Origin of the sequence: Enterobacter sp. Bisph1, assembly GCF_000814905.1 — a bacterium.
Taxonomy (GTDB): domain Bacteria; phylum Pseudomonadota; class Gammaproteobacteria; order Enterobacterales; family Enterobacteriaceae; genus Kosakonia.
Genome location: NZ_JXAG01000034.1, coordinates 114,865 through 198,597, shown reverse-complemented (window position 1 = coordinate 198,597; position 83,733 = coordinate 114,865). Strand labels below are relative to the sequence as shown.

The 83,733-nt window shown below is 52.7% G+C and carries 76 protein-coding genes and 3 pseudogenes (1 of these 79 only partly in view); 42 read left to right on the top strand and 37 right to left on the bottom strand.

Features of this window, described 5'->3' with window-relative positions; translation table 11 throughout:
• The 4 genes from RW65_RS09310 to RW65_RS09295 all read right to left on the bottom strand — a co-directional run.
• On the bottom strand, positions 1-312 hold a 312-nt coding region (locus RW65_RS09310), incomplete at its 3' end, for a T6SS immunity protein Tli3 family protein (RefSeq protein ID WP_502685549.1).
• Positions 313-457: 145 nt separating this feature from the next.
• On the bottom strand, positions 458-1,132 hold the full coding sequence (locus tag RW65_RS09305) for a T6SS immunity protein Tli3 family protein (RefSeq protein ID WP_039056450.1): 675 nt from the start codon (positions 1,130-1,132) through the stop codon (positions 458-460).
• Positions 1,133-1,134: 2 nt separating this feature from the next.
• Positions 1,135-3,444, bottom strand: a complete 2,310-nt coding sequence (locus RW65_RS09300) for a T6SS effector phospholipase Tle3 domain-containing protein (RefSeq protein WP_052250290.1) — start codon at positions 3,442-3,444, stop codon at positions 1,135-1,137.
• Positions 3,441-6,005: a type VI secretion system Vgr family protein gene (locus RW65_RS09295; protein WP_052250289.1), complete on the bottom strand. Its 2,565-nt coding sequence runs from the start codon at positions 6,003-6,005 to the stop codon at positions 3,441-3,443. Before RW65_RS09295 ends, RW65_RS09300 begins: the two co-directional genes overlap by 4 nt.
• A 179-nt stretch (positions 6,006-6,184) precedes the next feature.
• On the opposite strand from RW65_RS09295, the gene RW65_RS09290 reads away from it, so the two are divergent.
• A complete protein-coding gene (locus RW65_RS09290; RefSeq protein ID WP_072037738.1) occupies positions 6,185-6,463 on the top strand; it encodes a PAAR domain-containing protein in 279 nt (92 codons plus the stop codon).
• 115 nt (positions 6,464-6,578) lie between these two features.
• Here RW65_RS09290 and RW65_RS09285 read toward each other — a convergent pair whose 3' ends face one another.
• The 5 genes from RW65_RS09285 to moeA all read right to left on the bottom strand — a co-directional run bounded on the left by RW65_RS09285 (position 6,579) and on the right by moeA (position 13,041).
• Positions 6,579-7,394 (bottom strand): Cof-type HAD-IIB family hydrolase, encoded by an 816-nt coding sequence (locus RW65_RS09285; protein ID WP_039056438.1) that lies wholly within the window; start codon positions 7,392-7,394, stop codon positions 6,579-6,581.
• 199 nt (positions 7,395-7,593) lie between these two features.
• On the bottom strand, positions 7,594-10,026 hold the full coding sequence (locus RW65_RS09280; RefSeq protein WP_039056437.1) for a formate C-acetyltransferase/glycerol dehydratase family glycyl radical enzyme: 2,433 nt from the start codon (positions 10,024-10,026) through the stop codon (positions 7,594-7,596).
• Positions 10,027-10,030: 4 nt separating this feature from the next.
• Positions 10,031-10,930 carry a glycyl-radical enzyme activating protein gene (locus RW65_RS09275; RefSeq protein ID WP_039056435.1) on the bottom strand — a complete coding sequence of 300 codons (900 nt, stop codon included), beginning with the start codon at positions 10,928-10,930 and terminating at the stop codon, positions 10,031-10,033.
• Positions 10,931-11,055: 125 nt separating this feature from the next.
• On the bottom strand, positions 11,056-11,808 hold the full coding sequence (moeB, locus tag RW65_RS09270) for a molybdopterin-synthase adenylyltransferase MoeB (RefSeq protein ID WP_039056434.1): 753 nt from the start codon (positions 11,806-11,808) through the stop codon (positions 11,056-11,058).
• A complete protein-coding gene (moeA, locus tag RW65_RS09265; RefSeq protein ID WP_039056433.1) occupies positions 11,809-13,041 on the bottom strand; it encodes a molybdopterin molybdotransferase MoeA in 1,233 nt (410 codons plus the stop codon). It lies immediately after the preceding gene.
• 163 nt (positions 13,042-13,204) lie between these two features.
• Between moeA and iaaA the strand changes: the two genes are divergently transcribed.
• From iaaA to gsiD, 5 genes are read left to right on the top strand one after another with little or no spacing between them, the layout of a single operon-like run.
• Positions 13,205-14,146: a beta-aspartyl-peptidase gene (gene iaaA, locus RW65_RS09260; RefSeq protein WP_039056432.1), complete on the top strand. Its 942-nt coding sequence runs from the start codon at positions 13,205-13,207 to the stop codon at positions 14,144-14,146.
• 13 nt (positions 14,147-14,159) lie between these two features.
• Complete coding sequence (gsiA, locus tag RW65_RS09255) at positions 14,160-16,025, top strand: glutathione ABC transporter ATP-binding protein GsiA (protein WP_197058876.1); 1,866 nt, start codon at positions 14,160-14,162, stop codon at positions 16,023-16,025.
• A gap of 33 nt (positions 16,026-16,058) precedes the next feature.
• On the top strand, positions 16,059-17,600 hold the full coding sequence (gsiB, locus tag RW65_RS09250) for a glutathione ABC transporter substrate-binding protein GsiB (protein WP_039056430.1): 1,542 nt from the start codon (positions 16,059-16,061) through the stop codon (positions 17,598-17,600).
• A 47-nt stretch (positions 17,601-17,647) separates the two neighbouring features.
• Positions 17,648-18,568, top strand: a complete 921-nt coding sequence (gene gsiC / locus RW65_RS09245) for a glutathione ABC transporter permease GsiC (protein ID WP_039056429.1) — start codon at positions 17,648-17,650, stop codon at positions 18,566-18,568.
• Between the two features lie 2 nt (positions 18,569-18,570).
• On the top strand, positions 18,571-19,482 hold the full coding sequence (gene gsiD / locus RW65_RS09240; RefSeq protein ID WP_039056428.1) for a glutathione ABC transporter permease GsiD: 912 nt from the start codon (positions 18,571-18,573) through the stop codon (positions 19,480-19,482).
• A gap of 39 nt (positions 19,483-19,521) precedes the next feature.
• Here the strand turns inward: gsiD and rimO are convergent, their stop codons facing one another.
• Complete coding sequence (gene rimO / locus RW65_RS09235) at positions 19,522-20,847, bottom strand: 30S ribosomal protein S12 methylthiotransferase RimO (RefSeq protein WP_039056427.1); 1,326 nt, start codon at positions 20,845-20,847, stop codon at positions 19,522-19,524.
• A 301-nt stretch (positions 20,848-21,148) separates the two neighbouring features.
• Here rimO and RW65_RS22625 point away from each other — a divergent pair, with 301 nt between their 5' ends.
• On the top strand, positions 21,149-22,291 hold the full coding sequence (locus tag RW65_RS22625) for an HNH endonuclease signature motif containing protein (RefSeq protein WP_039056426.1): 1,143 nt from the start codon (positions 21,149-21,151) through the stop codon (positions 22,289-22,291).
• Between the two features lie 10 nt (positions 22,292-22,301).
• Positions 22,302-22,817, top strand: a complete 516-nt coding sequence (locus tag RW65_RS21830) for a YrhA family protein (RefSeq protein WP_039056425.1) — start codon at positions 22,302-22,304, stop codon at positions 22,815-22,817.
• 55 nt (positions 22,818-22,872) lie between these two features.
• Here the strand turns inward: RW65_RS21830 and RW65_RS09220 are convergent, their stop codons facing one another.
• Positions 22,873-23,553: a RipA family octameric membrane protein gene (locus RW65_RS09220; RefSeq protein WP_039056424.1), complete on the bottom strand. Its 681-nt coding sequence runs from the start codon at positions 23,551-23,553 to the stop codon at positions 22,873-22,875.
• Between the two features lie 349 nt (positions 23,554-23,902).
• Here RW65_RS09220 and RW65_RS09215 point away from each other — a divergent pair, with 349 nt between their 5' ends.
• Positions 23,903-24,871, top strand: coding sequence for an alpha/beta hydrolase (locus RW65_RS09215; protein ID WP_082022426.1), 969 nt, complete (start codon positions 23,903-23,905; stop codon positions 24,869-24,871).
• Between the two features lie 9 nt (positions 24,872-24,880).
• Here the strand turns inward: RW65_RS09215 and RW65_RS09210 are convergent, their stop codons facing one another.
• Positions 24,881-25,138, bottom strand: a complete 258-nt coding sequence (locus RW65_RS09210; protein WP_039056423.1) for a hypothetical protein — start codon at positions 25,136-25,138, stop codon at positions 24,881-24,883.
• A gap of 205 nt (positions 25,139-25,343) precedes the next feature.
• Positions 25,344-25,967: a glutathione S-transferase family protein gene (locus tag RW65_RS09205; RefSeq protein WP_039056446.1), complete on the bottom strand. Its 624-nt coding sequence runs from the start codon at positions 25,965-25,967 to the stop codon at positions 25,344-25,346.
• Between the two features lie 315 nt (positions 25,968-26,282).
• On the opposite strand from RW65_RS09205, the gene RW65_RS09200 reads away from it, so the two are divergent.
• Together RW65_RS09200 and RW65_RS09195 are read left to right on the top strand one after the other, a co-directional pair.
• Positions 26,283-26,666, top strand: a complete 384-nt coding sequence (locus tag RW65_RS09200; protein WP_039056422.1) for a biofilm formation regulator BssR — start codon at positions 26,283-26,285, stop codon at positions 26,664-26,666.
• Positions 26,667-26,831: 165 nt separating this feature from the next.
• Entirely contained in the window at positions 26,832-27,938 is a 1,107-nt protein-coding gene (locus RW65_RS09195) for a PQQ-dependent sugar dehydrogenase (RefSeq protein WP_039056421.1), read from the top strand.
• Positions 27,939-28,024: 86 nt separating this feature from the next.
• Here RW65_RS09195 and RW65_RS09190 read toward each other — a convergent pair whose 3' ends face one another.
• On the bottom strand, positions 28,025-28,654 hold the full coding sequence (locus RW65_RS09190) for a glutathione S-transferase family protein (RefSeq protein WP_039056420.1): 630 nt from the start codon (positions 28,652-28,654) through the stop codon (positions 28,025-28,027).
• A gap of 237 nt (positions 28,655-28,891) precedes the next feature.
• Here RW65_RS09190 and dacC point away from each other — a divergent pair, with 237 nt between their 5' ends.
• Positions 28,892-30,094 carry a serine-type D-Ala-D-Ala carboxypeptidase gene (gene dacC, locus RW65_RS09185; protein ID WP_039056419.1) on the top strand — a complete coding sequence of 401 codons (1,203 nt, stop codon included), beginning with the start codon at positions 28,892-28,894 and terminating at the stop codon, positions 30,092-30,094.
• 30 nt (positions 30,095-30,124) lie between these two features.
• On the opposite strand, the gene deoR is transcribed toward dacC, so the two are convergent.
• Both deoR and ybjG read right to left on the bottom strand, forming a co-directional pair.
• Positions 30,125-30,883, bottom strand: a complete 759-nt coding sequence (gene deoR / locus RW65_RS09180; RefSeq protein ID WP_039056418.1) for a DNA-binding transcriptional repressor DeoR — start codon at positions 30,881-30,883, stop codon at positions 30,125-30,127.
• A gap of 65 nt (positions 30,884-30,948) precedes the next feature.
• Entirely contained in the window at positions 30,949-31,557 is a 609-nt protein-coding gene (gene ybjG, locus RW65_RS09175; protein ID WP_039056417.1) for an undecaprenyl-diphosphate phosphatase, read from the bottom strand.
• A 274-nt stretch (positions 31,558-31,831) separates the two neighbouring features.
• Between ybjG and RW65_RS09170 the strand changes: the two genes are divergently transcribed.
• Positions 31,832-33,064: an MFS transporter gene (locus RW65_RS09170; RefSeq protein WP_039056416.1), complete on the top strand. Its 1,233-nt coding sequence runs from the start codon at positions 31,832-31,834 to the stop codon at positions 33,062-33,064.
• A gap of 31 nt (positions 33,065-33,095) precedes the next feature.
• On the opposite strand, the gene RW65_RS09165 is transcribed toward RW65_RS09170, so the two are convergent.
• Positions 33,096-34,298, bottom strand: a complete 1,203-nt coding sequence (locus RW65_RS09165; protein ID WP_039056415.1) for an MFS transporter — start codon at positions 34,296-34,298, stop codon at positions 33,096-33,098.
• Between the two features lie 80 nt (positions 34,299-34,378).
• Here RW65_RS09165 and RW65_RS09160 point away from each other — a divergent pair, with 80 nt between their 5' ends.
• Both RW65_RS09160 and RW65_RS09155 read left to right on the top strand, forming a co-directional pair.
• On the top strand, positions 34,379-34,921 hold the full coding sequence (locus tag RW65_RS09160) for a TetR/AcrR family transcriptional regulator (protein ID WP_039056414.1): 543 nt from the start codon (positions 34,379-34,381) through the stop codon (positions 34,919-34,921).
• Between the two features lie 97 nt (positions 34,922-35,018).
• On the top strand, positions 35,019-35,477 hold the full coding sequence (locus RW65_RS09155; protein ID WP_231564376.1) for a hypothetical protein: 459 nt from the start codon (positions 35,019-35,021) through the stop codon (positions 35,475-35,477).
• On the opposite strand, the gene RW65_RS09150 is transcribed toward RW65_RS09155, so the two are convergent.
• Positions 35,474-35,914: a hypothetical protein gene (locus RW65_RS09150; RefSeq protein WP_156123985.1), complete on the bottom strand. Its 441-nt coding sequence runs from the start codon at positions 35,912-35,914 to the stop codon at positions 35,474-35,476. The two genes, RW65_RS09155 and RW65_RS09150, sit on opposite strands and share 4 nt — an antisense overlap.
• Before the next feature lie 40 nt (positions 35,915-35,954).
• On the opposite strand from RW65_RS09150, the pseudogene RW65_RS09145 reads away from it, so the two are divergent.
• The 3 genes and pseudogenes from RW65_RS09145 to RW65_RS22620 form a co-directional block, all read left to right on the top strand.
• Positions 35,955-36,539: pseudogene (locus RW65_RS09145) on the top strand (replication endonuclease); the annotation flags it as partial.
• A 118-nt stretch (positions 36,540-36,657) separates the two neighbouring features.
• Positions 36,658-36,891, top strand: a complete 234-nt coding sequence (locus RW65_RS22380) for a hypothetical protein (RefSeq protein ID WP_082022424.1) — start codon at positions 36,658-36,660, stop codon at positions 36,889-36,891.
• Between the two features lie 145 nt (positions 36,892-37,036).
• On the top strand, positions 37,037-37,693 hold the full coding sequence (locus tag RW65_RS22620) for a hypothetical protein (protein WP_156123984.1): 657 nt from the start codon (positions 37,037-37,039) through the stop codon (positions 37,691-37,693).
• A 13-nt stretch (positions 37,694-37,706) separates the two neighbouring features.
• On the opposite strand, the gene RW65_RS21825 is transcribed toward RW65_RS22620, so the two are convergent.
• Positions 37,707-37,961, bottom strand: coding sequence for an Ogr/Delta-like zinc finger protein (locus RW65_RS21825; RefSeq protein ID WP_072037737.1), 255 nt, complete (start codon positions 37,959-37,961; stop codon positions 37,707-37,709).
• An 8-nt stretch (positions 37,962-37,969) separates the two neighbouring features.
• Between RW65_RS21825 and RW65_RS23215 the strand changes: the two are divergent.
• The 4 genes and pseudogenes from RW65_RS23215 to RW65_RS23160 form a co-directional block, all read left to right on the top strand.
• Positions 37,970-38,428: pseudogene (locus RW65_RS23215) on the top strand (hypothetical protein); the annotation flags it as partial.
• A gap of 788 nt (positions 38,429-39,216) precedes the next feature.
• Complete coding sequence (locus RW65_RS09130) at positions 39,217-42,525, top strand: VPA1262 family protein (RefSeq protein ID WP_039056410.1); 3,309 nt, start codon at positions 39,217-39,219, stop codon at positions 42,523-42,525.
• Between the two features lie 350 nt (positions 42,526-42,875).
• Complete coding sequence (locus RW65_RS21810) at positions 42,876-43,190, top strand: hypothetical protein (protein ID WP_156123982.1); 315 nt, start codon at positions 42,876-42,878, stop codon at positions 43,188-43,190.
• A 292-nt stretch (positions 43,191-43,482) separates the two neighbouring features.
• Positions 43,483-43,617: a hypothetical protein gene (locus RW65_RS23160; protein WP_286133803.1), complete on the top strand. Its 135-nt coding sequence runs from the start codon at positions 43,483-43,485 to the stop codon at positions 43,615-43,617.
• 315 nt (positions 43,618-43,932) lie between these two features.
• Here the strand turns inward: RW65_RS23160 and RW65_RS09120 are convergent, their stop codons facing one another.
• Complete coding sequence (locus tag RW65_RS09120) at positions 43,933-45,618, bottom strand: aspartate:alanine antiporter (RefSeq protein WP_039056444.1); 1,686 nt, start codon at positions 45,616-45,618, stop codon at positions 43,933-43,935.
• Between the two features lie 284 nt (positions 45,619-45,902).
• Here RW65_RS09120 and ybjM point away from each other — a divergent pair, with 284 nt between their 5' ends.
• On the top strand, positions 45,903-46,268 hold the full coding sequence (gene ybjM / locus RW65_RS09115) for an inner membrane protein YbjM (RefSeq protein ID WP_039056409.1): 366 nt from the start codon (positions 45,903-45,905) through the stop codon (positions 46,266-46,268).
• 29 nt (positions 46,269-46,297) lie between these two features.
• On the opposite strand, the gene RW65_RS09110 is transcribed toward ybjM, so the two are convergent.
• The gene (locus RW65_RS09110; protein WP_039056408.1) at positions 46,298-46,558 is read right to left on the bottom strand and encodes a GrxA family glutaredoxin; all 261 of its coding nucleotides are present in this window, start codon (positions 46,556-46,558) and stop codon (positions 46,298-46,300) included.
• 174 nt (positions 46,559-46,732) lie between these two features.
• Here RW65_RS09110 and nfsA point away from each other — a divergent pair, with 174 nt between their 5' ends.
• The 10 genes from nfsA to RW65_RS09060 all read left to right on the top strand — a co-directional run bounded on the left by nfsA (position 46,733) and on the right by RW65_RS09060 (position 57,716).
• Positions 46,733-47,455 (top strand): oxygen-insensitive NADPH nitroreductase, encoded by a 723-nt coding sequence (nfsA, locus tag RW65_RS09105; RefSeq protein ID WP_039056407.1) that lies wholly within the window; start codon positions 46,733-46,735, stop codon positions 47,453-47,455.
• 72 nt (positions 47,456-47,527) lie between these two features.
• Positions 47,528-48,430, top strand: coding sequence for a 30S ribosomal protein S6--L-glutamate ligase (gene rimK / locus RW65_RS09100; protein ID WP_039056406.1), 903 nt, complete (start codon positions 47,528-47,530; stop codon positions 48,428-48,430).
• Between the two features lie 86 nt (positions 48,431-48,516).
• Positions 48,517-48,996, top strand: a complete 480-nt coding sequence (locus tag RW65_RS09095; protein ID WP_039056405.1) for a type III secretion system chaperone family protein — start codon at positions 48,517-48,519, stop codon at positions 48,994-48,996.
• 350 nt (positions 48,997-49,346) lie between these two features.
• Entirely contained in the window at positions 49,347-50,459 is a 1,113-nt protein-coding gene (gene potF / locus RW65_RS09090) for a spermidine/putrescine ABC transporter substrate-binding protein PotF (protein ID WP_039056404.1), read from the top strand.
• Between the two features lie 139 nt (positions 50,460-50,598).
• Complete coding sequence (potG, locus tag RW65_RS09085) at positions 50,599-51,732, top strand: putrescine ABC transporter ATP-binding subunit PotG (protein WP_039056403.1); 1,134 nt, start codon at positions 50,599-50,601, stop codon at positions 51,730-51,732.
• Positions 51,733-51,741: 9 nt separating this feature from the next.
• The gene (potH, locus tag RW65_RS09080; protein ID WP_039056402.1) at positions 51,742-52,695 is read left to right on the top strand and encodes a putrescine ABC transporter permease PotH; all 954 of its coding nucleotides are present in this window, start codon (positions 51,742-51,744) and stop codon (positions 52,693-52,695) included.
• Positions 52,692-53,537, top strand: coding sequence for a putrescine ABC transporter permease PotI (gene potI, locus RW65_RS09075; protein ID WP_039056401.1), 846 nt, complete (start codon positions 52,692-52,694; stop codon positions 53,535-53,537). Before potH ends, potI begins: the two co-directional genes overlap by 4 nt.
• Positions 53,538-53,604: 67 nt before the next feature.
• Positions 53,605-54,081: a YbjO family protein gene (locus RW65_RS09070; RefSeq protein ID WP_039056400.1), complete on the top strand. Its 477-nt coding sequence runs from the start codon at positions 53,605-53,607 to the stop codon at positions 54,079-54,081.
• Between the two features lie 41 nt (positions 54,082-54,122).
• Positions 54,123-55,250 carry a 23S rRNA (uracil(747)-C(5))-methyltransferase RlmC gene (gene rlmC, locus RW65_RS09065; RefSeq protein ID WP_039056443.1) on the top strand — a complete coding sequence of 376 codons (1,128 nt, stop codon included), beginning with the start codon at positions 54,123-54,125 and terminating at the stop codon, positions 55,248-55,250.
• 141 nt (positions 55,251-55,391) lie between these two features.
• Entirely contained in the window at positions 55,392-57,716 is a 2,325-nt protein-coding gene (locus RW65_RS09060; RefSeq protein ID WP_039056399.1) for an FdhF/YdeP family oxidoreductase, read from the top strand.
• A gap of 30 nt (positions 57,717-57,746) precedes the next feature.
• Here the strand turns inward: RW65_RS09060 and artJ are convergent, their stop codons facing one another.
• From artJ to RW65_RS09030, 6 genes are all read right to left on the bottom strand, one after another.
• Positions 57,747-58,478: an arginine ABC transporter substrate-binding protein ArtJ gene (gene artJ, locus RW65_RS09055; protein ID WP_039056398.1), complete on the bottom strand. Its 732-nt coding sequence runs from the start codon at positions 58,476-58,478 to the stop codon at positions 57,747-57,749.
• Between the two features lie 170 nt (positions 58,479-58,648).
• Complete coding sequence (gene artM, locus RW65_RS09050; protein WP_039056397.1) at positions 58,649-59,317, bottom strand: arginine ABC transporter permease ArtM; 669 nt, start codon at positions 59,315-59,317, stop codon at positions 58,649-58,651.
• A complete protein-coding gene (artQ, locus tag RW65_RS09045; RefSeq protein ID WP_039056396.1) occupies positions 59,317-60,033 on the bottom strand; it encodes an arginine ABC transporter permease ArtQ in 717 nt (238 codons plus the stop codon). Before artQ ends, artM begins: the two co-directional genes overlap by 1 nt.
• 6 nt (positions 60,034-60,039) lie before the next feature.
• Complete coding sequence (artI, locus tag RW65_RS09040) at positions 60,040-60,771, bottom strand: arginine ABC transporter substrate-binding protein ArtI (protein ID WP_039056395.1); 732 nt, start codon at positions 60,769-60,771, stop codon at positions 60,040-60,042.
• 19 nt (positions 60,772-60,790) lie between these two features.
• A complete protein-coding gene (gene artP / locus RW65_RS09035; protein WP_039056394.1) occupies positions 60,791-61,519 on the bottom strand; it encodes an arginine ABC transporter ATP-binding protein ArtP in 729 nt (242 codons plus the stop codon).
• A gap of 207 nt (positions 61,520-61,726) precedes the next feature.
• Positions 61,727-62,242, bottom strand: a complete 516-nt coding sequence (locus tag RW65_RS09030; RefSeq protein WP_039056393.1) for a lipoprotein — start codon at positions 62,240-62,242, stop codon at positions 61,727-61,729.
• Positions 62,243-62,350: 108 nt separating this feature from the next.
• Here RW65_RS09030 and RW65_RS09025 point away from each other — a divergent pair, with 108 nt between their 5' ends.
• Genes RW65_RS09025 through RW65_RS09015 form a run of 3 tightly spaced genes read left to right on the top strand, consistent with a single transcriptional unit; the run spans position 62,351 to position 64,103 of the window.
• Complete coding sequence (locus tag RW65_RS09025; RefSeq protein WP_039056392.1) at positions 62,351-62,674, top strand: heavy metal-binding domain-containing protein; 324 nt, start codon at positions 62,351-62,353, stop codon at positions 62,672-62,674.
• Positions 62,671-63,501 carry an N-acetylmuramoyl-L-alanine amidase gene (locus RW65_RS09020; protein ID WP_039056391.1) on the top strand — a complete coding sequence of 277 codons (831 nt, stop codon included), beginning with the start codon at positions 62,671-62,673 and terminating at the stop codon, positions 63,499-63,501. Before RW65_RS09025 ends, RW65_RS09020 begins: the two co-directional genes overlap by 4 nt.
• A gap of 29 nt (positions 63,502-63,530) precedes the next feature.
• The gene (locus RW65_RS09015; protein WP_039056390.1) at positions 63,531-64,103 is read left to right on the top strand and encodes a WG repeat-containing protein; all 573 of its coding nucleotides are present in this window, start codon (positions 63,531-63,533) and stop codon (positions 64,101-64,103) included.
• A gap of 5 nt (positions 64,104-64,108) precedes the next feature.
• Here RW65_RS09015 and RW65_RS09010 read toward each other — a convergent pair whose 3' ends face one another.
• The 4 genes from RW65_RS09010 to poxB all read right to left on the bottom strand — a co-directional run bounded on the left by RW65_RS09010 (position 64,109) and on the right by poxB (position 69,419).
• The gene (locus tag RW65_RS09010; RefSeq protein ID WP_039056389.1) at positions 64,109-65,122 is read right to left on the bottom strand and encodes a 3-beta-hydroxysteroid dehydrogenase; all 1,014 of its coding nucleotides are present in this window, start codon (positions 65,120-65,122) and stop codon (positions 64,109-64,111) included.
• Between the two features lie 94 nt (positions 65,123-65,216).
• On the bottom strand, positions 65,217-66,653 hold the full coding sequence (locus tag RW65_RS09005; protein ID WP_039056388.1) for an SDR family oxidoreductase: 1,437 nt from the start codon (positions 66,651-66,653) through the stop codon (positions 65,217-65,219).
• 10 nt (positions 66,654-66,663) lie between these two features.
• Positions 66,664-67,662 (bottom strand): low-specificity L-threonine aldolase, encoded by a 999-nt coding sequence (gene ltaE, locus RW65_RS09000; RefSeq protein ID WP_039056387.1) that lies wholly within the window; start codon positions 67,660-67,662, stop codon positions 66,664-66,666.
• 38 nt (positions 67,663-67,700) lie between these two features.
• Positions 67,701-69,419, bottom strand: a complete 1,719-nt coding sequence (poxB, locus tag RW65_RS08995) for a ubiquinone-dependent pyruvate dehydrogenase (RefSeq protein ID WP_039056386.1) — start codon at positions 69,417-69,419, stop codon at positions 67,701-67,703.
• 153 nt (positions 69,420-69,572) lie between these two features.
• On the opposite strand from poxB, the gene RW65_RS08990 reads away from it, so the two are divergent.
• On the top strand, positions 69,573-70,001 hold the full coding sequence (locus RW65_RS08990) for a DoxX family protein (protein ID WP_039056385.1): 429 nt from the start codon (positions 69,573-69,575) through the stop codon (positions 69,999-70,001).
• A 53-nt stretch (positions 70,002-70,054) separates the two neighbouring features.
• On the opposite strand, the gene hcr is transcribed toward RW65_RS08990, so the two are convergent.
• From hcr to RW65_RS08975, 3 genes are all read right to left on the bottom strand, one after another.
• Positions 70,055-71,023, bottom strand: a complete 969-nt coding sequence (gene hcr / locus RW65_RS08985; RefSeq protein ID WP_039056384.1) for an NADH oxidoreductase — start codon at positions 71,021-71,023, stop codon at positions 70,055-70,057.
• 10 nt (positions 71,024-71,033) lie between these two features.
• Positions 71,034-72,686: a hydroxylamine reductase gene (hcp, locus tag RW65_RS08980; protein ID WP_039056383.1), complete on the bottom strand. Its 1,653-nt coding sequence runs from the start codon at positions 72,684-72,686 to the stop codon at positions 71,034-71,036.
• Between the two features lie 146 nt (positions 72,687-72,832).
• The gene (locus RW65_RS08975) at positions 72,833-73,732 is read right to left on the bottom strand and encodes a LysO family transporter (RefSeq protein WP_039056382.1); all 900 of its coding nucleotides are present in this window, start codon (positions 73,730-73,732) and stop codon (positions 72,833-72,835) included.
• Positions 73,733-74,135: 403 nt separating this feature from the next.
• On the opposite strand from RW65_RS08975, the gene RW65_RS08970 reads away from it, so the two are divergent.
• Positions 74,136-75,794 carry an ATP-dependent endonuclease gene (locus tag RW65_RS08970; RefSeq protein WP_039056381.1) on the top strand — a complete coding sequence of 553 codons (1,659 nt, stop codon included), beginning with the start codon at positions 74,136-74,138 and terminating at the stop codon, positions 75,792-75,794.
• Here the strand turns inward: RW65_RS08970 and RW65_RS08965 are convergent.
• Entirely contained in the window at positions 75,791-76,747 is a 957-nt protein-coding gene (locus RW65_RS08965) for a VirK/YbjX family protein (protein ID WP_039056380.1), read from the bottom strand. The genes RW65_RS08970 and RW65_RS08965 overlap by 4 nt on opposite strands.
• Positions 76,748-76,913: 166 nt before the next feature.
• Here RW65_RS08965 and macA point away from each other — a divergent pair, with 166 nt between their 5' ends.
• The gene (gene macA / locus RW65_RS08960; protein ID WP_039056379.1) at positions 76,914-78,029 is read left to right on the top strand and encodes a macrolide transporter subunit MacA; all 1,116 of its coding nucleotides are present in this window, start codon (positions 76,914-76,916) and stop codon (positions 78,027-78,029) included.
• Complete coding sequence (gene macB / locus RW65_RS08955; protein WP_039056377.1) at positions 78,026-79,972, top strand: macrolide ABC transporter ATP-binding protein/permease MacB; 1,947 nt, start codon at positions 78,026-78,028, stop codon at positions 79,970-79,972. Before macA ends, macB begins: the two co-directional genes overlap by 4 nt.
• 64 nt (positions 79,973-80,036) lie before the next feature.
• On the opposite strand, the gene cspD is transcribed toward macB, so the two are convergent.
• Positions 80,037-80,258, bottom strand: a complete 222-nt coding sequence (gene cspD, locus RW65_RS08950; RefSeq protein WP_039056376.1) for a cold shock-like protein CspD — start codon at positions 80,256-80,258, stop codon at positions 80,037-80,039.
• Positions 80,259-80,586: 328 nt separating this feature from the next.
• Here cspD and clpS point away from each other — a divergent pair, with 328 nt between their 5' ends.
• Both clpS and clpA read left to right on the top strand, forming a co-directional pair.
• Positions 80,587-80,907, top strand: coding sequence for an ATP-dependent Clp protease adapter ClpS (gene clpS, locus RW65_RS08945; protein WP_039056375.1), 321 nt, complete (start codon positions 80,587-80,589; stop codon positions 80,905-80,907).
• A gap of 30 nt (positions 80,908-80,937) precedes the next feature.
• The gene (gene clpA / locus RW65_RS08940) at positions 80,938-83,229 is read left to right on the top strand and encodes an ATP-dependent Clp protease ATP-binding subunit ClpA (protein ID WP_039056374.1); all 2,292 of its coding nucleotides are present in this window, start codon (positions 80,938-80,940) and stop codon (positions 83,227-83,229) included.
• 66 nt (positions 83,230-83,295) lie between these two features.
• On the opposite strand, the pseudogene RW65_RS08935 reads toward clpA, so the two are convergent.
• Positions 83,296-83,733: pseudogene (locus RW65_RS08935) on the bottom strand (diguanylate cyclase) (it continues 952 nt past the right edge of the window).

Here is an 83,733-nt window from a genome sequence, read left to right as displayed (position 1 = left end):
ATTTCTCCAGGTCCGGCCATAATCCTTCGAGGCCAGAATCCCGCTGACGGTGTAATCGGTAATGGCGATGTATTGCTCAGAGGGATGGACAAATTTGCCGGTGAAGAGACGGTAAAACTGGCTTGCCACTTCACTGCGAATACCCCGGCGGGTATCGATAAACCACAACGCACCTTCACAGTTCCAGCCCTTTAACTCCAGCGTCCGGTGCTCATCAAAGCGATAAACAACCTGCACCGGAGGCTCTGCGGCCATTGCCTGCCAGCAAGCCATACCTGTAAGAATCAGCGTTAATCTGGACCATTTCATCATTATGCATTCCTTTTTCTGAGAGGGGCTTGGGCGGGAGCGGTCTCGAAGCTGGCAACGGGTGGCATATCCCATTGCAGTAAACGACCGAGCATAGTCACCGCTCTTCATTAGCACGCCTGCCAGGTATCCCTCACCAGTCCATCGACTATTCCAGTCCCGCATCGGGATTACACCGCATATGATCCCATCCCTTATAGTCCTTGACCTCGGGAACCCGGCTCGGCAGATTCTGCCAGTTGGTTTTCAGCCCGGCAGTGAGATTTTTCAGCTCAGTTATCCACACATACTGCATACCCCAGGCCGAGCCTGGGGATTCAGGTCGGATATGGTGCTTGTCGCCGAAATAGCTGTCCACATAGTGAATTCCCGGCCCGCCTTTAGCCAGGCGCGGATCGTCAAAGGGCAGTGAACTCAGATAAAGCGAGCCATCCTTCATTTGCATAAACCCCTGGTTATTGACGACCGTAAATGATTCCACCTCCTCCTTTCTGGGATGATCCAGCGTGAGCGGATTTCTCCAGGTCCGGCCATAATCCTTCGAGGCCAGAATCCCGCTGACGGTGTAATCGGTAATAGCGATATACTGCTCAGAGGGATGGACAAATTTGCCGGTGAACAGACGGTAAAACTGGCTTGCCACTTGACTGCGAATACCACGCCGGGTATCGATAAACCACAACGCGCCTTCACAGTTCCAGCCCTTTAACTCAAGGGTCCGGTGCTCATCAAAGCGATAAACAACCTGCACCGGAGGCTCTGCGGCCATTGCCTGCCAGCAAGCCATACCTGTAAGAATCAGCGTTAACCCTGACCATTTCATCATTATGCATTCCTTTTCGTGAGAGGGGCTTGGGCGGGAACGGTCTCGAAGCTGGCAACGGGTGGCATATCCCATTGCAGTACCGGGATGGCCGTCATGCTGTGAGGAGGTACTGCGCCGGTTTCAATTTCCCATCGATTTCGGGGGCTTGGCTGCACTGCATTTTTAGGCATACCGTATTCGTTTACGACGCCAAACTCTCCGGTGGGCAAAACCTCATCGGGCCTATTCATATATATTTTTGTATCCGCAAAGGGAAGCTGCCCTGTCCGGTAATAGGTGTAGGTGTCTGAGTCCGTCTGCCAGGAACGCCAGTCAGCAAGCTCCAGTAATTCGTTCCAAAAGTTACCGTGCTGATAGTCAAATGAACGGCATGTACCCACGGCCAGATCGTAGGCCATCGCTAACTCAGGGGCTTTATCCGACATGACGATGGATGAATGCTGGCTGTAGGTAAGGAAGTTTTCCGCACTAAACTCCTTCTCCAGTTCAATGTCACTTTTCTTTCGCCATACCTCCATCATCGGTTTTTCTTTCGTGCCGCTCACCCGGCCTTTACGAAAGTCAACGCGGTAAAAGTTCCGCAGCTCAGTGATCTCCTCATCCGTTAATTCATGCCCGAAAGGCAGGCTGATATATTTGGGAATACGGGGCAATGGGTGTCTTTCAAATACCATTTTATCCCGCTCACTTGCATTAGCGGCTCGTGTAGACTTCTGAATGTGCACATCATTACCTGACACTTTGCCCTGATACGGGCGAGCCTGTGTCTCCGGTTTGGTCAGGTCAGGTTGTCCCATCAGCGTGAAGACGAATTTCTCCGGCAGTTCAGCACCATTCACCACGACATCGTAGTAATTCCACGGCGCATTCACGACCGGTGAGTACCAGTAGTCCTCGATTTCCTTACGCGGCAGGCGAAACGGTTTGCCGTCAGGTGCATTGCCGACTTCGCTGTTCTGATAAAACACGCGCTGACGAAGATTAGGTATGGTCGATGCTATATTTTCCGGGATGCCGCGCCAGCCAAACCCCTGAATAGGCCACAGAGAAACTGTGGCGTCATTAGGGCAGAAATAGTTGTACACCAGACCACAGTTATTGCGCTGATTAAGCGGCGAGTCATACCAGGCACTGTTCAATTCTCGTCTGGGCAGCGTCATTTCATTGAGCATTATCTGTTGCTCCTCACTGCTGACCACTGCAACCGGAGAGGCGTCATAGCGTTTGTTCTGTGCCATCAAATGACAGAAGTTTTTGAACGTCTGCTGTCGGGCTTCATCAGTCTGTTGATGACCGGGCTGACCCTCCTCAAGGAGGCGGCATTCCAGGGAGTAAGGGGAGTGATTGAGGATGGTGCAATCGGCAGGATCTCGTCCTTCCTGTTTAACAATCATATTCGCCAGCATCGTCACAATCGTCCCCTGCGAGTGCGCCACAATGTTTATTGTGTCGTTCTGGGTAGGACGGTTATCCCGTATTTTGATAATTAAATTCGCCAGCCGCTGGGCGGCATAAAACTGGTAAATACGGTGCGGATTGCTGTATACCGGGTGCGTCAGATCCCCTTTATTAAGCGTGGCGCTACGCGATGCAATACCGGTGAGATACAGCATCAGGCCGTTTGCCCCCGGCCCCAACATATCGGGGATACTCGTCGTTGCGTTGGCAAATGTGCCACCGCCCTTTACACCGTTGGGATCGAGCCAGTTATGAAAATTATCGATAGCTTCATTGCCAAACTGCGCGATCACCTTTTTGTTAATCTCGCGATAGGCATCATAGGGTAACGGCGTTGCCGGGCTGCGATAATTGGAACGCATTTTTTCGCGATATTCCCGCTGGTCAGCGTCCCATAGTTCGTGATCTACTGGTCGATATCCCCAATAGAACGGAATGACCGGGCTGCGGGCGTGGTCTTTCCGCACCATCTGTTTCTGCCGCTTATCCGTTATGCCGTTGCTGGTATTGTCTTCGGCGTTGTAGCGAATTTTGTAAAGTTTTTCATCCCATGTATGCGGCCACAAATCGTCTCGTCCCAGCCGCTTTTTCAGTCCTTCGATAATACCGCGCTCCTGGTTGCTGTACGCCTCGCCCACATCGTTCACACCATGAACCAGAATGACAATACCGGGCATCGGGCGATGCACGGGGCAGTTGGTCGTATACATTTTTTTGCCAGCCGTTACTGGTACGCCAATACACTGACTTGCCAGCATGCGCTTGTTGTGAACGCCGTAACTCTGGGGATCAGGCGCTTGCGGGATTTCATCGAACGGATTAACAGTTTGCTCGTCTGACGGCTCACTCATACGGTTCCCTCCGGGTTTTCAACGTCATTCAGTAGTTCAATAGACCAGGTGTCCAGTTCTGAGGTATTCAGCAAGGGTGACTCGCCGTTGTCATCGGTGATCCCGTCAATAACCTCTCCCTTTTTATGCAAGCGGAAGCGCTGGCCTTTCAGTACATGATCCGGGTCGCCCGGCGCATGCAGCCTGAACTGTTGCGCCAGCTCCCCTCCTGTAAAACTGGGTTTCAGGTGATCGAGGCTTGTTTTCGCCATGTAATCGACCGCAGGCGCTTTAACCCGGACATAAGATGGGGCAATGATTTCAACTTCACCGTGTTTAAGACGGATACCCGCACCACCGCACATCAGGAGCAGCTCGTTTTTCGCATTCAGCACTATCCTGCCCTGCGAACTGGTCAGATTGATATCCTGGTTCGCCACGGCGGCAATTTCGCCTTGCTGCGCGGTAAGGCGGATAGCGCCTTTTGCTGCGGTAAGGATAATTCCTGCTTTTCGGACAAAGACGGAGAACACTTCTCCTGCGGCAAGCGTCATTCGCTGGAAGACATTCACGCTCATGTCCTGCCTGGCTGTCGTGGTCATGTTCTCACCGGCATGCAGCAGCATCGATTCCGGGGAAGTGACGACCACCCCGGTCTCACCATGCAGGGACAGTGTGGCATTTTCCGGTTTTGCGACACGCTGGCGAAGCTCAGTCACCGGCGACAGGTCAACTGCCGGGGTATCCGCAATCTCTGCGCTGGACTGAAGCGAACGGGCCAGCTGTAACGCAGACTCAAGCTGTGCAATGGTCGCGGCCATGTCGTTCTGATTGCCGGTGGCTTTAGATTTCGCTTCTGTGGTGATATGAAAGCCTTCGCCCGCACGCAGGGTTGCCTGCTTGTCGGTGCGTAACTCAACGCCTTCACCGCGCTGCTTGCCCGAGGCATCAACCAGATGGCCCAGGTTCAGTTGTGACTTACCGTACTCCGTCGCAACCTTAATATGTTCCTGGCCTGCTTTATCCTCCATGCGAAATTTATTGTTGCGCGGCGTTCGGATAACGTTCCGTGTACTGTTGCGGTCAGTCACCAGATCTGGGTTTATCTGGTCATGGAAGGCATGTGCAATAAACGGGCGTTCCGGGTCGCCGTTCTCAAACGCGATTCCAACCTCAGTGTTATCCAGCAACGGGAAGTGCATACCGTAGGTATCACCTGCATATTGCCTTCCCAGACGCACGGGCATGCTTTCCCGACCCTTTTTCCATTCACCCTGGTCAAAATTAAAACGCACCCGGTAACGACCGTGGTTATCAATTCGTGACAGCTGATCGTTAAGGCTTGTTCCTGATACTCTCGCAGGGATCGTACCGGAGATGACAGGGCGCGGTAACCGTTCTGGCCGGAAGCTCCAGATTTCACTGAATGGAATCCCTTTAATTTCACTCTGGAAGCTACTGCGTCGGGAACCCGAGGAACGCATGCTTGTTACAACCATGCCCTCATCGAATGCCGCAGGTTTGTCACCACTGATATCGATATCGTAACCGGGCACGATAGCGGGATCGTCAGCAATCGCTGCCAGCGTAATCATATTGGTCAGTAAGTATTCATGACGAATTCTGGCGTAGTGCCAGCTGGTTTCGGCGCTTTGCCCGCTCCCGATACCCCAGCGATCGCCGTGAGTCAGGTGAATATCCCCGTAGTGGTATTCGCCTCCACTGACAAGCTCCGGCAAGCGAGACAAATCGGCCTGTTCTTCCAGCGTCCTGAATTCCTTACTCTCACGGTAGTTGTAGTTACGAACATTGACTGAGGCCGGGACAATGGCATGACGAGATGTCAGTTCACGTAAACTGTACAGACTGCCAATGGTTCCTGCAGGATTGATGGCGGCTATTTTGTAATTGTGGATGTAGTGCGCACCCGCGTCACCAAACACAATAACAACAATGTGATTATGGTCAGGATGCGGTTCGAAGCGAAACCAGATCCCCACTTCAGACAATAAGCGCCGGATGAATACCAGATCGGTTTCTTTCCACTGGACAATCATCTCCCGTTGCGGGTATTCCCAGTAAAGTTCATCAAAATTTATTTGATAGCCTTCAAACCCGTGCTCCTGGAGGATGTGCTTGACCAGCTCCGGTACAGACTCCTTCTGATAAATAGCACTGCGAAACCGCATATCGAGTAGCGCCATTGGATGTTCCAGCACAGCTTCATACAACGTTTCGTCTGCGCTACTGCTGATCCGACTAATGGCCGTGATCACCCCTGGAATTTTCCTTAGTACCACCCACTTATCACGTTCAGGAAAATACGTAGACCATGCAGGGTTAGCAGCACGAAGCGTAAATGATGCCTCTTTCTGGACAATATTAAAGGCAGCAGCATGATCGGTGGTGGAGGTAAAACGAATGGTGTAACGGTAAGGAGTACTCAGGGCTTCTTCACCTGTAAATGACTCCACATCGGCAATGAGATCTGAATAACTAATTTTCAGTAAGTATTTATTCAGACTTTCTTCCGCATTGAAAATACTCGATTCATTCGAAAATCGAATTTCGCGTCCATTCATAAGCATCCTTGAAAGTTACATGATCGATCCGTCAGTAATATGGAATTTGCATTAAGTTCATGACGGGTGACAAACTATACAACCCAAGCCCATTCTCTTTTTAATGGGTAATTGCATAGATATGCTTTAGCGCAAATTCTGAGCGCAGTTTCAGATATTTCAGTCAAGGACGAATTTGGATGAACCAGAGATTCATTGTTGTGGGAGATACCACAACTCATGGCGGCACAATCGTTGAGGGTATTTACACTCATACCGTAGACCGCGCTCCAATGGTCGTCACCGGCCACAAATTTTATTGTCCTGAATGCGGCAAAGAGGCGATCTTAATCGGTTCAAGCCATGTCACTGTTAATGGGCAACGACGTGTTCTGCACGGTGATAAAACAACCTGTGGTGCGCAGGTGATCAGCCGGTTAAAAACGAGCATTTCTGAAACCGGTGCAAAAGCGTTTTAAGTGAAGGCATTATGATTTCCCTCCAACCACGTTGCGGAAGTCCCTTAAAAAAGGATGTAGGGCACAAAGCGGAAAAAGAAAGGGAAATGGCCGGAGCGGACGCTCCGGCGTAGGATCAGCGGTCGAACGGGGCGGTGTTATCAAGCACGGCCTGAATCACATTCAGCGCGCCTTGATGATTATTGTCATCGGTCACATGGCGAGCGATGCTTTTAATGGCTTCCCCGGCGTTGCCCATGGCAAAGGAGAAATCTGTCATGCGCAGCATTTCTGCATCATTGCCGCTGTCGCCGATGGTGACACACTGCTGCGGCGACACGCCCCAGCGTTTCAACAGGCGGGTGATACCGTTGGCTTTATGCAGGCCGGGAATGATCAAATCGACAAAACCAAAGCCGCTGGTGACCGGCTTCATAATCCCGTCGAGAGAGACATGCAGCGCGTCGATCAATTGCGGGATATCGCTGTCCGGCAGGTTCAGGGAGAATTTAAACAGCGTGTCGTTGATGTTATGAAAATCACCTACCGGTTGTAAGCGGTAATAGTGTTTTGACATCAGTTCGACAAACTCCGCCGGGGCGTTTTCGCTAACGTAGGCACTCTCCAGGCCGCAGGCAACAAAATTCAGGCTGCTGTCTTTTAACAGCTCACCAATCACCACCTGTGCTTCATGGCGCGTCAGCTCGCCGTGGAACAACTGTTGACCGTGTTCATACACCAGCGCGCCATTTTCCGCGACAAAGGAAATGGTCTCTTTCAGTTCCGGGAAGAAGGTGATCAACTGGTAATACTGATTGCCGCTGGCGACAACGAATTCGATATCACGCTGTTGTAGCTGTGCGAACTGCGCTAAAAACCGCGCGCGATCGTACTGCTTTGCGTCATCGAGAAAAGTTCCGTCCATATCAGTGACGATAACTTTGACGGTCATACATAACGCTCCTGAATGTAACTGCATCAGGGAGCATTCTAGTGATAATGTGACGGAAAGCACAAATATTATTTCATTCGAAAGTCAGCTTCTCTTTTGCACCGCTATTGCTGCTGCAAAGCCCCGGTCGCGGACTGTTCTCTGCGACCGGGGCTTCCGCTTTTTGCATTTTATGTTGGCCTGGGCAGCGACATAGCCCTTACAACGTATGTTCAGTGCGGGCGATAATATCGTCCTGCGCATCCGGCGACAGGGCGGTAAAGAACGCCGAGTAACCGGCCACGCGCACTACCAGATCGCGGTACTGGTCCGGGTGTTTTTTAGCTTCCAGCAGGGTTTCCCGCGACACGATGTTGTACTGAATATGCCAGCCTTTATGCACTTCAAAGAAGGTCCGCAGCAGCAGCATCAGCTTCTGTTTATCGCTCTCATTTTCAAGGGTGGCGGGATTCAGCTTCTGGTTTAGCAAAACGCCGCCGAGAATGGATTCCACCGGCAATTTGCCCACCGAGCCGATAACTGCCGTCGGCCCGAGATGATCGGTGCCGGAAGCCGGGCTTGCGCCCTCTGCCAGCGGCGTATGGGCTTTGCGTCCGTCCGGCGTGGCCATAGTTGCTGCGCCAAACGGCACATTCGCGGAGATCGACGAGGTTCCCGCATAGTAGTTGCCGCCAATCGGCCCGCGGCCGTAACGGGGATTATGGTACTGCTTCAGTTCATCAATATAGGTTTGATAAGCGCGGACCAGCAGCGTATCGACGCTGTCATCATCGTTGCCATATTTAGGCGCGCGGTTAACCAGCCGCTGGCGTAGCTGCTCGTGGGTCAGGCCGTCGAAATCCGCCGCCAGCGCCTCTGCCAGCTGCTGTTGCCCAATAATACCTTGCTCAAAAATCAGTTTTTTCACCGCCGCAAGGCTGTTACCGAGGTTAGCGATGCCAACCTGCAAACCGGAGACCCAGTCATATTTCGCGCCGCCCTGTTTAATGCTTTTCGCCCGCTCGATACAGTCATCCACCAGCGCCGAGCAGAGGATATCCGGCACGTTCTCCTCCAGCATCGTATCGACCACATACTCAATCTCGATAGATTTACGCGTGTAATAGCGGATCTGCCGATCCCAGGCCTGCATCACCTCGTCAAAATGCGTGAAATTGCCCGCCGAAAGCGCCTGCTTTTGCGGCAGGAAAATTTTACCGCTGGTGGCATCGCGACCGCCTTCCAGCGCCGCCAGCATCACGCGGGCAAAGTTGATAAAGCTCATCCCGGTGCAGCGATAGCCCCATTTACCGCCGACGGCGGTTTCAATACAGCCAATGGCGGCGTAATCGCAGGCATCCGCCGGTTCAACGCCAAGATGAATAAACGCCGGGATGACCACTTCATCGTTATTAAAGGCAGGCATACCAAAGCCGCAGCGGATCACCTGTACACAGGCATCGAGGAAGTCGTTACTCATGCCCGCATGGTAGCGCACGCTCAGGTTCGGTTGGGTAGAGCGCAGACGCCCGCAGGACTCCAGAATGGCCCACGACAGCGGGTTGACCGCATCAAGCATTTCCCCGTTGTGCCAGCGCTGCCCGCCGATGGTGACGTTCTGATAGAGCGGGCTGCCCGCCGACGCTTTCGAGTGAGAGCCGGAACGGATCTTGTTCACTTCCAGCAGCTTCAGCCAGCAGCCGTGCAACAGCTCCAGCGCCGATTCGCGCGTCAGCGTCTGTTGCAGTTCCACATCGCGACGCCAGAAGGGGTAAAGGTACTGATCCATGCGGCCAAAAGAGACGGAATGGCCGTTGGATTCGATCTGCAAAATCAGTTGGATAAAGTAGCAAAGCTGTAATGCCTGCCAGAAGGTTTTCGGCGGTTCATGAGCGATAAGCAGGCAATTTTCAGCGATGGTCAGCAGTTCCTCGCGGCGGCTCGTGCGCGTCTCTTCTCCGGCCATTTTGCGCGCCAGATCGGCAAAGCGCTCGATATGCAGGCTGACGGCATCCAGTACGATATCAATGCCTTTTAAAAACTGCTCGCCGTGCAGATCGTCGAGCACCGTCAGATTGATGCGCGTGCGGCGCTCGTCCACTTTATGGCGCAGACCGTCAAGGCCCAGCTCCAGCAGCAGCGGGAAATTCACCGCCAGATGGGCATCGCCGGAGGTCATATTGCCTTCGGCTTTAATAATGCCCGTTTCCAGCAATGCTTTCTGTTCGTCGGTAAACATCCCGTAGCAGCGATCCTGCACCGTTTGGCCGCGCCACCACGGGCAGATCTCATGCAGCACGCGCTTATTCTCATCGCTAACGGCAAAGCCCGCGCCGGGGCGATCCGCCAGTTCGTCGATCTCTTTTTCAATCCACGACACGGTATATTCCGGGAAGATGGGGGCTGCGCGCACTTCGCTTGCCTGGTTACCGACGATCAATTCGTCATGTTTGATCCAGATAGTGCGCTGGGCGAGGTGGTGCGCCAGCGCCAGCGCGCGGCGAACCGGTAGCGGCTTGTCCATATTCTGCTGATAGATGTCGGTATAGTGCTGCGCGCGCTCGGTACACACCGGCGGCTTAACAACATGCACCAGCGCAGTTTTATGGGCTTTAATTCGGTCGGTAAGGGTGGTCAAATCCAGCGTTGTCATGGTGCTATCCTCGTAATGTCGCCGTCAGCCCTTTGCGGCAGGCAAAATCCTCGGCAAAAGCTAACAATTGCGGTGCATCCAGCGGTTTTTCCGGTGCGGTGTAGGGTTGGCCGAGCAGGTGATACTTATTGATGCCCAGCGTGTGGTAAGGCAAAAAGTGAATGTCGTTCACCTTCAGCACGTCGGCGGCGAAGCGGGTAATAGCTTCTATCGACGCTTTATCGGCGTTAAAACCGGGGATCAGCGGCACGCGAACGGTAATCTTTTTCCCTGCCTGCGCCAGCCGCTGCAAATTATCCAGCACACGTTTTACCGAGCCGCCGGTCCATTGGCGAAACGCCTGCTCATCAACATGCTTCAAATCGGCGAGAAACAGATCGACCCACGGCAGCGAAGGTTCGATATAGCGCCACGGCACATGCAGACAGGTTTCGACTGCGGTGTGTATACCCTGCTGATGGCTGGTCTCTAACAATGCTTGCGTCAGCGCCGGGTGCATAAACGGCTCGCCGCCGGAAAGGGTGATACCGCCGCCGCTGCGCTGATAAAAGGGTTTATCCCGCAGCACCGTCGCCATAATCTCGCTAACGCTTTGCGTTTCGCCGCAGACGCTTAACGCCTGCGTGGGACAACAATCCGTCAGGGCATCCAGCTGCGCTTCGCCAAGTTTTTCGCGGTGAATCAGCAAACCGTCCGCCGCGCGCGTCACCACCGATGGCGCGGCCTGCTGGCATAAATCGCACTGTTCGAGACACAAGCGGTCATCAAACAGCAGATCCCGCGTGCGCTTGATGCTCTCGGGGTTCTGACACCAGCGGCAGCGTAACGAACAGCCCTTTAGAAAGACAACGGTGCGAATACCGGGGCCATCGTGGGTGGAGTAGCGCTGGATATTGAAGATCATTTTCTATCTCCGTATATTTCATATGGAGATTAAATCACTTTCGGATGAAAGTTAATGTGACGAAAATCGACCTTTAATCAGCCCGGATGACCCTGCGTCATCCGGTTATACGAAAAAGGGGGAAATCAGTGGCCGCAAACTTCACAGGTGGGATTGCGTAGCAGTTTCATTTCGCGGAACTGGCAGGTCATTGCGTCATAGATAACGATTTTGCCCGCTGCGGGCGTACCGTAATGGGCCAACACTTTGATCGCTTCCATCGCCTGCAGCGAACCGATGACTCCCACTAACGGCGCCATCACGCCCGCCTCAACGCAGGTCAGCGCATTATCGCCAAACAGGCGGCTCAGGCAGCGGTAGCACGGCGCATCTTCCGCCCAGGTAAAGACGCTGATTTGCCCTTCCATACGAATCGCCGCGCCGGAAACCAGCGGCACTTTATGCTGAAAACAGCCGGCATTGAGCTGATTACGAATGGCAACGTTATCGGTGCAGTCCAGCACCAGATCGTGCGCCGCAATCTGCGAGCGAAGATCGGCTTCATCAAGCAGGGCATTGATCGGCGTATAGGTGACGTTCGGGTTGATGCGCAGCAAGGATTCACGCGCGGAATCGACTTTGGCCACGCCAATATCCGCATCGCTGTGCAGCGTCTGGCGCTGCAGGTTGGAGAGCGCCACGCTATCAAAATCGAGCAGCGTCATCTGCCCGACGCCCGCAGCCGCCAGATATTGCGCGGCGGCGCAGCCTAGGCCGCCGAGGCCGACCACCAGCACGCGAGCGGCTTTGAGCCGCTCCTGACCGTCGAAATCAAAACCGCGCAGAATAATCTGTCGGTTATAGCGCATCATCTCCGCGTCGCTGAGTGCTTCGGTCATTTAGCCTCCGAAGAGAGAGTTAAAGAGTTCGACATCCACCCATTCACCCGCTTCAACATTGCCGCGCTCACGCTCCAGCACCACAAAGCAGTTACCCTGGCTAAAGGAGCTGAAAATATGCGATCCCTGATGTCCGGTGCTGTGCACTTCCAGCGTACCGTCTGCGCCACGGCTGACAATGCCGCGCTGAAAATCGAGACGCCCCGGCGATTTTTTCAGCCGTTCCACGGCGCGGGCGCGTAAACGCAGCGGCTGAACAGGGGCGCTGTTACCGCTGAGCTTCGCCAGCAGCGGCAGCACTAACTGGTAGAAGGTGAGGGTAGCGGAAACCGGATTGCCCGGCAGGCCGCAGAACCAGCTCTGGCTGAGCTTACCGAAGGCGAACGGTTTGCCCGGCTTGATCGCCAGCTTCCAGAAGGCGATTTCCCCCAGCTCGTCGAGCATGGTTTTGGTGTAATCCGCTTCGCCGACCGACACGCCGCCGGAGCTGACGACCACATCAGCCTGACGGTCGGCGGCAAGAAAGGTTTCGCGCAATTTTTGCGGATCGTCAGGAATAACGCCGAGGTTAATCACCTCATAACCGAGCTGCGCCAGCATCAGGTGCACCGCTAAGCGATTGGTATCATAAATCTGCCCGTCGGCCAGCGGCTGGCCCGGCAGCTGTAATTCGTCACCGGTGGAGAAAATCGCTACCCGCACTTTGCGCAGCACGCGCACCTCAGCAATGCCCAGTGAGGCAATCATCGGCAGCTCGGCGGCGGTCAGTTTCGTCCCGGCGCTAAACACGCTGGCGCCTTGCTGGATATCTTCCCCCGCGCGACGAATATTCTGGTTAGCACGCACCTCGGCGGTAAAGCGAATGCCGGCGTCGGTTTGCTCTGTTTGCTCCTGCATCACCACTGCGTCACACCCGGCGGGAATCGGCGCGCCGGTCATAATGCGCACGCAGGTGCCTGCGGGCCATTGGCCATCAAAGGGCTGCCCGGCAAAGGCTTTACCCGCCACCGGCAGCGGTTCTTTACGTTCTACATCCGCCAGGCGCACGGCGTAGCCATCCATCGCCGAGTTATCAAACCCCGGTACGTTAAGGGGCGAGATGATATCCTGCGCCGCCACGCGACCAAAACAGTCCAGCAGCGGCAGGGTTTCACTTTCCGTCAGCGGCGAAATGCGCGACAACATGTTTGACAGGGCCATATCAAGAGAGATCAGGCCATTTGATGATTCCATAATGAGTATCCAGTCAACGCGTGAAGCGCCCATTATGGCAGAAAAGCGCAGGCCTCAACATGGCTGGCGGATGCCCCGTTGTGATTACATCCCTTTACATCGTTGTAACGAATTTCTATATTCAGAAAATTCCTCGCGGCGTAGACAATTCCTGGCGGCACAGATGGTTAAAGCGGTAATCGCAATACATGGCGGTGCGGGTGCGCTCTGCCGTGGGCAAATGAGTGCGGAAAAAGAGCGGCGCTATGTGCAAGTGCTTTCTTCGATAGTGGAAAGCGGGCAGCGCATGCTGGAAGCGGGCGAAAGCGCGCTGGATGTGGTGACCGAAACGGTGCGTCTGCTGGAGGAGTGCCCGTTATTTAACGCCGGTATCGGCGCGGTGTTTACCCGCGATGAAACCCACGAGCTGGACGCCTGCGTGATGGATGGCAATACGCTCAAGGCGGGGGCGGTAGCCGGGGTAAGCCGTTTACGTAATCCGGTACTGGCGGCACGGCTGGTAATGGAGCGCAGCCCGCACGTTTTACTGATTGGCGAAGGCGCAGAACAGTTTGCCTTTTCTCAGGGAATGGCCGCCGTCGCGCCGAGCCTGTTTTCCACCCCGGAGCGTTTTGCGCAACTGTTACAGGCGCGGGATGCCGGGCAAAGCATACTTGATCATGACGCTGCGCCGTTGGATGAGAGTAAAAAATTCGGCACCGTCGGTGCGGTTGCGCTGGATAAGCAGGGTAACCTGGCGGCCGCGACGTCGACCGGCGGTATGACCAATAAGCTGCCCGGACGGGTGGGCGACAGCCCATTACCCGGCGCGGGCTGTTATGCCAATAATGCTAACGTAGCGGTTTCCTGTACTGGCACCGGTGAGGTTTTTATGCGCACGCTGGCGGCGTACGATATCGCCGCCTTAATGGAGTATGGCGGTTTAAGCCTGCAGGAGGCCAGCGATGCGGTGGTAATGGATAAACTCCCGGCGCTGGGCGGCAGCGGCGGGCTGATCGCCGTCGATCGTGAAGGCAATGTTGCGCTGCCGTTTAACAGCGAAGGGATGTACCGCGCCTGGGGTTACGCAGGTGATGCGCCAAACGTGGGCATCTATCGTGAATAACGGCAATAAAGCGATGCCGTTGGCAACGGACGCGGATATGGTGCTGGAAGTCAGTAACCTCAATATCGCCTTTCGCCATGAAAAGCAGTCTGTTCCGGCGGTACGCCAGCTCTCATTTACCTTAAAACGCGGCGAAACGCTGGCGATTGTCGGCGAATCGGGCTGCGGAAAATCCGTTACCGCGCTCTCATTACTGCGCCTGATTGAACAGGCGGGTGGGGAAGTCAGTTGCGATCATATGCTGCTCACCCGGCGTAACCGCCAGAAGGTGGAGTTAACCCATCTTAGCGCCTCGCAAATGCGCAGCGTACGCGGCGCGGATATCGCGATGATTTTTCAGGAGCCGATGACCTCGCTAAACCCGGTGTTTCCCGTCGGCGAGCAGATTGCCGAGTCAATTCGTCTGCACCAGAAACTGGGGCGCGAAGATGCAATGATTGAAGCGCGACGGATGCTCGATTTGGTGCGTATTCCGGAGTCGCAATCGACGCTATCCTGCTTTCCCCATCAGCTTTCCGGCGGCATGCGCCAGCGGGTGATGATTGCGATGGCGCTCTCCTGCCGTCCGGCGGTGCTGATTGCCGACGAACCGACCACCGCGCTGGATGTCACTATTCAGGCGCAAATTCTGCAGCTGATTGCCGTGCTGCAAAAAGAGATGTCGATGGGGGTGATTTTTATCACCCATGATATGGGCGTGGTGGCCGATGTCGCCGACCGTGTTCTGGTGATGAATCAGGGCGAAGCGGTGGAAACCGGCAGCGTAGAACAGATTTTCAACCACCCGCAACATCCCTATACCAAAGCGCTGCTGGCGGCGGTGCCGAAGCTGGGGGCAATGAACGGCACGACGTTACCGCGGCGTTTTCCGCTGCATGCGGCGAAAACGCAGGCCAGCCCGGAAGCGGAAAGCGGGCAGGATACGGTAGTCGCCGGCGAGCCGATTTTACAGGTTCGCGATTTGGTCGCGCGCTTCCCGCTGCGCAGCGGTATTCTTAATCGCGTCACCAAAGAGGTGCACGCTGTTGAAGGGGTGAGCTTCGATCTGTGGCCGGGGGAAACACTATCCCTCGTGGGTGAATCCGGGAGCGGAAAATCCACCACCGGTCGCGCATTACTGCGGCTGGTGGAGAACCAGAGCGGTGCCATCACCTTTAACGGCGAGCGCATTGATACATTACCCGACAGTAAAATGAAGCGTATCCGCCGCGATATTCAGTTTATATTTCAGGATCCTTACGCCTCGCTGGACCCGCGCCAGACCGTGGGCGATTCGATTATTGAACCGCTGCGGGTGCACAACTTATTGGATAAAGAAGAGGGACGCCAGCGGGTTGAGTGGTTGCTGGAGCGCGTTGGGCTGAAGCCGGAACACGCCTGGCGTTATCCCCATGAGTTCTCCGGCGGGCAGCGCCAGCGGATCTGCATCGCCCGGGCGCTGGCGCTTAATCCGCGCGTAGTGGTGGCGGATGAGTCAGTTTCGGCGCTGGACGTCTCGATTCGCGCGCAAATCATCAATTTGCTGCTCGACCTGCAGCGTGAAATGGGTATCGCGTTCCTGTTTATTTCTCATGATATGGCGGTAGTGGAGCGCATCAGCCACCGGGTCGCGGTGATGTATCTTGGGCAAATAGTCGAAATCGGCCCGCGGCGCGCGGTGTTTGAAAATCCGCAGCATCCCTATACACGTAAGCTCATGTCGGCGGTTCCGGTGGCCGATCCTGCGCACCATCATGCGCAGCGTGTGCTGCTATCTGATGATATACCCAGCAATATCCGCAAGCGCGGCGAGTCAATGCAACGCGTGCAGTTGCTGAACGTCGGGCCGGGGCATTTTGTCGCCAGCTCAACGCCGGGCAGCACGCAATCCCGTTTTTAATTTGGCACTGGCAGGGTTTTTCAGGAGAGCAACATGACACAATTCGTTTCACGTCACTGGCGGATACTCGCTGGCGTGATCGTCGCGCTGACCATCTTCCCGGCCTTCGCGCAGAAAGATGTGGTGGTCGCCGTGGGATCCAATTTCACCACTCTCGATCCCTATGATGCCAACGACACGCTGTCGCAGGCGGTGGCGAAATCTTTCTATCAGGGGCTGTTTGGCCTGGATAAAGATATGCAGCTGGAAAATGTTCTGGCGCAGAGCTACAGCGTGTCCGCCGACGGCATGATCTATACCCTGCTTTTGCGCCAGGGGGTAAAGTTCCAGGACGGTACGGATTTTGACGCTGCGGCGGTGAAGGCCAATCTGGATCGTGCCAGCAATCCGAACAACAGCTTAAAGCGCTACAACCTGTATAAAAATATCGATAAAACCGAGGTCGTCGATGCGCATACCGTGCGTATCACCCTGAAACAGCCTTTTTCCGCCTTTATTAATATTCTCGCCCATCCGGCAACGGCAATGATTTCACCCGCGGCGCTGGAAAAGTATGGCGAAGAGATTGGTTTTCACCCGGTCGGCACCGGCCCCTACGAGCTGGAAGCGTGGAACCAGACCGATTATGTGAAGGTTAAAAAATTCGCCGGTTACTGGCAGCCAGGCTTACCCAAGCTGGACACCATCACCTGGCGGCCGGTAGTGGATAACAATACCCGCGCAGCGATGCTGCAAACCGGCGAAGCGCAGTTCGCATTTCCCATTCCTTACGAGCAGGCAGAAGTGCTGAAAAGGAACCCCAAGCTTGAGCTGGTGGCCACGCCCTCCATTATGCAGCGTTACATCAGTATGAATGTCACGCAAAAACCCTTTGATAACCCGAAAGTGCGGGAAGCGATAAACTTAGCCATTAACCGCCAGGCGCTGGTAAAAGTGGCTTTTGCCGGTTTTGCCACCCCCGCCTCCGGGGTGATACCGCCGGCGATTGCCTATTCACAAGCCTATCAACCCTGGCCGTACGATCCGGCAAAGGCCCGCGAGCTGTTAGCAGAAGCCGGTTATCCGCAGGGTTTCAGCACCACTTTATGGTCATCGCATAACCACAGCACCGCACAAAAAGTGTTGCAGTTTACCCAGCAGCAGCTGGCGCAGGTGGGCATTAAGGTGCAGGTGACGGCGATGGATGCCGGACAGCGCGCGGCGGAAGTCGAAGCGAAGGGGCAGCAGCAGAGCGGCGTGCGGATGTTTTATACCGGCTGGACGGCATCTACCGGCGAAGCGGACTGGGCGCTGTCACCGCTGTTCGCCTCGTGGAACTGGCCACCAACCCAGTTTAACACCGCCTTTTACAGCAATCCGCAGGTCGATAAGGACCTGGCCGAGGCATTGAAAACCACCGACGCCGGGGAGAAAGATCGGCTGTATAAAGATGCGCAGGATCTGATCTGGCAAGAGTCGCCGTGGGTGCCGCTGGTGGTGGAAAAGCTGGTTTCGGCGCACAACAGAAAGCTCACCGGTTTTTACATCATGCCCGATACCGGGTTTAGTTTTGAAAACGCGGACTTGGTGAAATAACGGACTCACGCTCGCTGCGTGGCACAAGGGGCGTGAGGGAAAACATAATGCACACGTATATTATTAAACGCTTGCTGGGGCTCATCCCGACGCTACTGATCGTGGCGGTGCTGGTGTTTCTGTTTGTTCATCTGCTCCCCGGCGATCCGGCGCGTTTGATTGCCGGACCGGAAGCCGATGCGCAGGTGATAGAACTGGTGCGCCGACAGCTGGGGCTGGATCAGCCGTTGTGGGTGCAGTTCTGGCACTATATCACCAGCGTCTTACAGGGCGATTTTGGTATTTCCATGGCCTCGCGCCGCCCGGTAATGGACGAAATCGGTAGCCGCTTTCTGCCGACGTTGCTGCTGACGCTTACCAGTATGTGTTGGGCGATGCTGTTTGGCCTCGGGGCGGGGATCGCCGCCGCCGTCTGGCGCAACCGCTGGCCGGATCATCTGAGTATGGCGCTGGCGGTGACGGGCATTTCGTTTCCGGCTTTTGCGCTGGGCATGCTGCTGATGCAGATTTTCTCCGTTGAACTCGGCTGGCTTCCCACCGTCGGCGCTGACGGCTGGCTGCACTATATTTTACCCTCATTAACCCTCGGTGCGGCAGGGGCGGCGGTAATGGCGCGCTTCACCCGCGCCTCGTTTGTTGAGGTGCTCAATGAGGATTATATGCGTACCGCGCGCGCCAAAGGGGTGAGCGAAAAGTGGGTGATCCTCAAACATGGCCTGCGCAATGCGTTGATCCCCGTTGTTACCATGATGGGGCTGCAATTTGGCTTTCTGCTCGGCGGCTCAATTGTGGTGGAGAAAGTCTTTAACTGGCCTGGGCTGGGCCGTTTGCTGGTGGATTCGGTGGAGATGCGCGACTATCCGGTGATTCAGGCCGAAGTGCTGCTTTTTTCGCTGGAGTTTATTCTTATCAATCTTGCGGTGGATGTGCTCTACGCCGCCCTCAATCCCGCTATCAGGTATAAGTAAGGATGCGATTATTCAACTGGCGTCGACAGGCGATTTTAAACGCCATGCCCGCAGTAAAACCGGGGCATGTGCGCACGCCGTGGCATGAATTCTGGCGACGTTTTTGCCGCCAGCCGGTGGCGATGGGGGCCGGACTGTTTGTTGTACTCCTGCTCGTGCTGGCGATTATCGCCCCATGGATAGCGCCGTTCGATGCGGAAAACTATTTCGATTACGATCGCCTGAATGAAGGGCCGTCGCTGGTGCACTGGTTCGGCGTTGATTCGCTGGGGCGCGATATCTTAAGCCGCGTGCTGGTAGGGGCGCAAATCTCCCTCGCCGCCGGCCTCTTTTCGGTGCTGATTGGCGCGGTCATCGGCACGCTATTGGGTTTGCTGGCGGGTTATTACGAAGGCTGGTGGGATCGCATTATTATGCGTATCTGCGATGTGCTGTTCGCCTTTCCCGGCATTCTGCTCGCCATTGCGGTAGTGGCGGTGATGGGCAGTGGCATGACCAACGTGATTGTCGCAGTGGCTGTCTTCTCGGTGCCGGCATTTGCCCGTCTGGTACGCGGTAACACGCTGGTGCTTAAGCAACAAACCTTTATCGAATCGGCGCGCAGCATTGGTGCCAGCGATATGGTGATTCTGTTCCACCATATTCTGCCGGGCACGGTTTCGTCGATTGTGGTCTATTTCACCATGCGTATTGGCACGTCGATTATCTCCGCCGCCAGCCTGTCGTTTTTGGGCATGGGTGCACAGCCGCCGACGCCGGAGTGGGGGGCGATGCTTAACGAAGCGCGCGCGGATATGGTGATTGCGCCCCATGTGGCGCTGTTCCCTTCACTGGCGATTTTTCTGACGGTGCTGGCATTTAACCTGCTGGGGGATGGGTTGCGCGACGCGCTGGACCCGAAAATCAAAGGCTAGAAACACTCCTCTCCCCGCAGGCGGGGAGAGGAAAAGGGCTTAGACGCGAGAGCCCCACAGATCGTATTCGTCGGCGTTTTCCACTTTCACGCGGATGATATCGCCTGGCTTAACCTGGGTTTCGCCGTTCAGGTACACCGCGCCGTCGATCTCTGGTGCGTCCGCCATGCTGCGGCCAATCGCCCCTTCTTCGTCCACTTCATCAATGATGACCAAAATTTCGCGGCCAATTTTTTCCTGCAGACGTTCAGCGGAGATCTGCTGCTGGAGCTGCATAAAGCGGTTCCAGCGCTCCTCTTTAATCTCTTCCGGCACCTGATCCGCCAGTTCGTTAGCGGTGGCGCCTTCTACCGGGCTGTATTTAAAGCAGCCGACGCGATCGAGACGCGCTTCTTTGAGGAAGTCGAGCAGCATCTGGAAGTCTTCTTCCGTTTCGCCAGGGAAGCCGACAATAAAGGTGGAGCGCAGCGTCAGTTCCGGGCAAATTTCACGCCACTGTTTAATGCGTGCCAGCTGGCGGTCAACGGCGCCCGGGCGCTTCATCAGCTTGAGAATGCGCGGGCTGGCGTGCTGCAGCGGGATATCGAGGTAGGGCAGAATTTTGCCTTCCGCCATCAGCGGAATTACATCGTCCACGTGCGGATAAGGGTAAACGTAGTGCAGACGCGTCCAGATGCCGAGTTTCGCCAGCTGCTCGCACAGGCCGACCATGCTGGTTTTCACCGGTTCGCCATTGTGAAAGCCCATACGGTGTTTCACATCAACGCCGTATGCGGAAGTATCCTGCGAGATAACCAGCAGCTCTTTAACGCCCGCATCCGCCAGACGTTTGGCTTCCGCTAGCACTTCGCCAATCGGGCGGCTCACCAGATCGCCGCGCATCGACGGGATAATACAGAAGGTGCAGCGATGGTTGCAGCCTTCGGAAATTTTCAGGTAGGCATAGTGACGCGGCGTCAGTTTGACACCCTGTTCCGGCACCAGGCTCAGGAACGGGTTGTGCTTCGGTTTCGGCACGTAGTGGTGCACGTGTTCCAGCACCTGCTCGTAGCTGTGCGGCCCGGTGATTTCCAGCACCTTCGGATGCACTTCACGGATTTGGTCTTCTTTCGCGCCCAGGCAACCGGTCACGATCACTTTGCCGTTTTCATTCAGCGCTTCGCCGATGGCTTCCAGCGACTCTTGCACCGCGCTGTCGATAAAGCCACAGGTATTGACGATAACCATATCGGCATTGTCATAGCTTGGCACCACATCATAGCCCTCGGTGCGCAGCTCGGTAAGGATACGTTCGGAATCCACCAGGTTTTTTGGGCAGCCGAGAGAGACAAAGCCGATTTTCGGCTGCAGGTTCACATTGCTCATAGTTCAAAAAGTAATCAGTTATAGGATCTTAGGGCAGGGATTGTACAGGGCTATCGCCTGGATTTATAGGGTAATTAAGCGGGAGAAGCGGGAAAAGAGCCGGGTTAATCAGAACGAAAGGTCGATGATGTTAAGACCGGGGTACAAGTCAAGTTTTCACTACGTACAGGGGTGATAATCAACTAGTGCTTGAGTATCATAACGTTGCCCGAAAAAATGCATAAAACTCAAAAATCAGTCTCTTCCACAATGTGCACTGTGGATAAAAATTGGACAAACAGCGATATCAAAGGATTTGATCATGAGCTTCAGCCTTCCCGGATTCCACCTGTTTTATCTTTCAAGGGATAACCTTGAGCCCGAAAAGTATGAGTTGATTGCACGACCCTCTGTTACATGGGATTACATTCAGCAGGAATTTGAGTTCGATGACCACTATCGCGATCATTATTATGTTGAGGGGCTAAGACCTCGATCGTGGCATTCCCGTAACTATGCTTATCAACATCATCATAACAGAGGTATTAATACTGAGAACCGTGTAAGGTATCTTGTTTTCAGAGGTGATGTTGTAATGCTCAGGAGTTCCGGGTCTCCTGGGGAGTTATTCTACATAGATGATAAAGGCGAACTTCTTTGTAAGCACCACTGGCTTTTTAAGAGCGGAGGCGTTGAAAATATCCTCAAAGAATACCGAAACTCATTAGGCTGTCGGTATTATCGAAATGGAAAGCCACGTCCGACGTCATTTGCTTTACCGTTCTCTGGTGGGATCACAGCTCCCGCGTCTAATCAGAAGTACCAGAAGATTAACAGCAAAGCAGCAGGCCGTTTACTGGCTGCAGGTGGTGTATACAATGGTAACGTTGAGGGCTTCAGGAAAACAGCGGAACAGTTAGGTGGAGATGCTGTTAAAGGATATGACCAGGTACTGAATGAACAAACGGCAGGTACAGCTATTGCGGCGGCTTCAATTCTGTTAGCGAAGCGCCCTATAGAACTTGGTGAAGTCCAGGATATAACTAAATTTGTAGGAAAAGTACGTGGAGATTCTGTATTACTACAAAATGTTGAAGTAACACAGATTAACTACGTTAAAAGGACGGCAGAAGAGACTGCAATATTAAGAAAGGAATTCAATAGTACTGTAAGAAAATCTTTCCTAAAAGATCTGTCTAATTCACCAGAAGCAATGAATAAATTCTCTCCCGAAATGCTTGAACGGATGAGTATTGGTAGAAATCCTGAAGGCTGGCAAGTACATCATAAGCTACCATTAGACGATAGTGGTACAAACGCGTTCGATAACTTAATACTAATGAAAAATGATCCATATCATCAAGCATTGACGAACTATCAATTTAATATGACAAGAGACATGATGACTGGTGAAAGCAAAATAGTTCCGTGGGTTAAACCTCAAGGTTCAATTTATCCAAAGTGAGGGTTATATAATGGAAACAGATATTGAAATGATGTTGGATGAACTGACTACACTCATGGAGGATTGTGGGTACAGGATAAACCCACCGGTAAGCACTGATTTTTTGGATTCAATGTTTAAAGTTAATTCTTCAAAAACAGAGTTACCACTTACACTTAAGAGTATAAATAATGACATTGTACTTTTCTTAAAAAATCAACCCGAGTATCTTAATTTTATAAAAAAAATGGATGGATTTGAGTTTGATGGGGTAATGCTTTATAGCTTTGCTGTTCAACTTGAAGAGGATGCCTTACCTATTAATAACATTTTTCTTTACAATGATAACTTTAGGAATAACGATATCTATGTTAATTCTGATTTATCTGAACGACTGGTTATTGGTCAGGATAGTATTTCTTTTTTCACATATGATCTCGATAAAAATGTGTACCAAATTAGAGATAATGTAGGGACAGAAAACATATTTGGTTCTTTTTATAGTTTCCATGATTTCTTAAAAGAAATACTTCAAGTAGTCAAATAATTAATTTTCAATCAATTATTAGCCCCCTATAGACTAAACGTTATAGGGGAGTTAACTATATCTTTTTCTGGTTTATAGTCCATTTTTTCTTTCTGAAAGGATTATGTATTAATTTGTAGAAAATTAATACAATAGCCGATACAATAATTATCAGTAGTTCCCAAGTAGTTAATGAGATTTTTGAGATCGAAACAACAAAAATTAAAATCCATAATAATAGCATTATTAGATTAATCGTATCTTGTAATTCAGAAATTGAGTAGGGTTTAGGACGACGTGATATGTGAGTCTTGAAAAGATGTCCACAAAAGAAAGGTTCAAGCATATCTAAATGATATTCCCAATTCTCTTGCCAGTATTTCCCACTTTGAGATAACCCGCTACTAATCATCGATACCAGATATCCTAATAATGAAATTACCGAAATTGCTAATAAAAACTCTGTCCGCTTGTCCGGTGGCGCATCATAAAATAGCTTTGCAAATATGCCAATAAGAACAAGTAACGCACCATTAACAGGCCAAATAAAGGAGGCTCTTTTCCAGTATAATTCAATCTCAAATTTTCTTGTATCCAGCGCCTGTTTATAGGCTTCATTCAATAGAGTTAATTGTCTCTCTGTCGGAGTAGACTGTTTATATACTTCATTACCTAAGATAGTCGCAAAATATTCAATATTTTTTTGGAAATGATCATCGTGGGACGAATTATTTTTTTCATTTATAATGAGTCTCATAGAGAAAATCCTTATCTGTTATAAATTATATAGAATTACAACACAGCTATGTCATGAAAACGAGGGCTTAAGTATCGTTATCTTTTGTAGTCGTAGGGTGGATTTTACCCCTAAGTACTTAAAACCAAGGATGCGTAAAGGCGTTGTAGTTCAACTATAGTACTGCATGCGTCTTAAAATACAGTTAAATCAGGATGATAGAAATAGTGGCTCTTGAATATTGTTATATATCTGATCATATATAAGCGGTCTTATGCAGGCTCCTTCGTCGTCTTTGGCGCGTAGTTGCAATTAATAATAATTCGCATTAACTTTGTTGCCATTGGATAACTCTCTCTGGACATGATGGATGGTCACTTTTTTTATTCAACCCCGCTCCCTGTTATCACGCTTCAACGCCGGTGGCGCGCTGCTGCTGTGCTCGTTGTGTAACGGCATCTTCCGTTATCTGGCGGCTTTGCTGCTGTTATGTGCGGGAAACAGTTATGCCCGGCCGGATATGACACCGCTGGGGCCGAATATCGCCGACAAAGGCTCCGCGTTTTATCACTTCACCGTCAATACCTTTGATTCCGTAGATGACCAGCGCCACTACAAAGTGTGGACAGCTATACCGAATAAAACACCGCCAGCTGCCGGTTATCCTGTGCTCTATCTGCTTGATGGCAACGCCGTGATGGATAAGATATCGGACTCCGCGCTGAAAAAGCTTTCCGCAGGTAACGCGCCGGTATTGGTGATGATTGGTTATCAAACGCAACTCCCGTTTGATCTTGCTGGCAGAGCCTGGGATTACACGCCGGCGGTGCAGGGAAAGCCGCGCAATATGCATGGACGCGTCGGCGGGGGGAGCGCCATTTTCCGCGAGTTACTGGAGAAAACCATCGCTCCGCAGGTGGAAAAAGGGCTGCCTGTCGATGCACAAAAACGGGCATTGTGGGGGCATTCATACGGGGGATTGTTCGTGCTGGAAAGCTATCTGGCGTCGGATTTCTTTCAGGTTTACTACTCAGCGGTTCCCTCTCTTTCTGGTGATAACGATGCGTTGCTGCATGCCCTTACGGAGACCTCATCCCGGCAGAGCCAGCAGAAATCACTGTGGTTTATGGAGGGCGATGCGGACAGAAAAGACCGTGATGAAAATGCCACTTCCGGCGGGATAGAAGCGATAAGGCAGACCGTTGCCCGGCTGCAAAGCAGGGGAATAGCAGCTCATTATCTGCTCTATTCCGGCCTTGCGCACGGCGCAATGTTTGACGCGTCTATGCACTCAGCGCTGCTGCATACTGCCAGCGAGCCGCTTTCTGCTTCAGAGTAAGTGTGTGGTCTATATCAACGCATAAATCATGACAAAAATCGCCGCCGAAAAGCTCCAGTCTTTGGCGTATTCTGCCAGGGCCGCGGTATTCTCTTTAAAATGCGCCAGCATCATATCCGTGGCCTGTGCTTCATCCTGCGCCTCGGTGGCAAAGGGTAATTTGCGAAACCCCTCGGCTTTAAGCTGTTGCACTTGTCCCGGCGTTAAGCTTTTTTTGTCGTATACATTTACGGCAATATCGCTGGAGTAAAATATATAGGTATTCATGCCCGCTTCCTGTTAAGCGACACAATGAGGGGCGGCAGAGTGTTAGCCTCAATTAGCCATGATTTACCCCTGCGCGCAGTATGAGACTACTATGCGCCTCGCTTTATCAACGGCATAGCCCCTGGTTTTAGCGATGGCATAAAATGTTCGCTCATCATGCCTGTACCAACGGGGCGACTCCCTCTGCTGCGCGCATTTCTTACTCTCACAACATGCCATTATTGCCGTGTTTTAAAAACGGCGGACGCTGGTTTAACCGGGCAAACCAGGCTTCGATGGCCGGAACCTGCGGATGCTCAAAAGGGGTCATTTTCCAGCGGTTGACCGACAGCCCCAGCACCACATCCGCCAGCGTAAAAGTCTCGCCCACAACATAAGCCCCGGTGCGTTGTAGCTGTTGTTCGACAATGCCGATGCAGTGGTTCCACTCTTTAATCCCTGTCGCAATGGCATACGGATCGTTAAAATCGGGATTTTTACGCGCCAGCGCCGGAAACACATAGCGCCAGGCGTTATTAAACTCGGAGGCTTGCCAGTCCATCCAGTGTTCTACATTGGCGCACGCTTGCGGCTCGGTGGGTAGCAGATCCGCGCGCCCGGCTTTACGCGCCAGGTAGCGGCAAATAGCGTTTGACTCCCAGAGGACAAAATCGTCGTCAATCAGCACCGGTACCATCGCGTTGGGATTGAGGGCGCGAAAAGCGTCTGTATGAGTCGATGCAAAGCCGCTGCCGTAATCCTCCTGCAAATAATCCACCCCGATCTCTTCGCAGGTCCAGAGAACTTTGCGCACATTGATTGACGTCGTTTTACCAAGAATTTTGAGCATATTGCCGTTATCCATTTGCTATGTCGTAGTTGAAAAACAATACACCAGACGCCAGCGTTGCGCAGGCTAATTAAAGGATAACGGCTCGCGTAGGTTGAACGGCAAGATGGGCGATGGTTAAGAGGATTCATTTGCAGGGGTTATGAGTTGCCGAAGCGCAGAAAACTGCAAAACAGGATGGATGACTTACCTGGCTTGATTCTAAAGAAATGTGACGGATCGCGAACTGAAATAAAATATTAACCTGATGCATCATTTTGTCTGAAAAGCGACCATACTTTGATTCTACAACCGGCTGACAAGGGAGGAAGAAGTATGATCGTTGATGAACTCGCACGTCGTCTACTGACGAAGTTGATTGCTGCCCGAACTGACCTTGCGGCCTATATCCAAATGCGAAAAGCGAAAGGGTATATGTCGGTCAGCGAAAACGACCGTCTGCGCGAACGCTTCTTTGCACTGGCTCTGGAGATCCGCGATAAGGGCGAACGGTTAAATGAAATGCCGGATCGCGATGTACGCGGCGCGATATACCGCGCCGAAGAAGCGCTCTCTTCCGCCGCCGTCTGTTTGCTGAGCGGTCGACAAGATTGTCCGACCTATATCTCGGTAAACGTCGACAAGCTGGAACGTTCGCTGAGTATTCTTAATTACTCCATCCAATTTCTCAATGAGCGCACGCCGCTCGAAGAAGCCTGATCTCAGGGGGAGGAAACTCCCCCTTTCTCTTCTCCTGCTGATGACTTTCCTGCTCCTCTCTGCGAAGCGCCGGCTGGCTTGTGTATAGAGAGTGTAAAAGTCGCATTTCTATGCCGTGTGCGGTCTACCTTTATCAGAATAAAAATCTGCCTAAAGGAGTGCCGTATGCGCCCGTTGCCACTGCTTTTGCTCTTTATCTCCCTTCCCATTTTCGCCGCGCCCGCCGCAGTAAAGGTTGAGGTGCTGCAAACCCAACTCGATCACCCATGGGCGCTGGCTTTTCTGCCCGATAGTCACGGTATGTTAATTACCTTGCGCAGCGGGCAACTGCGTTTATGGCAGCAGGGGAAGGGGCTATCGGATCCGATTAGCGGTGTACCCAAGGTATGGGCTCACGGGCAGGGCGGTTTGCTGGATGTAGCGCTGGCACCGGATTTCAACCAGTCGCGCCGAGTGTGGTTGAGTTATGCCGAAGCGGGGCCGGATGATAAAGCCGGCACCGCGGTGGGTTATGGACGTCTTAGCGAGGATTTCAAACAGCTGGAAGATTTCCGTACCCTGTTCCGCCAACAGCCGAAACTGTCGACGGGTAACCATTTTGGCGGGCGGATGGTATTCGACGCTAAAGGTTCTCTGTGGATTGCGCTCGGTGAAAATAACCAGCGCCAAACCGCGCAGGAACTGGATAAATTGCAGGGTAAGCTGGTGCGCCTGACGGAAAGGGGCAGCGTACCGAAGGACAACCCGTTTGTCGGCAAGCAGGGTGCACGGGCGGAAATTTGGTCCTACGGTATTCGGAACCCGCAAGGAATGGCAATAAATCCGTGGAGCGACATGCTGTGGCTTAACGAACATGGACCGCGCGGTGGCGACGAGATTAATATTCCGCAAAAGGGCAAAAACTATGGCTGGCCGATTGCGACTTGGGGCATCAACTACAGCGGGTTAAAAATCCCGGAAGCGAAGGGGGAGATTGTCGCCGGAACCGAGCAGCCTGTTTTTTATTGGAAGCGATCCCCTGCGGTGAGCGGTATGGCGTTTTACAACGCCGATACGTTTGCGCAGTGGAAACATAAGCTGTTTATCGGCGCGCTGAAAGATAAAGAGCTTATCGTGCTGAGCGTCAATGGCGATAAGGTGACGGAAGAGGGGCGTATGCTGGGCGATCGTCAGCAGCGTATTCGCGATGTGCGCGTGGGGCCGGATGGCTACCTGTATGTGCTAACGGATGAAACAAACGGCGAGTTGTGGAAGGTGAGCCCGGCTTCGTGAATCAGAGCATTTCCCTATGCACGAATACGCTTAGATCTAATTGGCGCTGATACCAGACGGTAAAAGAAGATCAGCGCCGCGTATTATCAGGTCACCGGGATCATCACGGCGTTTTTAAAGCCAGGACGCGCACACAATTGTGCGTACCAGCGTTGCAAGTTGGGATAGGGTGCCCACTGCAAGCCGGGAATATTGTAAAGGTTATAGATAAACGGGCCAACGGCGATATCACCGCAGCCAAAGGCCTCTTTCGAGAGCCACGGCTGTTTGCCGAGGGTATCGTCCAGTAGCGCGAACAGCTCATCCATTGATGTTTTACAGGCTTCCAGCGCGGCGTTGTCACGCTTTTCCGGCGGCGTGCGTACCAGCCCATGCAGTAGCGGGCCGTGTTTCGGCGACAGAGTGCTTAACGCCCAGTCCATCCATTTTTCGCCTTCCGCACGCGCGGCAGGAGAGTCCACCCACAGACGGCCCTGGCCATACTGTGCCGCCAGATAACGCACGATGGTATTGGATTCCCACAGCACCACATCGGTTTCATCATCACGCAGCAACGGCACTAAGCCGTTGGGATTCATCGCCAGATAATCCGGTTCGTGATTCAGGCCGAATTCTCTGCCCGCCAGTATGTGCTCATACGGTAACTCCAGCTCGTCCAGCAGCCAGCGAACTTTTTTGACATTAGTCGAGTTATTTCTGCCCCATAGCGTTATCATTTTTACCTCTGCGGTGTGAATGCGTGTCGATATGACAATCATCGTGTTCTAAAGTTTACGTCATGGCAACGGCTGCGGAAAAAAATGCACCGACGCAGCATAAGACGCTGTTATTGCATAAACTTTAAAAACTTTACCCAGTGACGGTTTTTTTCGTTTCGTTTGTGCGTTAAAACTCACCGTTTGTTGCGGCACGGTGTTGTGACGTTTTTTGAATGGATACTCGGGTGGCCCCTTATGATGCATTTCTCTCTATCCCTTCGCGGCCTGGCTGCAGGCTCTGCGCTGTTATTTCTCTTCTCCCCTGCGCTGTACGCGGTGGAGCAAACACCGACGCAGCCCGCGGTTGACGCGCGGGCATGGATCCTGATGGATTACGCCAGCGGTCAGGTGCTGGCGGAAGGCAACGCCGACGAGAAGCTTGATCCTGCCAGCCTCACCAAACTGATGACCAGCTATGTGGTGGGCCAGGCGCTGAAATCCGGAAAAATTAATCTCAACGATACGGTGACCGTTGGCAAAGATGCGTGGGCAACGGGCAATCCGGCGCTGCGGGGTTCATCGCTGATGTTTTTAAAACCCGGCGATCGGGTCTCCGTAGCGGATCTCAATAAAGGGGTGATAATCCAGTCCGGCAACGACGCCAGTATTGCCATTGCGGATCACGTGGCGGGCAGCCAGGACTCCTTTGTCAGTCTGATGAACAGTTATGGGAAAAAACTCGGCTTAACGAACACAACCTTTAAAACCGTTCATGGGCTGGATGCGCCGGGGCAGTACAGCACCGCGCGCGATATGGCGTTGCTAGGCAAAGCAATGATCCATGATGTGCCGGAAGAGTACGCTATTCACAAAGAGAAAGAGTTCACCTTTAACAAAATCCGCCAGCCCAACCGTAACCGGCTGCTGTGGAGCACCAGCATGAACGTGGACGGTATGAAAACCGGTACCACTGACGGCGCGGGCTATAACCTCGTCGCCTCGGCGACCCAGGGCGATATGCGCTTGATCTCTGTGGTGCTGGGGGCGAAAACTGACCGGATCCGCTTTAATGAATCTGAAAAATTGCTCACCTGGGGTTTCCGCTTCTTCGAAACGGTGACGCCGATTAAACCCGATGCCACCTTTGTCACCCAGCGCGTCTGGTTTGGCGATAACAGTGAAGCGAAGCTGGGTGCTGGCGAAGCAGGCTCCCTGACTATTCCACGAGGGCAGTTGAAAAACCTGAAAGCCAGCTACACCTTAACGCAGCCGGAACTGCAGGCGCCGCTGGCGAAAGGCCAGGTGGTAGGCACTATCGATTTTCAGCTGAACGGCAAAACCATCGAGCAGCGTCCACTGATCGTGATGGAGGCGGTGGAAGAGGCCGGGTTTATTGGCCGGATGTGGGATTTTGTGCTGCTGAAATTCCACCAGTGGTTCGGCGGCTGGTTCTCCTGATACATATTGACCGTGCCCGCTCGGGCACGGTCAATAGAGCAAGGTTATCTTCTGTTTTTTTGCTTCGTTCACCAGCGTCTCGTCCGGGCGGCTGTCGCTGACCAGCACATCAAAGCGGCTTAACGCCCCCATACAGGCCGAGCGTACTTTCCCGAACTTGCTGTGGTCCACCACCAGCACATGGTACTGGGCACTCGCCATCGCCCAGTGCTTTACCGGCAGCTCTTCCAGATTGAAACAGGTTGCCCCTTGTTGGGCATGCACACCCGCCGCCGAGTAAAAGGCGATATCCGGACGCAGATTATTCAGGGTTTCGTTGAAGTTTAACGGTTTAAAAATCCCGTTGCTGGCGTGGAACTCGCCGCCGCTGAGAATCGCGCGGCACAGCGGTTTTTCCTGCAGTGCCAGAAAGGTATTAAGGGAATAGCAGACGCCGGTAAAGGGCAAATCGTCGGCGATAGCGTCAATTACCCAGGGCGTGGTTGTGCCGCAGTCGAAAAAGGCCATTTGATGTGCCTTTAACAACCCAGCGGCGAGTTTTGCCGCATGGCGCTTCTCTTCTACCAGCCGCTTTTTTTGATCGCTAAGTAAATAGTGGCTGGCGGAGCGCGGCTCGAGCACGATATAACCGCCCAGCAGCACCACCGGCGCGCTATTGGCATTGAGATCGCGGCGAATGGTCATTTCAGATACGCCAAGCAGCGTTGCTGCCTCTTTCAGATGCAGCTTATCGCTACGCTTAAGCGCCGCCAGCAGCTGGCCTATCCGTTCGTCGCGTCTGGTTTCCATATATCCTCTGCATTAAAGAAGGCCCTGCACTCCGCAGGGCGTTTATCTTACCTGCGCCTTGAGGCTTAGTCACGTATCCAGCCGCGGCGAATCAGCAGGGCAAAGCACAGGCGATAATAGTGCTGTAAACGGCGATAAAGTGCCGGGCCGAAGCCCTGCCAGAGGATTTGTGCGGACAAACAGCCGCATATCCCCACCAGCAACGCACCGAGCATATCCAGCGGCCAGTGCACGCCAAGATAGACCCGTGACCACGCAATAGTAAGACCAGCAACCATCAGTAATGTACCGGACCATACACGATGCCAGGCCAGGAAGGCGACCGCAAAGGTAAAAATGACCGTGCCATGATCGCTTGGGAAAGAGCTGTCCGGCGCGTGGTGCAGGAAGTTATAGCCTACGCCATCGGTAAACGGACGATCGTGGGGGAAGAGATGGCCCAGTAACGCCGAGCAACTGAGACTCACCAGCATCGCCAGCGTCACCTTAACCACCAGTTGACGCTGCGCATTGAGCTGTTCGCGTGGACCCCAAAGCCACAGACCCACCGCCAGCAGGGGGACGAGGGTGATTAAATCTTTAGCGGCAAACTCGGCACAGGCAAGTAGCAAGCGCGGCGAGTCGGGCGTGGCGTTAATCCAGTAGAACAGGGTGTAATTGAGGCTCTCTAGCATAAGCTTGTTACTCTTTGATGAAACACGGTAAGTGGACGCAAAAGGGCCCACCTTAAAAGTGCCAGGGTTAGCGGTAAAGGGATTTAGTCTTACTTATCTTAGAGTTGGACGATTCCTGATAACCATCGCGTAACGCCAATCTTATGACCGCAAACTTAAGGGGATCTTAAACGAACTGAAATATGCTTTATTTACTGTGTAACTGAGAATTTCCTATCGTTGCAAAGCGGCTTTGATTACACTCTGCGCGATTTTTCATAGATGAAGAGATTGCATGCAAAACCATACCTTATCAGGAGCTCGTTTGGGACGACGGGCACTGCTGTTTCCCCTTTGCCTGGTGCTTTACGAATTCTCCACTTATATCGCCAACGATATGATCCAGCCTGGCATGCTGGCGGTGGTGGCACAGTACAACGCCGGTATTGAATGGGTTCCGACCTCTATGACCGCCTACCTTGCGGGCGGTATGTTTTTGCAGTGGCTGCTGGGGCCGCTGTCGGACCGCATTGGCCGCCGCCCGGTGATGTTGACCGGCGTGGTGTGGTTTATTGTCACCTGCCTTGCGACACTGCTGGCGCAGAATATTGAGCAATTCACCCTACTGCGGTTTTTACAAGGCATTAGTTTGTGCTTTATCGGTGCGGTGGGCTATGCGGCGATTCAGGAGTCTTTCGAAGAGGCGGTATGCATAAAAATCACCGCGCTGATGGCGAACGTGGCGCTTATAGCGCCGCTGCTCGGCCCACTGGTGGGTGCCGCCTGGGTCAATGCCGCGCCGTGGGAAGGGATGTTTGTGCTCTTCGCGGTGCTGGCGGCGTTCTCCTTTATTGGCCTGCAACGCGCAATGCCGGAAACCGCCACGCGGCTGGGGGAAAAGCTCTCTTTCAAAACTCTGTGGCGTGACTATGCGCAGGTGATGAAGAACCTGCGTTTTGTCGCCGGGGCGCTGGCGACCGGATTTGTCAGCCTGCCGCTGTTGGCGTGGATTGCCCAGTCGCCGATTATTATTATCAGCGGCGAGCAGCTCAGCAGCTACGAGTATGGCCTGTTACAGGTGCCGATTTTCGGTGCTCTGATTGCCGGTAACCTGGTGCTGGCGCGCCTGACTTCCCGCCGCACCGTACGCGCGCTGATTGTCATGGGCGGCTGGCCGATTACCGCCGGGCTGCTGCTGGCGGCTGTCGCCACCGTCGCCTCTTCTCATGCCTATTTATGGATGACCGCCGGGCTGAGTCTGTATGCCTTTGGTATTGGGCTTGCCAACGCCGGGTTAGTTCGCCTGACGCTGTTCGCCAGTGATATGAGTAAAGGCACCGTTTCCGCGGCGATGGGCATGTTACAGATGTTTATCTTCACCGTGGGGATTGAGATCAGTAAACACGCATGGCTCGCCGGCGGCAATGGCCTGTTCAGCCTGTTTAATTTGGCTAACGGCGTATTGTGGCTGGGCTTAATGGTGGTGTTCCTGCGCGATAAACGGGTGGGAAATTCCCTGGAAGGATAGGGCGGCACTCGTACTGAGCGCCGCCGCGGGCTTAGCAGGTTTCGGCCTCGGTTTCTGCAGTCGGTTTCGCGACCGCACGAGCGACCAGCGCGGCAATCAGTACCAGCGCCATCACAACCAGCATGGCGCTTCGCAGGCCGTAATGCTCGCCGAGGAAACCGAGCAGCGGGGGGCCGACCAGAAACGCCAGATAACCGGTTGTGGCCACTACGCTGACGCGGATTGCCGCATCCGGGCCGGTATCGCTGGCGGCAGAAATCGTTAGCGGGAAACCGAGGGAAGCACCAAGGCCCCACAGAATCACCGAGAAGCCCGCCACCCAGGGGCTATCCACAAAGATAATCAGTCCGATGCCCAGCGCGCCCATTAATGCGCTGGCGCGCACCACCGAAACGCGGCTGTAACGGTCAATAAACCAGCCGCCGGTGAAGCGACCAACCGTCATCCCAAGGGTAAAACCGGTGTAGATTAACGAGCCGGAAGTAGGACTAAAACCGTGACCATCCACCATCAGCAGCGGCAACCAGTCGTTGGCTGACCCTTCGGCAAAGGCCATTGCCAGTACCACCACGCCAATCAGCATCAGTTGACCATCGCGCCAGAACGGCAGCCCAATTTTGCCGCGTGCTTTCTCTTCCGCAGAGTTTTTCCCGGTGCCTTCGGGAATAGAGGCAATCGCCAGCACAATGGGCAGTATTGCTACCAGCGCTACGGCCAGAATATGCCAGTTGGCCGCCATACCAAAGGCGGTAACGCTCATGCCAATGCCCGCGCCGACAAGGGTGCCGCAGCTATAGAAGCCGTGCATCATTGGCAGGACGGTTTTGCCCATCTCGCGCTCAACGATTGCCCCTTCAATATTTAACGCCACTTCGCCCGCGCCCAGACTGCCGCCGAAAATAGCCAGGCCGAAGGCAAATAGCAGCGGTGACGCAAACCACAGGGCGATGCTCAGCACCACCATGCCAACGATGCTAAATGACATGCAGGCGCGGATCACTTTTCGCGTGCCAAAGCGTTTGACCAGCCAGGCGGACGAGAGAATACCGCTCATCGACCCGACCGACAGACCAAATAAAACCACACCCATTTCGGCAGTCGAAACCGATAAAATATCGCGGATCGCGGGCGTTCGTGTTGCCCAGGAAGCCATTAACAGACCGGGCAAAAAGAAGAAGGTAAACAGTGCCCACAGGCGATGCTTTAGGGCTTTACGGGAGGCATTTGCAGTCATAGCTTCACGGTGAATAGTGAAAGGATGCGACAACACTAGCAAGTATGTGTACATTTGTACATAAAGCAGTGAGAGGATATATGGCACGTAGACCAAACGATCCGCAGCGGCGCGAACGTATCTTGCACGCGACGCTGGACACCATAGCCGCACACGGCATCCAGGCGGTGACGCACCGTAAAATCGCCAGCTGCGCGGATGTGCCGCTGGGGTCATTGACCTATTATTTTTCCGGCATTGACGCACTGCTGGCAGAGGCCTTTAGCCTGTTTACCTGCCAAATGTCGACGCAATACGCCGCGTTTTTTGAGGATGTCAACAGCCAGGCCGCCGCCTGTGATGCGGTCACCGAACTGATTTTTAGCGCTCAGATGACCACCGCACACAATATGGAATTGATGTATCAGCTGTACGCCTTTATGAGCCGCCAGCCGGTGCTAAAAAGCGTGATGCAAAACTGGATGCGCGCCAGCCAGACCACGCTTGAGCATTGGTTCGATCCGATAACGGCGCGCGCGCTGGATGCGTTTATCGAAGGAATGACGCTGCATTTTGTTGTCGACCGCGAGCCTCTGAGCCGCGATGCCATTCGCTTAATGGTGGGGCGAATTGCGGGGGTTTAAAAGGTATGCGCGGACGAAAAATGGTCCGGGGAAGAGTGATATTAAAAGCGACAGCCCGTCAGGACTTGTTCAATAACTAAGCAGGTTGAAAGTGATAGTGAATACCGTTATGTGGCTCCTCTCATCAGCAGCCCTGTTAACCTGGATTTTTGGCATAACTGTAAAGCGCTTTTTCGCCACCAATGCAAAGTATTTTGGCATTCTGCTGGTGGTGCATTTGGCGCTAAGTTTCACCGCCATCATGTTGAAAAAGCAGGGGGTAGTGGTTTTGCATAAAGGCGATAACCCGTTGCTGCGCGAGGTCGTTACGCTCTTTTTAAAAAGCTATATGGCGCTGGTAATGATTATTATGACCGGCTTTATGATTGCGCTGGTGCAACGTGGGGCGCAGCAGATGACCCGTTTTCATACCACCTCAAATGCCGCGAATCTGCATCGCCATCCGCTCAAATTCTATTTGCGACACGAATCCACGATTGTGCAAACCTACCGCCTTTTCTTTACCTTTGGCGGCGTGTATATCCTGTGGGCGCTATGGTTCAAAAAAGACTTTTAGGGCGACGTCGGTTGCGAGTGCGCGACCGAGGCTTTTTTGTCCATATCGACTGATATTTTATGGGCAGCATAAAAACAGAGCAGAATAATAAAGCAGTAACTTAATGTAAACAGTCGCGGGCTATTGACCACGGAAAATAGCGCGGCTTTATCTCGTTTTAAAATGAAATAGCACCAGACGTTAACAAAGACAAAAGCAATCAGCACCATCAGCACATAACTAATTTGCGCCACGCTTTTAAAGGTTATTTGCGGTTCTCTGTAAAAAAGAATGGCTATTGCCAGTAATGAGGTGGTGAGCAGTGCGGTAGATATCCCGCTTGACCACAGTAGCAGATCGCTTGTCACTTTTGGTAGTACAGCCCCCGCTTTTCCACGCCCGGTATGCACGCCCCATCTATCCGGTTTTGTAAATAGACCCGTTTTAGTTCCAGGCATTTTTTGAGATCCCGGCCAGATAACGTTGTTGGCGGTATTCCGCCAGTTTCAGCAGATAGGCGGTGCGCCGGTCACGGTCTGGCGTGAACTGCGTCGCTTGCGCCATCAGCGGCTGATAGCTAGCTGCTGCATGGATGCTGTATTAGCGGCAGATGTGGGCGACTAGGCGGCGTATAGCCAGTTGCAGGGCGGCGCACTGGTGAAGCGTCGCGATCTGGTTGTGCGACTCGCCTATGAAATCACGGAGCAGAGCAACGAGTATGCGGAGGATGTGCAGCGCGTCCAGGGTATCTACTTCCTATTAATTCCTGATTCCGAACTGTGCACGCGTCTTGTGAAATGGCAGAAGGTCGCGAAATTGGCTGAAGCGCCAGCGGAGGCGGGGTTTTCTCGCGCCGTTGGCGCGGCTTGGAATTCTGTCAATAACTGCATTGAAGGGGGAACCCGCAGACGATTAAAACTGGATCTCCATAGTCGCGGTTTTTCCGGTAGTGATGAGGACGTGGACATTTTAATGCGCGTTATTGGGCTGACTTATGGTCGAACATCACTAATTTTTCGCGGTGGTCATCTACGTGAACAGCGAAGCAAGCAGGAAAATGAAATCTGGCCGGGCTGGTCGTGAGCTGTATTAATGCCGATATTTTGTTGCAAGTCATTACCACACAACAAATAATAGTTTCATAATTTGTTACTGAATGTATATTGTCTGAATATACAGTTATTTTCCTTTAGGGGGAGCAGTGCAGGATTTGTTTGTTGAAACACTTACTACGCAACGCATTGGTTTACTTTTGAAATTGGTAGCCCTCAGCGATTGCACCGGCAGTGAAAAAGACCTGGCTTTTAGTTGGTTAACGGAACTGGCCCCTGATCTTGAAAACAGGCTGGAAAACTTCGAGTTAAAAAATCCCCCATTCAGAATACAACTCATGTGGTGGAAGGGGCTCTCAGTAAATCCTGCGGCATATGTTTGAACGGGTGACTATCATATTAATTACCATTTGAAATAGCCTGTCACCCGTATTAATTTGGGGGTTGGGTAAGCGTTTTTATTTCATTACTCTCAAGATAATATCGCTTGGGATGCCTTTTTCCTTCTCACAACCGAGAGAGATATAGATGGAATTTGTAAAATATCTACAACTTTTACCAATCTTTTTTTCTGCGATATTATGCTTTATTGGTATGAGAAAATGGCGGAATTATGAGGTTAATCGACCATTTGATAATTATTCAAAAAAGAGTTTATTTGCATATCAAATGCATGAGAAAACTGGTTGCGAAAATTATAAAAGATTAGGTGATGAATTTGGTGCAGCTTCCTTTACTGGTGATGTTTCGTTATCTTCTATACAAAGAAATCGTATTTTGACGGTTGCTGATCCAGTAAGAGCAATCCAATCGTTTAAAAGATGTAAGCAATTTATATCGGTAGAAGAGACAGGGATAACATTGTTTGAATGGAAAAACAAAAAATATAAGAGTAAAGGGTATCGGGATTTTTGGAAGATCACATGTTTTACGACGTATTTTGTGTCTATAATGCTCATCCCGATTGTTCCTTCTTACTTTGCTTTGTTTCAGCCTTCTGTTATGAAAGTGATAAGTAATTTACCTACTTATAAAGCGGTGTTACTGTGTACAATGTTAGTTTGTGATGCTTTATTTGTGGGTATTTTGGCTGGATTAAAAGGAGCGAAAATAATCGCCGCTGAAAAGCTGATAAACGATAATGTGAAAGCCAGAGACGTAATATTAAACGATATATTCGTTTGACTGGCTTAATTGATTACGCAATTGGAGTGGTTCTCAATATATCCAGCGCCATTTGTCTTTGCTCGGGTGACATGGTGTTAATTAGCGTCTGAATTAACATATCACCCGTTTTAGCGCTTGGGCTGAGTATGTGGGGGAACGTTAAATTCATAACAAATGTATGCCAACACTCCACATCTGAAAATACGCAGTAGATGTCCGAAATTTTGCGGTGTTTCCTGTTGGTTTTCTTGATTATTGCTTTCGCGGCGCATTCCGGGCATTCAATTTTAACACTTACAGGCGACGGATAAAACCACGATGCTGGGGACGGCCATACTGATGGCCGGACAAATTCAGAGCGTGGCCAGCGGCGATTTTGCGATGGCCACAGGCGGGAACTATCTGGCGAGCGTGAAGGGCGATGCGCAAACTGATATCACCGGGCAGCAGTCCACGAAAGTGGTGGGGAATATCCATGTTGAAACACTGGCCGCACTGACGGAAAAGATTGCCGCACACCGGCAGTCCATCGCTGCCAGCCAGCAGATCATCGACGGGACGGTGCATATCGGCAATGACAGTATGAATACCCTGTCCATGATGCTCGACACCATTGATTTACTGGCCGAACTGGCGCAGCAGTGCGCCGGGCATGCGCATCCCGATACCGGCACGCCCACCAACGCGAGCGATTTTACGCAGACGGCCACTAGGGCCGGGCAGACCCGGGGTAAATACCAGAATATTATCGCCTGCTGTCCATCCTACAGCCCGCACCCTGCGGGCATTTTTGTACCCGCAAACCAGACGCGCAGTTACGCGCTGTGGGCGCTCTGCCCCTTATCCCATCACCACGCAAGTCATCAAACAGATCGCGTCCGTCTTGCTTTGCTGGCGCAGCTACGTACAGACAAAATAAATGTGTTGCAGACAAAAGCGGCACTACACCGCACCCGCCTGCGGGTTTTGGATCGGGGAAATTTTTCAGTTTTATTTTTCTGCAAACCACACCGCCAAGGCGCGCCAGTGCTGGCCAGTTGCGGCTAAACCTAAACTGAAAAGATTGAAAAGGATATCAGTATTTTTCAGTTTTAATAATGGGTGGTGGTTTTTTTTGTTTTTAAGTAATTGTTTTTATGTTTTTTTTCTGTGTTGATTGATCTAACACCATATTGTTTAAAACGAGAACAATTGAAAATTCAGGCGTGGTAACATTTAAGTGGATGTAAAATGGTTATGATAGATTTGAAAAATCTGCCACAAGTATGTTTAAGTATTTCCAGCATTGGTTTTTCCACAGCCAAATAACGTTATGGCATAAGGCAATTAGATAGATATTTCATTCGGATATGAATGAGCTATGATTATGTGAATCAAAAGAAGTACCTATGCTTCCCTATTACCTATTCCAGATCCATTGATTCTTCCATTTTAATAATATTATGTGATGTGTTTTCAATTTCAGAAAAGTTTTGTGTGTAACCTATGAAATCTCTTGTTGGTTGAGTTGTCTTGATTAACTGTTTTTACAGGATTTTAATATGTCATATAAATTAACAGATTTAACAAGTGATCGCCGTTTAGCGCGACTTTTCTTATCAAAAAAACAACCTTGTGCACTTCAGCTTTGGGTGTTACAGATTAAAACTGAAGGGGAGGTTGAAAATCGCGTATTGTATGGGAGGTTATTGCCATATAGTTTTTCTAATAACAGTTGGTCATCTAGCGATAGAGATGAATCGCAATCATTTGGTTCCTTCAGAGCAAGTGTGACCAAGTTGAATTTATATATAGATAGCTCTCTTTGTTCTGATTTACTCAGAATGATATGCGAGGGGATGGATATTAATACTTTTAGTGGTTTGCTAAATTTAAATGTGCCAGCAAAGTTAAGTGAGAAATTTGGAAGTACAGTGATTAATGATCAGTGCGCAATTTTTCGACCTGTACGTTATCTTCTTAATCGTGATGCTAATAAGCATAATCAATTGCTTAGTCCTCATGCTAAAGCAGGTACTTTAAGCGCATCTATAATAAATAATAATAAGAAGTCATTGCTGTATTTTGCAGGAAACTATTATAAGGGTCTAACTTCAATGATAGTTAATCAACTAAATTCTGATACAGGAATGAATTTTGGAGAGAAAGACAATTCTAGGCTGGGGGATGTTGAATTATTGGTGTTTCCAGCACTTGATAATAATGAAAAGAATCTTTTGGTTGTTAGTCTCAATAAAATTGATGAGACGGTAAATGTCCGTTTTGATTCCTCGCAATTACCGAATTCTTGCGCTTATCAGTTTTTTTTGACTGTTGAGAATGATAATCAAATTATTTATTCTAAGGTAGCATTGGCAAAGTCTTTCTATAGTGGCATTTTTGAGTGTACATTTGTACTGGATGATAAAATATCTGAGATAGTAGATAGTGTGAGGGTTGATGTTTTTTATTTTCAAAAAAATAATTTAGCAAATGGTGAGTTATGTTGTAGTTGGAAGTGCAACTATATTCGTGAAGTTAATCTTCAAACACATGTTATAAGCAATAATACGAATTCAGTCAAATTTGACTGGCTTGAGAAAAATACTGCCCCTCAAATGGTTGAACGAGTCTCTCATGTTTTATCATTTTCAGCCAGAAATCATTTTTCACAAAGTAAAATCGGTGGCAGAACCATTGATAAATGGGTTCCAGAAAATAACTTTTTGAGTTCGCTGTTTACAAAGCTATATCCTCGTAAGTCAGATGGACGGTTTTTTCCTCGATTGGGACCAAGCAATGGTGAAGGAAGGTTGCAGTTTGTCGAATGGTTTAAAGAACTCGTTAGCAAACATAAACAACGGCATATCGCAATCTTTGACCCTTATTTTGAAGATGTTGGTTTGACCTTGCTATTACTTAATGCATTTCCCGGTTCCGAATATACAATCTTTAGAAGTATGCCAAAATTGATTGAAAAGGGGGTTCCTCAACGAAGAAAAACAGACGGTCTTATTAATAGGGGGGTTGATAATTTAATTGCTAATTGTAAACATAATGAAAGGATATTGCGCAGTAGTAACATCAAAATATATGGTATGAAAGATGGTCGTTTACATGATAGATACATTTTAGTTTTAGATAGCGGAGGACTACCTGTAGAAGGATTTCATCTTTCTAATTCGTTCCAAAAAGCAACCGCAAACAATCCGTTACTCATAACGCCTATACCTACTGATGTTCTATATCAAACGAACCAGTATGTATTTGACATTATACAAGAAGCGAATATATCTTCAGATGAAGAAAATAATGAGAAAAAAATATTTCTTCTATTCGATTCAAAAAACGCATCTAGCGAGAAAAAATTATATGAGCCTTTCGATATTTTGAATAAAGAGTCGGCCGGTACTGTATTGAGTGTCTGGCTTAAAGAACCATTATTGAAAGGATTGTGTGGGTTTAATTTAAAGTCCAAAATGAATGAGCTTGGATTAATTCAGGGTGAGTCTCTACATAATTTCTCAAAAAATGGATTATTTAACTGTCTTAATGAAATGGAGGGGGAGCTTTCTGATTTTATCGAAGCTTGGGAAATTATTGGAGATGTTTTAGCTCATACTGTTGTAGGTGATTCAAATATTGATGAAATTCAAGCTGAGAAGAAATTTTTGACATTTCTATTGTCCTTTTTGACCCGTTCATTTAAAAGAACTGCTGTGTTGGATGAACAAGAAATTACTGTAATCGATCCTTTTTATTTCAACATGTCGTTAGATAATTTTATTCATAGTTCGACTCAAACGCATCATTTCCATCATGCGATAAAACATAAGGTTATTACATGGTCTGAATTTTATGCTGTGAAATATTTGTGGCTATATTCTCCTGATTCACTGCTTGACTTGAGCGAAGCAGTGATAAAAGAGATTGGCGAGAAATACCAGCCTGAGCATGTCATAATATTATCTCTTTTGGAGCAGGTTGTTGGGGACATATCGTTAAGTATGGAGTTTAATTCCCTGTCAGGAGAGCAAATAGCAAGCTTAATGAAAAGCAATATAGCAATGATGAATTGGTTTGGCTGGAATGGTATTGAGAAAAAGCTTATTGCTGAGTCAAAATCTGGTATAGATATAGGAACCTTACCGTTTGGTAGTTTCTCGCAAAAAGTGCAGTTCCTTGGTTGGGTTATAAATCGTAATGCTAATGACGAGAGCAATAGCTCATTCTATAAAAATGCTTTAAATTTTTTGCATACAAAATTATTGCCTGAAAAATTATCGGGGTCTGATTTTGAATTATTGATTAATGCACTAAGGGGGCATATGCACCAATTAGGATGGGCAGAACCTTGGTTGTTCAGAGATATAGTTGAGCCCTTATTAAGGGAGCGTCGCGTTAGTTTTGAGGATGTGTCTAATGTTTGGTTTGCGGATTTTACTGACTTGTTAAATAAGAAAATGTCGAGCAATGCTGTTTTATTTTCCTCAGAAAGAGAAGGGGTAACTACTAATCTATGCTCGTATTTTTTTGCCAATAGTAATCCGGATTACCAAAAAAAATGTCTTAAAAAGATTACTCAAATATTAGTTAAACAGAAAGCAATTATTCAGCAACCATTAGCTAGTACCTCAAACTGGTCAAAGTGGGATGATGCCCTAACAATTTCGTTGTGGGTTCTGATTTTCGCGAAATTAGGTAAGTACTATCTTGAACGGAAGGAAGGAGCGACTTATCAACTATTAGAGTCTGTAGCGGAGTATTCTACTGCTCTAATTGGAGTTCGCAATAAAGATGAGTGGAGACATCACAATGAATTATTTTTATATAATGAAAAAGTTGGAGAGCTAGTTAACTCTAGAGCATGAGTACGATTCAACATATCGAGTTGAAACTGATGGTTTTGTTATGACATGACAGTTTCCGTCTGATTGAGGCTCGATTGTTTCTTTTCACACTTTAAAAACTTACATATTCTATCATGCCTAAGTTAATGGTTTGTTCCTGCGACCAAGGCATAACGACTAGGGTGCATGAATGGAAATTTATATGTATTTAGAGGCTTTTTGTTCTGCGATGTCGTTCATCACGGTGCACCAGCAGTTATGTATCGCTGGATAAAGGGTGGGAATAATCTTAAAACAAAAGAGGGGCTGGAAGTAAGAGACAAGTGTTTTGGTTAACCATTCATCTCCGCATACCTAGTGAGATGGATTTTATGGATGCTAAATTGATAGCGCAGGGGATAGTTCATGGCTTGGCCTCGATACCTCAAAGCCTCTATTTTTCTGGTGTGAGAACCCTTGAAGGCTCCGGCTTTTTAGGGCGAGATTTGAAAGCACGTAATGAATATGAAACAGAGCGATTCATGCGTGTCTTTAAAGGACTTATATCAAATGAAGAACCGATAAGGCAGTTGATTTCTATCGTCATCACTGAGTTCTATTCAAAATTAGATGAAAATGGGAAGAAAGCGATAAACGATAAAATGGGTTATTCCGATGCGAAACTGGGAAGTCGCACAGGAGCGTAATTTTATATTGCCAGACGATTATCAGATAAGATCGTAGCGCAAGTTCAAGCCTCTGCTTTAGGTGGCTATCTCTTACGTGGTGCTTCGACTCTCACATTCAATGTAATTATGATTCAGGGCAATATTGAAGAAGTGGCGAGGGCATCTCGCAGATTAGCGGCAAAATATACCCCCACTTATGTACAGGTTTCGCCAAAGAACCTTGATATGGTTTATTTTCTCGTTGAAAAGCCTCTTGAACCATACCTCGCATACATTCACAGTCACCCAATGCAGTGTAAAGGGATACAGGATGAAATCTGCAAAATCCTCACAAAATAGCGTTTCTGAAAAAATATGGATACATGCAGTCAACATGTTAGATGCCCTGGGTACGGGGATCTTATCTATCGCAGCTTTTGCTTGCCTTGTTGTTCTTGATGGCTGAGTTCTTAAGTTGGGCGGGTTTTTAGGCTGCTTTGCATTGATTTGCCTTATTATCTATCTATCGGAGAAATTAAAAGGCAAGGGTAAGTAATTTTTATGTCGCCATTTTGTCGCCAACTATAAATTTCATGATGCAACTTATTGATTTTCAACTAAATAAAATCAAGACAACAAAAAACCCATCAACCTTGAACCTAAGCGGCGGGGTTGATGGGCTCCACAAAATGGGGACATCAAAGAAAAGCAGTGGCACTAGTTATGACTGACGCCCCAATAAAAAGTTCTCTGCATATCTGAAATAATTTCAACTTCAGACTTATCCGAGTCCCGGCCAGATAATGATGATTAGTGTCCCTGCCAACGTCAGCAGAACGTTAGCGATAGCGTAAGTGCCCGCATAGCCCAGCGCCGGGATATTGCTGCGCGCCGTATCGCTAATAATCTCCATCGCCGGAGCGCAGGTGCGGGCACCCATCATCGCGCCGAACAGCAGGGCGCGGTTCATTTTCAGCACGTAGGCACCAAACAAGAAACAGATTAATACCGGCACCAGGCTAACGATAAGGCCAGCGATCAGCATCTGGCCACCGACAGCGCCAAGACCATTGCTGATGCCGCTCCCGGCGCTTAGGCCGACGCCCGCCATAAATACCATCAGGCCAAACTCCTTCACCATCATCAGCGCACCCTGCGGGATATAACCGAAAGTGGGGTGGTTGGCGCGCAGGAAGCCGAGCATGATCCCGGCGAACAGCAGACCGGCGGCATTACCGACGCCAAAACTGAAGGAGCTGAACTGGAAGGTGATCATACCGATCATCAGACCGACAATAAAAAATGCGCAGAAGGCGAGCAGGTCGGTAACCTGGCTGTGAATCGAGATAAAGCCAATGCGGTCGGCGATGGTTTTCACGCGGCGCGCATCACCGCTGACCTGCAACACATCGCCTTTGTTCAGCACAATGTTGTCATCGATGGGCATTTCGATCTGGCTGCGGATCACGCGGTTTAAGAAGCAGCCGTGGTCGGTGAGCTTTAACTGCGCCAGACGGCGTCCGACAACGTTGTGGTTTTTCACCACCACTTCTTCCGTAACGATACGCATATCAAGCAGATCGCGGTCGAACACCTCTTTACCGTTGCGAAAGCTCGGATCGAGGCGCGCGTGCGCATCCGGATAACCCACCAGCGAAATCTCATCGCCCATCTGCAGCACGGCGTCGCCGTCGGGGCTGGCGAGAATGCCGTTGCGACGAATACGTTCGATATAGCATCCGGTCTGGCGATAGATACCCAGCTCGCGCAGATTTTTGCCATCGGCCCACGCGACCAGTTCCGGCCCAACGCGATAAGCGCGGATCACCGGCAGATAAACTTTGCGATGCGCATCGGTATCCAGACCGCGTTCGCGGGCGATCTGTTGGGCGCTGGTCTGCAAATCCTGATGCTGCAATTTGGGTAAATAACGCGCACCAAAAATCAAACTCACCAGACCAATCAGGTAGGTCAGGGCATAACCGAGGCTTAAATTATGCAGCGCGCTGGCGAGTTGCCCGCTCTCCATTCCTGAGTGGCGCAGCGTATCACCCGCGCCAACCAGTACCGGCGTCGAAGTCATCGATCCCGCCAGCATCCCCGCCGTCAGACCAATATCCCAACCAAACAGTTTGCCAAGGCCTAACGCTATCAACAGGGCGCTGCCGACTAATACCAGCGCCAGCATCAGATAATTCTTACCATCGCGAAAAAATATTGAGAAAAAGTTAGGTCCTGCTTCAACGCCGACACAAAAAATAAACAGCATAAAGCCGAGATTAAGTGCATCCGTGTTAATGCTGAAATGCTGCTGCCCTAATAATAAAGAAACGACTAAAACGCCAATGGAATTACCGAGTTGTACTGAACCCAGGCGTAATTTACCCAGACATAGTCCGAGCGCCAGTACGACAAACAATAACAGTATGTAATTCCCGTTTAACAAATCTGCGACGTTTATATTCACGAAGGCTAACTTCTTGTTTACTTGTAAGCTGTTGAAAGAAATGGTTATTTGGGCTAATGTTTTGTACATGCGCCGGCGTCGGAAAAAAAGCCGCGCGACACCAGCCGCTCCCCACAAAACAAAAAACTGGCCGCTAGTTTAATCGCATTAGATTACAACGGCTAGTGACAAGTGCGTATTTAGGTGGGGGCTTTTCTGGCAAGGATTGCCGCAACGCTTTATCTGTCCGGACATTCTTTTGAACTTGTTGTGAGTGCGATAAGAGAAAAAGTCAGGAGGCGTGTTTGAAGAACAGGCGAAGTTGGGTCGGCGTTATTTGCTGCGCTTTACTCTTTATTGTGGTTTGTTTCATGCTGGCGGTAAATATGAACGGCGCACTACCCGTGTCCGGTAATCCTGAATTAGGCTTGCTGCTGTTTACCGTTCCCGGTGTCGTCGGCGCGTCGGTCGTTCGTCGTCGCAAAGCCATCGTTCCGCTTTTAGGTGCCGGGCTTGCGACACCGCTCTGCTATTTGCTGATTCATATGCATCTCAACACGGTCGACTCTTACTGGCAGATAGGTGCGTGGCTGTTAAGCGCCATTTTTTGGTGCGGCTTCGGCGGGCTGCTGTATCTGTTCGTGCGCCGCCTGGTGCGGCATAAAAAGTAACACGCCCTTCTCGAGGGCGTAACACTCTGTTATGCAATCAGACCGCGCTCTTTCACCAGCGCTTCAAAATCGGTGCAGCCGCCAATATGTTGCAGATCGAGAAAAATCTGCGGCACCGTTGCAACGGGTTTACCGATGGTTTTCTCCAGATCGGCTTTAGTAATACCTTCCGACTGAATATCGACATAACGATAGTTAAAATCTTCACGCTCGGCGGTGAGTTTTTCTGCCAGCGCTTTCGCACGTACGCAGTACGGACAGCCGGGACGACCGAAAATAACAGCTAACATGCTCTCTCCCAAATGTGATGGAAACTTTCGGTTATCCTGAGCGCCGACGCAGGAATTGGAAAGCAGGTTGTGCCTGTTGCATCAATTTTTGTAACCTTTCAGGGCAAGTTCCGAATACTGCGGGCAGGTAAGCTTCGCCTATACTGTGGGTCTTGTTTCTTCGGGAGATGATTGATGACACCGACTATTGAATTGCTTTGCGCTCACCGCTCTATTCGCCACTTTACTAATGAACCGATCACCCAGGCCCAGCGCGAGGCGATTATCGCCAGCGCGCAGGCGACCTCCAGCTCCAGCTTTTTGCAATGCAGCTCGATTATCCGCATAACGGATCCGGCTCTGCGTCAACAATTTGTCACCCTTACCGGCGGGCAACAGCATGTGGCGCAGGCTGCGGAGTTTTGGGTTTTCTGCGCGGATTTCCAGCGTAACTTCCAGATTTGCCCCGAGGCGAATCCCGGTCTTGCAGAACAGCTGCTGCTCGGGGTGGTGGATACCGCGCTGATGGCGCAAAACGCCTTTACCGCGGCGGAATCGCTGGGTCTTGGTGGCGTCTATATCGGCGGGATCCGTAACAGCATTGAAGCCGTCGGCGAGCTGTTGCAGGTGCCCAAACATGTGCTGCCGCTGTTTGGTCTATGCCTGGGTTGGCCTGCGGATACGCCGGATAAAAAACCGCGTCTGCCGGCAGAAATCCTTGTGCATGAAAACCGCTACCAGCCGCTGGATGAAAACGCGCTGGCAAAATATGACGAAGAGATAGCCCACTACTATCTGACCCGCGACAGCAATACGCGGCGCGATACCTGGAGCGATCATATTCGCCGCACCATTATCAAAGAGAGTCGACCGTTTATTCTCGACTATTTGCATAAACAAGGCTGGGCAACACGCTAATTCCCGTTCATCCTGCACCCTGGCGCGTGTATGATACGCCAGCTTTGTCAGGTCTTTTTTGAGAGGTGCAGGGTGAAAATAGCCATATTGTCCCGGGATGGAACGCTCTATTCCTGTAAACGCCTGCGCGAAGCAGCGATGCAGCGCGGTCATCTTGTTGAGATCCTCGACCCGCTGTCCTGTTATATGAATATCAGCCCGGCGGCTTCGTCCATTCATTACAAAGGCCGCCAGTTGCCTTATTTTGACGCGGTGATCCCGCGTATTGGCTCGGCGATCACCTTCTACGGCACCGCCGCCCTGCGCCAGTTCGAAATCCTCGGCAGTTATCCCCTTAATGAATCGGTGGCAATTACCCGCGCCCGCGACAAGCTGCGTTCATTACAGCTGCTGGCGCGTCAGGGCATCGATCTGCCGGTTACCGGCATTGCTCATTCCCCGGACGATACCAGCGATCTGATTGATATGGTCGGCGGCGCGCCGCTGGTGGTGAAACTGGTTGAAGGAACGCAGGGCATCGGCGTGGTGCTGGCGGAAACGCGACAGGCGGCGGAGAGCGTAATTGACGCGTTTCGCGGCCTTAACGCGCATATCCTGGTACAGGAGTTTATTGCCGAAGCGAAAGGAACCGATGTGCGCTGCCTGGTGGTTGGCAATGAAGTGGTGGCCGCCATTGAACGGCGAGCGAAAGAGGGGGATTTTCGCTCCAATTTGCACCGCGGCGGAAAGGCGCTGGTGGCGCATATCACCGAGCGCGAGCGCGATATTGCGCTGGCCGCCGCACAAACTCTGGGGCTGGATGTGGCCGGCGTCGATATTCTGCGCGCCGAGCGCGGGCCGCTGGTGATGGAAGTTAACGCATCGCCGGGGCTGGAAGGGATTGAAAATGCCACCGGTATCGATATTGCCGGTCGAATGATCCAGTGGATTGAGCGCCAGGCGACCCCAGGTTTTTGCCTTAAAACCGGCGGTTAAAAGGAATTTCCTGCGTAATAAATGGTACGGGCCTGGCTTTTTGCGTAAGCTATGGGCACTTTTTTTCGCTAAGAGAGCATTGCCTTATGGATTCACTCGTCATTCCTGGTCTGGACACGCTTCGTCACTGGCTGGATGAGCTGGGTATCAACTTTTTCGAGTGCGATAACTGCCAGGCGCTGCACTTGCCGCACATGCAAAATTTTGAAGGCGTGTTTGATGCGAAAGTCGACCTTGTAACTGACGTGGTGCTGTTTACCGCAATGGCTGAGGTGAAACCTTCCGCACTGCTGGCGCTGGCCGCCGACCTTTCTGCTATTAACGCCAGTTCTTTAACGGTAAAAGCGTTTATCGATATTCAGGACGATAACCTGCCAAAGCTGGTAGTTTGCCAGTCTTTATCCATTGGACCGGGGATCGCAGCGGAACAGTTCGCCTGGTTTATGCGCCAGAGCGAAGAGCAAATCTCAATGGTCATTATGGAAGCCAATGCCCATCAGCTGCTGTTTTCGCCAGGCGAAGAAGAGGTGATGGTGAGTGAAGAGACGCACAATTTTCTCCACTGATACGCCGCTGCATTAGCGCAGTCGCTGCCATAGCGGCTGCAGAATAAATGTTTTTATGCTGCCTTTAACCTTTCCTTAAAGAATTATTCACCGCATTTCCTCCCCTGACGGCTTATCAGATAGACATTTTTTGCATAAAAAATTGATAAAAGACGGTTTTTAATCTGTCCTATAGCCTCAAACCCTGGCTACAGTTATTCTTGCGCTGCTTAAAAACAGCCTGCGGTGTCTGCCGGAAGCGTTTTCTCCTCCGAAGCTGTTCAGAGTGACAAAATATGCATGATTCTTGCATATCTTATAATGCGTACATTTGGTTCGTATGTTAACGAGCTTTCCAGAAGGAATGAGATATGACCGCCTTGAGTAAAAAATGGGTATCGGGTCTTGTCGCGGGTGCGTTGATGGCCGTCTCTGCCAGCACGCTCGCAGCCGAACAAAAGACACTGCATGTTTATAACTGGTCTGATTATATTGCGCCGGACACCGTCGCGAATTTTGAAAAAGAGACAGGCATTAAAGTCGTTTACGACGTCTTTGATTCTAATGAAGTGCTGGAAGGTAAACTGATGGCGGGCAGTACCGGTTTCGACCTGGTTGTTCCGTCCGCAAGCTTCCTTGAACGCCAGCTTGCCGCCGGGGTATTCCAGCCTTTGGATAAGAGCAAACTGCCGAACTGGAAAAATCTCGATCCGGAAGTGCTGAAGATGGTTGCTAAGCACGATCCGGATAACAAATACGCGTTCCCGTACCTGTGGGCAACAACCGGTATCGGCTATAACGTCGACAAAGTGAAAGCCGCTCTCGGTAAAGACGCGCCGGTGAACAGCTGGGATCTGGTGCTGAAACCGGAAAACCTGGAAAAACTTAAAAGCTGCGGCGTTTCGTTCCTTGATGCCCCGGAAGAGGTGTTTGCCACCGTACTGAACTACCTCGGCAAAGATCCGAACAGCAGTAAAGCGGATGATTACAGCGTGGCCGCAACCGACCTGCTGTTAAAACTGCGTCCGAACATTCGTTATTTCCACTCTTCGCAATACATCAATGACCTGGCGAATGGCGACATCTGTGTGGCAATCGGCTGGGCAGGGGATGTCTGGCAGGCGGCAAACCGTGCGAAAGAAGCGAAGAACGGCGTGAATGTTAGCTACACCATTCCGAAAGAGGGTGCGCTGGCGTTCTTCGATGTCTTTGCCATGCCGGCGGACGCCAAAAACAAAGATGAGGCTTATCAATTCCTCAACTACCTGATGCGCCCGGATGTGATTGCCCATATCAGCGATCACGTATTCTACGCGAACGGTAATAAAGCCTCGGTACCGCTGATCAGCGCAGAAGTGCGTGATAACCCGGCTATCTTCCCGCCGCCGGATGTCTTCGCCAAACTGTTTACCCTGAAAGTTCAGGATCCGAAAATCGACCGCGTCAGAACCCGCGCGTGGACGAAAGTAAAAAGCGGCAAATAATTCAATCACCTGACAGGTGAGAAGGCTGCACCGTAGCGGTGCGCTTGCCCCAAAAATGGACAGAGGCGATAAACCTCTGTCCAGTCATTTGTACGACAACCCGTTGAATCAGGTTGCTGTTTTGCCGGAGAGCACTTGAGTGAATGACGCTATTCCCCGCCCACAGGCGAAGAGCCGCAAGGATCTGACGCCGCTGTTGGAAATTCGTAACCTGACCAAATCCTTTGACGGTCAGCACGCCGTTGATGATGTCAGCCTGACCATTTATAAAGGTGAAATTTTTGCCCTGCTTGGCGCGTCCGGCTGCGGTAAATCTACCTTGCTGCGCATGCTTGCTGGCTTTGAGCAGCCCACCCACGGGCAAATCATGCTCGATGGCGTTGACCTGGCGCACGTCCCGCCTTATCTGCGCCCCATCAATATGATGTTCCAGTCTTATGCCCTATTTCCCCATATGACGGTAGAGCAGAACATTGCCTTTGGTTTGAAGCAGGACAAATTACCGAAAGCGGAGATCGCCAGCCGCGTAGCGGAGATGCTGCACCTGGTGCATATGAGTGAATTCGCCAAACGCAAACCGCATCAGCTTTCCGGCGGTCAGCGTCAACGCGTGGCGCTGGCGCGCAGCCTGGCGAAACGGCCGAAGCTGCTGCTGCTGGATGAGCCGATGGGCGCGCTGGATAAAAAGCTGCGCGACCGTATGCAGCTCGAAGTGGTGGATATTCTTGAGCGCGTGGGCGTTACCTGCGTTATGGTCACCCACGACCAGGAAGAGGCGATGACCATGGCCGGGCGTATCGCCATTATGAATCGCGGTAAGTTTGTGCAGATAGGCGAACCGGAAGAGATTTACGAGCATCCGACCACGCGTTACAGCGCCGAGTTTATCGGTTCGGTAAATGTGTTCGAAGGCCTGCTAAAAGAGCGTCAGGAGGACGGTCTGGTTATCGACTCGCCGGGCCTCGTGCATCCGTTAAAAGTGGATGCCGATGCGTCGGTGGTGGATAACGTGCCGGTGTATGTGGCGCTGCGCCCGGAAAAAATCATGCTCTGCGAAGAACCGCCCGCCGATGGCTACAACTTTGCGGTCGGGGAAGTGGTGCATATTGCCTATCTCGGCGACCTCTCTATTTATCACGTGCGTTTGCAAAGTGGGCAGATGATCAGCGCCCAGCTGCAAAACGCGCATCGCTATCGTAAAGGCACACCAACCTGGGGCGATGAAGTGCGTCTCTGCTGGGATGCGGACAGTTGTGTGGTGCTGACGGTTTAAGGAGCGGCGATGAGTACACTTGAGCCACCGGCCCGCGGCGAAAAACCGGGCGGTTTTAACTTATGGCTGGCGCAGATGCAGATGCGCCACGGGCGCAAGCTGGTGATTGCGCTGCCCTATATCTGGCTGACGCTGCTGTTTTTGTTGCCGTTTTTGATTGTGTTCAAAATCAGCCTGGCGGAAATGGCGCGGCAAATCCCGCCCTACACGGATCTTATTGAGTGGGCAGACAGCCAGCTGACCCTAACGCTCAATATTGGCAACTTCCTGCAACTGACTGACGATCCGCTCTATTTTGAAGCCTATCTGCAGTCGTTACAGGTGGCGGCGGTGTCGACAATCTGCTGTCTGCTGCTGGGCTATCCGCTGGCCTGGGCGGTGGCGCACAGTAAATCGTCAACGCGAAATATTCTGCTGCTGTTGGTCATTTTGCCGTCGTGGACCTCGTTTCTGATCCGCGTGTATGCGTGGATGGGGATTTTAAAAAGCAACGGCGTGCTGAATAACTTTCTGATGTGGCTCGGCGTAATCGATCAGCCGCTGGCGATTTTACATACCAATCTGGCGGTATACATCGGTATTGTTTATGCCTATCTGCCGTTTATGGTGCTGCCGATTTACACCGCCCTGACGCGGATCGATTATTCGCTGGTGGAAGCCTCGCTGGATCTTGGCGCGCGGCCGCTGAAAACCTTTTTCAGCGTTATTGTCCCGCTGACCAAAGGCGGCATTATCGCCGGTTCGATGCTGGTATTTATCCCGGCGGTGGGAGAGTTTGTTATCCCGGAACTGCTCGGTGGGCCGGACAGCATTATGATTGGTCGCGTGCTGTGGCAGGAGTTCTTTAATAACCGCGACTGGCCGGTGGCGTCGGCGGTGGCGGTAATTATGCTGCTGTTGCTGATTGTACCGATCATGTGGTTCCACAAACATCAGCAGAAACAGGGGGAGGATAACGCATGAGCAACTTACCGGTAGTGCGCTCGCCGTGGCGGATTCTGATCCTCGTGCTCGGCTTTACCTTCCTCTATGCGCCAATGCTGATGCTGGTGGTTTACTCCTTTAACAGCTCAAGGCTGGTAACGGTGTGGGCGGGCTGGTCGACGCGCTGGTACGGCGAACTGTTCCGTGACGACGCCATGATGAGCGCCGTGGGACTCAGCCTGACGATTGCCGCCTGTGCGGCGACGATGGCGGCGGTGCTGGGCACCATCGCGGCGGTGGTAATGGTGCGCTTTGGCCGCTTCCGTGGCTCCAGTGGTTTTGCTTTTATGATTACCGCACCGCTAGTGATGCCGGATGTGATCACCGGGCTGTCTCTGCTGCTGCTGTTTGTCGCCCTCGGTCATGCTATTGGCTGGCCAGCGGATCGCGGCATGCTGACCATCTGGCTGGCCCATGTCACCTTCTGTACGGCTTATGTCGCGGTGGTTATCTCGTCCCGGCTGCGCGAGCTCGATCGTTCCATCGAAGAGGCGGCAATGGATCTTGGCGCGACGCCGCTGAAAGTGTTCTTTGTCATTACCTTGCCGATGATTATGCCAGCGATTGTTTCCGGCTGGCTGCTGGCCTTTACCCTGTCGCTGGATGACCTGGTGATCGCCAGCTTTGTCTCCGGGCCAGGTGCGACGACCTTGCCGATGCTGGTCTTCTCCAGCGTGCGTATGGGGGTTAACCCGGAAATTAACGCACTGGCGACGCTGATCCTTGGCGTGGTGGGGATTGTCGGTTTTATCGCCTGGTATTTAATGGCGCGGGCGGAAAAACAGCGGATCCGCGATATCCAGCGTGCAAGACAGAGCTGAAGTTATTAGAATCGTGAAATTGTGTTGCTGATGCCGCGTCTGTCGCGGCATTTTTCACAGGATAATCATGGGATTGGCCTTCTTCAAGCAAACTACCCATCACGCGAAACTCAATGTGCCGGAACTGGTGCAGGTGGCGGCGATCGCCATTATTATCATTCGCTGCGTTGATGTATTGATGATGTTTAATCTGCTCGGCTGGCGAGGCCTGCTCGACTTTGTGCAGCGCAGCGCGCAAACCTGGAGCCTGACGCTGGTGTTTCTTGCCAGCCTGCTGCTGGTGTTTGCAGAAATTCTCAGTGCCTTTTCGGTGGTCAAGGGTCGCAACTGGGCGCGTTGGCTCTATCTTGGCACTCAGCTTGTCGCTACCGGCTATCTATGGGCCGCGTCGTTGGGCTATGGGTACCCTGAGCTATTCAGCATCGCCGGGGGTTCCCGCCATGAGATTTTCAACTCGCTGATGATGCAAAAACTCCCCGATCTGCTGGTGTTATTCCTGCTGTTTGTCCCCGCCCACAGCCGACGCTTTTTCCGCCTGCAATAACGGTGGTACAATCCCGGCCCCGCAAAATGAAAGGCTTTATTATGCAGTGCGCTCTCTTTGACGCCGGTCGTTGCCGCTCCTGTCAGTGGATTGAACAGCCGGTATCACAGCAACTTACCGCCAAAATGGACGATCTTCACGCCTTGCTGAATGGCTTGCCTGTGGCAGAGTGGTGTTCGCCCGTCAGCGGTCCGGAGCAGGGGTTTCGTAATAAAGCCAAAATGGTGGTCAGCGGCAGCGTAGAAAAACCGCTGCTGGGGATGCTCCATCGTGACGGCACGCCGCAGGATTTAACCGGCTGCCCCCTTTACCCGGACAGCTTTGCCCCGGTGTTTGCCGCCTTAAAACCCTTTATTGCTCGCGCCGGGTTAACCCCCTACAACGTGGCGCGTAAACGCGGCGAACTGAAATATCTGCTGCTGACGGAAAGTCAGCACGATGGCGGCATGATGCTGCGCTTTGTCCTGCGTTCAGAGGCGAAACTCGCCCAGCTGCGCGCGGCGCTGCCCGCCCTGCAGGCGCAATTGCCGCAGCTAAAGGTTATCTCCGTTAATATCCAGCCGGTGCATATGGCGATTATGGAAGGTGACACAGAGATTTTCCTTACCGAACAGCAGGCGCTGGCGGAGAGCTTCAACGGCGTGCCGCTGTGGATCCGCCCACAGAGTTTTTTCCAGACCAACCCCGCCGTTGCCAGCGCGCTGTATGCCACCGCCCGCGATTGGGTACGCGCGCTGCCGGTTAATCATATGTGGGATCTCTTTTGCGGCGTGGGCGGGTTTGGCCTGCACTGCGCGACGCCGGAAATGCGCCTCACCGGCATTGAGATTGCGCCGGAGGCGATTGCCTGCGCCATGCAGTCTGCCCAGGCTCTCGGGCTGCAAAACCTGCACTTCCAGGCGCTGGACTCCACCCGCTTCGCCACCGCCCAGCAGGACATTCCACAGCTGGTGCTGGTTAACCCGCCACGACGCGGGATTGGCGCTGCGCTGTGTGACTATCTCAGCCGGATGGCACCACCGTTTATTATCTATTCCAGCTGTAACGCCAGCACCATGGCGCACGATATCCGCCTGTTGCCCGGCTACCGCATTGCGCGCGTGCAACTGTTCGATATGTTTCCCCATACCGCCCATTACGAGGTTCTGACGCTGTTGATAAAAGCGTGAGGTCGTCTGCTGCCTCACTGTTTTCAGCGCAGCGCGGAAACATTTGTTAAAAGATTTGTGCGATTAAGTTCACGTTTTGCCCCTCCGCTTGCCGCGTTCTGTACCAGACTTAAGCCCAGAATGACGACAACAAGGGACAATATGAAAGATCAGAATCGATTAACGGGAATTGCGCCTTACGGTGGCTCGGCAGGCGGCTGGGGTGCGCTAAAAGCCGTCGCGGATGCGTTGCGCGGGCAGATGTCGGTAAAACAAGATGTGATTGCACTGTTTAAAGTTAACCAGCCACAGGGGTTTGACTGTCCCGGCTGTGCATGGCCCGATCCGCAACATACTTCCTCCTTTGAATTTTGTGAAAACGGCGCGAAAGCCGTCTCCTGGGAAGCAACCAGTAAACGCACCACGCCGGAATTTTTCGCCGCCCACCCCGTGAGCGAGCTGTGGCAGCGCAGCGCGTTTGAGCTGGAAGGCGAAGGGCGTTTAACCCACCCGATGAAATACGATGCTGCCAGCGACACTTATCAGCCCGTCGAATGGGATACCGCGTTACGTGAGATTGGCGAGCACCTGCGCAGCTATGACGATCCCAATAGCGTGGAGTTTTATACCTCCGGACGCGCCTCGAACGAAGCCGCTTTCCTCTGGCAGCTGTTTGCCCGCGAATATGGCACCAACAATTTCCCGGACTGTTCGAATATGTGCCATGAACCGACCAGCGTCGGCTTGCCGGAGTCTATTGGTGTGGGTAAAGGCACCGTCGAGCTGGACGATTTTGACCATTGCGATCTGGTGATGTGCATCGGTCATAACCCCGGCACCAACCATCCGCGCATGCTCGGTACGCTGCGGGAAGTGGCAAAGCGTGGTGCCACCATTGTGGCGATCAACCCGCTGCGTGAGCGCGGCCTTGAACGCTTCACGTCGCCGCAAAGCCCGATTGAGATGTTGGCGCTGAGCTCGACAAAACTGGCGTCTACCTACTACAAAGTGCGCGTCGGCGGCGATGCGGCGATGCTGAAAGGGGTGATGAAAATCCTGCTGTCCATGCATGACGACGCTCTGGCGAAAGGTGAGCCTGGCGTGATTGACGAGGCGTTTATTCGCGAACATACGCAGGGCTTCGAGGCGCTGAAAGCCGATCTTGAGGCAACGGACTGGGACCACATTTTGAAAGTCTCCGGGATGGAGCGTAAAGAGATCCAGAATATTGCCCGGCTGTATGCCAGCGCCGGGCGCACCATTATCTGTTACGGCATGGGCATTACTCAGCACCAGTACGGTACGCAGAACGTGCAGCAGATCGCGAACCTCTTGCTGCTGCGCGGCAATATTGGCAAACAGGGTGCGGGTATCTGCCCGCTACGCGGCCACTCCAATGTACAGGGCGATCGTACCGTGGGTATTACCGAGATCCCCACAACGGAACTGCTCGATAACATTGAAAAGGTGTTTGGTTTTAAACCGCCGCGCGAGCACGGACACGGGGCGGTGGCGGCGATTCAGGCGATGCGTGACGGTAAAGCGAAAGCGTTGCTCTGCCTTGGCGGTAATCTGGCGGAGGCGATGTCCGATCCGCAAGCGACCTTCGCGGCGATGCGCAAACTGGATCTGGTGGTGCACATGGCGACCAAACTTAACCGTTCGCACCTGCTATTAGGCAAGCATAACTATCTGTTACCGGTGCTCGGGCGTACCGAAACGGATATCCAGGCCTCTGGCGAGCAGAGCGTCACGGTCGAAGATTCTATGTCTATGGTGCATGCCTCGCGCGGTACATTACCTCCGGCCTCGCCGCACCTGAAATCCGAGCCAGCGCTGGTGGCGGCAATGGCAAAAGCCACGCTGGTCAATACGGTGGTGGACTGGGACAAAATGGCCAGCCACTACGGTTTTATTCGCGATGCGATTGCCGCACTGTTTCCGGCATTTGGCGACTTCAACGAGCGGATCAAAAAACCGGGCGGGTTTCGCTTACGCAATACCGCTTCCGAACGCGTATGGAATACGCCCTCGGGTTTCGCGCAATTCAAAGTGATGCAGGGGATTAATGAAGATCCGCGCTCGCTAAAATGCCACGATTTGGTGCTGACGACCTTGCGCAGCCACGATCAGTACAACACTACGCTGTACGGGCTTAACGATCGCTATCGCGGCGTTACCGGACGGCGAGATGTGCTGTTTATTAATGCCGATGAGGCGGAAACCCGCCAGCTGCGCGTGGGCGATCGGGTCAATGTTGTGGCCCTCGATCCCGATGGAAATCCGACAGCACGACGGATGGATAATCTGACCATTGTGGTGCTGGATATGGCGCCCGGTTCGGTCGGGGCTTACTACCCGGAAGCGAACGTGCTGGTGCCGCTGGACAGCCACGATACTAAAAGCGGTATCCCGGCCTATAAAAGCATTCCGATTGCCATCGAGCGGGTTGGGCTGGGTGAGGAAACGTCGGGGGTACGGCGTTAACAGGCCGGGAGAACCCGGCCTGAGAGAGCGTTACTGCGGGAACCACTGATCGCTGATTTTCTGATAAGTGCCGTCAGCTTTGATCGCTTTCAGCGCGGCGTTCAGTTTCTCCAGTAGCGCTTTGTTATCCGGGCGCACCGCGATACCGAGGCCGGTGCCGAAGTATTGCGGGTCGGTCACTTTCGGCGTGGCGACGCCCAGCTGCGGGTTGGTTTTCAGCCACTCGTTAACCACCGCGGTGTCGCCAAATACGCCGTCGATACGGCCATTTTTCAGGTCGATAATTGCGTTCTGGTAGCTGTCATAAGCCACGGTTTTTACTTCCGGGTGCTTATCCTGCAGGTACTTCTGGTGGGTGGTGCCGTTTTCCATGCCGATACGTTTGCCTTTCAGATCGTCAAAGGATTTAAACGCCTCTTTTTTGGCAATCACCAGCGCGGAGTTTGCGTAGTACGGGTCGGTAAAGGAGACCTGCTTGCTACGCTCTGGCGTGATATCCATCCCGGAGATCACCGCATCATATTTTTTGAATTTCAGCGCCGGGATCAGGCTGTCGAAAGCGTGATTGGTAAAGGTACACTCGGCCTGCATCTGTTTGCATAGAGCGTTTGCCAGATCGATATCAAAACCGACAATTTTATTGCTCGCATCCATTGATTCGAACGGCGGATAGGTGGCGGAAACGCCGAAGTTAATTTTATCCGCAGCGGTTGCGCCAGCGGCGAACGAGGCGAGAAGGGCGGCCAGTATCAGTTTTTTCATCATTAAGCTCCTGTCGTCTATCTTATAGTGATTGCCGTGTTTTAAGCATGACGCTAACCATGCCATTAAATGAATTTATATTCAATAAAAATGCTTAAATATATTATATGAAAAATAAAAAAGGCGAGTAATGAAGTCATTAACTCGCCTCTTGTTCATTATTTATGCAATTAGCTTCGGCGTTCGAAGGCCAGCGCTTTACGCTCAATAAGACGCATCATTAACGTTAACAGCCCGTTGACCACCAGGTAAATCAGCCCCGCTGCGCCAAATACCGTCACGTCATAGGTGCGCCCGTAGATTAACTGGCCGTGGCCCATCACTTCCATCAGCGTAATGGTGTAGGCAAGGGACGTACTTTTAAACACCAGCACCACTTCGTTCGAATAGGACGAAAGGGCGCGTTTAAAGGCATAAGGCAGCAGAATCGCCAGCGTATCTTTCTTACTCATCCCCAGCGCGCCGCAGGATTGCCACTGCCCGTCCGGAATAGCGCGAATAGCGCCGTAAAACAGCTGAGTAGTATACGCTGCGCTGTTCAGCGACAGCGCCAGCAGCGCACACAGCCACGGTTCAGAGAGCAGACGCCAGACTGCCGGATAGTTTTGCAGCGCCGGGAACTGGCCCGGACCGTAGTAAATCAGGAAGATCTGCACCAGCAACGGCGTGCCGGTAAACAGCGTAATATAGCCGCGCACCAGTTGCGTCAGCACCGGCGTTTTTAACGTCAGCACAATGGTGAACAGCAGCGACAAAATCAGCGCCACCACCAGCGAAGCCACGGTCAGCGTCAGGCTGGTGTGCAGGCCTTTGAACAGCTCTGGTAAAAACGCGAGCATTATTCAGGCCTCCGTTCAAAGCGGGTTGCGCGCAGGTCGATGCGTTTAAGGATCCACTGGCTTAACAGGGTGATCACCAGATAAATCGCCGCCGCCACGATATACCAGGTAAAAGGCTCCTGCGTACGCGTAGCGATGCTTTTAGTTTGCAGCATCAAATCGTTGACGCTTATCAGCGACACCAGCGCGGTATCCTTCAACAGCACCAACCACTGGTTACCCAGGCCCGGCAGCGCGTGACGCCACATTTGCGGCATCACAAGGCGGAAAAAGATAGCCGCTTTCGATAGCCCCAGCGCCTGGCCTGATTCCCGCTGCCCGTCCGGTACGGCTTTTAACGCGCCGCGCAAGGTTTGCGAGGCATAAGCCGCATACAGCAGGGAGAGGGCAATCACGCCGCAGAGGAACGGGCTGACGTCGAAGTTTTCAATCTGCATCTGTACAGGAATGTGCACCACGCCCAGATTGAGGGTGAAGCCATCCGAGAGCATCAGCAGCAGCTGTGACGATCCGAAATAGATAAACAGCACCACCAGAATTTCCGGCAGGCCACGCAGCACGGTCACCAGCGCGGTGCCAATCCAGGCAATCGGGCGCCACTTAACGGACTCCCAGACAGCAAAGATCATCGCCAGCACCAGACCAATGATCAGTGCGCAAACCGCAAGGCCGACGGTCATCCCGGCGGCGCTTGCTAATGGAAACATTTCGTTCATTAAGTATTACTTCTGGAACCATTTGCTGTAGATGGTCTGGTAGGTCCCATCTTTCTTCACTTTTTCCAGCGCGGCATTAAATTTCTGCTGCAGCTCGGTATTGCCCTGACGAAGCGCGATACCCAGGCCTGTACCGAAGTACTCTTTATCCGTCACTTTATCGCCGACGGCAGCCAGTTTAGCGTCCGCTTTCAGCCACTCGGTAACAACCGCGGTATCACCAAAGACGGCGTCAATACGGCCGTTTTGCAGATCCAGACGCGCGTTCTGATAGCTATCGTAAGGCACGGTGGTGATGTCTGCATGCTTGTCGTTAATGAACTTCTGGTGCGTCGTGCCGTTCTGCACGCCAACACGTTTGCCTTTCAGCTGCTCGATGCTGGTGAATTTACCCTGCTGACCGACGAACAGTGCCGAGTTGTCATAGTAAGGCGTGGTGAACAGCACCTGCTTTTCGCGTTCCGGGGTGATATCCATACCGGCCATCACCGCGTCGAAACGACGGAATTTCAGGCTCGGGATCAGGCTGTCAAACGCCTGGTTGGTAAAGGTGCAGGTGGCGTCGATCTCTTTACACAGGGCGTTCGCCAGATCGACATCAAAACCGATAATTTTGTTATTTGCATCTGTCGATTCAAACGGAGGGTAGCTCGCTTCGGTGGCGAAACGGATAGTCTGGGCGGCAGTTGCGGAAAGGCTTACGCTTGCAAGTAGCGCGGCAATCAGTACTTTTTTCATTGTCATTAATCCCGAGTCTTCAGTGCGATAGGTAATATTTAAACGCGTCGGTCTGCGGCGCGGCAAAGCAGCCTGCATCCCCTTGCTCAACAATATGGCCGTTTTCCATATACACCACGCGGCTGGCGGTTTTGCGCGCCACTTCCACTTCGTGGGTCACAATCACCTGCGTAATACCCGTTTCCGACAGTTCACGGATGATACTGACAATTTGCGCGGTGATTTCCGGATCGAGCGCGGCGGTGGGTTCATCAAACAGTAACACCTGCGGCTCCATCATCAGGGCGCGGGCGATAGCGACACGCTGCTGTTGGCCGCCGGATAAATGCAGCGGGAAACGGTCGCTATAGGGTTTAAGCCGTAAACGCTCCAGCAGTTTTTCCGCGCGCGCCAGCGCCTGATCTTTGCTTAAACCGAGCACGCGGCACGGCGCTTCAATCAGGTTTTGCAGCACCGTCAGATGCGGCCAGAGGTTATATTGCTGGAACACCATACCGACGTTCTGACGCAATTCGCGAATCGCTTTATCAGACGGGGTTTTGGCGAAATCAAAATGCGTGCCTGCAATGCTTAACTCGCCGGAACGGGGCATTTCGAGCAGGTTGAGCACGCGCAACAGCGAACTTTTACCCGCACCGCTTGGGCCGAGCAGCACCAGCGTTTCCCCTTGCGGGCAATCCAGGGTGATATCGAACAGCGCCTGGTGCGCGCCGTAAAAGCAATTGATGCTGTTTAATTTAATACTCATCGAAGCAGTCTGATAGCAATTGAGGCCGCAAATAGTAACGTTGACAGAATAGTTATGCAATATTTGTGCGTTAAAACTTAAAAATAAACCAGCTTGCTACATAAAGTTAGCACAAAATACCGGGCGGCGCGGGAACCAGGCATAAATGTCGGCATTCACGCGGAATGCCAGACATTTACGAGGGTTATAGATTACGACAGGAAATAGTTACCGATGTTCAATGGATTGACGCAGCGTGCCGGCGGGCGCGTGAACCGTGCCGCCCAGGTAGCGTACATCGTCTACCGCCCAGCACTGGCCTTCGCGAATCATTAATACTTCATCCCGCCAGCTTTGATCGCCTTTGGTCAGGGTGACGCGAAGCGCAATATTTCGCGCATCGCTATTCGGAATCGTGGAGGCGCTGGCGACGTCCGCTTTCTCAGGCGTCAGGTTGCGGCTGGAGAAAGGATCGCCTTTTAGCAGCGCATTATTACGCGCGTCGCGGCTGGCGGCATCGAGCATTTTTGCCAGATCGTCGCTCAGGTAAGGACGCAGCGCGGTCAAGTTATTACCGGGATGTTCGATGCGGTAATCATAAAATTGCTGTGCAACGGCGTCCGGGCCGCCTTCCACGCACTGACCCACGCGTGAGCCAGTATCCTTAAATGCCGGCGTTACGCTGGTACAGGCGCTAAGCAGCAGCGCGCACGGCAAAGAGAGAGTCAAAACGGAATAGCGCATATTGATTTCCTTATTTCTATTTCTGTTCAGAAGTCACGTCCTTTCAAGAATAGTGTATTGATCTGATAATGTGTGGTGCAACGCATTGAACGTTAAAAGGAGAATTCTATGCAATTTACAACTACGCCGACTCTCGAAGGTCAACCAATTGTCGAGTATTGCGGCGTCGTGACCGGGGAGGCGATTCTCGGTGCCAATATTTTCCGTGACTTTTTTGCCGGTATCCGCGATATCGTCGGCGGCCGCTCCGGGGCCTATGAGAAAGAGCTGCGCAAGGCGCGGGATCTTGCCTTTCAGGAGCTGGGTGAAAGGGCGAAAGCGCTGGGCGCTAACGCGGTAGTCGGTATTGATATCGATTACGAAACCGTCGGGAAAGAGGGCAGTATGCTGATGGTGTGTGTCAGCGGTACGGCGGTGAAAACGCGCTCATGAAAAAAGTCGCGTTACTTTTGCTGGCGCTGGTGCTCGTCGGCTGCGCCGGTGAAAAAGGCATTATTGATAAAAACGGCTATCAACTCGATACCCGGCGGCAGGCGCAGGCGGCTTATCCGCGAATTAAAATTTTAGTTATCCATTACACTGCCGATGATTTTGATATCTCGTTGGCGACGCTGACGGATAAGCAGGTGAGCGCCCATTACCTGATCCCGGCTAACCCGCCGCGGCATAACGGTAAACCGCGCATCTGGCAACTGGTGCCGGAGCGGGAACTGGCCTGGCACGCCGGGGCGAGTTTTTGGCGCGGCGCGACGCGTATCAATGACACCTCTATCGGCATTGAACTGGAAAATCGCGGCTGGCAACGTACCGTTGCGGGAAAACAATTTGCGCCTTTTGCGCCGGCGCAAATTAATGCGTTGATTCCTTTGGTAAAAGAGATTGTCGCTCGCTATAACATCGCGCCGCAAAACGTAGTGGCGCACGCTGATATCGCGCCGCAGCGTAAAGACGATCCTGGCCCGCTATTTCCCTGGCATACGCTCTATACGCAGGGGATTGGTGCCTGGCCGGATGCGCAGCGGGTGGCGTTTTACTTAAATGGTCGCGCGGCGCATGAGCCGGTTGAGACCGCCGCGCTGCTCGATTTACTCGCGCGGTATGGTTACGACGTCAAACCGCAGATGACGCCCGCCGAGCAACAACGGGTGATCGTGGCGTTTCAAATGCATTTCCGTCCGACGCTGTGGAACGGGATTGCGGACGCTGAAAGCCTGGCAATTGCCGAGGCATTACTTGAAAAATATGGCCAGGCGGGGTGATTTCCACCGGCATTTTTATGATGAGGTCAATGGAGATGATATTTCGCATCTTAACAGGCGCGCTGCTGATGGTGGCCGGGAGCGCTTATGCTGCGCCCGCGCCGGTGACGGTGTTTAGCTGCTCTTATTGGGATAAAACCACCGATAACGTCGAAAAACTCGATAAGTGTGTTGAAGCCACCAACGGTAAGCTTAAATTCCTGCCGGCGCTGTTCGCCAAAACCCGCGATGTAGAAGGTATGTCGTGGGTGGGACTGTATGACTATATGCGCGCCGCGGGGCTGCTGGACGCAGATTATTATGTGCGTGCACCGGAGCGTTATCTGTCGGTCGTCCATTTTGATAATGGCCCGGACTGGTTTGCCGAAGGGCTGGTGCGCTCGCGGCAAAACGGCAAGGTCGGCTACTGGGATGACAGTTTTCAGAACCGTATTAGCCCACAGTTCGACTACGGCTGGCAGTTTAAAGAGGGGCGGGCGCTGGTCTGTAACGGCTGCAAACCGCAGAGCGATGGCGAACATGTCTCGCTGACAGGCGGGGAGTGGTTCTATATCGACAAAAGCGGGCAGAAAGTTTCCGAGACAAAATCCGGCCCGTTTTAAGCGCTTTAGCGGTGGAGTTTGCCGTGATCTTTTAACCAGTACGCCGTGCGTTTGATGCCTTCATCCAGCGTCACTATCGGCGTATAGCCCAGTTCCTGCTGTGCGCGGCTGATATCCAGCGTGAAATCAAAATTGAGCTTTGACACGCCATAGTGCGTGAAGGCGGGCTCTTTGGCGCGCTTGTCGCCGAAATGCTCCATGCTGCGCGCAACCATATCCAGCATCGTGTACGGCACTGAACGAATACGGCAGTGAATATCCAACTCATCGATTAACGTCTGCACAATACTGCGCAGGGAGCGCGGTTCGCCGTTGGTAATATTGTATGCCCGCCCGGACGGCAGATTATCGCACTGCGGCTGGCTGGCGAGCCACATCGCATGCACCGCGTTTTCGTAATAGGTCATATCCACCAGAGCGTCGCCGCCGCGCGGCAACAATACGCTGCGGTAATGCTGCATCATCTGCGCCAGGCGCGGAATAAACACTTTATCATGGGGGCCAAACAGGCTTTGCGGACGCAAAATGGTGAAACGGGTGTTCGGGTTGGCCTGGGTCAGCAGATCGATCACCTGTTCACCGGCGGCTTTGCTGCGGGCGAATTCATTGGCAAAACGCACCGGGCGAAAACTTTCGTCGATATCACGGTGGTGATGGTAATCGAAATAGAGCGAAGGTGAGGAAATATGCACGAAGTTGCGTACGCCCCAGGCGACGGCCCATTCACCGAGACGGCGAGTGGCGCGGACATTCGCCAGGTCAAACGCCTCTTGCGTTCCCCACGGCGAGGTGAAGCTTGAGCAGTGCCACAGCGTATCGATACCGGCAAGCATCACTTTTGCCTGCGAAGAGACCAGTTCGGTCAGATCCGCATGCACAAATTCTGCCCCCATTTTGCACAGCAGTTTGCCCATCGCTTCGTTACGGCCGGTGGCTCTGACGCTAATCCCTTTTTGGCGTAAATACTCGACCGCGTTTCGGCCTAAACCGCTGGTGGCGCCCGTGACCAGTACCTTCATATCGATCCATTGTGTTGATAAGCCTTTATCGCGGGCATTCTTTCGTGAAATAGGCTCTTATGCAATGGGATAACGAAAAGAAAAGCGCTCACCTTCACTCTTTTTCTCTCTTTTGTTCTGCCAGACGGGCAATGCGCTGCGCCATGCCGCGAAAAATAAACAGGTGTGCCGGGAACATTAGCAGCCAGTAGCCTAAGCCCGGCATACCGTGGGGATGCCACCAGGCACGCACATCCAGCAGGCGATGATCGCCTTTATCCTGCAGGGTAAAACTCAGTCGCCCCAGCCCCGGTGCTTTCATGCCGAACAGTAAGGCCAGCTGCTGTTGTGGCTCAACAATAATCACTTTCCAGCTGTCGACAGCGTCGCCCACCTGCAGATAGGGGCGCGTCGGTCGGCCCCGAGGCAGTGTATGCCCGGCCAGACTATCCAGCGCCGCGCGGGTTTGCCACAGCAGATTGCCAAAGAAGTAGCGCTCTTTACCGCCGATACGGTTAACCACTTCCCATAATGCGCTAAGGCTGGCAGAGGTTTTTACCGTATAACCGGCCTGCTTGGGGTAGTAACCATATTGCGGACGCCAGCGGGAAAAGGCCTGCGGATCGTAGCCCCAGTCGCTGGAGTTCACCAGCTTCTCCTCTTCCTGTAAGGTGCGGCGTACCGCGTCATCAAAGGGGATTAAGGTTTGCGGGATCAGGCGGCGCAGTTCGCCGTCATCCGCCAGCAGATCGTGTTTAAGCCCCTGAATTAACGCCTTAGCGATGGTGGGCGGCACAGAGGTAATCAGGTGTAAAAACCAAATGGAGATAAAGCGCGTGGGCAGGGGAATAGGGATCAGCGGACGGTGCACACCGCTGACCCGCATAAAATGTTCGAACTGCTGCTGATAACTCAGCACCTCCGGCCCGGCGGCCTCAAACACCCGATGCGCCTCGGCAGGATGATTGAGCAGCTCAACCAGATAGTGCATCACGTTTTCCAGCGCAATCGGCGTGGTGCGCGAACGTACCCAGCGCGGCGGCGTCAGCACCGGCAGGTTAAACACCATATCGCGCATCACTTCGAACGCGGCGGAACCGGCGCCGACAATGATACCGGCGCGCAGTTCCGTTACCGGGATCCCAGCGCTACGCAGCAGATCGCCGGTATATTGCCGGGCCAGCAGATGACCGGAATCGGTGGCGTTTTTGGCCTGTAACGAACTGAGAAAAATAACCTGCTTAACGGACGATTCGCGCAGGGCATCGCGCACGTTGAGGGCGATTTGCCGCTCATGGGCGACAAAATCCCCGCTTTCCCCCATGCTGTGCACCAGATAGTAGAGGGTATCGATACCCTCTAATAACCCGGGCAGCGCCTGCGGCCACCAGAGATCCACGCGATGGCAGGTTACGCCCGGCAGTTGCTGCTTCTCTAACCGGGCGAGATTTCGTGCCGCTGCTTTAACCTGATGACCCTGCTGGCTAAGCGCTTCCACCAGCCGTTGTCCGATATAACCGCTGGCACCAAGCACCAGTATCCGCTGCGCCACATCCGGCTCCTCAGTGCTGTAAAAATGCCTGCCAGTGGTGAACCACGTCCGCCAGTTGCTGGCGGTTGACGTCCAGATGCGTCACCAGCCGCACCACCGGCGAGGCATTGATCAGCACGTCGCGCTCGCGCAGAAATGCCGCCAGCGCCTCGGACTTTTCGCCCACGCGGATAAACAGCATATTGGTATCGTGTCGCATCACATCCGCGCCAATCTCTTGCAACTGTACGGCCAGCCAGGCGGCATTATCGTGATCCTCTTTTAACCGCTCAACGTTATGCTGCAGCGCATACAGCCCGGCCGCCGCCAGAATCCCGGCCTGGCGCATGCCGCCACCGGTCATTTTGCGCCAGCGGTTGGCGCGGGCAATATAGGCTTTGTCACCCACCAGCAGGGAGCCTACCGGCGTGCCGAGCCCTTTTGACAGGCAAATGGTGAACGAGTCGCAAAACTGAGTAATCTCTTTTAGCTCGCAGCCGTACTCCACCAGCGCATTAAAGATGCGTGCGCCATCCACGTGCAGCGACAGCCCGCGCTGGCGGGTGAATTCCCACGCTTGCTGCAGGTAATCACGGGGTAATACTTTTCCGTTGTGGGTATTTTCGAGGCTTAGCAGTTTAGTGCGGGCAAAGTGAATATCATCGGCTTTGATTTTAGCGGCCACTTTGTCCAGCGGCAGCGTACCGTCGGCTGCGGCATCAATCGGCTGCGGCTGAATGCTGCCCAGCACCGCCGCGCCGCCCGCTTCATACAGATAGTTATGTGCGCCCTGGCCGACAATGTACTCTTCACCGCGTTCGCAGTGGCTCAACAATGCCACCAGATTGGCCTGCGTGCCGGTGGGTAAAAACAGCGCCGCCTCTTTTCCGCTCAGGTTGGCGGCGTAACGCTGCAGTTCGTTGACCGTTGGGTCGTCACCGTAAACATCGTCCCCGACCGGGGCGGCCATCATCTTTTCCAGCATGGCGCGGCTCGGTCGGGTAACGGTATCACTGCGTAGATCAATCACGGCATTTCCTTGTCTGACGATGGATAATGCCTTCTGTTTTACCTGAGCCAGTTGGTTTTCGCCAGTTCGATCACCTCATCGCCGCGCCCGCTAATGATGGCGCGCATCATATACAGGCTGAAACCTTTCGCCTGCTCAAGTTTGATTTGCGGCGGGATCGCCAGCTCCTCTTTGGCGACGGTCACGTCCACCAGCACCGGACCATCGATCGAGAAAGCCCGCTGCAGCGCGTCGTCGACATCGGCGGAGTGCTCCACGCGAATCCCGGTTATACCGCAGGCCTCGGCGATACGCGCAAAGTTGGTGTCCTGCAGATCCGTTCCGTCCGTCAGATAGCCACCCGCTTTCATCTCCATCGCCACAAACCCGAGCACGCTGTTATTAAAGACGATAATTTTTAGCGGCAGCTTCATCTGCACCACCGACAGGAAATCGCCCATCAACATGCTAAAACCGCCATCGCCGCACAGCGCCACCACCTGCCGTTGTGGGAAGGTGGCCTGCGCTCCCAGCGCCTGCGGCATGGCGTTAGCCATTGAACCGTGGTTAAAGGAGCCAATCAGGCGGCGCTTGCCGTTCATTTTCAAATAACGCGCCGCCCACACGGTTGGCGTACCCACATCGCAGGTGAAAATAGCATCTTCGTCGGCGAAGTGGCTGATCTGTTGCGCCAGATACTGAGGGTGAATCGCCTTATCGCTGGGTTTGGCTAAATCGTCGAGACCTTTGCGTGCTTCGCGGTAATCCGCCAGCGCTTTGTCGAGGAATTTACGATCGGTTTTGGCTTCCAGCAGCGGTAGCAGAGCGGCGAGGGTGGATTTGATATCGCCGATCAGCGCCATATCGACCTTACTGTGCGCGCCAATACTGGCCGGATTGATATCAATCTGGATGATTTTGGCATCCGTGGGGTAGAACGCGCGATAGGGGAACTGCGTACCGAGCAGCACCAGCGTATCGGCATTCATCATGGTATGAAAACCCGATGAGAAACCAATCAGCCCGGTCATACCGACATCATACGGGTTGTCATATTCGACGTGCTCTTTCCCGCGCATGGCATGAACAATCGGCGCGTTGAGCTTACCGGCAAACGCTAGTAACTCTTGATGTGCGCCTGCGCAGCCGTTCCCGCATAGCAGGGCGATATTGCTGGAGTAGCGCAACAGTTGCGCCAGCTTACGCAGCTCCTCTTCCGCTGGCGTCACTACAGGCGGCGGCGCGCTGTACCAGTGAGTGCTGGCGCTTTCCGGCGCGGGTTTCAGCGCCACATCCCCCGGCAGCACGATAACCGATACCCCTTTGTTGAGCACCGCTTTGCGCATCGCTATCGCCAGCACCTGGGGGATCTGTTCTGGATTAGAGACCAGTTCGCAGTAGTGACTGCATTCGCGAAACAGCTCCTGCGGATGGGTTTCCTGGAAATAACCGCTGCCGATCTCGCTGGAGGGAATATGGGCAGCAATCGCCAGTACCGGAACATGATTGCGATGGCAGTCGAACAAACCGTTAATCAAATGTAGGTTGCCAGGCCCACAAGAGCCTGCGCAGACGGCTAACTCACCGGTGAGCTGCGCCTCCGCGCCGGCGGCAAAGGCTGCAACCTCTTCATGACGCGTCGGCATCCAATCGATGGTACCCATGCGGTTCAGGCTATCGCTCAGGCCATTCAGCGAATCTCCCGTCACGCCCCAAATGCGTTTTACTCCGGCCTGCTCCAGCGTTTTAGCGAGATAAGCTGCCACTGTCTGTTTCATCTACGACGCTCCTTTATGTGATCTTGCCTACAAGCTTAGACAATGAATGCGCCGTAACGCGGATTTACGCTGACCTTTTCTAAAACAGGGGTTTATTTTAGTTACAGTTCGGAATAGTCTGTAACAGGTCAATGAAAACAGGAATCATTTCAAATGGTTAAATCATTGTTAAACTCAGTAAATAATATCTTTTCCCATGACGATTTTGGTCGTCTGTTGTTACGGTTAATGGTTGGCGGGCTGATGCTTTTTCACGGGCTGCATAAATTAATCGGCGGTATTGATGGTATTGCAGGCATGCTGGTGTCGAAGGGACTACCGGGTTTTATCGCTTATGGCGTGCTGATTGGCGAAGTGCTGTGTCCGCTGCTGATTATTCTCGGCGTGCTGACGCGTCCTTCCGCGCTGGTACTGGCGTTTACCATGGTTGTGGCGTGGCTGCTGGTGGGGATCAATAAAACCGGGATGCTGGATTCCACCGGTGCGTGGGCTATCGAGAGTATCGTCTACTTCTTTATTGGATCGCTGGCGGTGGCGTTTTTGGGGGCTGGGCGGTATTCCGTGGCACCTGCCTGGAAGTGAAACCGATAAAAAAAAAGCGCCCCTGCAAACCGGGGGCGCTTTTTTATTGTTGTTCAGGCAAGGACCAAATCCCCTTGCGGATGGCAGGAGCAGGCCAGCACAAAGCCGTCTGCTATCTCCTGTTCCGTCAGCGTCATGGTGCTGCTAACCGTGTATTCGCCGGAGATGACCTGGGTTTTACAGCAGCCGCAAACACCGGCGCGACAGGCGACGTTTACCGGCACTTTGTTGCTCTCCAGCGCTTCCAGTAGCGTAACCCCTGCCGGTGCGTAGAAGTTTTTCATCGGCGAGAGTTTGCTGAATTTCAGCCCGCTGGTGGCGGCTTCCGCCACCGGTGTGAAGAATTTCTCTTTAAAGAAACGTGTCACGCCGAGGGCTTTCACTTCGCTCTCAACCCAATCCATATACGCCGCCGGTCCGCAGGTCATTACCGTACGCGCCGCCAGATCCGGCACCTGGCTGAGCAGTTCGTGGCTCAAACGCCCCGAAACAAAGCCCAGCGTAGCGTTGTTTTCCGCCACCAGCGTCACCGGATAATCGCGCCATTCCTCGGCAAAAATTACATCCGCAGGTGAACGCACGTTAAAGATCACCTGCACGTCAGCTTGCGGACGGTTTTTCGCCAGCCAGCGGCGCATCGACATAATCGGCGTCACGCCGCACCCTGCCGCCAGCAGCAGAAACTTATCGTTCGCTTCGTTATCGCAGGTAAATTCCCCCTGCGCGTCGGAGAGCCACAGATAATCGCCGCGTTTTACCTGTTGTGTCAGCCACTGCGAACCTGCGCCATCATCGATACGGCGGACGGTGAGCGTAATGTATTCGCTGACGCCCGGCGTTGACGAAAGGGTATAGGCACGCAGCGTTTCAGCGCTGTTGCCGATACTCACCAGCGCATATTGACCGGCGCGATACGGGTAAAAATCATGGCATAACAGCGACAGCGTCCAGACATCCGGCGTTTCCTGATGGATGTGGTGAACCTGCATACGCCACGGGCATTGCGGGGTTGGCATGGTCATGTTTGGCTCCTTATGCGCTCAACAGCTGCTGCATATCCTGCTCGACAGTCGTCACCTGGCGCAGGCCGAATTTCTCGTTCAGCACCGCTAACAGATCCGGCGTCAGGAAGCCCGGCGCGGTCGGCCCGGTAACAATATTGGTCACACCCAGCGACAGCAGCGTCAGCAGGATGACAATCGCTTTTTGTTCAAACCAGGAGAGCACCAGCGACAGCGGCAGATCGTTAACCCCGCAGCCCAATTTTTCCGCCAGCGTTACCGCCAGGATAATCGCTGAGTAAGCGTCGTTACACTGACCGGCATCGATCAGGCGCGGCAGACCTTCAATATTGCCAAAGTCGAGTTTGTTGAAACGGTATTTACCGCAGGCCAGCGTCAGGATCAGGCAGTCGTCCGGTACTTGAGTGGCGAAATCGGTGAAGTAGTTACGCTCACCGCGCGCGCCGTCACAGCCGCCGACGAGGAAGACGTGACGCAGTTTTTCACGGCTGACCAAATCGATCAGCGTGTCTACCGCACCGAGCAGCGTCTGGCGACCAAAGCCAACGGTGATCAGATGTTCGATCTCACTGAACGGGAAGCCGGACATTTGCTGTGCCTGGCGGATCACCGGCGCGAAATCATCACCTTCAAGATGGTTAACACCCGGCCAGCCGACAATGCTACGCGTCCAGATACGGTCGTCATAAGAACCGACGGTCGGATCGATAATGCAGTTGGAGGTCATCACAATCGGGCCCGGGAAGCGGGCGAATTCTACCTGCTGATTCTGCCAGCCGCTGCCGTAGTTACCGGCGAGGTGTTTAAATTTGCGCAGTTCCGGATAGCCGTGCGCCGGTAGCATTTCACCGTGGGTATAGACGTTGACGCCTGTGCCTTCGGTTTGCTGCAGCAGGTTATAGAGATCTTTTAAGTCGTGACCTGAAATCAGAATGGCTTTACCGGCAACGGCTTTCACATTGACCTGAGTCGGCGTCGGGTGACCGTACATACTGGTTTCACCGGCATCAAGAATGCTCATCACGCTGAAGTTCATCTGGCCAATTTCCATTGAACATTCGAGCAGGGCATTCATATCGGCAGGCCAGGTGCCCAGCCACGCCATAATTTTGTGGTAACGGGCATAGATGTCGTTATCGTACTGGCCCAGCACATGGGCGTGTTCCATATACGCTGCCGCGCCTTTCAGGCCGTACAGGCAGAGCAGGCGCAGGCCAAGAATATTTTCGCCAATCGTCGCTTTATCTTTATTCGGCGTGAATTCCGCGGCCTGGCGCTGTAATTCGCCCAGATCGTCACTGACCAGCTGCAGGTCGGCCATCGGATTGTCGACGCTGGCGCTCGGATCGATCGCGAGACAGCGGGCTTTCAGCGCTTCACGTTTGGCAATCGCTTCACGGGCGTAACCGACAATGCGCACGGAATCGAAGTTAACGTTGGTGAGGGTAGAGAAGAAGGCGCGCGGCGCGAAGTTATCGATCTCATGGTCAATCAGGTCGAATTCACGGGCTTTGCTGGCCCAGGCGGAGAGCCCTTGTAACGCGGCAATCAATAAATCCTGCAGGTCGGAGGTTTCGGCGGTTTTACCGCACATACCTTGCGCGTACGAACAGCCGTTGCCCGCCGGAGTTCGGATGGTTTGTTCACATTGCACACAAAACATGGTCACACCTTTCTGTTAAAGTTATATTTGAAATACATGTTTAAGATAATGCGGGTGTGGCAAGGCTTAAAAGCGATTTTTCGCCAATTTGACGTGAGATTGATTTAGCGCAAGTTTGGCGGCAGACGACTACCGCCAGAGGAGTATCAGGCGGAGAAAAAGGCGATTAACAGCGGGACCAGCAAACTAAGAATAAAACCGTGCACAATCGCGGCGGGGACCAGCTCCAGGCCACCGGAGCGCTGCAAAACCGGCAGGGTGAAATCCATCGACGTGGCGCCCGACAGACCCAGCGCCGTAGAGCGGCTGCGGCGCACCAGCCCCGGGATCAGCATAATGGCGATAAGCTCGCGCGCCAGATCGTTAAAGAACGCCGCGCTGCCAATCACCGGACCGAAGGATTCCGTCAGCAGAATACCCGACAGTGAGTACCAGCCGAAGCCGGAAGCCATCGCCAGACCAGTTTTCAGCGGCAGGCCGAGAATAAGCGCATTAATTGCGCCGGCCGCCAGCGAGCTGATGGCCACCACCACGGCGATGATCATTCCCCTGCGGTTTAGGACAATCTGTTTTAGCGTCATGCCGCTGTTGCGCAACTGTATCCCCACCAGCAACAACAGGAAAATTAGCGTGTATTCGCTGGCCTTGGTGGCGTAGTGCAAAAATGCCAGCCCGGAAAGACCAATCGCAAAGCCGATAACCACCACGCCGCACAGTTGCAGAGATTCCAGCGCCATCGCAATACGCGAGGGCAATTTTTCCTGCTGATGCTGATGATGCCAGGGCAGCGTCCGTTCCAGCCACAATAGCCCGGCGGCATTACACAGCAGAATGACCGTTACGCTGACCGCTGAGTAGTGAAATATCGACAGCAGGTTAGCGCTGAGATTATCGAGAAAGGCGAGGCTGATACCCATAAAAAAGAGGATCAGATAAACGATCCAACTGAGCATTTTATTGATTAGTTTTAGCGCAGCAGCGTGACGCAGGGGAATAAGGTAACCGATAAGCAACGGCAGAAGAATAATTAACAGTCCTGAAAACATGAAGCGCCCGAATCCTTGCAAAGTGAAACATCCCTGAACACACTACCCAAAGCAGGAAAATGAGTAAAGCGGCAAAAAAAGGGAATGAATATCCAAAATAGACGGTGAAAGCAGCGGCATCGATATATTGCCTTTTTCCGCTACGTTAGCTGAGCCACGCCGCCGCTTATTTTCTCCTTTAGCCAGGAGAGACTTTTTTATTATTGCATAACGCCGCATTACCCGCGTTGTTTGAAAAGCGGCGAGGGGCTTATCTCCCGTCGCTGGCGTGTGTGCGATGATAAATCCCGCGCGCAACCGCTTTAATTTCAATAATATTTTGTACTTAGCGCATGATTTGCCGCTTTTGCTCCCGCTATACTTCTTACGGGACAGGCGGAAAAAGCCAACTGCCGGAGGAAGAATGATTCTGGAGCGCGTGGAGATTGTCGGCTTTCGTGGCATTAACCGTTTATCGCTGATGCTTGAGCAAAACAATGTGTTAATTGGCGAAAATGCCTGGGGTAAATCGAGCCTGCTGGACGCCTTAACGCTGTTGTTATCACCGCAGACGGATCTGTACCATTTTGTTCGCGAGGACTTTTGGTTCCCGCCGGGGGATCTGCAAGGGCGTGAACATCACCTGCACATTATTCTCACCTTTCGCGAATCGGAACCCGGACGCTACCGCGTGCGGCGCTATCGCCCGCTGGCCGAGTGCTGGATTGCCGGCGATGACGGTTATCGCCGCCTCTTCTATCGCCACGAAGGCGAACTGGCCGACGATGGCAGCGTGATGACGCTGCGCGGTTTTCTTGATGCGCAGGGCGATATGCTGCCGCTGGCGGATATCGACGAAAGCGCGCGCCACCTCGTGCGGCTGATGCCGGTGCTGCGGCTGCGCGATGCCCGCTTTATGCGCCGCATCCGTGATGATAGCGTGCCGGAAATGCCGCTGATGGAGATCACCGCGCGCCAGCTCGATTTACTCTCACAAGAGCTGATAGCCCGTCCGCAGAATTTAACCGACGGGCAGATACGTCATGGCTTGTCAGCGATGGTGCAGTTGCTGGAGCACTATTTCGCCGAACAGGGCAGTGGCGCATCGCACCAGCGGCTGATGCGCCGTCGCTCCCATGATGAGCAACGCAGCTGGCGCTACCTCGATATTATCAACCGCATTATTGATAAGCCTGGTGGTCGCATGTATCGGGTGATCCTGCTGGGGTTTTTCGCCACGCTGCTGCAGGCGAAAGGCTCGGTGCATCTCGATCGCGACGCGCGGCCGCTACTGCTGGTGGAAGACCCGGAAACGCGGCTGCACCCAATTATGCTTTCCGTAGCCTGGCAACTGCTGAACCTGCTGCCGTTGCAAAAAATAACTACCACCAATTCCAGTGAACTACTCTCTTTAACGCCCGTTGAACAGCTTTGCCGGCTGGTACGTGAATCGTCGCGGGTGGCGGCCTGGCGTCTGGGGCCCGGCGGGTTAAACGCCGAAGATGCACGGCGCATTGCCTTTCATATCCGCGTTAACCGCCCCTCTTCGCTGTTTGCCCGCTGCTGGCTGCTGGTGGAAGGGGAGACGGAAAATTGGGTAATCAACGAACTGGCCCGTCAATGCGGTCATCATTTTGATGCCGAAGGGGTGAAAGTGATTGAGTTTGCCCAGTCCGGGTTAAAGCCGCTGATTAAATTTGCCCGCCGCATGGGCATTGAATGGCATGTGCTGGTGGATGGTGATGAGGCGGGGAAAAAATATGCCGCCACCGTAGGCAGCCTGCTGGATAATGACAGGGATCGCATGCGCGATCATCTGACCGCGCTGCCGGCCCTCGATATGGAACATTTTATGTACCGCGAAGGGTTCGCCGATGTCTATCATCGCGTCGCACAGCTCCCGCCAAACGTGCCGATGAATATCCGCCGGGTGATCGTTAAGGCGATCCGCCGTTCGTCAAAACCCGATCTGGCGATTGAAGTGGCGCTGGAGGCGGGCAGACGCGGCGTGGAGTCGGTACCGCATCTGTTGCGTAAGATGTTTTCCCGCGTGCTGTGGCTGGCGCGCGGGCGCGCAGATTAATTCTGGCAGTGGGCGGCAGTCTGCTGTTGCAGGCTGTCGAGCAACGCGTAGCGGCGGCGATACTCAGAACGTTTTTTACTGGCGATCTCTTCCATTGGTTTACGCGGCATGGTCAGCGGCAGAACATAATCGCCATGCTCATCGACAGCGCCGCCCAGCGAGGCCCAGAAGCTGTTGTAATCCGCATGCAACAGACCCTGTTTTTTCTTGCTGTAACGCGCGTTGCGATAAATATGCGTTTCATTGCTCACGGCGCGGATCTGCTCAATCTGCAGAAATTGCGCCATCGCCATCAGCGTTTCCACCAGCAGACGTTTCGGGAACAGGCCGTGACAGGCTTTCGTGGCTAACTGAATCGCCTCATGGGGAACATGCGCTTTTGCACCCTGTAGTCCGCCGATATAGAGTGTGTTTTTCCCGGCGAATGAACATAGGGTGAAGGTCAGCTCCGCCAGCCGGGTATCGTCGGCATCGCAGAAAAGCAGCGTCGCTTCGCCCTCTTTATCTTGCATAAAATCTGCACAGATTCGCACCGAATACGTCTGCTCATCTTTGCCTGTCAGGATCGCCAGCTTCAGACCAGACTTACTCAGATAGCTATTGATAAACGCAGCGGGCAGCAAGCGGGCCATATTTTCGTAATGCCCGCAAATGGCCTGCGCCGTCTGCGTCCGGCTCATATTGATAGAGAGCCACGGGCGATGTAACCGACAGGGCAGGCCGGGTTGAACTTGTAACATCTGCCCTAATAAAGGGAGTTCGACCAGGCGAGAAAGATAGCGCGCGGTGTCGACCGGCGTGGCGAGGGAGCGCAGGAGAAATTTGCGGCGGTAAGCCGGATTCTGCCAGGCAAGGCCAGGCATCAGTTCGCCAGAAATTAAGCTGCGGAAGAGTTGCCCCGCTGTTTTCGGCAGCGTGAATTCCGCATGAGGGGTATGAGCAATAATGGACATGTTGAAAATAAAATCCGGGTCACACAAGAATGGCGTCATTTCAACATGGATTGATACAACGCTATCTATCTAAATGATGAGGAAAATAAGAATTTTCTGTTTCGTTGATAATTTGTTTAGTTAAGAATGGTCTCTATAACCGCAGGTCCGATTATCTGGGATTTTTATGAAACTGAAGGGAAAACGCAGGACGATCATTATTGTGCTGGCAGTCGCTGTTTTGCTGGCGGCATTCTGGTTATGGGGCAAGCTTAACGCCCCGGTTGTACAGTACCAGACGCTCATTGTGCGTCCCGGTGAACTGCAACAAAGCGTGCTGGCGACCGGCAAGCTCGATGCGTTGCGCAAGGTGGATGTCGGTGCGCAGGTGAGTGGTCAGTTGAAAACGCTGTCGGTGAATATCGGCGATAAAGTAAAAAAAGATCAGCTATTAGGCGTGATCGACCCCGATCAAGCTGAAAACCAGATTAAGGAAGTGAATGCCACGTTAATGGAGCTACGGGCGCAGCGTCGCCAGGCGCAGGCCGAACTGAAACTGGCGCAGGTCACGCTGGCGCGCCAACAGCAGCTGGTGAAAAGTAATTTAATTTCCCGCCAGGAACTGGATACCTCGGCGACGGATGTGGTGGTTAAACAAGCGAAAATCAGTACCATTGATGCGCAGATCCAGCGTAATCAGGCGAGCCTTGATACGGCTAAAACGAACCTCGATTACACGCGTATTATTGCGCCAATGGCGGGGGAAGTGACGCAAATCACCACCCTTCAGGGACAGACGGTTATCGCCGTGCAGCAAGCGCCAAATATCCTGACGCTTGCCGATATGAGCACGATGCTGGTGAAAGCGCAGGTTTCAGAAGCGGATGTGATTCACCTGAAACCGGGGCAGAAAGCGTGGTTTACCGTGCTGGGCGATCCGGCAACCCGATTTGAAGGGCAGCTAAAAGATATTCTGCCGACGCCGGAAAAGGTTAACGACGCCATTTTCTATTACGCGCGGTTTGAAGTGCCTAATCCGCAGGGCATATTGCGCCTTGATATGACCGCGCAGGTGCATATCCAGCTCACCGGCTTAAAAAACGTTATTACTATCCCACTGGCGGCGCTTGGCGATCCCGTCGGCGACAACCGCTACAAAGTAAAGGTGCTGCGTAATGGCGAAACCCGCGAGCGGGAAGTGATGCTGGGGGCGCGAAACGATACCGACGTAGTGGTAACGAAGGGGCTGGATGCGGGCGAAGAAGTGGTAATTGGCGAGCAGAAAAGCGGAGCGGCGCAATGACCGCCTTGCTGGAGCTGAATAACATTCGCCGCAGCTATCCCTCCGGCGATGGGCTGGTCGAGGTGTTAAAAGGCGTTACGCTACGTATTAACGCGGGTGAAATGGTGGCCATCGTTGGTGCCTCCGGCTCCGGTAAATCCACGCTGATGAATATCCTTGGCTGCCTGGATAAACCCACCAGCGGCACTTATCGGGTGGCGGGAAAAGATGTCTCCTTGCTCAGTAGTGATGCGCTGGCACAGCTGCGGCGCGAACATTTTGGCTTTATCTTCCAGCGTTATCATCTGCTTTCTCATCTGACGGCCGCGCAGAACGTTGAAGTTCCGGCGGTGTACGCGGGCACTGAACGCAAAGCCAGGCTCGAGCGCGCCAAAGGGTTGCTGGAGCGTCTTGGGCTAGGGGAGCGGGCGGATTACCAGCCTTCGCAGCTCTCTGGCGGCCAGCAGCAGCGCGTGAGTATCGCCCGCGCGCTGATGAACGGCGGGCAGGTGATTCTGGCGGATGAACCGACCGGCGCACTGGATAGCCACTCCGGCGAAGAGGTGATGGCGATCCTGCACCAGTTGCGCGATCGCGGGCATACGGTAATTATCGTCACCCACGATCCGCAGATTGCTGCCCAGGCGGAACGGGTGATCGAAATTCGTGACGGCGAGATTATTAGCAATCCGCCGGCAAAAGCGGAAGCTGTATCGCCCGCGAATCACGATGCCGTACTGACGCAGGCGGGCGGCGGGCGGCAATTTATCAGCCGTTTTCAGGAAGCGCTAACCATGGCCTGGCGCGCGATGGCGGCTAACAAAATGCGCACCTTGCTGACCATGCTTGGCATCATTATCGGTATCGCCTCGGTGGTGTCGATTGTAGTGGTCGGCGACGCGGCTAAACAACTGGTGCTGGCGGATATCCGCTCGATTGGCACCAATACCATTGATGTGTATCCCGGCAAGGATTTTGGCGACGATGAGCCACAATCTCAGCAGGCGCTAAAATATGACGACTTACTGGCCATTCAAAAGCAGCCGTGGGTACGTTCAGCCACGCCTGCCGTTTCACAAAACCTGCGCTTGCGCTACGGCAATATCGATATCGCCGCCAGCGCCAATGGCGTCAGTGGCCAATATTTTAATGTTTACGGCATGACCTTTAGCGAAGGCAACTCGTTTAACGAAGAGCAGCTTAAAGGTCGTGCGCAGGTAGTGGTTCTTGACAGCAATACCCGCCGTCAGCTATTTCCGAATAAAGCCAGCGTCGTCGGCGAAGTTATTCTCGTGGGTAATATGCCCGCGACGGTGATTGGCGTGGCGGAGGAGAAGCAGTCGATGTTTGGCAGCAGCAAGATCCTGCGCGTCTGGTTGCCCTATAGCACCATCGCCGGGCGCATAATGGGTCAGTCGTGGCTTAACTCCATTACCGTGCGCGTCAATGATGGCTACAGTAGTGAGCAGGCCGAGCAGCAGCTTACCCGACTGCTGACGTTGCGCCACGGTAAGAAAGATTTCTTCGTCTGGAATATGGACGGGGTATTGAAAACGGCAGAAAAGACCACACGTACTCTTCAGCTATTTCTCACCCTGGTGGCGGTAATTTCACTGCTGGTCGGCGGCATTGGTGTGATGAATATTATGCTGGTCTCCGTTACCGAGCGAACTCGCGAAATTGGCATCAGAATGGCCGTCGGTGCCCGGGCCGGCGATGTACTATCGCAATTTCTGATCGAGGCGGTGCTGGTTTGTCTTGTCGGCGGCGCGCTTGGCGTTACGCTATCGATGCTGATTGCTTTTACGCTGCAGCTTTTTTTACCGGGCTGGGAAATTGGTTTTTCACCGCTGGCGCTGTTGACGGCGTTTTTATGTTCGACGTTTACCGGGGTATTGTTTGGCTGGTTACCCGCGCGCAATGCGGCGCGGCTGGATCCGGTCGATGCGTTGGCACGCGAGTGATAAAAATGCCAGCCCGTTGGGCTGGCATTTTGACTGCGGCATGTACACAATGAGGTATCAGGCGTCAGGCCATGGCTTCCATTTCGACGGGCACGATAACGCTGGCGTGATTGCCTTTAGGGCCCTGGTGTACATCAAACCGGACAGTCTGCCCGGCTTTTAACGTTCTGTAACCATCCATCTGAATGGTGGAATAATGTGCGAAGATATCTTCGCCGCCGCCTTCAGGGCATATGAAACCAAACCCTTTGGCATTGTTGAACCACTTAACAGTACCCGTTTCCATGCTTCGACATCCTTCGTAAATCTTATTCAAGTAAGATGGAATGAACCGGTGGCAGAATGAGCGGGTTGTTCAAAACCTCGCCAACTCTCGACTGTACAATTTAGATAATTCGTGTAACGCGTCAAGCATTTGGCAGGGGTTCTGGGAGGCGGCGCATCAAAATTTTGAAGCAGTTAACGCTATTGCGACGGAATGTGACAGCCGTCGCGGATGGCAACGATAGATGATTGTTATCTGCTAACTGATGTAGATTGAAAATGCATCTAGACTCATTTAATCGGCCGATTAAACGCCGCCGGAAACTGTAACCTTAGATGAAGTGTTGAAGATGGGTAAGAGCAATAGCTGGCTGGATTTCGAGCACCTGGCGGATGAAAAACTGCGCGACGCGCTAAGACCGCCATCTATGTATAAAGTTATGTTAATGAACGATGACTACACGCCGATGGAATTTGTTATTGACGTGCTACAAAAGTTCTTTTCTTATGATGTTGAACGTGCAACGCAACTGATGCTTACGGTTCACTATCACGGCAAGGCGATTTGCGGTGTTTTCACCGCCGAGGTTGCCGAAACGAAAGTAGCGATGGTGAACATGTACGCGAGGGAGAACGAGCATCCGTTGCTGTGTACGCTGGAAAAGGCCTGAATGCAGGCATGAAACTTGGGGGAGGTGCCTATGCTCAATCAAGAACTGGAACTCAGTTTAAATATGGCTTTCGCCAGAGCGCGCGAGCACCGACATGAGTTTATGACCGTCGAGCACTTGTTACTGGCGTTGCTCAGTAACCCATCTGCCCGCGAAGCGCTGGAAGCGTGTTCTGTGGATATGGTGGCGCTGCGGCAGGAACTCGAAGCCTTCATCGAACAAACCACACCCGTTCTGCCCATGAGCGAAGAGGAGCGCGACACACAGCCGACGCTCAGCTTCCAGCGTGTTCTTCAGCGCGCGGTGTTTCACGTTCAGTCATCCGGCCGCAGCGAAGTCTCCGGGGCGAACGTGCTGGTTGCCATTTTTAGCGAGCAGGAGTCACAAGCGGCCTACCTGCTGCGTAAACATGAAGTCAGCCGCCTTGATGTGGTGAACTTTATCTCTCACGGCACGCGTAAAGACGAGCCAGGTCCATCATCTGACGCGCCTGGCAGTAGCAGCAGCGGGCAGGTAAATAGCGAAGAGCAGGCAGGCGGGGAGGAACGTATGGAGAACTTCACCACCAACCTTAATCAGCTTGCTCGTGTGGGAGGAATCGACCCGCTGATTGGCCGTGGTAAAGAACTTGAGCGTGCGGTTCAGGTTCTGTGTCGTCGTCGTAAGAATAACCCGCTGCTGGTGGGTGAATCTGGCGTCGGTAAAACCGCTATCGCCGAAGGTCTGGCGTGGCGTATTGTGCAGGGCGATGTTCCTGAAATCATGGCCGATTGTACGATTTACTCGCTGGATATCGGTTCTTTACTGGCCGGTACCAAGTACCGCGGTGATTTCGAAAAACGTTTTAAAGCGCTGCTGAAACAGCTTGAGCAGGACAACAACAGCATTCTGTTTATCGATGAGATCCATACCATCATTGGTGCAGGCGCTGCGTCTGGCGGGCAGGTGGATGCCGCCAACCTGATTAAGCCGCTGCTCTCCAGCGGTAAAATCCGCGTGATGGGTTCTACCACCTATCAGGAATTCAGCAACATCTTTGAAAAAGATCGCGCGCTGGCGCGTCGCTTCCAGAAAATTGATATCACTGAACCTTCCGTTGAGGAAACGGTGCAGATTATCAACGGCCTGAAACCGAAGTATGAAGCACACCATGACGTCCGCTATACCGCGAAAGCGGTGCGTGCGGCGGTCGAGCTGGCGGTGAAATATATCAACGATCGTCATCTGCCCGATAAAGCAATCGACGTTATCGACGAAGCGGGTGCGCGTGCGCGCCTGATGCCGGTCAGCAAACGTAAGAAAACCGTTAACGTGGCGGATATCGAATCGGTGGTGGCCCGTATCGCGCGTATTCCTGAGAAGAGTGTTTCTCAGAGCGATCGCGACACGCTGAAAAACCTTGGCGATCGCCTGAAAATGCTGGTGTTTGGTCAGGATAAAGCCATTGAGGCATTAACCGAAGCCATTAAAATGAGCCGCGCGGGGCTGGGACAAGACCATAAACCGGTCGGGTCCTTCCTGTTTGCCGGTCCAACCGGCGTGGGTAAAACCGAGGTGACGGTTCAGCTGTCCAAAGCGCTGGGTATTGAGCTGCTGCGCTTTGATATGTCCGAGTATATGGAGCGCCACACGGTCAGCCGTTTAATCGGTGCGCCTCCGGGATATGTCGGCTTCGATCAGGGCGGTCTGCTCACCGATGCGGTGATCAAACACCCCCATGCGGTACTGCTGCTTGATGAGATCGAAAAAGCGCATCCGGATGTCTTTAACCTGCTGTTGCAGGTGATGGATAACGGTACGCTGACCGATAACAACGGTCGCAAGGCGGATTTCCGCAACGTGGTGCTGGTGATGACCACCAACGCCGGGGTGCGTGAAACCGAGCGTAAATCCATCGGCCTTATCCACCAGGATAACAGTACCGATGCGATGGAAGAGATTAAAAAGATCTTCACGCCGGAGTTCCGCAACCGTCTGGACAACATTATCTGGTTCGATCACTTATCTACTGAAGTGATTCATCAGGTGGTCGACAAATTTATCGTCGAGCTCCAGGTGCAGCTGGATCAGAAAGGCGTCTCGCTGGAAGTCAGCCAGGAAGCGCGTGATTGGCTGGCTGAAAAAGGCTACGATCGTGCAATGGGTGCCCGACCGATGGCGCGTGTTATCCAGGATAACCTGAAAAAACCGCTGGCTAACGAGCTGCTGTTCGGTTCGCTGGTTGACGGCGGGCAGGTCACGGTATCGCTGAATAAAGAGAAAAACGAGCTGGAGTATGGTTTCCAGAGTGCGCAGAAGCACAAACCGGAAGCGGCTCATTAATCTCTGCGGTTAACCTCAAAAACCGGGCGCATAGCAGCCCGGTTTTTTTATGCCTGTAAACCGGTCTCAGTTCTGGCTGATTTCGATACGATTGCGCCCGCCGTTCTTGGCGAGATACAGCGCGCGATCGGCTCTATCAATGATGCGCGTGTAATCCGGGTGATAATCAAACTCTGCCATGCCAATACTTACGGTTACCGAGAAATGTTGCGTGGGCGAGGCTTCAAGGGCTAAGGCGCCAATTTTTCGCCGTAGCGCTTCCAGCCTTTTTTTCGCCTGCACCCGTTCAGATTCCACTATCAGCACCATAAACTCTTCACCCCCGTAGCGAAAAACATAATCACTGCTACGAAAATGATCGTAGATAACAGCGGCAACGGCTTTGAGCGCGGCATCTCCTGCACAGTGCCCATAGTTGTCATTAATTTTCTTAAAGTGATCAAGATCCAGCATCGCCACAACAAAAGGCTTGCGCGCGTTGAGCGCCAGTGAGATCTCCCGGCG

What these genes read in the sequence shown, in the direction of transcription:
- RW65_RS09305 (WP_039056450.1), bottom strand. Translation starts at nt 1,132, where the DNA reads ATGAAATGGTCAGGGTTAACGCTGATTCTTACAGGTATGGCTTGCTGG.
- RW65_RS09300 (WP_052250290.1), bottom strand. Translation starts at nt 3,444, where the DNA reads ATGAGTGAGCCGTCAGACGAGCAAACTGTTAATCCGTTCGATGAAATC.
- RW65_RS09295 (WP_052250289.1), bottom strand. Translation starts at nt 6,005, where the DNA reads ATGAATGGACGCGAAATTCGATTTTCGAATGAATCGAGTATTTTCAAT.
- RW65_RS09290 (WP_072037738.1), top strand. Translation starts at nt 6,185, where the DNA reads ATGAACCAGAGATTCATTGTTGTGGGAGATACCACAACTCATGGCGGC.
- RW65_RS09285 (WP_039056438.1), bottom strand. Translation starts at nt 7,394, where the DNA reads ATGACCGTCAAAGTTATCGTCACTGATATGGACGGAACTTTTCTCGAT.
- RW65_RS09280 (WP_039056437.1), bottom strand. Translation starts at nt 10,026, where the DNA reads ATGACAACGCTGGATTTGACCACCCTTACCGACCGAATTAAAGCCCAT.
- RW65_RS09275 (WP_039056435.1), bottom strand. Translation starts at nt 10,930, where the DNA reads ATGATCTTCAATATCCAGCGCTACTCCACCCACGATGGCCCCGGTATT.
- moeB (WP_039056434.1), bottom strand. Translation starts at nt 11,808, where the DNA reads ATGACCGAAGCACTCAGCGACGCGGAGATGATGCGCTATAACCGACAG.
- moeA (WP_039056433.1), bottom strand. Translation starts at nt 13,041, where the DNA reads ATGGAATCATCAAATGGCCTGATCTCTCTTGATATGGCCCTGTCAAAC.
- iaaA (WP_039056432.1), top strand. Translation starts at nt 13,205, where the DNA reads ATGGTTAAAGCGGTAATCGCAATACATGGCGGTGCGGGTGCGCTCTGC.
- gsiA (WP_197058876.1), top strand. Translation starts at nt 14,160, where the DNA reads ATGCCGTTGGCAACGGACGCGGATATGGTGCTGGAAGTCAGTAACCTC.
- gsiB (WP_039056430.1), top strand. Translation starts at nt 16,059, where the DNA reads ATGACACAATTCGTTTCACGTCACTGGCGGATACTCGCTGGCGTGATC.
- gsiC (WP_039056429.1), top strand. Translation starts at nt 17,648, where the DNA reads ATGCACACGTATATTATTAAACGCTTGCTGGGGCTCATCCCGACGCTA.
- gsiD (WP_039056428.1), top strand. Translation starts at nt 18,571, where the DNA reads ATGCGATTATTCAACTGGCGTCGACAGGCGATTTTAAACGCCATGCCC.
- rimO (WP_039056427.1), bottom strand. Translation starts at nt 20,847, where the DNA reads ATGAGCAATGTGAACCTGCAGCCGAAAATCGGCTTTGTCTCTCTCGGC.
- RW65_RS22625 (WP_039056426.1), top strand. Translation starts at nt 21,149, where the DNA reads ATGAGCTTCAGCCTTCCCGGATTCCACCTGTTTTATCTTTCAAGGGAT.
- RW65_RS21830 (WP_039056425.1), top strand. Translation starts at nt 22,302, where the DNA reads ATGGAAACAGATATTGAAATGATGTTGGATGAACTGACTACACTCATG.
- RW65_RS09220 (WP_039056424.1), bottom strand. Translation starts at nt 23,553, where the DNA reads ATGAGACTCATTATAAATGAAAAAAATAATTCGTCCCACGATGATCAT.
- RW65_RS09215 (WP_082022426.1), top strand. Translation starts at nt 23,903, where the DNA reads ATGGTCACTTTTTTTATTCAACCCCGCTCCCTGTTATCACGCTTCAAC.
- RW65_RS09210 (WP_039056423.1), bottom strand. Translation starts at nt 25,138, where the DNA reads ATGAATACCTATATATTTTACTCCAGCGATATTGCCGTAAATGTATAC.
- RW65_RS09205 (WP_039056446.1), bottom strand. Translation starts at nt 25,967, where the DNA reads ATGCTCAAAATTCTTGGTAAAACGACGTCAATCAATGTGCGCAAAGTT.
- RW65_RS09200 (WP_039056422.1), top strand. Translation starts at nt 26,283, where the DNA reads ATGATCGTTGATGAACTCGCACGTCGTCTACTGACGAAGTTGATTGCT.
- RW65_RS09195 (WP_039056421.1), top strand. Translation starts at nt 26,832, where the DNA reads ATGCGCCCGTTGCCACTGCTTTTGCTCTTTATCTCCCTTCCCATTTTC.
- RW65_RS09190 (WP_039056420.1), bottom strand. Translation starts at nt 28,654, where the DNA reads ATGATAACGCTATGGGGCAGAAATAACTCGACTAATGTCAAAAAAGTT.
- dacC (WP_039056419.1), top strand. Translation starts at nt 28,892, where the DNA reads ATGATGCATTTCTCTCTATCCCTTCGCGGCCTGGCTGCAGGCTCTGCG.
- deoR (WP_039056418.1), bottom strand. Translation starts at nt 30,883, where the DNA reads ATGGAAACCAGACGCGACGAACGGATAGGCCAGCTGCTGGCGGCGCTT.
- ybjG (WP_039056417.1), bottom strand. Translation starts at nt 31,557, where the DNA reads ATGCTAGAGAGCCTCAATTACACCCTGTTCTACTGGATTAACGCCACG.
- RW65_RS09170 (WP_039056416.1), top strand. Translation starts at nt 31,832, where the DNA reads ATGCAAAACCATACCTTATCAGGAGCTCGTTTGGGACGACGGGCACTG.
- RW65_RS09165 (WP_039056415.1), bottom strand. Translation starts at nt 34,298, where the DNA reads ATGACTGCAAATGCCTCCCGTAAAGCCCTAAAGCATCGCCTGTGGGCA.
- RW65_RS09160 (WP_039056414.1), top strand. Translation starts at nt 34,379, where the DNA reads ATGGCACGTAGACCAAACGATCCGCAGCGGCGCGAACGTATCTTGCAC.
- RW65_RS09150 (WP_156123985.1), bottom strand. Translation starts at nt 35,914, where the DNA reads ATGCCTGGAACTAAAACGGGTCTATTTACAAAACCGGATAGATGGGGC.
- RW65_RS22620 (WP_156123984.1), top strand. Translation starts at nt 37,037, where the DNA reads ATGGAATTTGTAAAATATCTACAACTTTTACCAATCTTTTTTTCTGCG.
- RW65_RS09130 (WP_039056410.1), top strand. Translation starts at nt 39,217, where the DNA reads ATGTCATATAAATTAACAGATTTAACAAGTGATCGCCGTTTAGCGCGA.
- RW65_RS21810 (WP_156123982.1), top strand. Translation starts at nt 42,876, where the DNA reads ATGGATGCTAAATTGATAGCGCAGGGGATAGTTCATGGCTTGGCCTCG.
- RW65_RS23160 (WP_286133803.1), top strand. Translation starts at nt 43,483, where the DNA reads ATGAAATCTGCAAAATCCTCACAAAATAGCGTTTCTGAAAAAATATGG.
- RW65_RS09110 (WP_039056408.1), bottom strand. Translation starts at nt 46,558, where the DNA reads ATGTTAGCTGTTATTTTCGGTCGTCCCGGCTGTCCGTACTGCGTACGT.
- nfsA (WP_039056407.1), top strand. Translation starts at nt 46,733, where the DNA reads ATGACACCGACTATTGAATTGCTTTGCGCTCACCGCTCTATTCGCCAC.
- RW65_RS09095 (WP_039056405.1), top strand. Translation starts at nt 48,517, where the DNA reads ATGGATTCACTCGTCATTCCTGGTCTGGACACGCTTCGTCACTGGCTG.
- potF (WP_039056404.1), top strand. Translation starts at nt 49,347, where the DNA reads ATGACCGCCTTGAGTAAAAAATGGGTATCGGGTCTTGTCGCGGGTGCG.
- potH (WP_039056402.1), top strand. Translation starts at nt 51,742, where the DNA reads ATGAGTACACTTGAGCCACCGGCCCGCGGCGAAAAACCGGGCGGTTTT.
- potI (WP_039056401.1), top strand. Translation starts at nt 52,692, where the DNA reads ATGAGCAACTTACCGGTAGTGCGCTCGCCGTGGCGGATTCTGATCCTC.
- RW65_RS09070 (WP_039056400.1), top strand. Translation starts at nt 53,605, where the DNA reads ATGGGATTGGCCTTCTTCAAGCAAACTACCCATCACGCGAAACTCAAT.
- rlmC (WP_039056443.1), top strand. Translation starts at nt 54,123, where the DNA reads ATGCAGTGCGCTCTCTTTGACGCCGGTCGTTGCCGCTCCTGTCAGTGG.
- RW65_RS09060 (WP_039056399.1), top strand. Translation starts at nt 55,392, where the DNA reads ATGAAAGATCAGAATCGATTAACGGGAATTGCGCCTTACGGTGGCTCG.
- artJ (WP_039056398.1), bottom strand. Translation starts at nt 58,478, where the DNA reads ATGAAAAAACTGATACTGGCCGCCCTTCTCGCCTCGTTCGCCGCTGGC.
- artM (WP_039056397.1), bottom strand. Translation starts at nt 59,317, where the DNA reads ATGCTCGCGTTTTTACCAGAGCTGTTCAAAGGCCTGCACACCAGCCTG.
- artQ (WP_039056396.1), bottom strand. Translation starts at nt 60,033, where the DNA reads ATGAACGAAATGTTTCCATTAGCAAGCGCCGCCGGGATGACCGTCGGC.
- artI (WP_039056395.1), bottom strand. Translation starts at nt 60,771, where the DNA reads ATGAAAAAAGTACTGATTGCCGCGCTACTTGCAAGCGTAAGCCTTTCC.
- artP (WP_039056394.1), bottom strand. Translation starts at nt 61,519, where the DNA reads ATGAGTATTAAATTAAACAGCATCAATTGCTTTTACGGCGCGCACCAG.
- RW65_RS09030 (WP_039056393.1), bottom strand. Translation starts at nt 62,242, where the DNA reads ATGCGCTATTCCGTTTTGACTCTCTCTTTGCCGTGCGCGCTGCTGCTT.
- RW65_RS09025 (WP_039056392.1), top strand. Translation starts at nt 62,351, where the DNA reads ATGCAATTTACAACTACGCCGACTCTCGAAGGTCAACCAATTGTCGAG.
- RW65_RS09020 (WP_039056391.1), top strand. Translation starts at nt 62,671, where the DNA reads ATGAAAAAAGTCGCGTTACTTTTGCTGGCGCTGGTGCTCGTCGGCTGC.
- RW65_RS09015 (WP_039056390.1), top strand. Translation starts at nt 63,531, where the DNA reads ATGGAGATGATATTTCGCATCTTAACAGGCGCGCTGCTGATGGTGGCC.
- RW65_RS09010 (WP_039056389.1), bottom strand. Translation starts at nt 65,122, where the DNA reads ATGAAGGTACTGGTCACGGGCGCCACCAGCGGTTTAGGCCGAAACGCG.
- poxB (WP_039056386.1), bottom strand. Translation starts at nt 69,419, where the DNA reads ATGAAACAGACAGTGGCAGCTTATCTCGCTAAAACGCTGGAGCAGGCC.
- RW65_RS08990 (WP_039056385.1), top strand. Translation starts at nt 69,573, where the DNA reads ATGGTTAAATCATTGTTAAACTCAGTAAATAATATCTTTTCCCATGAC.
- hcr (WP_039056384.1), bottom strand. Translation starts at nt 71,023, where the DNA reads ATGACCATGCCAACCCCGCAATGCCCGTGGCGTATGCAGGTTCACCAC.
- hcp (WP_039056383.1), bottom strand. Translation starts at nt 72,686, where the DNA reads ATGTTTTGTGTGCAATGTGAACAAACCATCCGAACTCCGGCGGGCAAC.
- RW65_RS08975 (WP_039056382.1), bottom strand. Translation starts at nt 73,732, where the DNA reads ATGTTTTCAGGACTGTTAATTATTCTTCTGCCGTTGCTTATCGGTTAC.
- RW65_RS08970 (WP_039056381.1), top strand. Translation starts at nt 74,136, where the DNA reads ATGATTCTGGAGCGCGTGGAGATTGTCGGCTTTCGTGGCATTAACCGT.
- RW65_RS08965 (WP_039056380.1), bottom strand. Translation starts at nt 76,747, where the DNA reads ATGTCCATTATTGCTCATACCCCTCATGCGGAATTCACGCTGCCGAAA.
- macA (WP_039056379.1), top strand. Translation starts at nt 76,914, where the DNA reads ATGAAACTGAAGGGAAAACGCAGGACGATCATTATTGTGCTGGCAGTC.
- macB (WP_039056377.1), top strand. Translation starts at nt 78,026, where the DNA reads ATGACCGCCTTGCTGGAGCTGAATAACATTCGCCGCAGCTATCCCTCC.
- cspD (WP_039056376.1), bottom strand. Translation starts at nt 80,258, where the DNA reads ATGGAAACGGGTACTGTTAAGTGGTTCAACAATGCCAAAGGGTTTGGT.
- clpS (WP_039056375.1), top strand. Translation starts at nt 80,587, where the DNA reads ATGGGTAAGAGCAATAGCTGGCTGGATTTCGAGCACCTGGCGGATGAA.
- clpA (WP_039056374.1), top strand. Translation starts at nt 80,938, where the DNA reads ATGCTCAATCAAGAACTGGAACTCAGTTTAAATATGGCTTTCGCCAGA.